Raw genomic sequence first — 110,727 nt, 5'->3', positions numbered from 1 at the left:
GGCGCAGGAGCGGCGGGGTTTTCTCCGCCTGTCGGATCAGGGGAGCGAGTTCTTCACTCCAGGCGCGGGTGAGGTACTGCACGCGGGTGAGTTCGCCCTGTGCGACGCGGTCGAGGTCATGCTCCATGCCTGCCGTGAAGTCCTTGGACATCAATTTCTTCAACTGCTTGTTCAGGTAGGACCCGACCAGCAGACCCAGGGCGCTCACGCCGAGGTGTTTGCCCAACTGGACGGTATAGCCGCGGTCGTTGAGGGTTTTGACGGTCGCCTGGTACGTGGCGGGACGGCCGATTCCGGCACTTTTCATGGCCTTGATCAGGCTGGCGGGCGTGTAGCGGCCCGGCGCGCTGGTCTTCTTCAGTTCGGCCTCTTTGGCGCTGAGGCGCATGCTGCTGCCGACGTCCAGGTCGGGCAGCGCCTGACTGTCGTCGCCTTCTTCCGCGTCGTTGAGGAGCCGGGTGTGGCCGGCGAAGGTGAGGATTCGTCCGCTGGCGGCGAGGGTGGCGGGCCCGCAGGTCAGGACGACGTTCGTCTGGGCGTAGACGGTGTCGTGCATCTGAGACGCCACGGTGCGCTGGTAGATGGCGGTGTAGAGCAGCAGCTGCGGGGCACTGAGTTCGGCCTTCAGGTCGTCGGGACGCCGGAAGGTGCTGCCGGACGGGCGGATGGCTTCGTGCGCTTCCTGGGCGTTTTTGTCCCTCGTGGCGTACTGGCGGGGCTGAGGCGGCAGTGCCGGAGCGCCGAACAGGTGACTGACTTCAGCGCGTGCGGCCAGGAGCGCCTCTTCGCTGAGCGAGACGCTGTCGGTCCGCATGTAGGTGATGTACCCGCCCTCGTAGAGTTCCTGGGCCACGCTCATCACTTGATCGATGCTCAGTCCCAGCCGCTCACCGGCCTGCTGGAGGGTGTCGGTCACGAACGGCGGTCTGGGTTTCGAGCGGACCTCACTGCGCTCAACCTGGGTGACGGTGGCGGTCTTCCCGTCAATGACGCCCAGGATGGCGCTGGCCTGCGCTTCGGTGAGCTGCAGCACGTCCCGGTCCGGTTTGAGGGTGCCGTCCGGTGCGAAGTCCGAGGCTTTGGCGAGGTCGCGTCCGTGGGGAAACTCACGCGTTTTGGAGGCGGTGACCGTGGCCGTGAAGCTGGGGCTGGTGTGGGCGTCGGCGCGCAGCACCCAGTACTCGGCGCTCCTGAACGCCATACGGGCCAGGTCCCGCTGCACGAGCAGGAGCAGGGTCGCGCTCTGCACCCGGCCGGCGGAGAGCCTGGGGCCGATGGCGTCCCACAGCAGCGGGGAGACTTCGTAGCCGACGAGGCGGTCGAGAATGCGGCGCGCTTCCTGCGCCCCGACCAGGCTCATGTTCAGGGGTCGGGGGTTGTTCACGGCCCTGGCCAGGGCGTCTTTGGTGATTTCGGTGAAGGTGATGCGCTGGGGATGCTGATCCCCGATGACCCGCGAGACGTGCCAGGCAATGGCTTCCCCCTCACGGTCCTGGTCCATGGCGAGCAGGGTCCGGTCGGCCCTCGCGTGGGCGGCTTTCAGGCGCTGCACCACGTCGGTTTTACCGGGCGAAACGACGTAGTAGGGCTGGAACGTCGACGGGTTCACGCCCAGCTTGGCCCAGGGTTCCCCGGCGATCACTTTCGGGACCTGCTCGCGGGTGCCGGGCAGGTCCCGGACGTGTCCGACACTGGCCAGCACTTCATAGCCGGGTCCCAGGTACTCCTTGATCTTCTTGATCTTGCCTGGGCTTTCGACGATCACGAGCGTGGTCATAACCGCACCTTAGGCCCGTGCCGGGTGGGTGCGGTCAGTGGGGGTCGCTGCGCGCCGATTCACCTGGCGCGGGCCGCGCCTCCCGCAGGGCCGGCAACCGGTGGGCGGCGCGGCGGGCGGTGAGGTTGTGCCGGCGCAGCTGCGCGGTGATGATCCCAGTGCACAGCACGCCGCCGAGGGGGAGCATCAGCACCGGGTTGAGGCCCGTCTGCGTCACGGCCACGCCGGTGAGCAGGCCCAGCCCGACGATGCGGGCCTTGATGTACCGGGCGTGCACCCCGTTCCACACGACCAGGTGCAGGTGGGTGAGCACGAACGCGAGGGTGGCCAGGAACAGCACGTGCGAGACGCTCAGGGCGGCGCGGCGCCATGAGCCGCTGGGGGCGTACACCGCGTAGACGCGGGAGATCAGCAGCATCAGCAGGCTGACGGCCGCGGCGTGCAGGAACCGTTCGAAACCCCAGTGTGGGCGGTGTCGTTTCACCTTGCCTCCTGGGGTCAGTGTGGGAGACGCGCGGGTGGTTGCGCGCCGCGCGCCCGGCAGGTCAGGCGGCCGCGAGGCCGTACAGCCGCAGCGCCCCGACGGGATTGAGGCGCACGTTGCCCTGCAGCACACCGCTGGAAAGGCTCTGCACGGTGGTTTCGAGGTCAGTGCCGGTCTGGTGGGCGACTTCCTTGGCGGTGAACATCTTGTTCGGGTGACGGGCCAGCAGTTTGAGGATGCGCGCGAGCATGTCACTGGTCTGCGCGGCCTGGCCGGGAGCGACCGTGACCACGGTGTGGAAGTGGGTTTCCCGTCGCGAACGCGTGTCGAACATCCGTCCCGACTCCACCAGGTGCCGCAGCAGTTCCCGCATGACGGGAATGGGCAGCCCGGTCAGTTTGGCGAGTTCGTCGTTCTTGCGGGGCCGGATGAAAGCGAGGTTCAGGACGGTGTGGACGGTGCGTTCGGAGTACTGGGTCATGGTCGTTGGCCTTCTGGAGTTGAGGGGATGTTCCTGCCTGTCACCAGGGTTGCCGCCGGTGCTTCCTCCCGTCAACCATGCGGCAGCCCTGGCCCGAAACGTGAGGGCTTAGTGAGGAGCGGCGTGGGCGGCGCGGGGCTGCGTCCGGTTGCGCAGATAGTCGGCCCGCTCGGCCTCCAGCTGGTTGAAGTAGGCCTCGAACGCCACGCCGTCTGTTCCCGGTAAGGTGTTGCACCGCTCAAGGATGTTGCCGCGGGCGTCCACGCTGTCAGGTACGCAGTACGCTGGGGTAAGGAAGCCCGAGCCGGAGAACGAGATCAAGCGGACGTACTCGATGGCGTCCGTGCCCTGCTTGGCCTGCTCATCGTCGGTCTGCTTCGCGCCCCTGGAGAACCAGACCTTCGCAGGGAGCTTGAGTTTGGCGCTCGACACGGCCGGGCCCCAGCGGTGGGAGTACACGAACCCGCCGTGCCGGACCATCAACTTGGCATCGGCGCCCTCCCCGACGATGAACGGCTTGTCCGCGCCGATGACGGACCAGTCGAACACCGGGAACATGCGCATGGGCAGCTCGATGCCGCCGGGCGGGACCGTTCCGCAGCGGTAGCCCAGGCGGCTGACCTCGCGAATGACGTCCATGGCGGCCTGCACGTTGGGCAGCGTCATGGAACCCTGATGGCCCAGGTTGTTGGTCACGTGAATGGTGAACGGAATGGTGGACAGGTCGGGACGGGTGGATGCTCGGGTCATGGTGTGCTCCTCACTGGGTGGCGGGCCCGGCGCGGCGGCCGGCGGTCCCCACGCCGGGGACCTGAAACAGCGGCTCACCTCCCGCAGATGCCGGGAGGTGAGGGGGGTTCTTCGTGGTGGTGAGGCGCCGGCGCTCAGGCGGCGGCCTTCAGAAGAGCGTGATCAGCAGGCGGACGTACGCGGTGTCCCCGGCCAGCAGTTCCGGCAGCGTGACCTGCAGCGCGATGTACTCGCGGGGCAGCGCCGCCGCGACGCGCCCGTCACTCTTGCGGACTTTCGGCACCGCACTGAACTTGACGCCGTCGGTGCTGTAACGCACCCGGGCGCCGTCCGGGAGGGTTTCGATGCCCGCGAACCGGGTTTTGGGCGGAACGGGCACCGTGACCGTGAAGTTGCGCAGGGTGCCCCGCTCAGCGCGGATGGCGGTCTCCTGAATCACCGTCTGGCCGCGCTTGGCCGTGCGTTGCGGTTCGTAGCTGTACTGCGGCGCCGTGCCGAGGCGCTGCACGATCCGGGTCGGTGCGATGTTGGCCTGGTCCTCGCCGCTTTGCGCGGAGATGGGCGTGCTGGTCAGGGTCCCCACGGTGGCCGCCAGGACCAGCAGTCTGGCCAGGCGGCCGCGGAGCGCGGCGGTGGAGGACGGCAAAGGGGCATCGTGTGGCATCTTCCCTTCCGTTGTACCCGGCAGGTGGGTGAACGGCTTCAGGGGCGCGCGGCGCCCGGCACCGGACGCTGGGCCGGCGCCGCACGCCGGGCAGCGGCGCGGGCCGGTCCGGCCTTGGCGGCGCGCTCCTGCGGAGCCTTGACGTTCACGCACTCCGGGGGAATCGGGACACCCTGGAACGACCCGCGCGAGTAGTTGAAGTAGTACCCGTGGTGCGCCATCTTCCCGGTCTTCAGGGCCTCCCACAGCAGCTGCACGCCGAGGGTCGCCACGGTCTTGTTGATCAGCAGTCCCTGGCGTTCGATGGCCTCGATCGTCGAGCAGCTGGGCGTGTCATCGTCCGGCAGGCTGAGGTCAATCAGATCCGGGTGCAGCTGCGTGGCCCACGGCAGCGCGTATTTCGACCGCCCCGGTTCACCGAACAGCACCTGACCGCGGTCCGAGTCGTTGCCGAAATCGCCCCACAAGGCCCACTTCGTGAATCGCTTCTGGGAGGCGTAGCCGTGGAGCTTCCGGCGCTCCTTACGGCTGTCGACGCAGCTGAGCACGATGTCCCAGGGATAACGCGCGCACTCCGAATCGAACCGGAAGGGCTGCCCGACCCATTTCACGCCCATGGCCCCGCCCATCGAGAGGTTGATGCGGTGAATCAGCACCTTCGCCTTGGGCAGGCCGATGTCCTGAGGGTAGTAGCGCTGGCGGACCAGGTTCGCTTCGCTGACGGTGTCCGGGTCGAAGGCATGGACTTCCAAGCCGGGTTTGCCCAGCGCGCGCAGGCCCAGGTGCACGTTGATCAGGGCGCTGAGCACTTCCGAGCCGGTCCCGCCGACGCCGACGACCGCCACTTTCAGCGGCGCAGTGTTGTTGCGGAGCTTGGCGCTTAACCGGTGCACAGGACTTCTCCCAGGGTCTTGTTGGCGGGCACCAGCCACTCCGGATCGAACGCGCCTTTCGCGGCGGCAGCCTGCCACAGTTCCAGGTGGGTGAACTGCGGCGTCCACCGCGCCGCGGTGCCGGACCGGTGCGTGAAATGACTGCTGTAAAACGCCGCCTCCCAGCCGGTGGTGTTGGCGACGCTGCCGTTGGCGGGCACTTTCGTGCTGCCCAGACACACCCCGCCGTCGTCGAAGATGTTGAAGTAAGGCGCCTGCATCAGCGGCGTGTCCAGCGTTGGCCGCTCGTTGTCGCGCAGCGCGTAGATGCTCATCCCGCGGCTCCAGGTCACCATGACCAGGGGCGGCTGCGGGAACTCCTGACCGCTGATCGCGGCGAGGCTGGCGTCAGTGGCGCCCTTGAACAGCATCACGCGTTTCTGGGCCGGGACGAACCATCCGCAGCTGTCACTCGTGATGCCCACCACTCCGGGCGGGACGTAACTCAACGGCCGGCGCTTGTCCTCGGCGAGCAGCATCTTGCGGAGGTTCTCCGTGACGGGTTCCATCTCGGCAATCACCACCTGTCCGTCACGTTCCTCGAACAGACCGCGCATGAGGACCTGAGACGAGGTGTTGCGGTAGACCAGCAGCGCGGCCTGAAGGACCAGTGCGTCGGGTTGGGGAGCGAGCGAGAAATTCATGGGTCTCCTTGCTGGAACAGGGGCGCGGCGCTGCCAGGCATCCCAGGCAGCGCCGCGACGGGGAGGGGGCCTAGCGTCTGCGGCGGTAGGCACCGTTGCCGATGCCCTGGAGTTTCATCGTGTTCCTGAGGAATGAACTGACCGCCACCCCCCGCATGCCGAATGGTGCGGTGAGATCATTGGTGTGGACGGCGCCGTGCGTGTCGAGCAGGGACTCGACGTAGTGGGTGCGCTCGGCGGTGGTCGTCAGCGGGAGCGTCAGGGGGGCGGTGGCGGCCGGGTCGGCAGGGTGGGCGTCGGGCCCTTCCTGCACCTGCACCAGGACGTCGTTGAGACGGCGAACCTGGTCGAGATCGGTCGGCTTGAACTGATCGATCGCCTCGCCGGTCCACCCCCGTCGCCTCAGCGACGGGGTGAGGGTGGTGGGGGTCCAGCCGAGGTGCTGGAGGCGCTGCAGTTCGGCAATGAAGGTCCTGACCGCCTGGACTTCCTGCAGCACCGTGGTGAGCAGGCGGATGCTGTCGCGCTCGTCCAGAGCGGCCTCCCCCTCGGGGCTGAGCAGGCGGCCCAGCCGCTGCTCCCCGAGGGTGCCGAGCGTGTCGACGGCCGCCTGGGTCGCGGTGGTGGGCTCTGCGCCGTGGGCGTCGCGGATCGTGTGAATCAGGCCCTGCGCGTCCAGCCCGAGGTCCTGCGCGGCGCTGAGCAGGGTGGCGCGCAGGTCACTCAGGTCCTCGCCGGGCGGCTGCAGGGCCAGCAGGAGCTGTTCCGCCTCGGCAGGCAGGGGTTCAGCGTCCCGCTGCGCGCGTTTCAGCTGGCCGCGCGTGACGGACCCGCCCCGGTCGTTGATCAGCCGGGCGATCCCGGGGTAGGTCATGCCGGCGGCGAGAAGACGCTGCAGATGCTCAGCGGCTGCGCTGAGCGACTCGGGCGGGGCGTCCGGGACGTCTGGCGCCCCCTGGTCCTGCTGGGGGGCTCGGAGCGAGGACCGGTACCTCGGCGTGGGCGCCTCCGGGCTGCGCAGGACGACAGGCGCTGGCCGGTCGGGGGAAACCGGAGCGGGCGCCGGGTCCGCCCCGGCACCGGTCAGGGCGGCCAGCACGGCGCGGCTGATCTGCGGACACCCCCACCGCTCGCTGAGGGTCCGTTCCAGCTGCCCATACTCGGCCTGGGCCGTGGCCTGCAGCAGTGCAGGGCGGGCACTCAGGTAATTGACGGCCTGGCTGACTTCCGGCAGGTCGCCCTGGACCCGGCCGAACAGGGCGTGGTCGGCGGGACTGAGCTGAAGGTACCCTTCGAGTACATCAATCAGTCGCATGTTTCTCCGGGTAGTCCCTGGTGCCTGGGTTGTGCTCCAGGACGGTACTGAGGTACTGCGCACCAGTGCCGTGGACGTCGTAGATGGCGTAGAAGCGCTTTCCGCGGTAGTGCACCTGCCGGATCATGGTGTGCGGGTCCAGGCGCTCGCCTGGGCACTGCTGCCATTCCCGGGCCAGGCGCTTGAGGGTGGGCCGGTCGACGTTCAGTCCGATTCCCGGGCGGGTCCGCATGCGCATCTGGGTGTGGGCGATCTTGTGATCGGCCATCTCGTGCGTGCGGGTCTGCGCCGTGCGGCTCTGCCCCGCGAGCAGTTTGGTGACGGCCACGTCGCTGCTCAGCTGGATCAGGCGCTCCACGTACGCGCGCTGCGTGTCGGTCAGGGTGCCTTCGAGCGTGCTGAACGTTTCATTCAGGAGGGTCTGGAAGGTGTCGCAGGCCTCGAGGTGCGCCGGGTACCCGGCCGAGTGCGGCGGCCGGGGAGGGCGTTCCGTGGACGGCGGTGGCAGCACGTCGCTGCTGGCGGCCTTGCTCATGGCCTGCATGAGGCTGGGGATGAGGGACATGTCCTATCTTGCCCGGCACTTTGGTGGTTTCAGGCGGCCGTGGGCCTGGCGCATTTCCGGGGTGACGCCCGTTTCCGGCCAGCCCGTGAGCAGTCTGCACTGCGCGGTGAACAGGTCGAACAGCTGCTGGAGCTTGTTCATCATGGCGGGAAGTTCGGGGCCCAGGGTGGTCTGCGCGGCGTAGAAGTACCGCGGCTCGCTCCCACTGTTCATCTGGTACTCCATGTACTCGCGGAGCATCTCGTACACGGTCCCGTCCAGGTCGTAGTCGCGGCGCGGCTCCGTTTCCAGGCTGAACTGGTACGGGAAGTAATCGTCTTCCGGTTGAATCTGCGCGTAGGCCTCTTCGTCACTGAGGGCCATCAGCTCATCGTGGAGCTGCCGGATCTCGTCGCACCGCGAGAGGAACTCCTGGAGCGCCTCGGCCTGAACGGCGCTGGTCACGGGATCCGCGACCAGCGCGTCGAGCTGCTCCCGGGTCAGGGGATACTTGGCCGAGTTGTACGTCGCCTGACCCACGGCGCGTTTGAGGCGGCCAGGCGTGCGGAAGTCCTGCTCACGCAAGAAGGCCTTGAACTGCTCGCGGGTGACGGTCGTGACCGGGGTGGGCTCAGCGGGCGCGGGAAGGCCGGCCGCCTGCGCCTCGGCCGCCGCGGCCGCATGCGCCTCCTTCTGGAGGGACGTGTAGTGTTCCAGCGCCTCGTACCGCATGTTGTCCCAGTAGTCGCCCTCGTCCATGAACGCCATCGGGTTCTCGACGGCTTCCACCGGCCCCCAGATCTGCAGGAGGTGGCTGGCGCGCTGGAGGGTGGTGATCAGACTGCCGGCGAGGCGAGGGCACCAGTACTCCAGGGTGCCCACCGACTCGGAAATGTCGAAGTACGTGCCGCCGTCGTCCATGACGCCGACCACCTGCACCGGTTCAGGCGTGGGCTTGATCCGGTACCCGCAGCGGGGCTCGTCCGCTTCCAGCGTCCGCCGGTCGAAGACGGTCACGGTGGCGTTCCAGGTCCACTGCTTGCCGTAGTGGAGCAGGTGCCGCTCGATGTAGGCCTGGGGCGTCTCCTTCGGCTCGCGCGGGGCGAGGGTTTCGAATGAGCGGTCGAGGAAGGTGATGTAGGGGTCGAGGTCCGTGGTGACGGGCTGGGCCCCGAGGGTGATCTGCAGTGGCAGGGCATTCCCCAGCACCGGGGGAACGCCCTGCAGGTGGGCGCTGAGCGTCAGGGCAGCAGAAGGCTTTCCTGACTGCTCAGCAGCACCACGTGCTGGTCGAACGGAACCGTCAGCACCGCGCGGGCGACGCTGCGGTGATCGACGTGATTTTTGGGCAACGTCACGGCGGTGGCCTGCGGCGTTTGTCTGAGCCATGTCAGCACCTCCTGCTTGCTGGGCTTAGCCCTTGTACGTGGCTTTGGGATTGACCGTGTAGACATTCCTGCCGTCCTCCAGGGTGGGGCCTTCGACCTGCGCGTTGAGCAGTTCGGGGCGGGTGGCGGCGTGCATTTTCAGGACGTCGCTGACGCTGGCGCTGGGGTTCAGGTCGGTGAGGGTGGAGCCTTTGTACTTCAGGACGCGTTCGGTGGGGGTGACGATCATGGTGGTCTCCTGGTGAGGGGAATGCAGGGCGTGAGAGGGCGCGGGCCGACCTGCCGGGGCAGGGTCAGCGCCGTTCAGAACAGGGGATTCGCGGCGCGGGGCTTGAGGGTCACCTTCACCACTTCGGTCTTCCCGACCTTGACCGTGGCGGCGGCCGTGGCGATGTCGTGGTCATCGGCGCTGATCTCGACGGTGTATGTCCCGGGCGCGAGTTTCTTCTCGGAGAGTTCGACGAGCTTGCCAGCGTGCGACACGCCCTTGCCGGTGATGGCGGCCCGGACGGCCGTGCGGTCGAGACCGGGGTTGGTCACGTCGATCTTCAAGGTGCCTTCGGGCGAGGGTGCAGGTTTGGCAGCGGCTTTGACGGGCTTCGCGGCGTTGGCCTTGGCTTCCTGGGCCTTGCGCTGGGTCTGTTCGAGCAGGTCAGCGGCGAGCTCGCGGACGGTCTTGCGCACTTCCTGGTAGGTCGGCACCGCTTCGAGCAGGCCCAGGTCGAGTTCCGCGGGGGTGCCCCTGACGGTCAGGTCCGTGTTGACGCTGTCCGGTTCGCCGTCGAGCTTGCGGGGGATCAGGTTCACGGTCAGTTCGCCTTCACCGGTGCGCACGACCACCAGCTGCAGCGCGTCGCCCGGGCGCAGGGTGCGGGCCAGGCCGCTCAGCAGGCCACTCCCGAGCGCCTGGGCATCCCACAGCACGGTGCGCGGGATGGGCGTGACGTTGGCGGCGGGCGTCGCGGCCGCCTGGGCATCAGGCGCGGACGGGGTGGCGCTGCTGTCGTCCGGATCCCCGGACGCGTCGTCCGCAGGGTCTTCGTCGCTGTCGTCCCCGCTGTTGTCGTCCCCTCCGTCTCCCCCATCGTCTCCACTGCCGGTGTCTTGCGCGTCGGCCGGCGGGACCGGGGTGTCCTGGTCCAGTTCGACCGGGTCGGCCGCCGGGGGTTCGGCCGGGACGGCGGAGGCAAAGAGGCTGTGGAAGCTCTCCTCCGCGGCCTCGGGCGTGGTGTCGCCGAGCGGCTGGCCGAGCAGCGTCCGCAGGGCCGCCTGGAGCTTCCGGGCTTCGTCGACCTGCCCCGGGTTTACGGCGGCATTGTGCGTGGCGAACAGCTCCCGCGCTGCGGTGTAGAGGTCCTTGCCGTTGGCGGCGCCGGAGTTGTTCAGGGCGACCACCATGTTCCAGAGCAGCTTGACGTCATCAAGCACAGCCTCCTGGCGGGTGTCGGCGGGGAACGGCAGGACGGTTTCGGGCGCGTGTTCGGTCAGCATGATGAACTCCTTTTTTGATGCATATGCAAAACGGGACCCCCCGGAACTTCCGGGGGGTGAAGGTGTTTCGTGGTGTGGTGGTTTGGCGGTCAGGCCTGCTGCGGGGGGTGGGCCTGAACCCGCGTGCCGTCACTCAGCCGCAGTCCGGTGCCCAGCCGCATGGATTCGTCGGTGAGAACGACCGCCTGGGCCTGCTGGGCCGGCAGGTGCGTGGCGACCATCAGGTCCGTGGTGAGAATCAGGTGGCGCACCTGACGCTCCACCTGCGCCTGCCAGCGTGCGTACGGCAGGGTGGGCTGGGGCGCTTCCAGGTACCGGAGGAACTCCTCACTGAATGCCGGCTGCGGCCACTGCTGCTCGTAGATCAGGGTGCGGGTCAGCGCGCCGACCGTCAGGCTCTGGACGACAGACCCTTTGATGAGCTCGCAGTGCACGTCCTGGGGCGCGCAGCCGATGCGGACGCTGCCGGTGCCGGCCGTGCCCTGCTGGACGGCCTGCAGGGTGGCCGTGAACACCGCGTGACTGAGCAGGGCCAGCGATTCAGTGAGACGGGGGTGCAGCAGCCGGGTTTGAACCTCGCCTTCCAGTTGCTCGTTGAGTTTGCTGAAGGAAAAGGCGAGATCGGTCATGCTTTATTGTGCGTCTCCCTGCGGGTGGTGTCCATTTTCAGGCGGCTGGCACGGTGACGGACCGCGCTGGAGTGGCGGTCCCGGACGGGTGTCGTGCGTTCAGCGGAAGTCGATGTTGATGGTCCGCGTGTCGGGTTCCCCGTCGGTGGGGGTGATCAGCGCAGCGAACTGGTGCATGCAGGCCTTCGCCGAGGCGCTCATCTCGCCCAGCATGTACTGCAGGCCAGGACGGTTGACCGTGACGGTCATGCCGGACGGGCGCAGGCCTTCGCCCTTGGCGGTGATGTCCACCAGAGCGTTGGTGTCCATGGCGCGTAGCCCGCGGGTCATGCAGCCCGCTTCACGGGCGTTGAAGTTGTAGTTCTCCAGTTCCGCTTCCGTCGGGGCCGGGCCGGTGAGCAGGGTGGTGCCGAGAATGCCGAGGCTGAGTAGGGTTCGCATGGGAGGTGCCTCCTGCCGGGGCGGCGCCCAGCTCTGCCCTGAGTCTACGGGGCATGTTGATGCGGCGAAAAGGCAAGTGGTGCCTATGATGCGTTATGACTCGTGACCCCCACCGTCACGGCCTCCTGACCTCGTCGCATTTCAAAAGGGGGCCCCTATGGCTGGCGTCGGATTGACTGAAACCCTTCACATGCCCCTCACGGCGGGCGAGCTGCAGTTCTTCGCCTGGGTGTGGCTGGCGACGGCCCTGCTGGCGCTCACGTTCTGGTTCTTCGTGCTCCGCAAGGCGCGCGGCAGGTCAGGCGAGTGAGCGCCGGTCGCGCTGGGACAGGGTCTGAAGCGGGCCCTTCAGGGGCGGTTGCCGGAGCCAGCGACCTGCTGCTGTTCTCCTGGCTGGAGACCGTCGCATACCTGCTGGCGGTGAGCCTGATGTACGCGCAGCTGACGAACGTTGTTCCAGCAGGGGTGCCGCTTCTCGAGGCGACGCTCAGCGTCAACGCTCTGCTGGTCCTGAGGTTCATGCGGAACGCCTGGTCCGCCCGGAGCCGCCCATAACGCCCGTTCTCGTCCTGGTGGCTGCACTGGTGCTGACGGTCGCCCTTCAGCTGTGGCTGCGGCGTCTGCCAGTGAGGGAGGCGCCGGCCGGGATGCGGGTTCGAACGTCCGGGGCCGGCGGGTACGCGCAGCGCGCCGTGCTCAACGTCGGGGAGCAGAGCGCCCGGCAGGCCCTGGTCGCCGCCCTGCCAAACGGGTATCACGTGCTGCCGTGCGTGCGGGTTCTGGACTTCGTGGACGTGCCAGCGGCCATGAAACCGCGCCTGATGGGCCACGTGGACCTGCTGGTGGTGGACCGCCGGTTCACTCCAGTGGTGGTCGTGGAAGTCGACGGGCCGTTTCATCACACGCCCCAGCAGCGGCGGCGTGACGCGGCGAAGGACCACGCCCTGCGAATGGCCGGTATTCCCGTGGTGCGTGTCGCCGCCCGGGGCCGGCAGACCGGGCAGGACCTCTACCGGCAGGTTCAGCCGCACCTCTGACCTCCGCCCCGGAACACAGCACGTCCCCAGGCCGTGAGACCTGGGGACGTGCCTGCGGGGGGTCAGGTGAGGGCGCCCGATTCCTCCTCCGCCTGCTCCACCATGATGACGGTGGTTTCGCGCAGCAGGTCGAGGTCCTCTTCGAGCGTGGTCAGCTCGTCATTGCCGCTCGGGACGATCGGCACCTTGAGCTCTTCGACGGTGTGGGCCTGCGAGATGCGCCGGGCCTGCAGGGAGATGTTCCGGATGCGCCGGGACAGGCGGTTGGCGGCGAGCACGCCGAGGACGCTGGTGAGCGCGAGGATCAGCGCGGTCAGGGCGATGTTGTTGCGCACGCCCGCGCGGGTGTAGTTGTTGATGGTGCGCTCGTCGATCACGAACACGGTGGTGCCGACGTGGGTGGTGAACGGCACGGCGCTGATCAGCAGCGGGATGCCGTCGCGGACGAAGTGGGCGGTGGCCTGATTGTCCGTCGTCTGCGCCTTCTGCGCAGTGTGCGTCACCAGCTTGGCAAGCTCGGGGTTTTCCTTCACCCAGCGCGCACCGACGTTCGCTTCGGTCGCCGCGAGACCAAGTTCGTAATCCTTGTTGTGGGCGACTTTGATGTTGCCCAGAGTGTCCGTGATGACCGCGTCGGTGAGCGCGAGCGTGCGGGTGTCGTTGTTCGTGACCAGCTCTTCCGTGCGCACCTGCAGGGTGGACAGCACCTCGGCGTTCTCGAGGCTCTGCCCGATGTTCTCCATCAGGTCGTCAACGCGACCGCTGAAGCTCTTCCCGGAGTAGGCGGCGCCGTCGAGAATCAGCCGGCGCTGCGCCTCGGGCTGCGTCGTGGAGTTGTACGTGGTCAGCAGGATCCCGGTCACCAGCGCCGGGAGGAGGGCCAGCGCGAGCAGGGTGGGGCGGACACTGCCGTGCTTGCGGGGGGCGATGGCGGCGGGAACGCCGTCGTGCAACGTGGTGGTCGGGTGGATGGTCTGCGTCATGGGGCTCCTTACCTGTATTGGCTCAGCAACTGGGTGAACTGCGTTTCAAGCGCGCCGCGTTTAGTGGCGCTGACCGTGTCCGCCAGCTCCCGGTGAAGGGTGCGCGCCTGCCCCATGGTCAGGTTCTCACCGACGGCCAGGCCGTGCTTTTTCGCGGACCGGCGGACCAGGCTCATCGCGGCCGGTCCGACCGCGCGGTTGAGCACCTGCTGGGTGGTGGTCCAGAACGCGGCCGGGATGATCACCGTGCTTTCCGGGCCTTCCCCGCGGGCCATCAGCTCGGCCATGGCCGGGTCGAACTGCAGTTCCAGGTCCAGGTCGTCCGGCATGTCCGGGACCTTGCGCGCGCCGGGCTCAAGCTGCTGCAGGGTGAGGGGGTAGCGGCTGTTGTCGTCCAGGAGGTACTGCAGCGCGGCGCCGCCGGTCAACGGCCCCGCGCTGGTCAGTGCCGTGACCTGCCCGAGGGTGCCGTGCTCGAAGCGCAGCTCACCGTGGAGCGTGTCGCCGCTCAGGGTGTAATGGGCGTTCGTCCGCTGCCCAGAGAGGTTCTGGATCAGGTGCTGCAGCGCCGCTGGGTTGGGGAGGGGAGTCATGTCCATGGGGGGTTCAACCTCGTCGGGTTCAGGACTGAAGGTCAGTCGCGAAGGTGTTCGGGAATGGGGCAGTGCTCGGCGTCTACAAAGAACAGTTTTGACCGCGCGCGGGTGAACGCAACGAACTGCACGGCGCGCTCAGCGGTCTGCGCGGTGGGGGACTTCGCGGCCGGATGGGGGAGCAGGTCAGGTTCCAGGATGTAGACCGTGTCGGCCTCCAGGCCTTTGGCGCGGTGGATCGAGCTGAGCGTGACGGCGCTCTTGTCCTCACGGAACAGTTCGCGGATGACCTTGATCAGGTCGTCGAGGGTCTCCGGCTGCTTTTCCCTGTAGATCAGGTGCAGGGAGTTGTACCGGTCCCGGAGCGCGTCGACCTCCAGCTCCTCCACGCGTTCCTGCTTGCGCTGCCGCGCCTCCAGGGCCTTGAGTTCATGCTCGAACAGGCTCTTCTGCGCAGCGAAGAACGCTCCGGCTTCCAGGGTGATGGGCTCCTTGAGCTTCTCCGGGTGCAGGGCCTGCCCGTCCCACACGGCGATGTTGCGCGCCAGCTTGACGAGGGCGCCGGAGACGTCCTTGCCGCGCACGTGCGCGCGCCGACCCGAGCGGATCAGGCGGTAGGCCCATTTCACCAGCGGCGCGTTGACGCGGCACAGCACCAGGTCGCTGGGCTGCACCCGGTTGACGAACGTGGTCCCGTCGACCTCGCCGAGCACCCCATCAGGGGCGCCTGGGGCGGCCTCGATGGCGTCGGTGAAGGCGCTGGCCAGGGCCACATGCTTTTTCGGGCAGCGGTACGTGACCGACAGCGGCAACTCCACCGCTTCGAGGGACTCGCGCAACTCCGTCAAGGACTGCGGATTGGCTCCTCCGAAGAAGTAGAGGGCCTGCGCAGCGTCACCGACAGCCACGATGCGCGTGTGCAGCCCGGACGCTCCCAGGACGATGCCGGCCTGCGCGCGGGAGAGGTCCTGCGCCTCGTCGATCAGGATGAAGTCGTACGGCGTCTGGAGCGTCCACTCGTAGAAGAACGCCGCGTAGGTCTGGTCCAGGAACGACACCTGCCCGGCCAGGACCACGTCCATGCCCCGGGTGATCACCTCCTGGGTCAGCGCGTACAGGTCGTCCGGTGCGATGCGGACGTCCACGTCGAACTCGTCCATGATCTCCTGCCACATGTCCTGCGGGCAGCCCAGCAGGATCAGGTGCTGCATGCTGATCTCGACGCTGGCGGCCAGCGCCTGGCGCATCAGCCGCGCTTCCTTCCTGGCGTACCCTCGGTTCTCGACCGCTTCAGCCACAAGCTTCTCGTATTTCTTCGGGTCGAACTCCGCAGTGGGGACGTTTTCCTTGAGAATCTCGTACCCGAGCGAGTTGAGAGTCTGCACGCTCACCTGGGCGGGGAGGCGCTCCTCGAGCGTCTTGGCCGTGTGCTTGTTGAACGCGAGGAACAGAGCGCGCGCGCCGCCGGGCCGGACCACCTCAGTGTCGATCAGCTGCTTGGCGATCATCTCCAGCAGGGACGTCTTGCCGCTGCCGGCGGTGGCGCGCACGATCAGGTTCGGTCCAGGCACACGCAGGTGGTCGAGGATCGCCTGCTGGTACGGACTCGGCTCGTTCTTCCGGCTGAGGACGACCTTGCCGGACGCGGTGACGGTGGTGCTGAGGTCGTCGAAGATGCTGGACTGGACGTGGGTCATGGTGTGGCCTACCTCTGGCGCTCCTTTCAACCTACGGACGCGCGGCTGAATTTGGGGATCCACCCAGGCGGAGCTGATCCTGGGAGACATGAAGAGATTTCTGTTGGCCTTGCCTGTCATGCTCGCGGCGTGCGGCGGGAAGGAACTGCCGGAGTTGACGCCCGCTCAGGCCCGGGCGCAGCTTGATCCGCTCGTGACCGGCTCTGTGCTGCCCCAGGAGTGCCTGACCGGCGCGCTGGTGAGCCTGGAAGACGAGTTCGTCCGGCCGGAGCGCGAGGTCAGCCCCGAGGCCCGGCAGCGACTCGAAGCGCTCGCCGGGGCGGGTCTGCTTCGGCTGGAGCCGGTCACGGACGGGGGCGCTTCGTACCTGCGCTCCACCCTGACCCTGGACGCGTTCAACCTGTTCTACCAGCCGCTGGACAGCCGGCAGGACTTCACGCGCGCCTGCTTCTCCCGCGTGAGCCTGCTCGGCCCGGTGAAGGTGGAACCCTACAAGGACCGGGCGGACGTCCGCCAGCTCACCTACCAGGTGTGGCCGGTCACGTGGCCCGACGCGCTCAGGGCCGGGGCCATGAGTGACTACCTGCCGGCGTCGTATGGAATGCCGCGGCAGGTGGTAACGGCAGCGGTGTGGGATGACGGGGCGGGACAGTGGAAGGTGAGCAAGACGGGCCTGGCTGAGCAGCCTCCGGTGACGCCGGCAACTCCGAACTGACGAGGTCGGGCCGCAGCACCTTCAAGATCGCTTCGGCACTTTCCTGGGCGCGCTTCATCGCGTTGCCCAGCTTTTTCGGCTTCCCGCCCCAGTGCGCGACCAGGCGGTCGCTTGTCACTTCCAGGGCGTCGATGTTCAGGACGGCGCAGACCATCATCGCGCCGAGCAGCGCCTCGGTCCGGCGGACGTCCGGGTCAGTCTGCGCGTTCGGGTGGCCTTCGGCCAGGGCATGCTGCGCCCAGCCGTAGAGCATCTGCTGCACGTCGCCGCCCGCGGTAGCCGTGCCGCTGGGAATCCGCAGGACGCCGGCACTGAGCGTGGCACTGGCGACGTCGGGGCTCCACTGAACGTCGAACGGGGCCGCATGCTGCACCTCCTCGATCAGCGCCTCGTCCCCGCCCCGCGTCATGCCGGGCGTCGGCAGCGCGTCGCCTTCGGTCTCGGCAATGTCGTACACCTTGACCGGCACGAAGAAGAGCGGGGTGCGGTCCTCAGCCGGTGTGCCCTCCTCCTCCGCACGCTTCCTGCCGGTGCGGGGGGCGTAGATCTCGATCCCTGCGGCGCCCGGCCTGATGGTCCGGCCCAGCTCCTCCCACTGGGTTCTGGGCAGGATCAGCGTGGCCTGCGGCGCGGCCATCACGATCAGCAGGCGGTTGTTCAGCGAGTACTTCCGCCAGCGCATGGTGCCTCGCAGCACGGCGATCAGGCGCTCGGAACGGCCGCTGGCGAGGTCCTGGGCGAGCGCCTCGGTGATGGCGGCGATCTGGGTTCTGAATTTCGACATGCTGCCCTCCCCCACCCGGACAGGGTGAAAGCCGTTGTGCCGCTGCTCACGCCCGTCGGAGGGCCGCGTGCGGGCACATGCGACGAGGCCTGCACGGGACAGTGCAGGCCAGTCAGGACGGGGGAGGTTCGCAGGGGCTCAGTCGTAGATCAAGGTGTAGTCCTGGCGCGTGACGGTGTTCCCGACCGCGTCGGTGGCCGACACCCGCACCTGGTAGCTGCCTTTGGGAATGCCGCGCTCGGCCAGGTTGGCGGGCGTGATGGTGACCGTGCCGTCCCTGCCGTTGAGGTTCAGCGTGCCCAGGTCAGTTCCGGAGGGGCTGTCCAGCAGGTCGACCTGCACGTCGGTCACGCCGCTGCCCACGCTGCCGTCTTCGAGGGTGGGGTCCGCGACCGTGATGACGGCGTTCCGGGGCACAGCCTGGACGGGATCCTGACTGTTCAGCACCGCGGTATGCACGATCAGGGGTGAGCTGGGCGAGTTCGTCACGGCCGGGGCGCCAAAGTCAGTGTTGATCGTGGCGATGACGAGGTTCTCCGGACTGGTCTGGTTGCCGAGCTTGTCCTGAATGCCGGCGGTCTTGATCTGGTAGCCGCTGGCCTCGAACTCCAGGAGCTCGTTGGTGTTCCTGAAGTTTTCCCGCTGCAGGAGGTTGTTGCGGTACACCGACAGGATCACCTGGTTGAAGGCCGGGTGCTCGGGATCACTGCTCAGGACGTTGTCCATGCCCACGCCACTGCCGCGCGTGAGGCTGTTGGCGCTGGAGTTGTCGGTGTAATCGGTGCGGAACGCGACCCCGGCCGGGAGGTACTGGGTGGCGTTGAGCACGGACCGGTTGACGGTCCTCCCGTCGGCATCCTGGTACACCACGTACACGCCGCGGGTGCCTTCCGGGGCGTGATCGTCGATGTTGAGGGTCCGCTGCGCCAGGAGGACGTCCTTGTCGTAGACGGAGAACGTCACGGGCGTGTTGTTGAACAGCGCCCTGTTGAGGGTGTCGTACGGCACGGTGGCGGTGGTCCCGGCGCCGGTGACGTTCCCGAGACTGCTGACCCAGCGCAGGTCCGCGGCCGCGCCCACGTGGTTGTTCAGGGTGAGCTTCAGGGGGCCGCCGCCAAACACCTGGAACTCGAACTTGCTGCCGCACTTGGCCGGGTCGGGCGTGCACACCCACCGGCCCTCGACTCCGATGCTGGTCTCCGGGGCGAGCGGCGCGTTGCCGTTGGGGAGAGGCAGCACCGTGCCGCAGCTGGCCAGCAGCAGGGGAAGCAGGACGAGCGAAGCGGAAGGTCGTAGGGTCATGTTCGATTCTTGACTGCAGGTGGGTGGTCGCAATGGTCCTGGACACCGCCGGGACCGGGCGGGTCTGCGGGTAGCCTGGGCGACATGCAGCCTTTCGTGCACTACCTCAACCTCGACACGTCCCGGATGAGCCCGTTCACCACGCAGGACCAACAGGACCTGCTCAGCGACATCAACCACCCGAAGGTGCTCGCGCAGTTGAGCCGATTCCCGCTGCACCAACTGGAGCTGCGCAGCAACCTGGGCGGTGACGCCGGCCGGCATGACGTCAGTACGGTGAACGGACAGCGGCGGTCAACCGTGTGGATCAACACGGCCCCCCGCGTCGTGACGACACTCGACATCACCCACAAGCACGCGGTGACCTCTCGGGAGTACTACGCGATCGTGCTGCTGCATGAGATCGGTCACGTACTGGCTCACACGATGAAGGACGCGCCGCAGAGGGACGTGTTCCTCCGACAACTTCAAGACAAGAAAGGCGTCACGGACTACGCGGTCGGCCGGACGGTCGCCCAGGGCGAAACGAAGTACGCCCCCACCCTGGCCGAGTACGTGGCGGAGACCTTCACGGCGGCGGTGCATCCCCGCCTCACCGGTCTGCACAAGTACGACCCAGACGGCGTCCAAGCCATGCAGGCCATCATCGCCAGCTGGTGACCTCCCCAGGCGGACGCCGCTACCCCATCCGGGCGTGGGCAGTGATCAGGGTGGCGCTGAGCATCCGCGCGACACTGCCGACGTCGGGGCAGGCCTGCGTGTGCCCGAACGCCTTGCCCCAGGTGTGCAGCGCCCGCTGGTTGGTGGCGACCGGGCCGAGAAGAATCGGGATGAACCGCACGCCGCGCTGCTTGGCGGCCGTGACCAGCGTCTGCGCCGCGGCGCTGTCACCGGCGTCGAGTTCCCCGTCGCACACCACGGCCGTGACGTGCACCTCGTCCGCGGCCGGCTGCGCGGTGGACAGGACGTGCGCCAGGGCCGGGCTCAGGTGCGTGCCGCCCGACGTGGTGATGCCGCGCACCAGTCTCAGCGCGTCCATGTAGTCCATAGGGCGGTTGATGACTTCGCGGTAGGCGTCGTTGAAGACCGTGATGCGGATGCGGGCGCCGCACAGACTCGCGGCCCGGACGATCATCATCGCGGTGTCGCGTCCGGCCTGAATGCCCGGTCCATGCATGCTGCCGGAGACGTCCAGCAGCAGGTCGAGGAAGATCTTCTTCGGCTTGTCGTGAACGGTGCGCTTCTCGAACACCTTCTCCCGGCCGCGCAGGTCACGGCGGTAGCTGTACTTGCCCCGGCTGCGGTGCGGCGTGGTCCGGCCAGGCGCTTCTTTGGGACGCAGCAGCGGCGCGAGCTTCCGGGCGTACCCTTCCACGCCGTCCACCGTGAGGTCCACTGGTCCCGGCACGGGCAGCGGCATCGCCGGCAGCGTGCCGTCCCCCTGCCCCGCGCCCTGACCCCCATTCGTGCTGGCCGACTCGGTCGGCTCAGGGTCTTCGGGGCTGTCCTCGCCTGCGCCACTGGCCGACACGGCCCGGTCCCAGGACTGGGGGGTGTGGGTCTGCCCGTCATCGGGAACGCTGGGGGGCCGTGGCGTGCCGGTCTGGTCCACCGCGTCCCCCTCCCCTGCCCCGGCGTCGTCCTCGCCAGGGGCCTCCGTCTCGCTCTGGCCGGACCCTTCCGCGCGCTGGGAGCCTTCGTCCTCACCGGCCGGTCCGGCGCCTGGCGTGCCGTCACCTTCCGCGTCCGCCTCGCCCTGCCCTGGCGTCCCGGAGGCTGGGGCAGCCTCGCCATCCCCATCCTGGTCCGGTTCGCCGGTGTCGCCCGGCTCACCTGCATCGTCACCAGCAGGGCCAGCCTGCTCCTGCGGGGCGGCCTGGTTGTCCGCAGGCGGCGCGGGGCGCTCCCCGACCGGCAGCTCCAGCAGGCGCGCGACGTCCCACGCGAGGTCCGACACCACGCCGCTGCTGGGGGCGGTCCAGGCCGCTTCCACCAGGGGCCTCACCTGGTCCCACAAGGCGGCCTGCTCCGCGCTCGGCTGCCACAGCGGTGTGCTGCGGTCATGCTCGAAGCGCCAGATGAGCACGCCCTCGTGGGCACTGAAGTTCCAGCGGTCACGGCCCATGGCAGAAACGACGTCCCCGAGGTAGGTGAACAGGGACGTGAGTTCCGGGTACTGCTCGGCCATGAGGCGCTCCATGCGCTCGTCTTCCATCGAGTTCCAGATGGCGTGAACGGTCGCCTGCTGCGGTCCCAGGTCCGAGTGCCGGACGTGCCCGGCCTCGTGACAGATGACGGCCTTGAGCCAGGCCATCTGCCGCGCGAAGGGCGTCCCCGGGTCGAAGCGCAGCGGCCCGCTCACTTCGGGAATGTCCGTGTTGATGTACAGGACCTTGCGCACCTGGTTGACCCAGGCGAGGTCGTCGCTGCGTTCCAGCAGCACGTCGTACGTGCGGCGGCGGCTGGTGAAGCGGAACAGGTCAGTGACCCAGCGGCGCACGGCCGGCTGTTCATGCCAGGCCTGCGAAGCCCGGACGCGGGGCAGGGTGATCATCACAGGCCTCCGAGGGTCTGGTTGAAGCGAATGACTTCTTTCAGGAAGTCGATGGTGGTGCTCACCCCCACCTCCTCCAGCGACCCGTCCGGGTTGCGCGCCGCGCAGTGCGGAACGGCCGTGACCAGCGCCGCTTCGACCAGCGCGTCCGCGGGAGGCATGCCGTCCTCGAGGCACGCCCGGGTCTCCTGCAGCATCGCGATGACCTTGCGCGGATCGAGGGGCCGGGCGAGGTTGCCGTCCCCACTCTGGTAGTGGCTGTAGACGTTGTTCTCGAACTCCTGCGCGACCTTGGCGATGCGCTCCGCGCCGGGCACGCCGGCCAGGATGCGCTCGTACAGGCTGAGGGTGACTTTCGGCTCGGCGCGGGGCATGTCGATGACCAGGTGAATGCGGGAGAGCAGGGCCGCGTCGATGTTGGCGGCGACCTGCAGGTGGTCCTCGCCCATGTTCGTGGTCATCAGCCAGCTGAGGTGAGGTTTGGGCGCGAACAGCAGGGTGCCCTGTGGCAGCTGGAGCATGTAGTACCGCGCGTCCGGGTTCGGCAGGTGGGCCTTGATGATCCCCGCCTGCTTCTCCGGGTCCTGCTTGGCGATGAGCGGCTGGATCACGGCCACGGCGTCGTCGTAACTGAGTTCGTCCATGGCCGTGACCAGGACGTTGAGGGTCTCGGGCAGGAAGCGCAGGATCTCGTCGATGTGCAGGATGGTCGGGCCGCGGCTGGCCAGCCGGAACGCCCGGGCGAGCGGTCCGTCCACCCACGTCGCCTTGCTGTCCGCGCCAGGCGTGTACATCCCCAGAAAGTCCTGGTCTTCGATGCCGGGCGAGCCGCGCATCTTCACGACGGCGTGCCCGGTCTGCAGGACCAGCTGCTTGATCGTCTCCGTCTTGAACACGCCGGGCGGGCCGATCAGGAGGGCCGCGCCGCCGCGGCGGGTGAGCCGGGCAAGCCGGTTCAGGACGCTACTCTTGCTGGTCGGAGCGGGGCTCAGGCCAGGCTGGATGCCGAGGATCTGCGCGATGCGTTCAGGCGTCACGAGCGTCAGGCCGGCCACGCCGCTGATCACGGGCGTCGTTGACATGGTCAGGGCGCGGCCTTTGTTCTCGAAGTACGCGGCGTCAACCACGCGGTGCATCTCGGTGATGAAGTCGTCGTTCTGCTCGGGGAGGGCCTTGAGGGCGCTGCTGCTCACGGGGTAGCCGCTGAGGTTCGCCACGGCCGACAGCGCCGAGCGGGTTTCGGGAGCGATGCCCAGCAGCAGCGCCTCGGCGAAGACCAGCGCGGCCCGCAGGGTGGGATTGCTGGAGTCGCTGGCGGACCACAGGCGCCCGCCGGAACCGGGGACGCTGCCGGCACTTTCCTGCCCGCCGGTACTGCTCTGGTACGTGACGTAGACGCGGTCGCCGTCGTGGTAGATGGAGACCTCGCCGATCAGGATCTTCACGGCGCCCAGGGCGATGGTGGGCGAGTACTTGCGGGCGGCGACATTCCCGGCGGCGCTGAACGCCTGCGGCCGGATCGTCTGGTTGCGGGAGAAGTGACGGGTTTCGAAGAACTTCTCCTCGCGCTGGAAGGCACCATCGAAGATTTTCATGCGGGGCCGCACCACCCCGGTGCCAGACCGGGGTGAGGGTCTTTGCGGGGATCAGGACGGTGGCAGAGCGCCGCCGTGGACGCCACCAAAGTGCGATCTCGGGCGTCAGCCTATGTGCACCCAGCACCGGCCGTGACCGTCGAGGGCGCGTGGCCTGTGGGGTGGCGAGTGTTCGTGAGGCAGGTTGGCCAGCCTCCTGACCGTGCGTCGAATCTTCAGGGGCAGCAGGTGCAATTTGAGCCTGTAGACAGACCGCGACGACATCTGGGCCGGTCTTTTCCACGCGCGGCTGCACATACGGTCTTTTCCAGTCGAAATCCATAGTACGATGGGGCATCTCCACCCTGCACACTGGTCGCTTCGCTTTGGCATGCCTTCATCCCTTGGGACACAGGTGGAACCATGGTCAATCGATTTCGGCTCAGTCCGCTCCTCCTGCTGTGCTCCGCCGCCCTGAGCCTGCAAGCACTTCCCAGCCCGCAGGTCCTTGCTCAACAGGCGATGGGTCACCAAAACCTGACGTTCCTGAACGTCCACGTCAAGCCGGCCAAGGGACATGAGAAGGACCAGGCCACTGCACTCGACAACATCACTCAAGCGGCCAGGGGTCAAGCGGTTCGTCGAAGTGCGTATGAAAACGCGCCAGGCGGGACGACCACCTTAAAGGCTCAGATGCTGTATGGGCTGCTGCGCATCGCGGACAAGTACCGCCTGCGCGTCACCGACCTGGCCGGAGGAAGCCACGAGCCCAACTCGCGGCACTACCTAGGCGTGGCGTTCGACGCCGATACGATCAACGGAGTGCGCGTTTCCAAAAACAACCCGAGTTATGCGGAGGTGATGCGCCTGTGCCGCCTCTATGGCGCCACGGAGATCTTGGGACCAGGTAAAGCCGGCCATAGCTACCACATTCACTGCGCGTGGCCTAAGCCGTGACGTCCACGCGACTCGCTGGAAGAAGTGTGGGGCACCGCTCGGGCCTGGAGGACGTCTGCAGAGGCTGAGGAAGAACGGCTCACGGATCGGCGAACGCGCTCGCGTTGGGCCATGGGGCTCCTCGGATTTAGTCTTCACCATTGGGTTTCGGCTTCAGGGAGGCTGACATGAAGAGATGGGGAGTCTGGTTTGCCGCATGTACGCTGACGCTGACTACGCAATCGGCCGCACAGGATGGTTCTGCCACCATCTCCCATCCAGCCTTGCCTGCCTTTGATTTTCTGGACAATTTCAATCCAAAAGACCCGTTTGCAAAGGTTGGTCGTCGTTGCGCTATCAAATCCCCGGACGCGGACACCACGAGTTCCAATCCGGCCCTTTCAGCGTCTCTGAAAGATCAACCATCAGCCACTGTGGAACAGCGTTATAGCTTGGTTTCTACAGTGGCTGAGTTGTACGAAGCCTTAAAGATCGACGCGTCATTATCTGCAAAGTACGGCATATTCAAAGGAAAGGCAACCTTCTCTCTTGAGCAGCGTCTCGCCTTAACGGGTATGGATTTAGTCTTCGTGTCAAATGCGACGAGTATTTCCGAGCCGCAGTCCATAGCAGGGGAAACCAATCCAAGAATATTGGTAGAATATTTTGGTACCTCAGACCCGGGCAAGTTAGCGGCCATGGCAAAAAAACCAAACGACCCGTCGTACGCCAATAGGTACGACGCGTTCGTGCAGGATTGCGGCACCGCCTTTGTGAGTGGGAAGGTCCGTGCCAGCGGTGCGCACATTGTGGTTGTCTTCCGTTTCGCTTCGAAGGACACGTACTCCCGTGTACGCGCGAACGCCTCCGCGAGCGCTGGAACGTCTGGGAAAGTCTCATTTTCTATGGATCAATTGCTGGACGCTGTTGAAGGGATGTCGCAGGTTCAAGCAGAGGCAGTGTCGTATGGGGGAGCGCAACTTTCCGCAGCACCACTGCTGCCACGACCACTGATGCTTTTGGCGGAGAACGCATCATCTCAAGCGGACATCGAAGCTATTCGAAGCGCAAACAAAAGTGAAGTCAACAAATTCATGGACAGCGTCTATACCTTTTACAGGGAGACATTAAAGGGGTTGTCGGGCCAGACGGTTATCGGCTACCAGATCACCCGGTACAACAAGCTGTACCCACCCAACAGCGATCTGCAGAAGATGTTGGGGCTCAACAATGAACGACTTCAGCTTTATGCCGCTCAATACGCGTCCCTCATGGACATCATCAAGCAGTTCAAAACGGTTCGGCTGCTCGGAGCGGACCGCCCTTCGGGAACCTCCTCAGGCTTCAAACCGAACGAGGAAGAGACCATCATCAATCTCCATAAAGCGGAGCTGGAGCGACTCCTGGGAGAGTTGAACAGGGCAGTGGACGAAACGTACCGAAAAGCCCGTGAATGCCTGGATGTCACCGAAAAGATCTGCCCTCCACCAAGCACGGCGCACTGGTTCCGGAGGTTGCCCTCATTTGCCATTCCTGTGTACGACGCACCCCGACAGTTGGCTTCTGTTTCCTCCATTGAAACTGACGAGATCCTCCCCTTTGATCCGTCACACGAATTCTTGCCTCAGTACAAGGTGGTACCGCAACTGGTCGAGACATTCCTCAGTCAACAGGTCAACCAACGCTTGCAAAAACAGCTGAAACCCGTCATCCCCCAGATAAAGCGGCCCCGAGTGCAGTTGAGGTAGAGACCGCTCTCCCGGACCGGCTTTTGCTGGGAACGTGCTGCGCGGTACACGCCCGCAAGTGTTTTTGGTTGCCTGCGCGGCGGACTTTCTGCCACAGACGGCTTGTAGACGCTGGCCAAGGGTTGCCTGCCTATCGCCCGGAAAGGATCCGACGGCGGCAGTCCGTTTCCTTACGGGCGCATCAGGCCAGAACGGGGTGCAGGGGTGGAGGCGGTTTCAGGAGGTCGTGCAGGGCGCCGGGGGCGTGCAGGCTCAGGGCGTGGAGGCCGCGGGAGACGGTGACGTACAGGAGGCGCCGTTCATATTCGACGGCCGGATCGTAGTGGTCGTTGTCGGCGTTGACGGCCACGCACGCGTCGAATTCAAGGCCCTTGGCGTAGTGCACGGGCAGGACGACCACTCCGCCCCGGTACCGGCACTGCTCGGTGGTGATGGGCTGGGCGTCCACGTCGTGGAGCCGCAGGGCCGGACTGAGGCGGTCCGCTTCGAGCACGTTGCGGGTGACCAGCGCGATGTTGCGGTGACCCGCGGCGAGGAGGCTCCTGACTTCCCCGGCGAGTCCCTGGAGGCCCAGGCCTTCGCTGCGGCGCACCGCTTCTCCGCTGCGGTCCACGCCCACGACCGGGCTTCCGGAGCGGTTGTACGTCTGCGCGATCTGCGCTGCAACGGCCGTGATCTCCCGGGTCGAGCGGTACGTGCGCGTGAGCGTGGCGACCTGTGCGCCGCCGAGCACCTGCTCGACCTCCCGCCAGTCGTTCGGCCCCTTGTACCCATGCAGGCCCTGGTTGAGGTCCCCCAGGACGCTGATGTGCCCGGGGCGGGTGGCGCGGGCCATCATGCGGTACATCAGCGGGCTGTAGTCCTGCCCTTCGTCGAGCACCACGTGCGCGTACTCGTGCAGCGCCCGGCCTTCCCGCCGCCCGATACCGCTCAGGAGGGCGTAGCAGGTCAGGATGGCGGGGAGTTCCACCACGTCGATGCTGGCCGTGCGGGCGCGCGGCACGCCCGCGAGGGGGTCGAGCGTGAGCGCGTGAAGTTGGTGCCGGGTCAGCAGGTCCGCGCCGATCGCCTGGAGCCGCTGGGGGTCGGCGAGCAGGCGTCGGGTTTCGGTGACGGGCTGCAGGCCGAGGAAGACCTGGCGCAACACGCGGCCGAGCAGGTCCTGCCACGTGGCCTGGGCCGCCGCGTCTCCGGCGTCCGCGCCGCTCTGCGCAGCGAAGTGCGCGTGCAGCTGGCGGGTCAGCTCGTGACGGTACCCGAGCCGCGAGTCCACCTGCACCGTCTGCGCAATCAGCAGGGCGAGGGCGGGCGGGTCGATGCGGTACGTCACCGTCCGGCCCAGGTACTCGCTGCGCTGCTCCAGGTGGGTGGCCCGGGCGTTGCCCTGGAGGCGGTCGCGCAGGTGCCGGCGAAGCACTTCTTCGATCCGGGCGCTGCCGAGCGCTTTGGCCCGCAGCCACGCCTGCTTGCGCCGGGTGGTGTCGCGGTCGGTGAGCAGCAGGTGCAGTGTCCGGTCCTCCAGCGTCATCTTCTCCACGCCCAGGAAGCCCAGGGCCCAGCGTTCCGGGGTCGTGACGGTCACGGCGTCCAGGCCCAGGCCGGGCAGGACCTTGCGGGAGTAGTCCGCGAGGATCTCATTGGGCATCAGGACCATGCAGTGCGCCGCGTCCGCCTGATGCTGCCGGCGTTCAGGGTGGGCCATCCAGGCGAGGCGGTGAAACCCGATGGTTGTCTTGCCGCTGCCAGCCGCGCCCTGAATGACGCAGTTGCGTCCCGCGTCCAGGCGCACGGCGTCGTTCTGTTCGGGCTGGAGGGTCTGGACCACGTCGCGCATGCCGGTTGTGGACGCTTCGCCCAGCCGCTCGATCAGGACCTGCTCGCGAGCGCCGGTCTCTCCCCCGGCCCGGGCGTCGTACAGGTCGGAGACGCGCAGCAGCGTCTTGTCCCGAACGTCCAGCTGGCGCTTGTGGAGCACGGTGCCGCGGAGGCGGGTGGGCGTGGTCCATTCCGTGCGGGTCTGGTAGAACAGGCCGCCCACGTCAGACTCCCAGGACACGACGTGGTGGGGGCCCTTGAGGTCCTGGAAGGCATGCTTGCCGATGTACAGCGCCTGCGTGCGGCCGCCGATGTTGACCTGCATGCGCCCGAAGTACGGCGCGTGAACGTGTGGGGAGAGCACCGCGGCGAGTTCCTCGGCGGTGTCGGCCAGGGTCAGGCTGGTTTCGAGGTCTGCACCGGCGTTGCGGTCACGGTCCTCCCAGGCTTCGATCTGGCGCAGCATCGCCTTGACGGTCCCCTCCAGGTGCGTTGCTTCGGCGGCATGGTCAGGATGCGTCACGCCTTTCACGTTATGGACAAGTGGGTCATTCCGGGTGGAGGCGGCGCACGGGCGCCCGGATGACGAGCGTGGTGAGGGTCAGAGCATGCTGAAGCTGATCGGGCGTCACCTGACGCAGGCCCTGCTGGGTGCGGTGGTCGAATCCGGTCAGCTGAGCGTAGACAGCCTCGACGCTGCCTGCCTGCCGCACGACCTGGCAGGCCCGGCTGTGCCCGATGTCCGGCACCCCGGGAATGTTGTCGCTCGCGCAGCCGCACAGCGCCTTGTACAGGGAGTGGCGGTCCCGGGGGAAGCCGTACCGCTGGGCGTACTCGTCGGGTCCGAACGTCTTGCGGTTGGCGGGGCTGTAGATGCTGACGCGCTCGCGCACGCATGCGTGCAGGTCGGCGTCTGTCGAGACGATCACCACGCGCTCCGGGGCGCGCTCGGCCAGGGTGGCGATGACGTCGTCCGCCTCATGGTCGTCGGCCTGGGCGCAGATGCAGCCGAGCTCGTGCATCAGGTCGGCGCTGTGGTTGAGCAGGTCCTCCAGGGCCTGCGGTTTGCTGCCCCGCGTCCCCTTGTACGTGGGGTCGAGCTGCTTGCGGAAGTTGGTGGGGGCGTCGATCGCGGCGATCACGTGCCGTGGCTGCAGGGCGTGCCGGTACTCGCGCAGCCGGTCCCGGACCGCGTTGCGCGTCCCGAAGCCGCGGGCACTGAAGTACGACCGGGCGATCAGGTTGCTGGCGTCGAGCAGAAGGTCGGTGTGCGTCATAGGGGCAGGCGCTCCTTTGAACGATTTCAGTCATTTTGCGTGGCCTACAGTGCAGGCATGACTAACGTGGTGGGCCACCTGGAGGCGGCGGGCGAAGCCCTGGATCTCAACTTCGTCTACTCCAACGGCGTCGCCAAGGGCCGGGCGGGCGGGCTGTTCGACGGCCGCAACGTCAACCTGACCTGCGAAGGCCGCCGCGTGCGGGGCATGATCGGCGAACTGGTCGAAGGCGTGAGGATCGACGGGCGGTTCGACCCGCATGAACTGGAGTTCCGGATCGGGGACACGATGCGCGGACTGACCGTGCTGGTCGCGCTGGACGGCCCGGAAGCGCAGGGCATGATCCGGGGCGCGACGCAGAACCTGGATTTCGAAGTGGTCCGGCAGGGTCAGCGCAACGAGGGCCGCTTCAAGTTTCAGGATGAACCCCAGTCGTCGGGGTTCATCCTGCAGTGCGAGCCCGACGTGCCGCTGTCCGCCGTGGTCGTGATGGGCGTCTGCGCCTGGGCTGCCCTCGATGAGCGCAGTGACGGCCTGGCGGACTGAGCCGGCCTACACCCCCAGGTACGCTTTGATGATGTCCGGGTCGTCCATCAGGTCGCGGCTCGGCCCTTCCTTGACCAGCTGGCCGAGTTCGAGCACGTACGTGCGGTCGGTGACTTTCAGCACCTGACGCACGTTCTGCTCGACCAGAAGCACGGTCAGGCCCAGCTCGCGCAGGTTGCCGATCACGCGCATGACTTCGGTCACCACCAGGGGAGCGAGGCCCAGGCTGGGCTCGTCCATCAACAGCACCTCCGGTTCGCTCATCAGCGCCCGGCCGATCGCGACCATCTGCTGCTCCCCGCCGGACAGGGCCGCGGCCTGGGTCAGGCGCTTTTCCGTCAGGCGGGGGAAGAACGCGTACACCTTCTCCAGGTTCGCGGCCCGGTTGGCTTTGGTGCGGGGCAGGTACGCGCCCATGAGCAGGTTCTCCTCCACGGTCATCTGCCCGAACAGCTGGCGGCCCATCGGCACGTGGGCCACGCCCATGTCCGTGATCCGGTGGGGCGGCACGCCGTTGAGGTTCTGCCCCCGGTACGTCGCGGCGCCGCCGCGCGCCCGGAGCATGCCCGAGAGCACCCGGAGAATGGTGCTTTTGCCGCTGCCGTTGCCGCCGACCAGGCCGACGAGTTCGCCCTTGTTGACGTGCAGCGACACGCCGAAGACCACCTGCACTTCGCCGTAGGCGACGTCAATGCCGTGCGCGTCGAGCACCCGGTCAGGCGTAGGCAGGGCCGCAGGGTGGGGGTCAGTCATGGTCATCTCCCAGGTAGGCGCGGATGACGTCCGGATGGGCGGCCACCGCGTGCGGGTCGCCCTCTGCGAGCAGTTCGCCGAAGGCCATGCAGATCACGTGATCCGACAGGCTCATGATCACGTGCATGATGTGCTCGACCATCACGATGCCCAGGCCGGACCGGGCGAGTTCGCGGATCAGCGCGACCATCTCCTGCTGCGCGGGCGGGTTGAGTCCGGCGATGCTCTCGTCGAGAAAGAGCAGCCGGGGTTCCATCGCCAGTGCCTTGGCCAGTTCCAGGCGGCGGCGGCGGGCGAGGTTGAGCTGCGCGGCCGGCTGCGCGGCGCGGTCGGCCAGGCCCACCCGCTCGAGCACCGCGTAGGCGTGGTCTTCTGCCGCGCGGCCGCGGTACTTCAGGAAGGCGGCGACCAGCACGTTCTCCAGCACGCTGAGGTCCTCGAAGGGACGCTCGACCTGGAAGGTGCGGGCCATCCCAAGCCGGGCGCGGGTCTGCGGCGGCAGGTGGGTGATGTCCCGGCCCGCGTAGGTCACGCGGCCCTGACTGGCCCGCACGAACCCGGTCAGGGCGTTGAACAGGGTGGTCTTCCCCGCCCCGTTCGGACCGATCAGGCCCAGGATCTCCCCTGGGCGGACAGCGAGGCTGATGTCCTTGACGGCCGTGACCCCGCCGAACCGGACGGTCACGCCATGCGCTTCAAGAAGCGGCGGGCCTTTGGGCGCGTGAATCACGTCACCGGGGAAGGTGGTGAGTTCAGGCAGGACAGGACCCCCGGTCATCGCGCGGTCCCCAGCTTGCGCCCGTCACCCGAGAACAGCCCCATGATCCCGTTCGGGGCGAACAGGGTCACCAGCAGGATCAGCACGCCGTAGATCAGGAGGTTGGCGCTGCTGAACACGTTGCGGAACACCTCACCGAACGTCGCGAGCAGCACCGCGCCGATCAGCGGACCCTGAATGCTGGTGCGGCCGCCGATGATGGCCATCAGGGCAATCTGGACGCTGATGGGCAATTCGAGCAGCGTGTGGGGTTCGAAGGCCTGCAGGTAGATGCCGTAGAGGGCGCCGCCCAGGGCAGTCAGTGCCGCGGAGATCATGAACGCCACGACCTTCATGCGGGTGGGGTCGATCCCGAGCGCGCGCGCGCCGTCCTCGTCCTCACGCACGGCCTGCAGCGCGTAGCCGAGGCGGGAGCGCCGGATCAGGTGGGTGACTGCGAGGGTGAGCCCCACGAACCCGAAGGCCAGCCAGTACTCCACGCGGCGGTCGAACAGGTCCAGGCCGAACAGGCGGGGCAGTTCCGGCATGAACAGCCCCTCGCTGCTGCCGGTCCATTCGCTGTTGATCGCCACCAGGCGGATGACCAGCGCCACGGCGATGGTGGAGAGCGTGAAGTAGCTGCCCCGCAGCCGGAAGGTCAGCCCGCCCCACACGGCCGCGAGCAGCACGGCCAGGGCCATTCCGATCAGGGCGCCCCACCACGGCGCCACCGGACCGCCGAAGAAGGCGGGGACGCGCTCGGGCATCGCCAGGAGCGTCATGGTGTACGCGCCGATGCCCAGCAGGGCGGCGTGCCCGAGGCTGGTCTGCCCGGCCCAACCGCCGAGGATGTTCCAGCTCATGGCCAGGCCCGCGAACAGCAGCGTCGAAATGCCGAAGTTCATGGTCTTGCCGAACACGAAGGGGTAGATGAGCAGCACGGCCAGCAGCGCGGCGCTGAGCCACAGGTTGCCGAACGTCAGGGCGCGGGGGCGCGGGAGAGGCAGGGCCGTCATACGCGCTTCACCGTCTTCCCGAACAGGCCTTCCGGGCGCAGCAGCAGCACCAGCAGGAACGCGACGAGACCGTACGCGTCGCGGTAGTTGTTGTTCACGTAGAACGCGCCGAGCGACTCGATCACGCCCAGCACCAGCCCGCCCACGAGCGCGCCGGGGAGGTTCCCGAGGCCGCCGAGCACCGTGACGATAAAGGCCTTGGTGGTGTAGTTCTCCCCCACCGTGGGAAAGGCGTACAGCAGCGGCATCAGCAGCACCCCGGCGATGGCGGCGAAGGCCACGCCCATCCCGAACACGATCGCCTGGATGTTGCTGGTCTTCACGCCCTGCAGCTCCGCCCCGAGCGGGTTCTGCGCCGTGGCACGAATGGCGCGGCCGAGTTCGGTGCGGTAGAGCAGGACGTTGAGGGCAGCGATTACGGCGAGGGTGCCCAGGCCGGCGATGAGCAGCGGCACACTGACCTGCACCCCGGCGAACGCGAACGTGTTCGTGGCGTAAGGGACGTTGATGCTCTGCGGCTGCGCGCCGAAGCCCAGCAGCAGCGTGTTGCTGATGATCAACCCCAGGCCCAGGGTCGCGAGCATGCTGCCCTCGCCGAGACGGTCACCCAGGCGCGTGAGCACCAGGCGCTGCAGGACGTACCCCAGCGCGAATCCTGCCGGTGCCGCGACCAGCAGACTCAAGTAGGGGTCGATGTTGAACATCTTGAACAGGGCGAGGCTGACGAACATGCCGATGGCGAGAAAGTCGCCGTGGGCGAAGTTGATGACTTTCATCACGCCGAAGATCAGGCTCAGGCCGGTGCCGATCAGGGCGTAGAGCCCCCCGGTCAGCAGGCCCTGAACCAGGGTCTGAAAGAACGCTGTGACGGCCACTTGATCCATGTGGACTCCTTGAGGCAAGACGACCGGGGAACGCAGTCCTGCGCGGCATTCCCCGGTGGTGGCGGTGGTGTGCGGAGCGGCGCTGCGCGCGGCGTTACCGTTCGAACTTGATGGCTTTGGGCACGACGCTCTTCGGGTAGATGGGAACGAACCGGCCGCCCTGGACCTGCTGCGCGACCATCGCGAGGGGGTTCTGGTTACGGAAGCCGTCGAAGTCCTTGAACTGCACCGGGCCGAAGGCGGTCTGCATGTTCAGGCCGTTGAGGGCCACCTTGACCTTCTCGCGGTCGGTGCTGCCGGCCCGGCGGATTGCCTCGGCCGCGACGATTACGCCCGCGTACGCCTGCGCGGCGTGGTAGCTGGGGTCGGCGCCGTTCAGGGCTTTTTTCAGGTCGATGTTGAGCTTCTGCACGCCCGGGTAGCGCAGCTGCGGAATCCAGGCGGTGGCGGTGATGACGCTCTCCGCGGCGCTGCCGCTGTCCTTGATGAACTCCGGCAGGGCAAAGCCGGCCGCCCCGCCAGCGAACAGGCGGGGCTTGACCCCGACCTCGCGCGCCTGACGCATCAGGGCCACGCTGTCCTCGGCGTAGGAGACCATCAGCAGACCGTCGGGGTTCTTGGCCTTGATGCGGTTGAGCACGGGCCGGAAGTCCGTCAGACCCTTGTCGTACCGCTGGTCTTCCACGATGGTGATGCCGTACTGCCGGGCGATCACCTGAGCGGCGTCGGCAACGCTCTTCTCGAACGCGCCGGTCCCGGCAATCACTGCCATGGTCTTGAACTTCTTCTCGCGGAAGATGTTCAGGATCACGCGGGCGTACTCGGTGGCCGGCTGGTTGAGGCGGAAGGTGTACTCGCTGCCCGGCTGGGTGATGTCGTCGCCGCTGGACGTGATCACCAGGTTCGGCACCTTCTGCCGGGCCAGGTACTGCGCCTGCGCCTTGACGAGAGAGCTGCTGTACTCGTTGATTACCAGCGGCACGCCGGCATTGACCAGGCGCTCCGCGGCGGCCAGGCCCTTATTGACGTCCGAGGCGTTGTCCTCGATGACCAGTTCGATCTTGCGGCCGCCGATGCCGCCTTTGCGGTTGACTTCGGCCGCGCCGACCTTGAACCCGGCCAGCTGCATCTTTCCGAACTCGGCGAAACGGCCGGTAACGGACGTGATGACGCCGATCTTGATGGTGGACTGCGCAGAGGCCGTGGTGGCGAGGGCGATGGACAGGGTCAGCAGAATGTTTTTGCGCATGAGGAACTCCCGAGTCGTGGCTGTAGAAGGGGCGGAGGGTGGACGGGCGTGAGTGTGGTCAGTCCGCAGGCACGGGCGGTTCCCGGGCCGTGCGGCGCAGGCGGCCCGGAAAGAACCGGCGGTGATGCGGTGAGACGTTCAGGGCCTGCAGCACGCGCGGCAGTGGCCACTGCCGGCGTTCGTCGTCGCTGGGCGGCTCGCCGTAGCGGCCGATGTCCAGCCGCGCGGTCGTGACAGGCGGCATCGGCAGCCAGTCCATGACCTGCCAGTACGGCTGGTGCAGGCAGGCGTGCGTCTCACCTGGAACGGCGAAACTGACCAGCCATGACCCCCGGGGATGCAGCTGAGACCGCTGCGACGCCGAGAGGTCAGGCCAGGAGGTGCGCGGCGTGACGTTCGGGATGCCCAGGTGGAATGGCGTGACCTGGTGTGCCTCCAGGACCTGGACGTCGAGCGGTTCGGCCGCGAACTCCGACGCCTGGAGGCTCGACGCCAGCCACTCGGGCAGGGACTGAGCACCCAACCGGTCCGCCAGGGCCCACCGGCCTTCGTGCAGCTCGGTCGCGCGCAGCCGGCCGTCCCGGCACAGCTGCCGGATGCCGCTGGCCTTGACGCTGTACAGCGCTGCGCGGTCGCCATGCCCGTACGCGGGGTCTTTGGCGTACCGCGACACCAGGTTGATCAGGAAGACGGCGTCAGGCCGGGTGACATCAGGCTGCATCTCAGACCATGGTCACGACAGGTGGGTGATTTCGGTCAGTGCCAGGAACTCAGGAGAGGCGGGCGTGAACTCGTCGGTGACCACGCACCCGAACCGCTGGGCCTGCTGCAGCGCCGCGTACCGCTCCGCGCTGATCAGGAAGTACCGCCGCTCCTCGGTGGGCGTGCCCACGCCTCCGCGGGAGGCGATGACGCCGCACGTCCCAGGCGCGATGTTCGGGTGCGCGTGCGCGCCAAGCGCACTCCAGACGATGAAGTCCTGCTGGTGCGCGGCGAGGAAGGTCTCCCGGTCGCGGGTGAGGCTCTCGCCGGGTTGCAGCGTTACGCCGTAGTGGGCTTCGTACAGGTCCGGCAGGTGGTGCTTCAGGGCGTCCCGGGCCGGGTCGGTGCCGGGCGCCCAGTACGGACGCGGAGGCAGGCCGAGCAGCACCCAGGGCACGCACCACTGCTCGTCCTCCTCGTACCAGCCCTGCGCGTCGCGCACGTGCTCGGGAATTTGAGCGTTGAGCTCCGGCGCGATGAACAGGCCGCCGTGCCCGGCAGTGCTGACGCTCCACACGCCCGGGACGACTTCACTGGCGCGCTGCACGGTGCCCCACGGGCTGTGGGTGGGTTTCGGGACGTTCTGGACTGCGGGGACGGTCATGGCAGGCTCCTGGGGGAATGCAAGGCAAGAGGAGAGCGGCGCGGCTCTCCTCTGCGGGATTACAGATCGACGATGACGGGCATGAAGCCTGAGCGCTCCACTGCGTTCTGGGCCTGGGCGCTGATGCTGCCGTCGTGATTGCGGATGATCGTCAGGGCGCTGATGGGAATCACCATGAAGATGGCCGGGACATACTCCGGGTCCGGGGCGTGGGGCGGCAGGGGCGTGACCTCATACGTCCCGCAGGTCAGCTGCCGCCGGGTGGTGCCGCCCTGCCCGGGGATCACCCAGTGCAGCCCTGCGCAGTCCTCCCCGCGTTTGTGCTGCCCACTCGGGCACAGCATGGACGACGCGGCGCTGACCGCCCGGGCATTCCGGACGCTGCCGCGCTTGTGCAGCAGCATGATGGTGCTCTGCGGCGTGATGCCCGACAGGTTGGTGCCGACAGGAATCTTGCGCGAGACCCCCATCCGCCGCGCCTCCTCGATGAAGTCCGCAGGGTACTCGTAATGCTCGCTGCCCACCCAGTCGAGGATGTGCGTCACCCCGTCTTTTTCGAGGAGGGTCACGCCCATCGGCGTGATGTGGATCTGGTCGGGATCGACCGACCAGGGCGCGTCGGTGAGGAACTGCTCGACGGGAATCCCGCCGCATGGCTGCCCGGCCTCCACGTAGATGCTGCCGGCCGTGCGTCCACTTCCGCACTGCCGGGCGCCGCCCTTGGCGAGCATGCCGGCATGCCAGATCGCAGAGGGCGGAACGGAACTGGTCGGGGTGCGTTTGCTGAGGGTCATGCGGACTCCTTGGAACGGGAAGGACGGCGAGGCGCGCGGGAAGCCCGGCGCGCCCCGGCGCTCAGATGTTGTTGACGTTCAAGCCGAATTCAGCGGGCAGGTCCGCCGCGGCCGCCGGGGTCGTCAGGGGCACCCCGAAGTCCCAGGGTTCCTCCGTGAAGGCCGGCGCAGGCTGCTCGGCCGGGGCGGCCACCTGGCCCGGGGTGACCGGCGCGGCGGCCTGCGGGCTGTCCGGGAGGCGGATGCCGAGTTCGCGGGCGAGGTCGTCAAGGGTGACGCCGCGGTCCCGGGCCATGCTGCGCACCTGCTCGGCGAGCACGGTGGCGGGCGAGAGCGCGATCAGCGGCTGGATGATGCTGATCTGGTCGAGCACGCCGAGGACCGCCCCTTTGGTTTCGTCACTCTTGCGCCGGCGGATGTCCTGCAGGTGGTCGTCGGTAAAGCGCGTGCCGTCCTGCGTGACGGTCCGGTAGGCCTCCAGGGCCAGCGCGCGGTAGTTGGTGTCCAGGCGGCTGATGCGCTCGGCCGTGCCTTCCGCGAGCTTGTTGTTTTGCAGGTCGTCGAGCATCGGCGCTGGCAGGGTGGCGAGCTTCAGGCGCTTCTTGACGAGCTTGACCGGCACGCCCAGGTCCCGCGCGAGGGACTGCACGTCGGCGTAGATCCCCTCGGCCATCACTTCACGCCAGGCGATGGCCTCCTGGACAGGGTTGGGGCTGCGGGCGGTGTTGGCGATGGCGCGTGCAGCGGCGATCTGCGCGCTGCTGCCGTCGGTGACCAGGGCGTTGACGGTGGGCAGCTTGTACGTCATGGCGGTGTGGTGCCGCCGTGAGCCGTCCACGATCTCGTACTCGAACTCCGGGTCCAGGCTGGGCTTGAGCAGGATGGCCTGCAGGATGCCCACCTTGTTGATGGACGGGATGAGGTTCTTCTTGTCCCCGGGTTTGATGCGGTCGGTCGGGACGTTCTGGATCGTGAGCGCCAGAGGCGAGTCGAACAGGGTGCGTTGATCGGACATGGCAGGGCTCCTTAGGACGCCTGTGTGGGGGCAGGAAGCGGCGGCGGCATGGGAATGGGGGCCGGGGGCTGCGGCTGGTTGCGGGCGACGTTCTCGTGCACCGCTGAGAGGTACGCGGCCAGGCCGGCGCGGAAGGCGGCCTTCTCCCCGTCGTCGGCGTAGGGGTTGGGCAGCGCGTCCGGGTGGAGCAGCCGGGCAGGCGTGAAGATGCCCCCTCGCGGCAGCGTGTACCGCCGCGCCGTGAGGTACCCGTTGACCCACGCGAACGTGTGCGCCTCGGGCGGCGCGGTCTCCCACACCGGCGGAACGAGCAGATGCGCCGGCAGTTCCCGGGCGAGGTCATCCGCCTCACTGCTGTGCCGGAGCGTGACGCGGACGCCCTTGTACGGCGTGCCCTGCCGCCCGGTGACGGTCAGCTGGGCCGGGTGAAGCGGGTCAGGGGCGATGAAGACCGGAAGGTGCGCGAGGGGAACGGAGGCGGAACGCAACGTCGCGGCGCGTTCTGGAGGTGAATTGGACACGGCGGAACTCCTGGGCAGGGGGTGAACGGAGCAGGGGAACTGCCCGTCTGGGGAGGAAGGGAACACCGACAACACACGCCCACCCCGCCGAGGCGGGGTGAAACGCGGTTGACTTGGCGGCCCGGACGGGTCAGGCCGCGAGTGCGGTTTCCACGATGTCTTTCAGGCGCTGGTGGAACCGGCTGTCCTGGAGCAGGCCAGTCGTGCTCTGGTGCAGCTTGTCGTTGGGGCAGATCACCACGACGTGACTGATGACCAGCCCCTCCTTGGACTCCTGCGTGAGGTAGTGCACCAGCGTCGCGCCGCGGCTGAGGTGCATGCGCAGCGTGGCGGTGTTCGTGCCGGTCACCGACTCGACGACGTTGCCGTTGACCACCACGCTCACCACGCCCTCGTTGCGCTTCGGGGTCGGGTCGACGCGGCCGGCGAGCAGCGCCTGCACCGGCACGTTGCCGGGCATGGTGACGCGCGCCAGCTGCATGCCTTCCGTGGCGGGCTTCTCGTCATACGCGAAGCGGGCGTCTGAGGGTGCGAAGTCACTCCCGCGGCGGGCGATGTCACGCAGGGCGAGGGTGACGGTGGTCCCCACTCCTTCCGCGGTGCACAGGGCCTCGTTGGGGTCCAGGCGGTTGATGCGGTACCGCGCGTCGTCCAGCGTGAACGTCATCTCGGCGTGGAAGGGCAGGCCGCAGTCCCAGGCGATGTGCTGCCGGTAGTTCACCAGGTGGTTGAGCGCGAAGACCTCCGGCGCTTCCAGCTCGCGCACGGCGCTGCTGTGCTGCCGGCGCGCGTGCGCCACCCTCAGGTAGTCCAGGGCCGTCCAGCCGTCCTTGCGGCGCTGCGCGCGCTCGATGGTCGTCTTGAGGTGCCCGCGGGCGTTCCAGGCCTTGTACAGGACCTGCAGGCGGCGTTTGAACGCGGCCCGGCCGGTCAGTTCGGCCAGTTCCTCTTTCTTCTTCTCGATCATCAGGCGCGTGGCTTCGGGATCGTCGCTCATCAGCATGGCGAGTTCATCCGCGCCGAACTCGGCCGCCGTGTTCATGGCCTCGTCGTGCTGCCCGTCCAGTTGCGCCTGCCAGCCGGCCTTGCCGGACATGACGGTGTAGGTGATGGTGTCGAAGCTGCCCTTCTGGAGCAGGAACAGGCACTCGACTTCCGCTTCCTTGTTGCCCTGCCGTCCGCCGCGGCCGTTGCGCTGCCGGATCCCCTCCCGGTTCCAGGGAATGTCCCCGTGAATGATCGCTTTGGTGCCGTGCTGGAGGTTGAACCCTTCGGCGAGCACCTCACTGCCGAGAATCAGCGTGAGATCCCCGAAGTTGTACGCGTCCTCGAGGTTCTGGCGGTCGACACTCGACCGGTGCGTGGCACTCGTGACAATGGCGATCTCGTGCTCGGGGTACCCGGCGTCGATCAGCGTCTGCTTCAGCCGCTCGAACGACCCGTCCTTCTCGCCGATCGACAGGAACGCCAGGCTCTTGCCCCCCTCGGCACGGACGCGCAGCGCCTCGCGGGCCAGCACCTCGAAGCGGGGGTTCGGGATGCTCAGCCCGAGCAGGGCCGGGTCGGCCGTGAGTTTGCGCATGCGCCACATGACCGAGAAGGTGTGGTCCTCTCCCCTGTCCTTGCCCTTGGCGCAGCTCGCCTGAAGACGCAGCTGACGGTACAGGTCACGCTGCTCCGGGTGCATGTCGAAGGTGACTTCGCGCTCCACCATCCTGGGCACGTGAAGTTTGCCGCTGCGGGTGACCACTTCAGGGTCGGCCGCCGTGCGGACCACGACCTTGGAGTCGATGATGCTCTTCAGTTCCTTGAGGCGCTGGAATCCCACAACCGCCGGCCGGACATCAACGTCCCCTTCCAGAGTTGTAATGATGCGCGGTTCTATTTTAAGATACTGGTCCATCAGAACTTCATTGGTGGTCAGGCCGTATTGAGGCAGGTCATCCGAAATCTGTGATATCATACTGCTGATTTCGATAGGCGAATTTTTGACCCAACTGGCCGAGAATCCGTAAGTTTTGCCGCCTTTTGATCTTACATATCGCCCCTTATGCATTGCGTCGAGCGCGCGATTGCTCTCAGAACCACCACCAAGGAACTTGGGCGTTTCTCCAAATGCCGTGGGTGCGGAATACAAGTTTTTGAGGCTGTGGCACTCATCGTGGAACAATCCATCTAAACCAAGGTGCTCAAAAAGGATATCATTCGCGCCGTTTTGCTTCAAACGGGCCCGACAAGCAGATTGAAATGCCAGGATTCGTTTCATCACGTCGTGTTTCGGTTTGCGTCCCCGGGCGTCGTAGCTTTCCTGCGACTCGATCCGTTTGAGGTACTGCTCGTCCGTGCGGATGTAGTGGTCGCGGTTCTCCTCGGTCATGGGGACGCTGGTGAAGGCCTCACGGGACATGATCACCAGGTCCGCCTGCCCGGCCGCGACCTGCGCGAGTTTGAGCCTGCGGGTGGCCGTGCTGTCCTCACTCCACACCGGGATGGGCTGGCCGTGCTCGTTGAGCATCAATGACCCGTCGCGGCGGGTCTTGTGCTTCTGCGTGCCGTCCGGGTTCAGCACCGGGCTCATGCCGACCGTCAACACCCGCCAGCTCGGAAGGGCCAGCGCCGCGTTCACCGACCAGTTGCTGATCAGGCCCGCCGGCACGATCACGGCCGGCCGGGTCACCAGGCCCAGGCGGCGCAGGTAGGCGACCAGTGCCAGGCACGCGAAGGTCTTGCCCAGACCGACGTCGTATCCGCAGATCATGCCGTTGGTGGCGGCCATCGCCCGCACGTCCATTGCCTGGTAGGGATGCAGCGCCGGGCCCTTCCAGTCGTCGAGGGGCAGGGGGTCGGTGATGCCAGCCGGGGAGATGTGCGCTGCGCGGGTCTGGTTGTAGCACTGCACCACCTCGTCGGCGTAGCCGCTGCCGGGCAGCCAGGACTGGAAGTTCATGGTCACGCGCTCCTCGTAGTCCCGTGCTTCTTCCATGGCCGCGGCACGCTCGGCGCGGTACTCTTCGCGGCTCATGTCACTCGCGCCTTCGATGCGCGCCAGTCGCGTGTTGTGGTTCAGGAAGAACATCAGGTCCCGCGCCGCGGTTTCGTCCACCTGCTTGCGCATCTGAAGGTTGTCGCTCTTTTCCTGACGGGCGCGCAGGATGAACTTCACCGCTCCGCTGACCCGCGTGACGATCATGGCCCGCTTACCGTCGCGATCCACACACCCGAGGTAGTGGTTGACCCACGCCTCGAGAGCGTTCTCAGGGATGATCGGGTCGCGGGGACTGACCTTGATGTCCTGCAAGGTCACGGTCTTGATACGGCGCAGGAACTCGTCGGCCTGGCGCAGCAGGGCCTGCTGACGAGCGCCGCGGTGCAGGGCCGCGTCGGTACGCGCCTGGCGGGATTTGAAGATCGCGTTTCCGGAGTAGTACACCCCCTCCTTGATCCAGATTTCTCCCGTGAAGCAGTACGGCGTGAGCAACGCCTCGGCCTCCGCCCTGCTGACACCGGTGTGTTCCATCAGGCTGTCCTCGGTGAGGAGCATCAGGTCGGCGAGCTGCTGCGCGACCTCGGCAGGTGTCCCTGTGAAGTTCAGCTGGTCGCTCTCCTGCCTGGGCAGCGTGAGGTCGCCCTCCTCGTTCAGGTGCGTCAGCAGCAGGCCGAGAGAGGAGAAGCGCCCCGTCAACCGAGCCAGCCGCTGGCGAGGGTACGGCCCGTGCTTGCCGCGGTACTCGCGGTGCAGCTTCTCCAGGACGCGCCGCACGTGACGGGTGTCCTTTTCCGCAGCCAGGTCCCTGAGCAGGGTGGCAAGCATGTTCGCCACCTGCAGGGCGTCCGCCACCTCCGGCCGGGAGAAGTTGTCGGTGGGCTTCCAGCCGGCGGCGGTCATGATCCAGTTGCCGTCCGGGCTGCGCTGCCCATAGGGAATGGCCGAGGGGGAGGCCTGCGCTGCCTCCCCGCGGGCTTCTTTCAGCCTGGCATCCCCGTACTTCTTGCCGATGATGCCCAGCACGGTGTTGAGCGTCACCTTGGTCTTGAGTTCAGCAGTGACCTGCGCGCGGATCAGCGCCAGGCGGGCTGCGTCGGCCATCACCTCGCCGGGGTAGGTGGGCTGGTCGAAGTTGCCCTGCACCATCTTCACGTCGTCACTCAGGCGGAACTCGGGGTGGTACCGGTTCCGGATGCTGTACCGCCCCTTCTCGTCCTGGGTGTAGGCGCTCTCGCCGGCGTAGAAGCGCACGCCGCTGTCGTACTCGTCGAGCACCGCGCGAACCTCGTGATCGTCCAGGACACTCAGCGCCTCAGCGACGCCCAGGTCGTGCCGCTGGATGGTCAGGATGACCGTGCTGACGCTCGCGCCGGACGCCTTGAACGCCCCTTCAGGCACCATGACCGTATGCACCACCCGGCCCATCCGCGCCACTTCCGTGCGCCAGCGGGCGTGACTTTTGCCGCCCGCAAGGTTGAGGTTGACCAGCGCAGTGACCACACCATCCCCGTGGCGGACCCGTCTGAGGCTGGTCAGCACGAAGTAGTGCTCGTTCAGACTGGTGTGCTTGTCGTCCAGGTGGCGCATAGCGCGGGGACCATAGGGCGGGTTGACCAGGACGTAGTCGTAGAGGCCGTCGGCGCAGCCCAGGTGGAAGGCCTCGAACGGCTGATTCACGATGTGCGCGTGGGGCAGCAGGTGCTGCGCGATGGCTGCACTGGTCTTCTCCAGCTCCACGCCGATCAGAAGGGCGTTCTGAGGCGCATGGGTGAGGAGGGTGCCGGGTCCGCAGGCGGGGTCGCAGATGGTCACGGGCTTCTTGGCGTCGGTGCGGATCTCCCCGCAGGCGGCCAGCATCGCGCGGGCGACCACGCCTGGCGTGTAGTACTCGTTGATCGATTCGCCCAGACCGCCGCCGCCTGAATACCGCCGCAGCACCTTCAGGTCCGGGGTGACCTTCAGGAGTTCCTGTCGGGCAGCGTCATTGGCCTTCCTGCGGGCCTGTTCACCGGTCTTGTCCAGCGCTTCGGCGCCGATGGGCTCCGCACCGGGCTTGGGAGACAGCTTCGGCTGGGTGAGGACGCCGTAGGTGTGCTGCCCGGTGAGCAGGTCGCCGTTGAGGACGATTTCAACGCGTTTGTCCGGCTGGGTTTTGATCAGCCGGGGCGCGGAGGCGTAGTGGGTGTTGCTCAGGAACAGCGGGCAGAGGTCCTTAACGGCGTGCTCGACGGCGGATTTCAACATGACCAGCCCACACCCCGTGCGGGGTGAAAGGGTGTTATTCCGTGTTCCGAAGCCGCATTGCAGAGGACAACGGCCCAGCTCTGTGGAAGTGGGCCTTTTCAGACGTCAGATCGAGTTGCTTCCGCTGTTGGTCCCCTCACGCGCGCAGGAAGGGCGGACCTTCCGACCAGTTTGTTGATAACGGCACACGTCTGCCTTGGTTCACATGCCGACGGCTACGCCCAGGACACAGATCGTGGTTACATCCCCATCAAGTGAAGGCCTCACGTGTGGAAAGGTAGGACTATGTCTCAAGGCCTCGAAGAGTTCATTGGCCAGCCCCTTAGGCGCGTCCTTTACTACCGCCCGCAGGGCGACGCGAACATGGATTTGAATTGGCCAGGGATCCACGACGTCGGGCAAGGCGTGGAATTGAGCTTCGATACGGGCTATTTCTTCGTGACGTGGGATAACGCTGCAGAGGAGGAGTTGAGCGTTCGCCACGGCCGCATGGTTGACTTCCTCCGGGAGGGCATCTTTGAGGATGTTTCCCAACATGCAGACTGGCAGGCCCACATTGGGCAGCCGCTCGAAGCTATGCAGTTGCTCCCGAACGAAGCTGTCGTGAAGCTCGGTGGAAAGCAGGTGTTTGTTGTCACCGCCGAAGTCGATCCCGATTCACTTCAGGTCGATGGTATGGCAGACAACCTAGTTGTGTTCTTCAACCCAGAAGCCAGAACTGCTTTTTTTGCTCAGTATTCCGACACCCAGACTGCATGATCGCAGCATAGATTCGCTAACGACCTCTCACCAATAACTGGCCCCTTGGCTGACCATCTCGGCACCCGATGCGAACCTGTGCCGTTATCAATAGTCCACGTCAGTTCATGGGTGGGAGGTTGCTGCCCCGAGGGACTACCTGGCTGAGCCATTCCAGTCAGTGTGAACGACCGGTGGCGCTGGTTGGCTGGCGCGAATACAGCTGTCAAAGCAGTGGGGCCATGTCTTCAAGCAAAGTCTCAACGCGGACGCGGCGCTCAGCGGTTGGCAGCATAGGAAGTTCACGCCTGAGTGCGGTGGCGTCGACGTGCCCCGCGACGCAAAGCGCTTCTAAAGCTGTGAACTGCTCCGGTTTGATGGCCTTATGGAGGAGAAAACGCAAGTCCTTCTGACATGCGCTCCACTGCTGTTCCGGCGGGAGACTCAGAAGCACCTGCTGCTCCTGGTCCTGTTTCTGAACGATTTCGCGCTCGGCGCGAACTGGGTCAAGGCGAGGTGGAGCAGGAGGACGAAGGGGATCTGGCTGCCCGTCCAGGTTGTACTTTTCTGGCCGCAGAAGAATGTCGGTCGTCATGCCCCCAGGATTCTTATTGATGACGGCGTAAGTATGAGCTGCTAGGCTTGCGGCGTGGCCGAATGGCATCCTTCCAAATACTCCCGGGCCCAGCTGGAAGAACGCCGGCTGGCCGCGACGCCGTGGCTTCAAGAGAGCAAGCATTCACAGCAGGAGATTGCCCAGCACTTCGGGGTTTCAGTACACACCGTCAGCAACTGGAAAAAACGCCTGAAACGTACCGGCAGTCTCCAGGCGACGGTGACGACCGGACGCCCCTCCCGACTCACCGCCGCACAGCTCGAACAGGTCCGCACCCTCCTGAGGGAGGGTGCACTGCACCATGGCTTTCCCGACCAGACGTGGAGCACCAAGCGGGTCACGGATCTGATCGGGCGGCACTTCGACGTGTGGTACCACCATGATCACGTCCGGAGAATTCTTCGTCAGTTGGGGTTCACGCCCCAGATGCCGGATGGACGCGCGGCTGAGCGCAATGAACTCCGGATCGCGTCCTGGAAAGAACAGGTCGCGCCGGAGTTGGGAAAAAAAGGTCGCTGAGGGCGCGACACTCGTCTATCTGGATGAAGTCGGGTTCTCGTTGAAGGGCGTGCGGCGACGGACCTGGTCGACCAAGGGCGTGACGCCCTTGGTCACGCTTCCCGCGAACTGGGAGAAGCTTTCAACGATTGGGGCGATCACCTCGGACGGGAGATTCTTCCAGCACACGAAGTCCGGGGCGATTCGGAGTGGGGACGTCATCCGGTTCTTCCAGCATCTGCTGCGTCACATTCAGGGAGAGATCGTGGTCGTGCTGGATAACGCCGGGATCCACCGGGCGAAGGCAACACAGGCGTTCGTGCTGCAGCACGAACGCCTGTTCTTGGTGTTTCTGCCGCCCTACGCCCCTGAATTGAATCCGATCGAGATGGTGTGGGCGTATGTAAAGCGCAATGTGCTGGGGAACGTCTGTGCCCGCTCGGTGGGAGTGCTGAAAGCGAAGCTGGTGACGGCTTGGCAACGGGTTCGGTACATCAAACTGCCTCAACAGCTGATGGATTCCAACTTATGCCGTTATCAATAGCCTTGCCCTCAGCGCGGCGGCCAGCCACGTACCGAACGGCAGTTTCGACCCGGTCCGGATAATCGCGGGCCAGGACCTCCGCCCGGTGCCGCGTAATGCCCTGCTCCATCAGCAGGTGCACAAGTGCTGGATCTGCGCTTCCTTCCTGCCGGAAGTGGTACTCGACCATCTGCTTCGTTCCACGGCCGACAAACTCCACCCCGTCCAAGTAGTGCGTTTGAAGCAGTTCGTCGTGCGCGGCATGAAGCGTCCGGCGAATCTTGTCCGGCTCTGAGGTGGTGATGCCGCACGCGATTCCCCAGTCCAGCAGTCCCACCTGCAGTGGTCCTGCATCTGCGCGGTGGGCCTGGAGAATGCGGTATGTGGCACGGCCGGCTGGTTGTTCGATCTGCGCCAGGAGCTTCCGGTTTAGCGATTGCGTGTATCCGGCCCGAATGCTCTCTGCGAGAGGCTCAGACAGCTGGATCATCAGTTTGCCGTCGGCGACCAAGGATTGCAGATCGGGGCTGTCGTCCCGCTTGCCTTTGCTCCAGAACCTCACTCGCTGGAACAGGCCAAGCGTTTCATTCATGTAGGTGCCCCATGGGCTTCCTGGCAGGTAGTGCGCTTTTGAAACCAGGAAGCCCACTCGCCAGAGACGCATCAGAGATTCCCGCAGGCGGACGTAATTGGTGCCCTTCTGGGACATGTGGGACATTTGAATCAGTTCGTAGGCGCTGGTGTGGACGGTGTTGTCCTGCGGACAGCCCTGCAGGAGGAACAGGGTTTCGACAGCAAGCTGCACGTCAGTATCGACACCGCGAGGACGCCCAAAATCGGCGGCATATCCTTCGATGTGATACGGGATGCCGTGCACACTGAATTGGCTGGTCCAGCGCCGGTTGGAGGGACTGTTCGGATCGATTCGGTTCTGAATGCTGATGATGCCGACCTGGGCGATGAAACGCTCGTCAGCGTAGGTGGTGATTGAGTTCTGGCGTTTCATCCCTGGGCCCCCTCTCGCGCTGTTCAGTTGTCTTTCTCTATAAAGACTAAAAGAAGACAACAACAGAGGAAGACTCGAATTGCGACTGGAACGGCAGAAAATACCACTTTCCCCCCAAAGGGGTCGTGGAATGGGGATCAAACCCCCCAAAGGGGTCGTGCTTTGGGGGGGTGTCCCCCCCAAAGGGGTCGTGCAAGCTCGAAACCGAGCCACAATGGCCCGCTTTATCGTCCTGGCGCACGTCGAGGCATGATTCCCCCCAAAGGGGTCGTGCTTTTGAGCTTCCCCGAAATCCACGACCCCTTTGTCGGATGCCCCAAAGGGGTCGTGGTTCACGACTATTGCCGCAATTCGCCGCTGTACACAGCGAAAAGATGGGGATTTCTCAGCCAGGCCCTCCTGTTCCCCCAAAGGGGTCGTGCCCTGTTGCGCTCAATTCACGGCGAGAGTTGTGAGCGTTTCCCCCAAAGGGGTCGTGCTTTTCAGTGGTTGGTTTGGCCCTGGACAACAGACGGTTTCCCCCAAAGGGGTCGCGCATGTGCTCTGCCGCACGGGCGGTGTGGTGATGCCCGTCGGGGCAGTCGTCGAGACTCGAAATGGTCCGGCAGTACGGGGTCCACGCTAGGCACTGAGCAAGTCTGCGTTGCGGATCACCTGCGGATCCGCTTGTGCGAGGAGGACCGCAAGGACGTGTTTGCAGCGCCGGGTCCGGGTGTGGTCCAGGCAGTCGCAGTGGAGAACCGGGGTGACGTGGTGGGGCGCGGCCCCGCCGGTCACGATGAACCCCTGCGAGGTGGGCGTCACAGTCAGGGTGAGCGCGCGCTGAAGGCGGACCGGGTCGGTGTGGCCGTGCCAATCAAGCGGCAATGCGCGGTCCTTCGCCGCCGGCTCCCTCGTGACGTCCTCGGTGAAGGTCGCCACGAGCCGCTCGGCCCGGTCGACCAGTTGCGCAGTGCGCTCGGCCCGGATGCCTGGAACCTGCACTGCGGCGGGGTCGGCCTGGGCGAGCGCCTCGACGTCTTCAAAGCCGGCGTGCGCGAGTGTGCGGGCCAGGACGTGCCCGACCCCGGGCAGCAGGGCCAGGGTGGCTGCGCCCAGGGGAAGCTGAGCGGCGAGCATCGTCCGGACGAGGGCAAGTTTCGGTTGTGGCGTGAAGGCCTGCCAGGCGCTGACCACCCGGACCAGGCCGTCCCGCAGGGCCGTGACCTGCGGCCGGTACAGCCCGAAGGCCGCGGCCGCTTCCTCGTCCCCGTCCTGGCAGGCCGCGAGGGCGAGGGCGGCGCTGGCGAGTGCCGGGTCACTGAACCGCTCTCCCCTATCCAGCAGCCTGGACGGGGTGAGTTGCAGGACCGGTTCGACCAGCAGCGCCGCCAGGTCCGGAAGGCGTGGCAGGAGGCCAGGGTCGGCCTGGCAGGCGGTGAGCAGCACGTCGAGCACGGTCGGGTCCTGGGGCAGGTGGGCGCAGGCCTTCACGGTGGCCACCGGCAGCATCGCCTGACTCGCCACGCGGCCCAGGAGGGTCACACCCAGGCGCCCCTGCTGTTCATCGACCGCGCCCTGCCGGATCAGGTGGGAGAGGGCGTTCTGAGCGTCCAGCTGCCCCTGAGCCGCCGCCAGTGTGGAGGCCAACAGCCGCTGGAGCTGCGGGGGGGTGCGTGCCCAGCCTCCGTCGAGGCTGCCCAGCATGAAGTCAAGCAGGGCGTCTTCGCGGGCCAGGGCGCTCTGCAGCGGCTCGAAGGCCGGGGTGAGGTACCGGTGGGGGTCCTCGCTTGGTGTGCCGATGACCGTCACCCGGGCGCTGGCCATGCGTCGGTCCCGGCCGGCCCGTCCGGCGCGTTGCCACGCGGCATTGATGCCCAGGGGCGTGAAGTGGCCACGGTCGGCGAGCGTGAGGTCGTACAGCACGACGTGGTGGACGGGGAGGTTCACGCCCAGCTCGAGGGCGCTGGTGGCGATGAGGACGGTGGTCTCCCCTCTTCGGAAGCGCGCTTCGATCTCCGCCCGCTGATCGGCGGTCAGTCCGGCATGGTGCGCCTCGGCGTGAACGCCCTGCGCCCGGAGGTGCGCGGCGAGCTCGGCGCTGCGCGCGCGGGCGTGGACGAACACCAGGGTCGATTCCCCGGCCTGCAGGGCGCCCGTGAGTCGCGCTGGCTTGTCCTGAACCCGGCGCACGGTCTGGACGTCCCACTTCAGGGGCACGGGCCGGGTTCCGCCGCCGACGTGCACGCCGCGGAGCCATGCGGCGACCGCATCGGGGTTGCCGCATGTGGCGGTCAGACCGAGCACGTGGGCGAGCGGCAGGAGCGCCTGGAGGCGGGTGAGGGCCGCATCGAGCCGCGCGCCCCGGCCGGGGTCGGCGATGGTGTGCAGTTCGTCCGCCACGACCAGGCGGATGCGGGCCAGCCACAGGTGGTGTCGCCTCCAGGCGCGGAGCAGGAGTTCGCAGCGGTCGGCGGTCATGATCACCACGTCAACGTCCCGGTACGGGCGGGCCGCCCGGCGGTCACCGCGGTACGCCTGGACGTTGAAGCCGGGCAGGGCCGCCTGCCATTGCTGCTCTACCTCGGCGGCCAGGGCGCGCAGGGGCACGAGGACCAGGACCCGGTCGCCGCGTTCGAGGGTGGCGCGGGCGGCCTGCAGGGCGAGGGTGGTCTTCCCTGCCCCGGTCGGGAGCGTCAGGAGCGCGCTGGTCTGTCCGTCGGTGAGGGAGGCGCTCACGGGCGCGCTCCGGCCTCGGTGGCCGCCAGGAGGTTATGCAGGGCGAACCGCAGGCGCTCGTGAGGGGCCGGGTCGCTGAGGGCCTCGCCCTGCCAGCTGCGGCCGTCTGCCGCGAGGCGCTGGCAGGCACTGGAATCGGCGCTGGTGGCGCCCGCTGCGAAGACCGCCCGGAGGGAGTCGGGATGACCGATCCCGAACACATGGAGGGGCATCCCTGCGGGCATCTGCTGGCGCACCTCCCGGACCGCATCATGAATGCGTCCCCGGTCTCTGCTGTGTGGGGCGAGCCCACCGAGCGCGAGGCCATCCGGTTCCAGTGCCAGGAACGGTGCGGCGGCCTGTCCGGGCTGCACGCAAGCGTACAGCTGGAAGCGGCGCGGCTGGCGCAGCGCCCAGCGGGCATTGGCCAGTCCGAGGTCCAGGCGCCGCGCCCTCTCCTCTGCCCCGAGCTGGTCCGGGCAGGGGAAGTCGAGCGTGAACCCGGTGTGCGCGTGCCTCTCCTGCTCGGCATGCACGTCACGGGGTGTGATCTGCCGGCCGTCGGCGAGGGTCAGGATCCCCAGCCCGCCCCGGCGGGACACCTGCGCCCCCGGCTGGAGGGCGGCGTATCCACCGGAGTCGATCATGAGCGGGAGATCCGGGAGCGTCCCGTCCCGGCGGTGCTGGAGTTCCGGGACGCTGATCAGGGCAGCGGGGCTGAGCCGCTCCACGTACGGGCGCAGCAGGGCGTCAAGGGGAAAGCGGAGGGTCAGGACGGGGACGAATCCCTGGATTGGGCTCGTTTGGGTCATAGCGGAACTCCAGACGTGGAAGGCGGCGACAGCCCCGTGGAGGATGCTGTCGCCGCTCACGCGGAAAGGGCGCGGGGTTACTGCGGCTGCTGTCGGCGCACGCGGGCTTTTTCGTGGTTGATCAGGACTTCCAGGTCGTTCTCGCCCTGGAACACCACGTCCTGCACCCCGATGTTTTCGCCACTGGCGATCTTCGTGATCAGGGTGACGACGGAGTGCACGCGGTAGCGCAGCAGTTCCGTGGCGCTCATCGCGGCGTTGACGTACGTGCCGGCCGGATATTTCGTGAGCGCCTCGAAGGCCTCCTGCGCCTTGGGGTCGTTTTCGTGCAGGCCAAGCGGAAGCCGGGCCAGCATGCGGATGCGCTGGGCGAGCAGCGCCTGGATGGTCGGGCGGTGCAGGTGGGGCACCGTCTCGAGCAGCTCCATCAGGCTGACGTCGATCTGCTCGAACGCGGTCTGCTGACCGAGGATGATCTCCTTGAGGGCGACCTGGTTCTGCTCAAGTTCTGCGATGCGGGCCTGCAGCGCCTTGACGTCTGGGGGGAGTTCCTGCTGCTGAGGTGCTGGGGGGCGTCTGAACATGAGACCATTGTCCTCGCTGTTGGGTGGGCGCCGTCCCGAATTTCAGCGGGCCGGCTCGTCGGTCCCGCCCACCCTGCGCCCTGTGCAGGGTGAAGGGGGTTAGCGGTCCGGGTGCAGGTACGGCTGCGCTGGATCGAACGGCTGGCCGGAGAGTTCACAGGTGGTCTTGTCGAAGGTGTACCGCGCCCCGCGGTAGGTCAGGGTGACGAGCTGGTCGGTTTCGCCTTCGATCTCACCGTACTTCCAGCGGGCGAGGGAATGTTCAGTGATCAGCAGCTGCCGGTGCGGACGCGGGGGGCGCGGCGGCATCGCGGGAATGCTGATCGTGCTGGCCGTGACGGCTTGCTCAGCCTGGTGAAGGCGGTCGTGGTCGATCAGTACGGCCGCGTTGCCCGGAAGGCGCTGGACGCGCTCCAGGGTGGCGGCGGCCCAGACGCTCAGCTGCGGTCGTTTGGCCCGGGCGACGCGCTGGAGCGCCTGTCGCAGGGCCATGGCGGGGACCGGGTCCTGCCCGGTGAAGATGTTCCACTCGCGCACGCACGAGGGCGCGTCGTCGGGAAGTGCGACGGTGATCACGCGGGGCGGCCCTTCACTGCCGTCCGGTGCGCGCGGGGGCGGGTTCGCAGGCGCGGGGCGTTTGGGTGGTGGAGTGGGGCGTTTGGGTGGACGCGCGGCCGCTGGGAGGGGCGCACTGGACAGCTCAGTTTCGTAGGCATCCCAGGCTTCGGGACCAAGGGCGTAGGTGAGCCGCCTGCGCGCCCGGGTGATGGCCACGAACTCGACGCAGCGCTCCTCCTCGGCTGTGCCGTACGGCAGCGGCATGAGCTCAGGCTGCAGAACGGTCACGTCGTCCCACTCCATCCCCTTGGCGCGGTGGATGGTGCTGAGGTAAACGGTCCCGGGACTGCTCTGACACAGCTGGTCAACCAGCCGGCTCAGCGCCTGGCGGGTGGCCTGGGACCGGCCGCGGAGCGTTTCCCGGGCAAGCTGCGCCGCAGCGACCCGCAAGTCCGCATGCAGGGCCTGCAGGGCGGTCTTCGGGGGCGGGGTCAGCTGCTCCAGGCGCTCGACATCGGCTTCGGTGTAGGGATCAGGCAGTTCGCGGGCCGCCTTGACCAGCTGGGCGGAAAGGTCTTCCCCGCCCAGGGAGACGCGCAGGCCGTCCCTGTGGAGCTGCAGGGCCAGGACGATCAATGGCGCGTTCGTGCGGCACAGCACCGCCTGGGTGGTGCGGTAATCGTGGTGGGTGCTGAGGACGCGGCGCACCGCTCCCTGCCTGGCCGTGGGCGCGGCGCGGATGAACGTGCTGCACCGCTGGGCTTCACGCACCACCAGCGCTGGACACCGCCAGGAGATACTGAGCGGGTAGACCCGGGCTCCGAGCGCGTCTGCCTGCCGCTGCATCCCACCTGGCTCCGCGCCCGAGTACTGGTAGATCGACTGCTCAGGATCGCCGCAGGCGATGATCCGGCCCGGCTGCTTGCCGCGTTGCCCCGTGACGTGCATCAGGTAGGCCCACCGGAGGGGCGTGAGGTCCTGCGCCTCGTCGACAATGGCGTGGGCGACACTGGACCGCCCCTGGCCCGTCTGGAGGGGGAGCCACAGCATGTCGGTGTAATCGATGGTCCGGGTGGTCTCGTACTGTTCCACGCCCGCCCGCGCGATTTGGGAGAGGGCGGTGCTGAATCGGCGCTGCCAGGAGACGTCTGGGACGCCAGGTGGACGGTGCTCGGCCCATTCCAGGGCGAGGTCGGGGGTGCCGGGCGGCAGCTGCAATTCCCGCATGGCGTTGAAGGCCTTCAGCAGCACGCGCGTGAGGACCTGCACGACTCCGGGGTCACTGGCCAGCTCCTGTGCCTGACCCGCGCACAGGGTGGACGCCTTCTGCCCGTCGATCACGCAGGTGCCGAGCGTCTTGAGGCCGTGGGCGTGCAGCGTGCGGGCCTGCACGTCCCCGGGCAGACGGCCGCGCAGGTCCTGCACTGCGTGACGGTTGTACGCGAAGTACACCGTCCGCTGCCGGACCGGCAGGCTCCACGCCGCCTCGACGAGGGTGGTGGTCTTGCCGGATCCCGCGGTCGCCCGGAGGAACAGGTGATCGCCCGTGTGGGCGACCGCGTCCAGGAAGTCCCGTTGTTCGGGCGTCGGTTGATTCAGTCGGTGTGAGGTCATACTGGCCCTATGGGTCTGATCGAGGGGGCGGTGTTGGAGTGGATGCGCCTGTTGCCGTGGCTGGCGCTGCTGGCATGCGCCTTCTGGCGGTATGGACGCTCGCTGCTCCGCAAGGACCGCGAGGAACTGCTCGTTGCCGTCAGTGGCCTGTTGCTCGGGGCCGTGATGACCGGGTACGCGCTCGATCGACTGCTCTACCTATGATAGGACCCCCCAGCGTGGCGGCTGGAGGGTCAGTCGGCGAAATTCTGGGGGCCTAGCTACAGCGGGAGTACCCGCAGGCTTCGCAGGTGTAGCACCCCTCGGACGGCTTGAGCGCCATGGAGTCGCAACTCGGGCATTGCAGGGTCTCTGCTGGTGCCCCATGCACCACTTCCGGCACGGCGCTGCTCAGCGGCGCCTGCAGCGCACGGTCCAGCCCGCGCAGGCGCTCGTCACGGTCGCGCAGCGACTCTTCCAGCGCATAGGCTACGAGATCGGCCTTGCTGGTCACGCGCCGGTTCTTGCCGTCCGGCAGGGTCACGTACCCCATCAGCCCGCCCTCGATGCCCTTGAACGTCTTGATGAGCTTGCGGGCCGGCGTGCCGAACTGCAGCGCGTTGCTCGCGGCCCGGCCGATGGCTTCGGAATCGGCATGCGCTTCCTGGCCGCTGCTGCCTCCCACGAGCAGCACCTCGATGGGCAGGCCGGTGACATGGTCGGTGTTCACCGTGACCAGGTAGGTGGTCTGCACCCCGGTGTCCATGTGCCTCAACCGCATCATGATCGTGCTGCCCTGCAGCTTCGTCTGGCGGGTGAAGGACGGGGCGATGCCGGGCGGCGGCGGCACGTCCGTCGGGGGAGCGTTCAGGTCACCTGGCCCGTCCAGGCCGGCGGCCGTGACGTCATCCCCGGGCACGGCCGCGCCCTCCAGCGCCGCGGCCGGTTCGGGGGTGGACCCCTCGGCGGCCTGCTTGCTGGTGTTCAGCGGCTGGAAGCTGCGGCAGCCGTCGCGGTAGACCGTGACGCCTTTGCAGCCGCTGCGGTACGCCTCGTCGTACGCCCGCTCGACATCCTGGACCGTGGCGTTGTTGGGCAGGTTGATCGTCTTGGAGATGCTGTTTGCGGCATGCTCGCCCCCTGCGTCGTACGCGCGCTGCACGACCGCCTGCATCCGGACGTGATCGCTGGGGTGAATGTCGTGTGCGCAGCGGATGACGTGACGGATCCGCTCGGGAATGAACGACAGTCCCTGGACGCTGCCGTGGTTGCTGCTGATGGCCTCCTGGACCTTCTCCCAGTCCCACAGGAAGTCCCGGGGTGAGGAGTCGTGCTCGTTGCGCACCACGTAGTGCCCCTGCTGCGCCTCGCGGAGCTCGTCGCGGGTGAGGGGGGTCTCCTCCATCAGTTCGCGGAACAGGGGGTGCAGGATCGGCCGGTAGTCTCCGCCGATGCGGCGCCAGATGAACGGGGAGAACAGCGGCTCCAGACCGGAGGAGGCGCCCATAAGCATGGAGGTGGTGCCGGTCGGGGCGACCGTGAGGACCGCGACGTTTCGCCGCGGCCTGTGCGGCATCAGCGCCTGGTGCCGGGCGTAGACCGGATAGACCCCCTTCTCCTCGCCGAGCGCCTCGCTCTCCGCCACCGCCGCCTCCCGCAGCGCCGTCATCATCTCGTGCACTGCGGCGCGTCCCTCGTCACTGTCGTACGCCAGGCCCATCTTGATCAGGGCGTCGGCGAGGCCCATGACGCCCAGGCCCAGGCGGCGCAGGTCCTGACTGGCGACGCGGTTGTCCTCCAGCGCGAAGACGTTCACGTCCAACAGATCGTCCAGGAAGCGCACGCAGGTCCGCACGTCCGCACGGAAGGACGTCATGTCGAACGTCCCGTCCGTGACGTACTCACTGAGGTTGATGGCGCCAAGATCGCAGGGCTCACCCACGGTCAGCGGAATCTCACCGCAGTTGCCGCTCTGCAGGCCCGAGGCCAGGGTGAATCGGTGATGCGGCTCGACGGTGCAGCAGTACACCTCGGCCACCATGCGGCTTTCCGTCCCCACTGCCAGGACCGTGAAGAGATTGCCGTTGCCGGCCAGCAGCTTCTGACCCTCCTCCAGTTCGCGGAGCTGAACGGGCGTGCCGTCCTCGAGGAAGAAGGTGTGGTACGGCGTGAAGTGGTCAGTGCCGCCGTGATCGGTCTCCAGGTTCCAGACGACTTCATTCCGCCCGGTCACCCGGAACCGGGTGACGTACCAGCAGTTGTCCACGCCGTCGATCACTTCCACATCCCGGTCCAGGAGCTGCTCAACCGGCGCGCTTCTCGGGCCGTCGTCACTCCCGACCTCGCGGTAGTACACCAGCGTCCCCGGGGCGAGGCAGGGGTTGGTGCTGCGGATCTCGTAGCGGTCCCCCAGGTTCTTGAGGGCGCTGTGCTCGTTGACCCGGTCATTGAAGATCAGGCCGGGCTCGCCGGTCTGCCAGGCGTGCTGGGCGATCTCTCCCCACAGCCAGCGGGCGCGGACGCCGAGGCCCTGCGGGGTCGTCTGAACCGGAATGGCCCGCAGGTCCCCGACGTGCTCGACCTTGCTGTTCAGGACCGGGACGTACTTCCCAGGCACCTCCTGCGGGGCCAGGGGCCAGAGCGCGTCCTGCTGAACGGCATCCCAGAACGCGGCGCTGACCAGGATGCTGATGTTGAAGGTGCCGATGTCGCCTTCGGCGGCTTCGCGGTCGAGGTCCTTGGCCGTCAGGAAGTCCAGCACGTCCGGGTGCCCGATGCTGATGGTCGCCATGCCCGCACCGCGCCTGGACCCGCCCTGCCGCACCACGCGCAGCACCGGCGCGTACACGTAGCGCAGCGTGTGGACCGGGCCACTTCGCTCCGCTCCGAGGTTGCCCCACTCGACGAAGTTGTCGAAGATCTCCGCCAGGAAGCTCACCGGGCCGCTGCTGGTCCCGCCGGACCCTTTGATGGGCGTGCCCTCGGCCCGCATCAGGCTCAGGTCCAGATGAGGGGTGTCGCCCTCCCGGACGGCCACCGTCACCTGCGCCGCGGCGTCCATGATGCCGCCCATGTCGTCGGGCACTTCCGTGACATGCTCGGGGCGGCTGTAGCGCAGCTCCACCTGGTGCTGCAGGGCGCGGCGGGTCTGCTCCTCACTGAGACCCTCGCCATAGACGACGCGCTTCCAGTTGCGCAGCTTGACCGGCTGCTTGTCGCCGTCCGGTTGCGTGGGCGGCCGCATCAGCCCCTGCAGGAAGTCGTCCACGTCCGGGTGGTCGGCCCTGAGGTAGGCGACACCCTGAACGGTGTCCTTCCGCGTGACGCGGGCCGGGTACACGTCCAGGTTCACGCCATTCCCGCCGCCGACCTTGGTGACCAGCGCGAGTTTCTTCGCGACTTCCATCACGCCTTCGAAGCTGCTGGGGGCGTGCTCGGTGGCGCCCTGCACGAAGCAGTTCAGGACGTTGCCGTGCTGCGTGCCCGCGCCGGCCAGGACGCGCCCGCCGGGGCAGAACTTCTTCTCGGCCATCAGGTCGAAGTACTTCTGCGCCCAGTGCTCCTGGACTTCAGGCACCTCCGCACCGGCGATCCACCGCGCAATGCGCCAGAACATCCCGGTGACGTCTCCGTCGCCGGGATGGAGGTACTGCCGCTTGGCGATATGCTGGCCGTTCTCGTCGATTTTGATCACTTGTGTCATCGAATCTCCTCGATGTTCATCGTCCCTGCGACCGGGTGGTTCCAGGTCAGGCGTCAGGAGTGGGTGTGCCGCTACAGGCGTGGAATCGCCGGCCCCCTTGTGATGCAGGGCAGAGAGGTCACGCGGTCTTGCGGGCCAGCTGTGCGTTGATCTCGTCCAGCCACGCCGCCCCGACGGCGCGCTCCAACGCCGTCCGGTCTGGCGCTTGGTAGGTGGGCAGCTCGCGGATCGCTGGGCAGATCTCCCCTGTCCTGAGCTTTCGGCTGCGGGCAGCACTGACCAGGTGCACCTCGATCGGACCACCCCGGTCCAGTTCCACAAGCAGGCTCTCGTCTTCGCGGTGCAGCAGCGGAATACACGCCTTGTCTGTGATGACCACGACCGCCTGTTCAGGTCCGTTCAAGCTGAGAATCTGGGCGCAGATCCCGATGTCATGCCCGTACGGAGTCGCGCTGCGCCCCTGGAAGATGCGGCGCACCGTGACTCCGATCGGTGTGTCTGCGAACGCCATGCGGGGCTCGGGGAACTGCATCCGCCCCGCAGCCCGCTGAAGGCCCTGGAGGGCAGAGCGCACACGCAGCTGCCCGGTCAGGCGGGAGCGCTGATCCCAGTCTTCACGGCCCTCTGGACGGGCGTATGCCCGGGATATCTGTGCGGCGAGCTGATGGGGGAGAGCGTGCCGGGCGCCATCTTCCACGTACACCTGGCGGGTCTCGTCGTCGAAACAGATCCACTGTGGCAGAGTGTTGACGAACGCCAGCGCCTCCGCCCGGGTCACCACGTGCACCACTGCGCCGACACTCGCCAGGAAGAACGGGAAGGCGCTTCCGGCGCCGCGCGTAACGTCGTACTCCACCACCTGCCGGTCAATGTCGTGTGTCGCCAGGTGTGTCCAGTTCTCCCCAATTGTCAGCAGGGCGCGTTCCGGTTCGCCCTGCAGGAGGAAGCGGTCGAAGTGAGTGAAGTCCCTGGCGAGCCGGACCTGGTCGACTGGCAGGACGTTCAGGGCGGCGGCAAACGCGCGGTGTGTCGGGGACTGGGGTGGCAGGCTTCGCTGGGTCATGGAGTGCTCCTTGATGCGGGGGCTGGTGACGGTCACTGGGCGTGCCACGGCAGATCCTCCACTCGGGCAGCTGGCGACATGAGAGGGGCGGTGGGAGTGGGGTCATCGGGGCTCTCCGGGTCGCCGGCCAGCAGGGTGCAGCCACTACCCAGCAGGGCGAAGGCGTCCTCAGCGAGCTGGTCGCATTCCGCATCCGCAGCCGGGCTGAGCACCTCGCCTCGGGCGTCCAGCACGCCGAAGCCTTGGCGGCTGGAGGTGCGTGTGGCCTGGGAAGTGATGACAACCTGAGCAGCGGCTCGGCCGTAGATCGTGCGGATCCGTTGTGTGAGGTCCTCGTACCGTCCGACGGTTGCTGGGTCTGATTTCGCCATGCGGCTGCGGCGACCCGGTACGGGTGAAGGTCTTTGCGCGAGGAGCGGCCCAGCAGCCTCCTTACGTCGACGGACATCCGCTAGATACCCGGTATCTAGCGCACGGCTGGTCCGGGGGAGCCTGCTTACAGGCTTAGATACGCGGTATCTAGACTCAAGAGGTACCGCAACGTTTGGATCCAACCCTGACAACGGCTGCTCAACCTTGAGAGTTTGTTCTCTGGTGACGAATCCGGACCGAGAAAGATACGCGGTATCTAGGGACTGATACCGAATAGCACTGCCTACCTCGCTGATCTAGATACCCGGTATCTAGAGACTGATACCGAATAGCGCTGCCTACCTCGCCGATCTAGATACGCGGTATCTAGGGACTGATACCGAATAGCACTGCCTACCTCGCCGATCTAGATACCCGGTATCTAGAGACTGATACCGAATAGCGCTGCCTACCTCGCCGATCTAGATACGCGGTATCTAGGGACTGATACCGAATAGCACTGCCTACCTCGCCGATCTAGATACCCGGTATCTAGAGACTGATACCGAATAGCGCTCCCTACCTCGCCGATCTACGGCGTGTAGGCCAAGGTGCATTGGTGTCGAGGAGGATGATCGTGTTGAATAGCAGGTGTGACGCCGACTCCAGTTCTCTCGCCTGCGCTTCAGGACAGCATCAAGCACCTCTATGAGGTGTTTGAGCGGTATCCATTGCGACGGCATATCGAGGGCTGTCCCTGTGGTTGTCTTCCCTCAGGCGCGGCAGAGGAGCTGCATGCAGTTCCTCTGCATGATCTGACGGCACCGCACCTGGATCTGTTCAGCGTGAAAACCATGACCACGTGGGGAGACGAAGTTGATTTCAAGCACTTCCTGCCTCGTCTTCTGGAACTGATTGCCCATGATCAGTTAAGTGAGATTGAAATCCTGTTGGGCAAACTGACGTACAGCCAGTGGTGGTCATGGCCAGATCAGGAGTACGCGGCTGTGGACGCCTTCCTGCACACCTGGTGGGAAGACGTCCTGGCACGGGAAGACGTCGAGGACCCTTGGGGACCGTGCGTGGTGGCCACCGTGCTTGAGGGCATTGCTCAGGCCGCACACGATCTGACGTCTTACCTCACCCACTGGGCCAAGATTGATACCCCGTTCGCCGTGCAGCATCTGGCGGCCTTCGTGTTGTCTGAAGCAGAGAGCCTGGTGCAGGGCCAGTTACGGGGGGCCTATTGGACCAGCCGGACAGCGCAGGCACAACAGGTGGTGCAGTGGTTGCTCGACAGGCAGCAGCCAGCTTGGCTTGAGTCTGCTGCGCACACAGAGACGGATGCCTCACGGCGAGAACGGCTCGAAATGGCCGCGTATACCTTGTCCGTCGCCAGGAGCTGACACGAAGTCGCGTCTTACAGCCAAAGCAGGACGGCGGCGACCGTCAACCACCCTTGGAAATTCACCGCGCGCTTGTCATATCGGGTGGCGATCCGGCGGAAGTGTTTGAGGCGGCCAACCAGACGTTCAATCTTGTTTCGCTCCTTGTAAAGGGTTGCATCAAAACAGAGGTCCAGCCCTTGGTCCTTTCGCCTGGGAATCGTGACTCGAATGCGACGGCTGTGAAGGTACCTCCGCACAGTGGGGTAGCTGTAGCCTTTGTCCCCCACCACGCGTTCAGGACGGATTCGTGGTTGTCCCCGTCCAGGACGAACAACGGCGCCTGTTTCCAGTAGTGGTTGCAGGAACTTCGATTCGTGGCGTTCTCCGCCACTGAGCACGAAGGCCATGGGTTTGCCATTCCCTTCGGCACGCACATGAATCTTGGTGCCGAACCCCCCTCGTGACCGTCCCAGCGCTTCACCGTCTTGACCTCCACGTGCGCCGGCGGCACATTGATGTGCTCGAACCACGGTGCCATCGACAAAATGCATGGACCAGTCCAGCTGACCTTGCAGGTCTGCTGCGCGCAGTAGCTGCGCCCAGATGGCTTGCCAGATACCTTTCTTCGTCCAGCGCCGGAAGCGACTGGCCACAGTCGTCCATTTCCCGAATCATTCCGGAACGTCACGCCAGGGTGCACCCGTGCGCAGGACCCAGACGATGCCACTGATCACCGGACGATGGGCCAGGTACGGTCGCCCTAGACCAACCAGGGGTGGCAGCAACGGTTCAAGACGGGTCCACTGCTCATCGCTGATTTCTTCGCGCCACAACGGCAGAAGATACGCTGGCCAATCGCGGCTCTATCCTTGGCCTACAGACCCTAAAGTGCGTTTGTTAACGCGATCACGATCGGAAACGCGGTTAGACGGAGGCTCGAGTGCTTTCAAGTCACGAGTCGGATCGAGAACTGGCGACCAAGGACAAAGTTGTCGACAGCCCAGGTGAGGTCACCCGAGAGATTCAGCAATTGAAGCTGCTCAGGACGAGTGGCTCTGCCATTATGCCGGCGCCAGAGTGGATTCACAGTGGGTAGCGTCGTGGGACGCATGCCGTGACCGTCAAGGATCTTCGCGTAGGCTTCCATCAACGAGGCAGGTCCTTCCGCCAGCACTCCACTGCCAAAGCCAGGATCGCCATACGGGCCATACATCTGAAAAGGACCGAATTCCTTGTCGTCGTGGCTGGAAAACAGCTCGCTCACAAGCCATTGTGGTCGCTGCGGTGATGCCGCAAAGTAAAGGCGCGTCCACTCCGATTGAAACGTGCGAATTCGGGGATGGTCATCTACCACGCGCGGAACGTCGTCAAGAGGCAAGAGCTGAAGGTGGTGTTCGTACACGGTATCAACGTGAACGAGCCATTTCTTACAGATACTCTGATCGTCTTGATCATGGCCCTCAAGGATGAGCTCAACGTCCATCGCGCTCCCCGTGACCTTGGCAGAGATGACGGATAGCTGGGCCAGGTTCAGTTCTAAGGCCCAACTGTGCGCCGCGATAAGCGTTTCAAATTCGTGCCATGTCACATCACGATGGTATGACTCGCAGACGTCTCTGGAGGAGCGCGACCCAACCGACGCAGCATTAGCCGAATCATGGCCAAATACACCAGCGTTTCAGTGGATTCTGGGAGTGCTTCGTAATCCTTTGATAACCGGCGACACTTGCCCAGCCATGCGAAAGTACGCTCTACGATCCATCGACGCGGCAAGACGTGGAACGTCTTGCGTGGATCCACGTTCTCGACCAAATCCGGCGTATACCGCTTAGCCTGCCGCCACCAGGGGTAGACGACCTCGACCAGCAGATCCGAGCTGTCTTTGGCCCACCTCAGAAAGCCACCCGTGTAGCCCTGGTCCGCCCAGACCTTCTCCAATGTTGGGTACTGCTTTTTCAATCCGTTCAGGACGAGTTTCCCACCTTCACGGTCCTGCAAATCGGCAGGATGGACTACGACCTTGAGGATCAGGCCGAGCGTGTCCACCAGGATGTGCCGCTTGCGCCCATTGACCTTCTTAGCGCCATCAAATCCCCGGATGCCGCCGGCCTCGGTGGTCTTCGCACTTTGACTGTCGATGATGCCAGCGGTGGGTTGGGCGTCACGGCCTGCCGCCTGGCGGACCCGTTCTCGAAGGACGTCATGGACGTCCTTCAACACGCCCCGGATGCGCCACTTGCGGTATTGGGCATACACCGTGCCCCAGCTGGGGAAGTTCACAGGGAGAAGGCGCCATGCACAGCCGGTTTGCAGCACGTAGAGCATGGCATTCACAAGTACACGTTGAGAATGGATGCGCTTGCGTCCTGTAGGACGTGGACCAGGCAGCAGCGGCTCAAGGAGAGCCCATTCCTGGTCCGTCAAATCAGAGCTGTACCCAGTCCTTTTCATGCCCCACAGTAAGATGAAAATCGCGTCCAGCAGGGGTTTAACAGGTTAATACACGCACTTTAGATACCCGGTATCTAGAGACTGATACCGAATAGCGCTGCCTACCTCGCCGATCTAGATACCCCGTATCTAGAGATCGCTGGAGCGTACGGTCGCCCGACTTTTGACTCCAGATATCTGGCATGTGCGAGCAGGGGAGACGTTCAGGTGTTATGCACAACCCATCTCAAGCGCGACGGCGCCATGGCCTTCCCATCAGGAAGGCCACGGCGCTGTGGTCTGGGAGCTTTAGCGGGAAAGCAGCTGATCGATCCGGGAATCGATTTCCGCGATGAGTTCTTCGGCGCGTTGGGCCTCATCACCAGTCAGCGAGGAAAGCTTGAGCAGGCGCTTCCTGAGGTCTCCGACTCGGGCTTTGAGCTCCGGTGAAGACCCGCCCGACTGCTGGGATGCATGCACAAGTACGCGGAGCTGCGCGGCGCTGAGAGACTCTGTAATGGCCTGCTGCAAAAGGGCTTCACGCCGTGCTCCAGCAGGGAGTCTGATCAGTTCAACACAGACGGTGGCGTCGATTTGGCCCTGCCTCACGGCGGTTTGCTCTTCAGGTGTCAGCTGAAGAATTTTGGCGCGGCGGCTTGCCCAGGTCGTGATGCCGGTGCCGTACAGGGACCGGAGCAGCGGCTCAACATTGAGGTCGTCAGGCGCGGTGTTGTTTCGAACCTTGTGCAGGTACGTGACGACTTCAGGCACGGACATGTTGAGTCGTTTTGACAGCAGGTCAAAGCCGACCAGTGTTTCAGTGACGAGATCCAGGTCCTTGCGCTGTGCGTTTTCGATCACCGCGATGGCGTAGGCCTGATCATCATCCACGTCGAGCACTCGGATGGGCACTTCGGTGAGTCCTGCTTCCTGGGCAGCGACGTAACGCCGCTCTCCTGCGATCAGGTGATATCCGTCTCCCTGGGACCGCACGAGCAGAGGCTGGAGGACGCCGAATTCACGGATGCTCTGCACCAGGCCGCTGAGCGCGTCGGCGGCGAATGCATCCGAGGTGATCAATCGGCGGGGATTGAAGCCGTCAGCAACGATGATCTTCGCCAGTGGCGCTTCAGTGACCGGGGTGTCCTCAAGGCCGGCCATCAGATCCAGAGGGTTGACGCGTGACGCGACTTTGGGACGGGTCACTGGGCGACCTCTTCAAGCGGGTTGCTGGTCACGCCGAGCGTGCGCAGCAGGTCCTGAGTCACGGTTCGGATGTCCTGCGCCACGTCACTGCTGGGCCGGTATTGCACCACAGGTTTACGGTGGTTCGGTGCCTCCATCATGATCACGCTGTCGCGGATCGTGCCGGAAGTCGGCGCGAAATCCTTGTACTCGTCGATGGTATTGAGAAGGTCTTTGGAAACGTTCGTGTGGCTGCGCACGCGGTTGGGCACGAACATGAGCGGCGCGATGCTCGGGGAATAGCCGCGGGCGCTCTTGATCAGGCGAACAATCTTGTCCAGGTTCTCGGTTCCCTTGTCGCCTGAAACCGGCACGAGCAGGTGATCGGCGGCGGCCACAGCAGCATTGAGGAGGGGAGTCACGCCGGGCTTGGTGTCGATCAGGATGAAGTCGTACTGATCGGCCACCTTGTCGAGGGCTTCGCGGAGGTTGCCCAACCGGGACAGATCGCCCGCGATGAGGTTGTCAGCCTGGTACAGGTGATCGTTGGACACCCAGATATCGACCCCCATGGCCTGCAGCGGCGTACCGAGTTGGGCTTCGCCGTTCTCCGCGGTGAAGACACCCAGGACCGTGTGTTCCTGATTGAAGCCGGGCAGGGAGGCACGGTCGGCGAGGCGCTCGGCATCGTGGAACCCCAGGTTTTTGGTGAGCGAGGCCTGCGGATCGGTGTCCATCAGCGCGACGCGGTAGCCCAGCTCGACCAGCGCGAAGGCGAGTTCGCGGGTAACGGTCGTTTTGCCTTCCCCTCCAGAAATGTTGGTCACGACGATGCGGTGTGCCATGTGGGTCTCCTTTGTCTTGCGGTATTTCAGCTGAGCGTCGAGCCGTGAGAGGGCCAGGTAGTCCTTCATCGGTATGATTGCGGCGACGGGCGCATCGTATTTCTCGATCACGACCCGTTCGCCGGCCTGGACCTGCTGAAGGACCTCGGCCAGCGTCGAGCGTAGTGAGCGGATCTTGACGCTGCTGCGGCTCCTCCTTTCGGTGGTCATACCGTCAGCATAAAAGGTGTGTACACCATTTTCAACTCAAGGTGTACACACACCATCTCCGGGCAGGAATCCTCGTCAATTGGTTGATCCAACACGCCCTGGAACGCGGCCGTGGTCTGCGCGGTGCACTGGACACCCCTCAAGCAGGAGACCGGCCCGGCGGAGCCCAGCTGGACGGGCGACCTTTGCGGTCATGTCCGTCAGGCGCGGTCGCTAGTCGGACTGAGCGTTCGAGTTCAAGGCCCGCCGCAGAAGCAGATGCAAATAGCTGCAGGTCAGAAAGAACCACTGCGTGAGCAGGGCAAGATGACAAACCCGGTCGCCCACCAGCTCAAACCAGCCGGCGCCAGCAGCCACGACCACCACCACAGCCCAGAATGGGTGGCCCTCCAGTCTGGCCATACCGACACTCAGCAGAGGAATGCCAAGAAGGTCCAGTCTGCCGGGCAGGAGCGGTGCCGCGGCGCTCACCACAGCCAGCACACCGAGATTGACGGCCGCGTTCTGAACGGGACTGACCGGGTGCCGGATGGCGAGGGCACGGGTCCGTGAAAACTGTTCCATGTCACTCCGAATGACCTGCCTTTGCAGGTGAACGATGCCCTGGGATGCCGTCGCCGGATGGCGACCGGGTGTGAGGGAAGCGAGGTGCTGACCGAGCGCCTCAGACCCCGAGAGGGGTGAATGATGGGTGGCGCCGCACCCTGAAGTGCGGTGAATGTAACTCTCGCCTCACAGTATGGCCGTTCCGCCGCCAATGAAAAAGCCCTGCTCCATTACGGAACAGGGCAAGTGCGCCAGCCGCCTCAGAGCACGTGGCCACCGTGCGCGGAGGCAGCCCGCTGAAGGTCGTCTCCAGACAAGGTGTCGCTGCGCAGCGCGACCACGCCTCCCCCAGTCTCGATCGCCTGGCGGGCTACAGCGCAGACGGGTTCGTCGAGCTGAACGTCATTGGCGCCGGACCGCCCGGCCTTCTGCCCGATACGGTCGACCACGGCACTCCCGGCGCCGCCGACCATACCGGCCACCAGGCCGCTGACTGCATCTGTTCCCGCACCGATCGCGGCCATGCCGAGGAGAGGCGCGAGCGCGAACGGACCGGCCGTCACGAGCAGCGCGCCCAGCCCCAGGCCGGTGAGGGCCCCGATCCCGGCGCCCGTCATCAACCCGTGTTCACCGCCGGCCCGGACCCGGAAGACCGCGGCGTCCGCTGCCGCTCCTTCGGCCGAGCCGTCGCCCGAGCGGGCGGAGTGAAGGACCGACACGTCATCTACATTCACGCCGCGACACTCCAGGTCCTGAAGGAAACGCTGCAGCTGACCGACCGAGGGAAAGACGGCGAGTTTCATCCTTTTCAATATGTGGGACGACAAATGCGCACCGAAAGAGAATTTGTCGCGAAGGTGCCAGGGCGTTACAGTGGCCGCATGTACAGCAGTGAAGTGCGCGCCGCCCACCAGGTCTTCGCTGCCCTGTTCGGGATGGGGGCGGGGGGACTCGGCGTGGCGGCCCTCAGCGCCCAGACGAAGGTGGATCATCGGCTCTGCCAGGTTATGTGCGCTGACCTGGTGCGAAAGGGCTTCCTGAGTGTCGACGACCGCCAGCTCCTGCACCTGACCCTGCCCGGACGGCAGTTCTTCAAGGACACGCTGTCCAAGCTCGACCAGGTCGCCCCGACCGCCGTCCAGCTCAGACGCTGACAGGACCGGCGGCGCCTCCCAGGACTTCCGCGCCACGGCCTACTCCTCCCAGGGGTAGGGCTTGTCCTGCTCGGCCGACGCACTGCGTTCCGCAGCGCCGAGCGCCGAGTCGCGCAGGACCGTCTCACAGTCGCGGCTGAGGGGCAGCTCGCCCCAGACGTTGATCTGCTGCGGGGTCACGCTGGTCAGGGCGATCTGGCGGTCGGTGCCGGCGCTGCTGGTCAGGATCAGCACGTGCCCTTTGGTGGTGTAGTACCCGAGTTCCGAGTGCCGGCGCACCAGGTTGTTGTACGCAAACCGCGTGGCGTAGAAGTAGCGGTTCTTGGAGAGCAGGTTGAGCTCGATCCGTCCGGTGACGCTCTGGCTGCCCACCTGCTTGACGAAGGTCTGGCAGTACTTGCCGGGTGTCACCACGACCGTGCGGGGCGCGTAGATCGCGGAGCTGCGCGCCTCCTCGATCTTGACGCTGGCGATGTTCGGGTCGAAGCGCGTCAGGATCACGTAGTCGTCATTGGTGTTGCGGTCCTGGCAGCCGCTGAGCAGCGCGGTCAGCAGGGTCAGGCCAAGGGCTTTGTGAAAGGTCATCGGAGGGCTCCTTTGAGTTCGGCGGCCGGGCGGACCCGGCCAGGGCGCAGGGCGTCGGGGAGAGAGCCGTTCAGCGGCTCATCATCCAGGGCAGGGTGTTACGGGGGGCGTTGCTCAGCCTGCTGCGCTGCGTGCCGCCGTCGGTGTAGATGCGGATCACGTTCCAGCCGCGCACCAGGTTGAGGTTGTACGTGGCCGTCGCGTTGCCCTCAGTGCAGGTGCCGATGATCTGGCCGGTCTTGTTGGCGAACAGCCACCCGTCGACCACCGTGGTGTTGCCGCTCTTGCCCTGGCGGCGCAGCACGTACAGCCGGTCGCTGCTCTGCGCGACGAGTCCCGTGAAGAGCAGCGTCTTGAGCCCGAACGTGGTGGTGCCGCCCGGACAGCGCGGCGCGGCCAGCGCCATGGTCTCCGTGGCGGCGTCCTTGAACTCCACCGCGAACTGCCCGTTGGGCTGCAGAACGCCGGTCACCAGACCGACCGTGGGGGAGTTCGGCTGGGTCAGGGGCATCAGCCGGGAAGTCTGTTTGAAGAACTGACGGTAGTCCTGCCAGTTGCGCACGCTGCCCGTGTCGCGGCCTGCCGACGCGGGGGAGAGCGTCAGACCGGTGAGCACGGCGAGAACGGTGAGGCTTCGTGTCATGCCCCAGTGTCACTGCGGGTGGGTGGACGGGAACCAAAAAAATGCTCCTCCGGACGGAGAAGCACGGGAGGGGAGCGGCGTTACTTGCCGAGGTTCTGGGTGTACTCCCACTGGGCGCGTTCCTGCTCCTGCCGGCGCGCCTCGCGCACCCCGAACGGATCGATCACGTCGTACGCGACGACATTCTCGAGGGTCAGCAGTCCGCGGTCCTCCTCACGGGCGGACCGGGCCGGCGCGGCGGGCGGCGTGCGCTCGAGGATGTGCAGCGCCGTACTGACGAACCCCTGCGTTTCCGGAGAGGCCCGGCGGAAGAGGGTGACCCCGAGGCTGCCGAGGGCCACGCCGAGGGCCAGCCACAGCAGCGTCAGCGGAAGGGTGTGGGGGTGATCGAGGGTGGCCGCGGACCAGCCGTACGTCGAAAACAGCCAGCACGCTCCCACCGTCAGCCAGATCACAGGGAGACCGTAGAGAAGCGTGAACATGCCCGTATTGTGTTGTAGTCCTGCGGGCCCTGCAACTCCTGGCCGCATGGCGTACGCCGCCGGTCGGGCTTCTTCGGCGCCGCCCGCGGTGGCAGGGCGCACCGTCCCGACGTCCTGCGCGCGAAATCGCCAGACCTGACCCGCCGCATGCAGCGCCGCGGCCGTGCCGGTGAATTCAGGCCTGAAGGGCCGGTTGTTGACGCAGCGCCGCTTCGAGAACCCCGATCAGGCAGGTGCGCTCGCTGGCCCCCACACTGAACGACGCCTCACCCAGGTAGAGCGTGCCTGACGCGTACCGCACCGACTGCCTGGACGGCATCATCTCGAAGCGGTCGCCCTCTTCGACCGCCTGCAGGAGGAACGGTGTCTCCAGCTGATGAATGACGCCGTACCCGATCGGGAAGCCGGTCTGGTCGTAGGCGGTCAGCATCAGCTGCGCGGCCTGGCATCTGGCCTTGAGAAAGTAGTCCATGCGCCCTCACAGTCGCTTGAAGCTCAGCGGTATGCGGTCGGCGATCAGGTGCAGCACCTGCGCCGCGTGGTACCCGCAGTACGACCATAGCAACACCTTCACAGGCGGCGCGGTGGAGAGGTGAACGGGGAGACTGGGCAGCGGGCTGTTCCAGGGCGTGCCGGTGCACAGGCGGACCAGGAGCAGGAGGAGCGCGGCGATGGCTGCGAGGTACGCGACGCGCAGCAGCGGTCCACGGAGGTAGGTGTGTGACACGCCGCGGTGCTTGGAGAGCATCCGCAGGGGTGACCACACGGCCCCGAGCGGGCCCCACGCCCGCTGGGCGTCAACCTTGACGCCGCGCATGTCGAGGTCGGGGGTGATCCAGACCGTTCCGATGATCATGCCGGCGGCCACGCTCAGGCCGGGCGTGTCGTCAGCAGGACGGCCGAGCACCTGCCAGAGCATCATTCCGGCGCCCAGTACAGAAAAGTTGATCAGCGAGTGCGTCCGGCCACTGGGCATGACGCTGTTATAGGGGGCACTTGGGTGAGTGCCCGGATTCTCCGCGGAGCACCTGGATCAGGTGAGGCAGCGCCTGGTCCGGCACGTCCCTCAGCGCCCTGAGGCTTCCTGGCGACGCGCTCAGCACGTGGGCGAGCGTACCGAGCAGGGGGTCGAGGCCCGGCTCGCCGTGCAGGGCGTGGAGGTTGACCGGCACGCCGTCCAGAAACAGGCAGCGCGTCCCCTGGTCAGTCCAGACGCCCAGTTCGAGCTGGGCCGTGTCCGTGATCCACAGGGGCAGGTACGGCACGAACGGTTCGGCCTGGTCACTCAGGGCGTACTTCCGGAGCAGGCTCAAGGTGCGCACGGGTTCGCAGGGCACGAGCAGTTGGGTGTAGACCGCGTCAACGGTGCTGGGGTTGAGGGTGACGTGTTCGCACACCGCCTGGAGGGACGCGGCGTCGGCGTCGGCACACCACTGCCGGACCGCCTGCAGCAGGTGATGGGCCGCTGACGAGGGAAGCATGGTCTGCAGCGACCGGGTGAGGTTCAGCGCCGCCGGGCCGCGCTCGCCGCTGCGGTCGTCGTAGGCGAGGACGCGCCCGGGCGGCCCCCCGCATGTGCCGAGCAGCAGGCCCTGGTGCTCGTGGGTATCGAGGTGGAGCACCGGGGTGACCGGACCGGGCAGCGGAGGGGATTCGAGGAACGCGGTTCGCAGGACCCTCATGCGCGGATGGTCCTGGAGATCTGGGGAGTGGCGCGTGCGGGCTTGAGCGCAGTGTTCATGGGACCTCCGGGAATGGACGCGCCCCTGGAGGGCAGTCCAGGGGCGCAGGCGGTCAGGGAATCAGGGGAGTTCGGGCGCCTGCCAGAGGGTCTTCACTCCAGGTTGACGAACTGGCAGGCGGTGGCGGCTGGGCGCGTTCCACTCGCCACCGCCTGCCGGGCCGAGCCTGCGCCAGCCGCTGGCAGTCAGGGAGTACCCGTGTTCCTGAGCGAGCGTGTACGTGAACATCCTGCGGTACCCGAGGGCCTTGGCTGCACGCCAGGCCGCGCCGTACAGCATCGAGGCGGCGTTGGCGGCGCCTGTGGTGCACAGGCGCGTGACTTCCAGGGTCGTGCCGTCGTCGTACCCGCGGGCGACCGGCCGGCCGACCATCACCACGCCGACCACGGCGGCTCCGTCATTCACGGCAATGCTGAACTTATGGCCTTGAGGCGGGCCGAGATGCCGGTGATGTTGGCGGACGAAGGCGCACGCTTCCTGGAAGCTGATGGGCTGCAGCGTCAGGGGCATGGTCAGTTGCGGGTGTGGGCCGCCTCACCGAGGAACAGCAGGCCTGGATCGTGCGGGAAGCGCACCTCGGCGTTCAACACCGTTCCACGGGGGCTTTTCGGGTCGATGGTGAGGATGTGGGTCGCCAGCAGCGGGGGGCGCGGGGTGGGGTCGATCGCGTTGACGATCACCCGGCCGTGGTTGGGCAGCATCGCGCACCAGCCGGCTGCGTCGCCAGAAAACGCGCGCATGGGGAGGATGGCCTGCTTGGTCAGGACGTCGTTGCTGTCCCAGTACTGCAGCAGCACGCAGGCGTGCTCGCGCGTCCAGGACTGCATGTCGACGTCGATCTGCAGCTCGATCCAGTCGGGGCTGTCGGGCAGCATGTTGGTCCATCCGGGCACGATGTTGCGCTGGCTGTTGGTGCTCCTGAAGATCGTGTCACTCATACCTTCAAAGTACGGACGACTGGGTGTTTCCAGGCGTGCGTTCTCCTGGGAGGTGGCCTGAGCAGCATTCGGTCGGAGGACCGCCCTGGGACGCTCGTCGTGGCTCCGGGGGTGGACTGGAAACGCCGCACCCCGGTGGGGGCGCGGCGTTCCTTGACAGGCGGGGTTTAGCGGAAGTCGATGTAGTGCGTGTTGAAGTAGTCGCCGGCGGGGCAGGTCGCGTGCGAGCGGTACGTGCCGCTCTGGTTGCGCCACTCCCCGTAGTCCCAGCTGTAACGGTTGGCGATCCCGTCGTCGTTGCAGCGCACCACATAGCGGTACTGCGTGCCAGGCGCCGAGTTGTAGCAGTACGCGGACGCGTTCGTGATGATGTTGCAGTCGGCAGAGGCTGCTGCCAGGTCGCCGATGTGGCGCCGCTGGATGCTTTCACCGTTCTCGGTGATGACGCCGCTTTCCGCGCTGGGGGCGGGCGGGGTGGTGGCGGGCTGTCCGCAGGCGGCGAGGATCAGGCTGAGCGCCATGGTGACGGGAAGAAGACGTAATCCTTTCATAGAACCTCCTGAGGTCCCTCCTGAAGCGCCCAATGCAAGGTTTTCAGGGGGTCAGGGGTCACCCTACTGTTCCCTGGCCCATCATTCGAGCGCATGTGGAGAGATGAGAGAAGTCGGAAAACTTCAACATTGGAGCGTTTAGCGCTTGCTGTCTGCGATCTAGAACGGTTCGGACTCGTCGGAGAGGTCCCGCTCCATGTACTCCAGGACGCATGTGCCGGCACGGTTCGGGTCCTCGAGTTCCAGCAGCGCATGCAGCACGCCCGCACTGACCCAGGCTGTGAGCGTGCCGTACCGCTGGGCCGTCGTGCGACCGTGCACCAGGCGCACACCCCGGACGGTGCCCTGACCGCACGGCCAGCTTCCGGTGACGTACACCGTCACGTCCGCGGTCGACTTCTCCTGCAGAAGCTGCACGTCCTCATCGGCGTGCCGGGCGGCCGGCTGCCAGGCGAACAGCGCACTGATGCGGGCCACGCTCGGCACCGCGAGGCTGTGCGTGAGGTTGTGTTCGTCCGTGACGTACTCGCCGGTCTCGTCGACGTGCAGCGCGGTGCTGCCGTGGGGGGTGCTGACGGTCACCCGGGGCAGTTCGGCACGGACGGCCGCGCCGATCATGCCGCTGAGCTGCGCGGTCAGGGCGGTCAGGGCGTCTTGGAGCATGACGTCATTCTCCCTGGGCCACCGGGGCCCGCGGCCGACCCTGCGCGTCGAGGATCACGCTGCTGTGCACCTGCGCGACGTCCTGGTCCACGCAGAGGAACGTGGCGTGCACCCCGTCAGGCAGCCGGGTCAGGTCCGTGATGAGCACGGGAATGGTGAACGTGTGCAGGGGCGTGACCTTCAGCCCCGCGACGATGCGGCGCTGGTCCCGGCCCAGGCCGCGTCTGGCGGCCTCGTGCTCCAGCTGGCGCAGCTGCCGCTGGTACTCGGGTCTGGTTTCGGGAGGGGTGTAGGTGTCGCGGACAAGTTGGAGGTCCTCGGTGTCTCCGAACACGAGGCGGGTGGCGTACTGGTGATGGGCGGTCGGGAAGTAGACGTGTTGCATGTTGGACGCTGACGCCCAGGCGGACCGGGGCAGTGCGACTCCTTTTCCTGGATTGGGACCTGGCCGCGGGAGCGGGGCCGGCAGGGTGACGGCCTGACCGTCCCAGCGGGAGGCTTGCGGGTGCCGGTCACCCGCCTGCGGGTGAAGGGGGGTCAGGATCGGGCGGACGCCGTGGTGGTGTGGCGGGCGCGGTTCAGCGCAGCAGGTCTTCCAGCACCTGGCGCTGGACGTCGTCCGGCAGGGCGGTCATCCGTTCGAGGCTGCCCAGGTCGATCTGCCGCTGGCAGTCCAGGAGGTACGCCTCGACGGAATAGCGCTGGGCGCCGCTGAGGTCCTCAACCGTCAGGCGCTGGCCGAACAGGTGTTCGCTGACCTCCAGGACGTTTTTTCGGTGGTGGGCGAGATGCTCCCGCAAGTGCTTCTGCTGAGCGTGGATCCGCCGCTGTTCGCGGGTCAGTCGTTTCGACCCGGAGTGGTGCCGCGTGCGTGCCATGGTTCAGTGTGGTGTTCTGTTGAGTGGTAAATCAAGACACGCCATTCTTCTTGATACGGAATCAAAACCACTCCTGATTGCCGGGCAGGGGAGAGGAGACCCGGCGCAGGCGCCCATGGGGGCCCCTGCACCCTCCGTGCGGGTGACCCACCGAACGGCAGCGCGGCCCCGGGGAGGAGCCGCGGCGGTCACTCGTGATGCTGGCTGGTCGGCGGCCCAGGGCGCCGTCAGGCGGCGCGGTCTTTCCACTGGATGCCGCGGAGTCCGACCTGCGCATGCACCACCTGACCCTGCTCGACGTACACCGCCACCTCCGACTGGTACGTCGCCAGGACCCGCCCGAGACCCACGAGAAGGGCCAGGCTCGCGCGGACTTCCACCGGCAGGGTGGGGGTGAGATAGATCGAGGCGAGGTAGAGGGCGACGGCCAGCAGCAGGCCGAACGCGGCGCCCTGAATGACCTTCCCCTGCATGCGGTCGGCGTCGAAGCTCAGCAGCAGGGTGTACGCGTCCCGGTCCCGGTTGGGCAGCAGCTTCATGGTCCGGTACCAGGCCATGCTCCAGTCGTGCTTGTACTCCTCGTACTTCACGAGGTTCATCTGACGCTGCGCAGGCGTGGGTTTGATCTTCAGCAGCGCCTGCGCCTGCTTATGTGGATTTCGGCTCTGGTCCTTTTCCTGCGGGATGCTGGGCCACATACGCCAGTGTCCCGGCGGGTGGGTGGCGGGACCCTGCCTGCGCTCCGGAGGCTCACGCGAATGGCGCCTCTTCACCCGCCCGCCCCTTGCGGGGGTCGCGCAGGGCCACGATCCGCTCCAGCGTCTCACCGAACGCCAGCAGCTCCGCGCTGCTCGCCAGGCGGTCCACGGCACCCGCATTCAGGGCCTTGAGCTCCTCCCGGGTCACGGCATACTCGGCCGCTTCATGGCCTTTGAGTTCGTGCAGCACCTGGTACGCCGCAGCGGCCGTCACTTCGCCCCGGCTGGTGGTGACGGTCTCGTGCGTGGTCATCTCCTGCCCGACCAGGGTGACGCTGCCAGCGCTGACCAGCGTCACCCGGTCCCCACGTTCTTCCATGTGCCCCGCCAGCCACAGCAGGGTCCGCATGTGAAGCATGCGCTCGAACAGCGCCATGTGGGGGAGCATCATTCCGGCCTGCTTCAGCAGCTCTTTGTCCATGGCCTGAGTATGTGGAGCGCGCGGGTGAATGCCCCTCAGTCCCGGGCGTACGGAATGAGGTAGCGGCCGTCCCGGGTGGTGACGATCAGTCCGTCGACTTCCGCCTGCTCATCGGCCTCGATCAGGCGCCCGAGGGCCAGGTCGGCGAACGGAACCTTCCGGAAGTCGCGCTCCTTGTCGAGCGAGGCCATGCGCTGAGAGTCCAGCACGTCAATCTCGACGCCGCTCTGGTCCTCATCGGGAATCACGTAGATCACCTGCGGCTGCTGCGAGAGGACGAAGCTCACGAACGTGCTCAGGCTCTCCTTGCTCACGCCCGCCCCCCCGTCAGCCTCTCCGCCGTCCCAGCGGGAGAAAGGGGCGTGGAACGAATGAACGGCCGGACGGTGCACGGCACCGCTCTGGGGATCGGGTGGTCACAGTGGGTCATGGGGCACTCCTTTGGGGGAGGGAAGGGGCGGATCGCCCGCGGACTCCGGCGCGGCGGACGTCATCACGGGTTCACCCTGGCGAGGGGCCAGGGTGAAGGGTCGTGCGCAGGCCGGTTCACAACGCGAGCAGGGCGAGCACTTCCGCGTACGGTCGGAGCCCGAGGAGCGTCGGGGCCTGCGCGAGGAAGTGGTGATCGCCGAGGCGGGCATGCAGGGTGAACATCCGGTCCAGGACCACCGGCGGGCCGACCGTCCCCGCGCGGCCCATCGGGACGCGGTCCCACGCCGGGTCGGGGCTGGCCAGAAGCAGCTGTTGCAGGCGGGTGGGCAGCTCCTGCAGGTCGTGTTCGTTCAGCAGGCGGCTGTCCTCGCCCGCGGTGTGCCACTCCAGGGTGTGTCCGGTGAACGCTGGAACATTGCCTGCGTCCGTGGCTGGCGGGGCTGCCTTGAAGGCGCGGAGCGCCTGGATCAGGCCCTGCGCGGACGCGTACCGGCGGGCGTGGCCGCCAAGGGCGACTGTCACGCCACCCCCCTCCGCCTGATCGATGCTCACCGGCCCGTGCGGGGTCTTCCAGACGCTCACCCACCCCACCTGGCCCCAGTCACGGCGCTCCTCGGTGAACTCGGGAAAGCGGTCTGCCACCAGACTCAGGAGGTCATCGCGGATGTCCGGCAGCGGCGTCAGCACCGGCTGATCACGCCTCGCCGCGTACTGCCGATCGCCATGCCAGAAGGTCACGATGTCCTCGCCTTCCGTCCAGTCGCGAAGCGGCAGGTCAGGGTCAACAAACTCCACGGTGGGTGTGTGTGCCGGGCACTCAGGATTCAGGAGCCACGCGCGAAGCAGCTGCGAGCGGTCGGGATCAGACGGAAGAGGAAGGACCATACGCCTGACCGTAGGCCACAGGTGGGTGACTGGCGCGGGCGCCGGGTGCAGTGCAGGCCGCCTGGAGCCCTGGTGGGCCCGGACCAGACCTGCATCTGCCGGTTCGACTGGGGGTCTGGCCGGGTGCCTGACGGCTTTAGCAGCGCCCGCAGCTGGCGACGTCGCGCAACGCCGCGTCAGGCGCCGCCAGACGAAGGCGGCGCCGACGGTTTTCAACCCAAGAGCTCAGCTTCACCGGCGCCATTGAAGCGCACGGGCGGGGCAGCGCGTTCGTCGTTCAGGGCTTCTTGGCCGCGGGCCGCATACTCCTTACGCAGGCAGTCCAGATCGGACAGGCGGTCAGGTCCTGGCCGGACATACAGGTACAGGCCGTTGTTCGCCTCCGTATGATTGAGGATGTGCTGTAGAAAGACCGGGCGGTAGCTCTGGATGTATTTGCGTTGCGGGTCGCAGACCATACACATGTCGCACAGGTACACCCCCAGAAGGGCCACCCGTACCGCGGGATGCCCGGTACGCTGGTAGGGCAATGCCAGGAACTGACTGATCCGCTCAGCCTGGGCATCCAGGAACTTGGCCCGCTGGTCGCCCCCGCGCAACGCCGAGCAGAACGCCAGCCAGCTGAGCAGGTCCGGCCGCGCCCTGTCCGAGCTGGCGTCGATCATCAGCAGGCCAAGCTGGGCGATGGTCTCCCGCCAGATCACCGTGCCTTCGTTGATGCAGTCCGGGTAACTTCCGCTGGCAAAGACGGGCTCGATCTTCCCTTCGAAAAAGAACATCAGCAGGTCATTGGCGATGGGATGCTCCCAGTCTGTGATGCGCCGGTAGCGCCGGTACGCGCCAAAGAAGCGAAACAGGCGGAACACGGTCGTGTCGCGCTTGTTCGCCTCTGGGGAGTCCTCCTGAATGGCTGTGGACGCCCAGGGCTTCTCGTAGCCGTACTTGCCATGCCCCTTCACCACTTCCTTGAGCCTGGGCAGTACGGCTTGACCGGCGTCCAGAACCGACCGCCGCAACATTGCATATTTCGCTTCGTTTTCAGTCACCGCCCGGAGCTGCGCGAATTCGTGCTGCAACGCGGACTGGAACTTCGCCAGGTCCAGACTGATCGTTTGCTGGACGGCCTGGTGCTCACTGCTGTACTGAGCCTTGATTCGCTCGAGTTCCGTCTGGTTTTCGCGCAGGTACGTGGCTTTGACGCCCTCCAGGTCTTTTTGAATCGCCAGCGTGTAATCAGCGTGGGCCTTCGTGTAATCGGCCTTGATTTTCTCCAGGTCCGCTTGATTGCGCTTGGCGTATTCCGACCGCAGGAGTTCGAGGGCCCCGCTGTTCTGATGCCTGATGGCTTCAAGATTCTGGCTGTGCAGGGCCGATATGAGGGAGCCCAGAGTTGCTGCGATCAAAGCGGCGTACACAGCAGGGGTTGTCAGGTTCTGTGCCCACTGTGGCGCTCTGGCGCCGGACTCTGCAATCACGATCCCGGTGATCACGGCGGCGATGAAAAGAAGCAGCATGATGACCGTGAGGCCCCACAGGGCTCTGCTGGTGCCACTTGGGACTGATTCGCCGCTGCGTGTTGTCATACGACCTCTCCTGATTCGTCCCTCCAGCACTGGATCGGGCGTCAGCAGGCAAGAGGGAGGACTGGGGTGCACATTGTGACAAACGTACGAATCCATTGTACCGAAGGGCCTCCCCGCCTTGATGGCCAGGCCGCCTGAGCAACCGGCACTCCTCGCGGGCGCCTCTGACCACGGCGGGACGGCGGACTCGACCTGCTCTCCCATCCCGTGCCCCCCCATCAAAGTCAGACCGGACTGCGATTTTGTCAGGCAGGACGGTCTATCGTCGGGTGTGCTTGACATCCCCGGGCCAACACGAGCGCCCTCGTCCCCCTGGCAGGCGAGACTGGATGCCGCGGATCGACTTATTCTCACCGATCCCCTGCAGGCGACCGTTCTGCTCCAGGGCATCTTTCAGCTCGTCCAGGAGCAGGAAGATCAATGCGGCATGGCGCGCACGCTGACGCTGCTCGGGGGGGCCTATCTGGCCCGCGGAGATGTTCCCGGGGCGCTCGACGCCTTCACGCAAGGCCGTGACACGGCCGTGGATGTCGGTGATGGCGTCACGGAAGCCCGCGCTCTGAACGGGCTTGGTCTCGTCGCCCGCGAACAAGGTCAGTACGGGGAAGCGATGGAGCATTACCTCAACAGCCTGCACGTCGCCCAGGCACACGGAGACGACGCTGGGGAGGCCCGCGCGCTCGGGAACATCGGTCAGGTCCAGGCGGACCTCGGCGATTATCAACTGGCCCTCCAGACGTTCCGGGAGATGCGGCTGCTGGCCGAGCGGGCCGGGCACGTGCCCCTGCAGGCCTCCTGCGCCGTGGATATCGTGTTCGCCCTGCACGAACTCGGCCGCTATGAGGAGGTTCTGGAGACCGCCGCGGCCTTCCTGCCGTTCATCCAGACCCAGGGCCTGACCCGGCACGAGCTGGTGCTGCAACTGAATGTCATGGCCAGCCTGACCGCCACGGGCCGGGCCGCCCGGGCCGCTCTCCTGGGCGACCATGTGCGGGGGCTCGCCGAGCAGGCCGCCACCCGCGAGCAGTTGACGCATTTCCACCTCACCCAGGGACACGCGCTGCTCGAAAGTGGTCAGCTGGACGGGGCGGAGGCCCTGCTCGAACAGGCCCTCGTGGCCGCGCGAAGTGACCACAGTGCCACGCAGGAGCGCCTCATCCTGGGTCACCTCAGTGAGCTGTACGCCCGCAGGAACGAATGGGAGCGCGCCTTCAGGCTCAGCCGGGAGGCGCGGGTTCTGGACAGCCGGCGCCGCGTGCAGGACCTCGACCGCAAGGCGCGGGTGCTCAGCGTGCAGCTGCACACCGAGATGCAAGCCCGGGAAGCACAGGCGGAGCAGGCGCGGACGGCGGAACTGTCCCGCATGTCAGAAGAACTCACTGCAGCGCAGCGGCACCTCGCCGCTCAGGCCGAGCAGGCACACCAGGACCCCCTGACAGGCCTGCCGGGCCGCGCGCAGTTCCAGGCGGAACTTGACCGGCGCCTCGCCGAAGCGGGGGACGCGCCCCTCGGAGTGCTGTTCATCGACCTGGACCACTTCAAGGCCGTGAACGACGCCCTTGGCCACACTGTTGGTGACCGTCTGCTGCAGCAGGTCGCCCGACGGTTGCGGGCCGCGGTACCCGGCAGTGGAATGGTGGCCCGCACGGGCGGCGACGAATTTTTCGTGACCCTCCGCGGACTCGCGGCAGAGGAGGCCGAGCGCCTCTCAAAGGCCATCCTGACCAGTCTGGCGGCGCCGTTCGACGTGGACGGGCACACCCTGCACGTCACCGCGTCGATCGGCGTGGCTGTCGCCCCACAGGACGGCCGGGACGTGACGGCCCTGCAGAAACACACGGACATCGCCATGTACCGCGCCAAACAGTCCGGGCGGAACCGCGTCCGGACGTACGAGGCGGGGATGGACAGCGAGTCCGCACAGCGTCTCATCCTGGACCGCGACCTGCGCGCCGCGCTGACGACTGGAGAGCTCCTTGTGCACTACCAGCCCGTGGTCGAGGCCGTGAGTGGGCAGCCACAGGGGTTCGAGGCCCTCGTCCGCTGGGCGCACCCACAGCAGGGCCTGGTCTCTCCGGGAAAATTCATTCCCGTGGCGGAGGACACCGGCCTGATCGTGCCGATAGGCACTTGGGTGCTGGGCGAGGCGTGCCGTCAGGCGGCCGCATGGCAGGGGCGCGGCCAGGCATTGACCATGAGCGTGAACGTAAGCGCGCGGCAGTTCGAACAGCCGGACTTCGTGGCCATCGTCCGGGACGCCCTGGCGGAAAGCGGCCTGGACCCGCGCCTGTTGATTCTGGAGCTCACCGAACGGGTCGTGCTGCGCAACCCGGAGGCTGCGGCCGTGCTCCTGCATGACCTGCGGGCCCTGGGTATCCGGATTGCCCTGGACGACTTCGGCACCGGGTACAGCAGCCTCGGACTCCTGAAGACGCTGCCCATCGACGTGTTGAAGATCGACCGCTCGTTCGTTCAGGGAGACAGCGCGGAGGTGATGGTCGGCGCGATTGTTTCGCTCGCGCACGCCTTCGGCCTGAAGGTGATCGCCGAGGGGGTGGAAACCTCAGAGCAGCTCGCCATGGTGCAGGCCCTGCACTGCGACGGGGTGCAGGGGTACCTGTTCGCTCGGCCGGCACCAGCGCATGAACTTATGCCCGTGCGCCCCGGGTGGCCCGTGTCGCCTGAGCAGTGAGGGCCGCAGTCCGGCTGCAGTACCAGGCGCGGGATCACTTGACGGGAAGCCCAGGCGGGACCTGAATCAGCAAGGCATGGCGACGCCGGGCGTCGCAGGGTTCGTGTCGGGCGTGGGGACAGACCGGCGTCACGAGTCGTCGGGGTCGCGGTGCTCCTGAACCTGCAGGCCGATGAAGGCCAGGGCAGTGAGGAGGCACAGCGCGGCGGCGCACAGCAGCAGGCTGAGGGCGCCGCTGCGGTGGTAGAGCACCTGCGCGGTGATCAGGGCAGCGAGGGCGAGAATGGCCAGCAGCGTGTTCTGCGGGCCCTGAAGTTTGAGCGTCTGCACGAACTTGCGGGCGCCTACTTTGGGTTTCCCGGTCAGGAAATCCAGATTGCGCCAGAGCACGGCCGCGCTGACGGTCGCCAGGAGGGCGGCGGCGATCAGCGCGGCCAGGTCTGCCATGGATCGCAGTTTAGTAGCTGAAGAAGTCGCTGAAGACCAGACGCTCTTTGGCGTTGAAGAAGATGTACCCGCACCCTTCCACGCCGTAGTTCACTTCGAACGGCGTGTCGTACGGCTGCCCGGCGTGGGTGCCCCGCTCGGGCAGCTGCAGCAGCAGGAACCAGTCCTTTTCGGACAGGGCCGTGCTGTAGTCCGTCGCGTCGCTGATCGGGGTTCCACCGATCTTCGGAACGGCGTACAGCTGCTGCACCATCTCGTAGCTGAGCTGCCCCGGTCCGTCGCACAGGTTGTACTGGTCCTCGACGGCCCGCCAGTGCGGTTCGACCTGGGGGGCCGTTTCGAGGAGGTAGCTCACCTCGGAGTAACAGGGGCCGGTCGGGCCGGGCGTGCTGGTCGGCTGGCGCTTCTGAAGGATGACTGCGCAGTTGTCCTCGAGGTAGGTCTGGGTCTGGGCGTCGAAGGGTTCGAAGAAGATGTAGGCGACGTCGTGTTGGTTCAGGGCGGTGGGGTGCAGGTCGATCTGACCCAGGAAGCGCAGGGGGCGGCCGGTGTGGGGGCTGATCGGCCACTCGGCCTCCTGCATCCATACTGGCTGGCCTCCGAGTTTGGTGACTGGCCCCTCCAGCGGTTCGCGCTGTGCCGTGAATGAGGTAACCCGCTGGACATGGTGCATGGGATCAATTTACGTGCGCGTGGGTGACCGAGCCGGACTGCACCGTCTCCAGGCGGTTGTTCCCGGCCGCGTGCCTCACGGCACCGGACCGGGACGGATGCCCATGAAAAAGGGGAGAACCACTGAGATGTGGTTCTCCCCTTCGATGCTGCGTGGGGGTTACAGGGTGCTCTTGAGGTCGGCCGCCACTTTGAAGGCGACCTTCTTGCCTGCGGGAATGAGGATCTTCTCGCTGGTGCCAGGACGGACGCCCGTGCGTTCGGCGGTGGCCCGGACGCTCAGGGTGCCCAGGCGCGGCAGGCCGACACTCTTACCGTCGCGCAGGCTGCCGACGATGGAGTCGATGACCGTGTCGAACGCGTCTCCGGCCTGCTTCTTCGTCAGGCCAGACGCTCCAGCCATCTGCTCGACGATCTGCGCCTTGGCGACTTTTGTGTCCTGCTCCTTGCGGCTCGCTCCCTGGGCAGCGGCTCCCTTCGTGCTCTTTCCAGTCATCTACTCTCCTTTTGTGCCTGGGACTGATCATCTGTGCGGTGGGCCCGGGCACGGGTGTGGGACACCCAATTCGACGCCGACCCTGACAGGGTCAGGGTGAACGCTGTTCAAGCATCGGTGCAGTTGGGTGGCGTTACGCACACAAGATGCCTTATGGGCGCGGAGCGTGGCAGGGGTCAGTTGGCGTTCCAGCGCGTGCCGAGTGCGGCCGGTTCGCCACATTCGAGGTCGAGGACCGCCTGCTGCGCCGCGTGACTGAGGTGCGTCTGCCCGAGACTCTGCGCGGCGCGCTGCACCCGCTCGTACGCCTCGCGGTCCTGAGTCAGGTCCGCAGCACGCACCAGGTAGGTCAGGGCCGTGGTGGGCTCAGCGCTTTTCACGGCGTCTCTGAGCACCTCGACGGCGTGCATGCGCAGCACGTCGCGGTAGTGCACGACCCATTCGCTTTCGCTTCCGGCCAGGAACGAGTCGGGGTGCGTGCGGAGGACGTCGTCGGCTGAGCGGCTGTTCAGGAACGCCTGCACGTCACTGGCGAGCTGCACGCCTGGGTTCAGGACCCATTGCGGGTTCCGGCGGCCGTGTCCGGCGGAGCCCAGCAGGTCCCCGATGACTGGGGCGTCCTGCGCCGCGGCTTTGCGGAAGGCGGCATTTATGGTGCTGCGGGCGACCTGTGCGGATTGCCGGGCGCGTTTGAGGTCGCCGTGGCCCCAGACGTGATCGGCCAGTTCATCCTGTCGGGCGTTGGGGTGCAGCAGCCAGTAGGTCAGGGCTTCGAGGGCCGGAGTGTGACCGAGTTTGACGGGGTGTCCGTTCAGGGTGACTTTGAACGTGCCAAAGGTTGTGAGGTGAAGTGCCAGCGGGGCGGGCGGGGCGGGCTCGATTCCGTTGAGCTCCGTGATCATTCGCTGGAAGTACTCGGCGTCCCAGCCCCGTGCCACGTACTGCTGCAGCAGGGGCATGACCAGCCCTGGGAGGGTGCGGAGGTCGCAGAGGTCCTCGGGTTGCGTGTCCAGCGCGGTGCGCAGTGCTCGGGCGTCGGCGGCCGTGAGCACGGATTGCCGGCGGTGAATCTCTCCGCGCAGCACTTCAGTCAGCACGAACGTCCGCTGCGCGTAGGCCAGCGTGGTCGCCGCGGCATTGTTCAGGTGCGCCAAGGCCCGGTCGAGGTCTCCGGCCGTGTACGCGGCGTAGGCGTGCATCTCCTGAAGGGTGGCCCAGGGGCCTTCGCCGATCGTTGCCCGGTCCTCACCGGTCAGGCTCAGGACCTGGCTGAAGGCTTCGAGCGCCCGGGCGCGGTCCTGCCCGAGGACGGCGGAGAAGTACACGTGATACAGGGAGTCGATCATCTGGTTGACGTGGCCTCGCCGGAGAAACTCGCCGTAGGCCTCCCAGATCAGGGCCCGCCCGTCGCCGATGCGCCCCAGGCGGTAGTAGGTGCGCCCCAGGGTCTTCTGGAGGGTCGGCGCGGCCAGAGGGAAGCTGCGCCGGCAGGTCACGAGGGAGCTTTCCAGCAGGCGGGCGGCCTCGGCCGTGCGGCCGGTGTACGAGTACAGGCCCCCGAGCTGATCGACGACGGGCATCAGCCGGTGCGGCAGGCCCAGCTGCACGCCGGCCTGGTAGCTGCGTTCGAACTCGCGCATCGCGAGCTCGTGGTGCCCTTGGCGCTGAAGCACGCGGGCTTTGACGGACAGGGTCGCCACGCGCAGGCTGGCGTCGCCGAGGCGCTCGGCGCGCTCCACGGCTTCCTCTGCCGCTTCGAGCGCCTGCGCCAGTTCACCCTTCATCTCGTGGTGCACCGCCTTGATCCTCAGCAGCTGGATGCGGTCGCGGGCGTGACGGGCGACGGCCAGGCCGGCGTCGATGTGGTGGGTCATGAGCGGGCGGTTCATCGTGCGCAGCCCGACCAGCGCCAGTCCGAAATGCACGCTTGCCGTGGGATGCAGCGCGAGCTGCGCTTCGAGCAGCGCCTGGCCGCGGGTGATGTCGCCGGTTTCCAGAACGGCCAGGGCGTAGATGGAGCGGAGTTCGGCACTGAGATGCGTGGGGGGAATGAGGCTGAGGGTCCGTTCAGCGAGTTGCCAGTCGGCCGCCTGGTACCACCGGGGGACGAGCTGCTCGGCAAGGCGCACGGCGCGCTTGGCCTGTCCGGCGTCCACGTGGTGCCGGATGGCGCTGTACAGCTGGTCCTGGACCTCGGCAAGCTGCGCAGCGCGGGCGTGCAGCTTGCGCCACCGCGCCGGGTGCTGGCGCAGCTGGGCGGTGAGCCGGTCCCGCACGACGTCGTGCGGCACGTACCGGCCCTTGCCCACGGACGTCATGGGCAGGCCGGCCTGCTGCAGCTGGCGGATCCAGCCGTCAGGCAATTTCACGTCCAGGCAGGCGGCCGCGGCGTCACTCCAGTATTCGAGGACGGACAGCGCCTGGAGTTGACGGGCCAGCCGGTCGGGCAGCGCGTTCAGGACGCTGCTGACCAGTTCGTTGGCGGGGGCCTCCGGGCCCGGGGGTTGGGTGCGCAGGGCGAGCATGATGCCCCACGGCCACCCGTGGTAGGTCGTCTGCAGCTCACCGGAACGTGCGGCGGTGCCCAGCTGCCGCGCGGCGGCTGCCGTGTCGTCGGCGGTGAACTGCAGCTGGTCGGCGGTGATGGTCACCCCTTCCTGCCGCTCCTGGAAGGGGGTGAGATCGAAGGCCGACCCTTCACGCTGGGCGAGGATCAGACAGTGGCCGTCGCCCAGACGCTCCGCGAAGAACGACAGCAGGAGCGCGGATTCACTGCTGAGCATCTCGCCGCCGTCAAGGCAGTACGACAGGTCCTGCTCGTGGGCGTTGACGTCCTCGATCAGGGCGCGCAGCAGCTGCGCCCGGCTGGTGCCGGTGTGCACGGCGCGCTGCCACTGAGGCAGGGCCACGCCGGCCAGCCGACTGCCGTGCGCCAGGTCGTTCAGGAGCGCCGCGGCGTCTTTGGCCTCTTCGTTCAGGCGGATCCAGACGGCCCCCGAGTCCTGCCGCGCAAACTGCGCCAGCACGGTCGACTTGCCGTACCCGGACGGTGCGGAGAGGAGTGTGACCTTGACGCCGTGTTTCTGGGCTTTCAGCAGCTCAGCGCGCCCGATCTCGACCGGGAGCACACCTGGGATGACGAACCTCATGGTCCGCCGCGCAGACCGTGAGGACGTGCTGGAAGGCATCGCCGGCAGTATGTCTGTCGCGGACGTTCACTGTTGTCACACGCCGGGGCGGGGTCAGTCGTTCTGTGCGTTCAGGCTGTCGATGATCCCGGGCAGCACCTGCTGGCCGAGGGCGCTGGGCGTCGTGTACGTGTAGATGTGGTACGGCGGTTCCGGCGTCATCACCAGCGTGGATTTGGCGCTGAACCCCTCATCGCCGCGGGTGAAGACGACGTCGCAGGTGACGACGGTGATGTCGCCGTTGGTGGCCTGGTGGGTGGTGACGTTCGACGCCCACCAGCCGAGGCCGTCACGGGGGTCTTCGTGAAACAGCGGCGTCAGGAACGGCGCGGCGGGCAGGTCGCCGGGAAGTTCAGGGGCCCGCAGGCGCAGGGCGTGCAGGCTCTGAATGGCGATCTGCACCCGGCCTTCGGAGATCGTCACCCACTGGCCCTGAATCTCGATTTCCAGGTCGTTGAGTTTGCGCCGAACGTTGAACACGGTGTGGTACCGGTCACTCCAGGTGGCGCCCATGGTGATCAGGCGGCCGATGTTGCCTTTCATGGCCAGGGCGGCGTTCAGTCCGGGAAGGCGGTAGACCCGTCCGTCAACAGGTTGGTCGGTGATCAGGGGGAGCGGCGTCAGCAGTTCCGGGTTGACGCGCCGTGTCGGGCTCATAAGGCAGAGTGGTCACCGCGGTCCGCTGCAGTGGCCAGGAGGTGAACGGCGGGGGTGCACACAGTGACTGAGTGTGACCCAATCCTGTATTCAAAGTCCAGAGCAAACGTGCCCCCCCTCAGGGGGGCCATGTGATACGGGAGTGGCGGCCGTGACGGCTACTGGTCCCAGCACTCCTCGTGCCCGCCCCGGTTGTGGAGCAGGTCGTCTTGAAGGGCGTTCAGCAGGCCTGGGGGGGCGACGATGCGGTGCTCGTCGAGGCGCTCCTGGATCTGTTCGAGACTGAGGCCGCCGCGGGTCGCTTCCGGGTCGAGGCGGTGGTCGTAGACCGCCTGGTCACCCCGGCGGATGATGAGGAAGAAGTTCCGCTGTCTGCGGCTCCAGCCCGTCGAGACATGGTGTCCCGGGCGCGAAAACGTGTGCTGACTCATGAAGGTCCTTGGGGAACTTGCGTCTGGGACAGCCGCCAGGCAGGGTTCCGGCACGGAGTTGGCCCGGTGGGTAGTCGGGCGCAGCGTGCCTGGCAGTGTGGTCCGGGCGCAAAAGGAAGGGGGAGAGGGTGGGGGGAGGTCGGAGCGTGGCGTGAGGAGATTCCGGACCTGCCTGTGGGGAGTGCAGGCAGCTGCGTCCTGGCAATCGTCTCCAGGCCTCCGCTCGGCGCACAGGCTATAGCAGCAGGTCTGAAAAGTTCTAAAGACTTGCCTGCACGGCCTGTCCCCGGGGCGCGGGGGAGCCGGCAGGCGGCCACGCGCACACGGGGGCCACTTGACCCGGGGACAGGATGGGCCCGCTGACCGCAGGGAGAAGACCAAGGCGCTCCGGCCACGGGAAGATCACGCTCAGGCTGTAGCGGTGCGGTCCCAGGGGCGGCCGGTGGTGATGAAGCAGCACGTCGTGCCCACCCCGTTCAAGGTCCTGGTGCAGTTCCTGTGCCACGCGCCGCCGCGCCCCGTCATCCAGGGCGGCGAGCAGGGCGTCGGGGCGGCCCTCGACCTCCCGGCAGCGGGACGGGACATGCGCCAGCCAGTGGCTGAGCTGGTCTCGCACGTCCGGAATGCGCTGGGCCAGCGCGGCGAGGTGTTCGCTGAGGTCGCGGTCGACGCCCACGTACAGCGGCCGGCGGGGCGCGTAGCGGATCTGCGTGATGTTGGCGCCGCTGACGCCGCGGCGGTAGCGCAGGCCGCCAGGCAGGGCGTAGCGCAGCGCCACGTCCGGGACCGCGCTGGCACTCAGGCCCAGCAGCGCGAAGATGTGCCGGCTGACCGGGACGTGGTCGGCCGCTGACCGCCAGGCGGGAACGGCGGAGCGGCTGCCGTGGTACCACTCCGCGGGTACATTAAAACGGGAGCTCCACACGCTCGCACCTCCCATCGGGCGTGAAGACGTACTCGGCCAGGGCGTGCCCTTCGTCGGCGCACAGGGTCAGGCCACCCCCGGCGTTCAGGTCCACGCTGGTGATGTTCCCGCGCCGCTGAATCTCCTGTTGGGCTGTGCGGATCAGCGGGTGGTCGGCACGCAGGGACAGCACGTCGCCCGGCGTGACCATGCGCGGCAGCGGGCCGCTCCAGGGGTCCTGGCTGCGCCGGTCCGTGACCGTGCCGTCCGCATGAATGGCGATGCGCAGGTGACTGAGCGGCAGGGCCTCCACGGCCTGGAGCGCGTCGAGGCCGGTGACCCTCGCGCGGGCGCGCGGCCAGGACGGGTGCGTGTAGAACGGCTCGCCTGTGCAGTCCCGGCGCGGTGTCCAGCCCATGTCCAGGAGAGAGGCGTGTCCGGCCTGGCCGGTGATCGTGAGGTCATGGACCGGGCTGCGGCGGTGGCCCAGCAGGTTCAGCGCGCTGAGCCCGGTGATCAGGACGTCGAGTCCGCTGGTGCGGTGAAGGAGCTTCTGCAGGCGTTTCATGCCGCACCCGCCACCCCGCCAGGGGTGAAAGGGGGTGGCTGCGCCCGGACCGGCCGGGCGGATGAGCGCGGCGCGGTCCGCCTCACTGCCGGCCGTCACGCGCCCGGTCCGGTCAGCCAGCGGTACGCGGCGTTCAGGCGCGTGGCCTGCACCTGTGCGTCCGGACTGCTGTTGTGGTCGGGATGCAACTGCCTGATCTGCGCGCGGTAGGCGGCGCGGATCTCCTCTGGCGGGCTGGACGGGGTCACGCCGAGCAGGCGGAACGGGTCACCCTCCTCCAGCGCCTCGCGCAGCAGCCGCGCGTGGCCTCTCAGTTCACGCACGTGCCGGTCGCCGGGCGGCAGGGCAGGGTCGGGGCGGAGCAGGGGAGACCAGATCCACGCGGTGCACGGCTCTCGGCGCAGGTCAACCAGGAAGCCGTTCCATAACGCGGCGTCCGGGTGGTGGGGCTCGGCCGGGTCGGGATGGGGCCACAGGCGCACCTGGACCGGGCCGTCAGGGTGCGCGATTTCGACGTGATGGCTGCCAGTGACGGTCACAGGCCAGGGCATCTCGTCGCGCAGCTGGCGCCAGGCGTCGTGGATCAGGCGGCGGATCATCTGCTCGGCCGGTGAGGCCAGCACCCGGGTGGGGTCAGCTGGGCGATCGACCTCCTGGGGCAGCGTGTACGCCGCGCTGCGCGCCGCCGGCTCAGACGCAGCGGGGCGGGGGGCCAGGCTGGCCAGAGCCTCCACCGGAGTCAGGGGGCCAGTGTGGGGAGTGGGCGGACTCTTCCTGCCCCGGGCGCGTGTTCCCGGCCGTGCGTTCGCGCCGCCCGCCCGGGGCTGGGGGGGTCCCTCGGTGGGGTGAGGGCGCGGCGCTGCGGCGGGTGTGCGGGACGGGAGGGTGCCGGTCAGGCGGTGAAGGTGCTCGGCGGCCACGGCGGGCGGACCGATGAGGGTCTGTCCCTGCCCGAGGTGCCAGTCTTTCGGGCGGTAGTGCCCCTGACTGTTTTCCGGCAGGGCGACCCACAGCAGGCGCGTGCCCCGGGCCTTGAGGAACTGCAGCTGTTTCTCGGTGGGCCACAGCCACTTCACGCCGAGGCCGTCGGCATTGGCCTTCTCGATGCCCCAGGCGGTGTGCAGCGTCACGGTCTGACCGTTCGGGGCCACCAGGATCCGGCTGTGCTCAGGCAAACCCGCGCGCCCCCGGCTCTTCCACCCGTTCAGGTGCGCGGCAAGGTCCCGCAGGCGGGCGTCGGTTTCCCTCAGGTGCCGGGTGCGGGGGCGGGTCAGGACGACCGTGAGCACGGCCACGAGGGCCGTGCTCAGCAGCAGGCCCGCCCAGGGCGTGGTCCACGGCAGCGGACCGAACAGGTCCCGCAGGAAGATCACCAGGTGCTTGCCTGGCCAGGTCAGTGTCAGCAGCGCGAACGTCAACCCGGTCCGGACCGCGCGGCGCAGGAGGCTTCCAGGCCACGCGGCGGCCACCGTCAGGCTGAGCAGCAGCAGCGGCGTGCCCAGGTGGGCGCTGGTCATCGGCAGCAGCGCCGTGGGCAGCGGTTCAGGGCGCGAGAACAGGCGCAGGGCGCTGGCGGCGAGATGCAGCGCCGACGCCTGGAGCAGTGTGGTGATCAGGCTCAGCCGGAAATGCTGAAGTCGGAGAGGCGTCATCTTCCTTCCACCGTACGAACTCAAGGGTGGTGGCGACCCTGCCGCCCGGTCACCGGACCGGGACGAAGGGCACCCACAGCGCCTGACCGGGCACGTAGCCCAGGGTGACGCCGCGTGCCACGGGCTCCCGAGTGTAGTCCGTCCACTGGAAGCGGTGGTCTTTCAGGTCGTCTTCTGCCGCGAGCAGGACCTCCTCCAGAACCGCGGCGCGGGCCTGCGCGATCACCGGCTGCCATACCAGGCCGGCCGACCGGCTCCACGCACACAGGACGCCTCCCGGCCCCCAGAGTTCAGCGGCGTGCAGGTCAGGCCCGGCGTGTTCGGCGGCATTGAGCAGCTCCGACAGGCAGGCCTTGACCGGGCCGTCAAAGGCGTACGTGCGGGCCTGGTCCTGTTGAAAGAGCAGCACGCCTGTAGACGCACTCACCTGCTCGGCGTCTGCCTCCCGCACCGCGTCCTGATACGCCGCGATGCTGGACGCGAGGGCATGCATCGACGCGCACCGGGCGACGACGTAGTCGGAGTGCGCCCGGTTGAGGTCAGGTCCGGGTTTCACGATGCGGTGGTCGTCCGGCGGCGCATGCACGGTCAGAATCACCCGGCCGTCCTGAACGGCGGCGAGCGGCCCGGATGAACCTGCGGCGTCCACCAGGCAGGACAGCTCCAGCATGATCGTGTCGAACGGGCCTTCACGCAGCGTGACGTCGCCGTGCATCAGGACGGTGGGGTGCAGGGCGAAGTGCTCGGCCGGGTCGCGGTGGCCCAGCCTGGCGGTAGGCGAGTGGGATTTCGCGTACCCTGGCGGTTTCTTGCGGCTCATGGCGGGCCGGCCTGCATGAACGGACTGAGGCGAACGAGGTTCGGCGGCATGAAAGCCCTCCTTGAGCGGCCGGCCCTGGGCGAGGGCCTGGATGACGTGCGGTCCTGCGCACAGTCGCGCGTCCGTACGATGGCGGTATGCCAGGTGGAAGCATTGAACAGGTGGTGGAAGCCTGCGCTGCACTGGAGCGCCTGCTGAAAGCCAGAGGCGCGGTCGGTCGTGGGATGGGAGAACTGGTGGCCAGTCTGGAAGACGAGCTGCCTGCCGAGATCCGGCACAAGCTCCTGGGGCTGGCGGCCGAACGCAACCGCGTGGTGCACAAGGCGCAGGCGCTGGGCGAGGCCCGGCTGGAAGTGTTCCTGGCCGACGCCGAGGAGGTCACGGCCTACCTGGAACCGCTGGTGGCTGAACAGCTTGCCACCGGGCACGTGTCTGGGGCGCTGCCGCTCCGGGCGCCGCCACCCATCGCCCTGGCGCCCGGCGAGCGCGCCGCAGGCAACCTGTTCGATACAGCCCGCTTCGCGCCGGTGCATCCCGGACAACGGACGTTCTCGCCGCCGGCGGGGCACCCGGCGCGCAAGGAAGCCGATCAGCGCGTCGCCGCCCAGCGGGCTGCCCGGCAGCCGTGGTTCTCGGCGTGGTGGTGGCCCCTGATGCTCCTGACCGTGGTGCTGGCCTGGGCGGGGCACGCCCGTGAACGGCCGTCCCTGCTGCTGATCTTCCCGCTGCTGGTGCCGGCGGTGTATCAAGGCCTGCGCCGTCCCGCGCCGGCGTGGTCGGTCCGGGCGCGGACCACCGCATTCGTGGTGTTCTGGCTGCTGATGTTCGCGGCGACGTACGTCCTGGTCTTCGCGCGCGTGTAGACCAGCCGCTCGACGGCGCCCTGCAACGCCGCGCCCGCGACGAACACCAGCGGCAGGCTCAGCCACCCGGCGAGCGGGTAGCCGACGAACGGCGCCAGCAGCGCGCACCCCGCGACGATCGCCGGGTAGTGACTGACGTAGAGGGCGTAGGAGTTGCGTCCCAGCCACTGGGGCACGCGGCTGTGCAGCGGTCCGCCCAGGTCGGCTCTCAGGCCGAGCAGCACCAGCCCCGCGCCGATCGCGCTGACGTACCGGAAGAACGGCAGGTCCGTGCCGAGCACGATCCGCAGGGCCAGGAGCACGGCCCCGATGAGGATGGCCGGGGCGTTCCAGCGGTCAGACCAGCGCGGCGGGCACACGGCGATCAGCACCCCCAGCATCACGATCGGCATGAACAGCATCGGGTAGAAGGCGAACGCCAGCACCACCATCACAACCGTGAACGGAGCGAGACTCGCCCAGCCGACGCGCCGGGCGAGCAGCACCATGGCGGGAATGAGGACGCTGGCGTACAACTCGACCGCCAGGGACCACAGGGGCGGGTTGAGGTTGTGGGCCTTGATGTCCCCGAGGATGCCCAGGCCCAGCCAGTTGACGACCGAGTGGAGTGTCAGGGGCGTCTGGAACTCAGGCAGGTGCCCGGTGAGCGGCACGTGGGTCAGAGCGCTGCCCAGCGGGTGCGCGATCAGCAGGCCGAGCAGCGTCCCGGCCAGACCGAGAGGGTACAGCCGTTTAAACCGCGCCGCGCCGTACCGCAGGGCCGTGCCGTGCCGCATGAAGCTCTGCGCGACGACCAGGCCCGACAGCACCAGGAACACGTCGACGGCCGGCGCGCCGATGTACCAGGCGACATGCTCGGTGAGGGACGGCCGCTTGTGGACTTCCGCGAACGGAACGTACGTGAGCGACCCGAGGTGGGAGAAGATCACCGCCAGCACCAGCAGGCCGCGCAGGCCGTCGAAGTTCCTGTTCCGGATGGACGTGGGCACAGAAGGTTGATTCATGGGTTCACCCGTGAGGAAAGGCAGATCGGGAATCGGTTGGCGGCCGCTGCCGGCCCGGGTGGCGCTGCGACCACCCACTTGCACCAAACACTGGGGGCATGCTGAAACACTTCATGACCGCCCTGCTGTCCGCCGCCGTCCTGAGCTCCGCCACCGCCGCCACCCTCCAGAACGGCTCCGTGCTCGACCAGGTGATCTGGAAGGTGGACCGGAACATGACCCCGGTCGGGCAGTACCAGGGCCTGGCCCTGTACGCCGCCGCGTCCGCGCAGCGCCCGAACGTGGTGATGCTCGTGGCGACCAACTCCCTGAACGCCGGTGCATGGAAGTGGTGCGAGTCCACCTTCGCGGCCGGCGAAGTGATCAAGGCCCTCAAACCGGGCCGAACCGAAGGCGACATTGACGTGACCCTGGCGCGCGGGGAGACCCTGCGCGTCGTGACCATCAACGCCGCTCACGCCCACCAGTCCGCAGGGCTCGGCACCGGCCGCTGCGGCGTCTGAGGCTCCCCTGATGCGCAGCGCCCCCACACCGTGCACGGGGGCGCTGCGTTTGCGCTGCCGCGCCGGAGCGCCGGAGCGCCGCGGGACGAACCGGGCCATCAGTGGAGGCGCTCCGGGTCACGAGGCACTGCCGGCACCACGCAGTCATTGGCGCGGGCGAGCATCTCCTGCACCTCCTCCCACGTCAGGGCCAGCGGCACCGGAGCGGGACGCGGCTCGCGTTCAGGGGCGGTCACGTCCAGGTCGTCTACGTCCCGCACCGGATCAACCCCCTGTCCAGCGCGTACAGCGCGGCCTGAGCCGGCACCTTGTACAGGCCGTCGCCACGGTCCTGCCCCTGGTACATCACGGGCACGCCAGGAGCGAACCAGCTCAACGTGTTCGAGGGCGCCGGACCGGCTTTGACCAGGAGAACCCAGGCGTTGGGCCCGTAGCGGCCCACGGCAGCTTCGAGCAACCCGCGCAGCTGCCGCGCGTCGCCTTCGTACCGGCCTTCGCGCCGTTTGTCTCCGCGGGGACGGGGCCAGTCGCGCGGCACCTTGCGCCAGGCCTCCTCGGCCACCCGGTGCAGGTCACCGCCGGTCATGAACATCCCGGGCCTGTAAGCGGTGCCCAGCGCCGAGGGCTGTGCGCGGCGCGGCGCGCACGGACACCCGGGCAATCCGGCGGCGTGGTGTAACGGCCGCGCCGCACACGATCAGCGTCAGGAGGACAGCAATGAAATTCAACATGGTCTGCATCGCCCCTTCAGTCTCACGACGCGCGAGTGTGTTTCGGCGGAGCGTTCTCGCGGTGGCTCTCGGTGCGCTGCTGAGCGTTCCGGGCACGGCCACTCCCGCTCCGTCCACCCCCACGGGGTACGTGCTGTCCGGGCTGCCGCTGGTGCCTCAGACGTACAACGCCTGCGGACCGGCAAGCATCGCCCAGGTGCTGGGGTACTTCGGGGTGAAGGTCACCCAGCAGCAGGTCAGCGCGCTGACCCGCAAGACCCCGCGCTCGTACATGACGGCTGAGGCGCTCGTGCGCTACGCCCCCATCGTCGGCATGAACTCGCGGTTGTACGCCAACGGCACCCTGGACATCGTCCGCTCGGCCGTGCAGAACCGGCTGCCCCTGATCGCCCTGCAGGACGTGACGTGGGAGGGCAAGGTCGTGCCGCACTGGCGGGTGATCGCCGGGTACGACGACGCGGCCCGGCGCGTCTACCTGATGGACCCGCTGCTGGGGTACGTGACGATCTCCTACGCGGAATTCACCCGCGTGTGGAACGTGCACCGCGGGCAGTTCGCGGTGATCTACCCGCCGGCCTGGCACGCGCTGGTGCTTCAAGTCGTCGGCTGAGCACGGCAGCGCGAACCCCAGGCACCTGTTTCCGGGCCTGGGGTTCGCGCTGAGCGGGGCTTACTGGCTCAGGAGGAACGAATCCTGGGTCTTGGCGTCCCAGACGTGCAGGGCCATGTCGAAGGCGATGATGAACTTGCTGGTCCCGGGAACCGCCGCGACCACCGTGAAGCTGCTGTCCCGGCCGGTTTTCAGGGTGCCCGTCTTGGCGATCCCGTACGAACGCGCTCCGGTTTTCGGGTCGATCAGGCCGATCTCGAATGAGTCCGCCCCCACTTCGTAGCGGCTGGTGGCGATTCCGGCGTCACCCACGGCCATCTGGCCGAGGTACCCGACGCGCATGTCGCCCTTGCCGACGCTGCGGGCCGGGGCGTTGGTGTTCAGCTGGCTGACCGTCCGGCGCTCACCGGTCTGGACGTTGATGGCAAAGACCTGCCCGCCGCCGCCGTTGGGACCGTTGGTGCCCAGCACTTCGCTGCCGATCTTTCCGGACCCGAGAATCAGCGGCAGGAGGGTGTTGATGGTGTTGCCGGATCCGACAGGGGAACTGCCGTCCGGGAAGTACTGGCTGATCCACGTGCAGCTCCCGCCGGTGAGGGGGACCTTGCTCAGGCCGCTGCCGGTGCCCTGCGGGTTGTTGTACATGAAGAGGTACAGGTTGGTCCCGTCGACTTCGAAGGTGTTCGCGGGTTTCAGGCTGGTGACCCCCCCGCCCCGGCACAGCGCCGGGCTGTCGAGTTTGGCGACGTTCTTCTCGATGGTCCGGATGCTGCCCGGCGCGTCATCCCGGGCGGAGTCGCTGAAGATCTTGCTGGCCCACACCAGCGTGCGGTCGCCGGTCTTGGGGTCGATGCGCAGAATTTCCGTGCGGTGCTGCAGGCCCTTGTCCACCAGCGCGAGGATGCTGCCGTCCGGTCCGGGGCGCAGCACGCGCACGCCGCCCAGGTCCCACGCCTCGCCCGGCTGCCCGCGGTCGTCGGTGTACGCCTGGCCTTTGCCCCGGCGGTTCTGCCCGTCATACCCGCTGATCATGGTGCGGTCGCCAGTGCTGAGATCGACGCGGATGACCGCGCCCTGGTTGTCCTCCTGCAGCGCGATATCCAGGGGGACGAACAGGGCGTTCGAGGCGGCATCCACGAATCCGCTGCCGAGCTTCTCGAAGCCGCCGAGAGCGAACGGCAGGCCTTCGCCGGTGGTGCCGTAGTCGTTGAGGTCGGTCTTGAAGGTGCAGCGGGCGTCCTTGCCGGCCGCGCAGTTGACGTTGGGCAGGCGGACCTGGGCGCTGGCCGTGGCAGTGAGCAGCATCGCGGCGATCATCAGAGCGGGTTTCAGTTTCATGCAGGACCTCGGGGAGGGGAGTGGAGGAGGGGCGAATGACGTGCGGTGCGCCTGAACCGGCCGGCGCGGCCGTTCAGGCATGCCGTTTCACCGTAGACGGCAGGTGGGTGGTTTTCGGAGTCAGAGGCGGAACTGCCGCTCCAGAGGGGCGCGCAGGACGAACACCTCCAGCTGACTGAGGCCGCGCTGCCGGGCACGCGCGAGGCGGTGGTTGCCGTCAAGGAGCAGGGTGCCGACCTTCACGCCGTGCGCGTCGCAGATCTCCGCGAGAATCACAGGCCGGTCCGGGTTGGGCAGCGAGTCGAGGGTGGTGTCGTCGACCCAGGCGATGCTGGCCCGCGCGACGTCCTCCGGGTGAATGCGGCGGAGTTCGGCGTGACCGTCGGTGATCGCCGCGTCCATGTGCGCGTTGAGTCGGTCGACGTCCCAACTGGCAGCCAGGGCGCAGAACACCTCACCGCGCGGCGGGCCGGAGTCAGGCTCGGCGGCGTTCACGACCCGTACCGCTCGGCCGTGTGGCGGTGTGCGGCCACCCAGCGGCGCAGCACGCGGACCATGCTGCGGTGCCAGACGCGCAGTTCATCGCCGTGGTGAGCGCCGTCGAGCAGGGAGAGCGCCGCGTACTTGCCGCTGCGGGCTTCATGGAGGTACTCGTTCACCTCGCCGGTGAACCGGACGCAGGGAAGGTACAGCCAGGACGGGGTGATCACCGCCGCGTACTTGTCGGCCACGCACAGCCTGGAGATGGCCCGGCCGTTCCGGGCGGCGTAGTACCGGGAGTGGTAGAGCGTGAACTCCCCCCAGTCCCGCCCGAACAGCCGGGCCATGATGCGCGCGCCGAGCTCCACGTGCGTTTCGCCTTCCGGGCCGTCGAGGTTGGGTTTGCCCCAGTAGCCCCAGTCGTGGACGGTGAACGCCACCCACAGGCGCGGGTCGAGCGGGAAGCCGTACAGCCGGGTCCATGCCGCGGCGACCCACAGGGGGTGCAGCAGGAACTGATGGGCGCCGAACAGGAGCGTGAGGGTGCCGGGTGGGGGTCTGCTCTTCATGCCCTGGCCTCACCCCAGGGGGGTGAAGGTGCTGAGGGCGAGCTTGATCCGGTCCGGTGGGCCCGGCAGGGAGGGTCAGGGTTCGCAGGGGCGCCAGTCCAGGCGGTGCTCGGCCGTCAGCGCCGCGATCTTCGCGTCATGCGTGCTGATCTGCGCCCGCAGCTCCTTGAGGCACGCGGCGTAGGTGGCGTCGGGGTAGCGGGCGACGACGGGCGTCATCGCCTGGGCGGCCGCGTACAGCCGGGCGCGTTCCTCCTGGAGCGCGATGACGTGCTTCTGGGCCTCGGCCCGGTCCGGGAAGAAGTGCCCGATGAAGGCGTCGAGGAGCATCGCGCCCACGTCCGCCGCGCTGAGGTCCCCTTCACCCACGCCGATGTCGTCGGGGTTGGGGTTGTGGTGACTGAGTTCCATCACCATCAGCCCACCGAGGGTCGTGAGGTGCTGGCGGAGGTACCGCTCCGCCTCTTCAGGCGTGCCGCGCAGCACCAGGGCGGTGCCGGCGAAGCCTTCCACCACGGTGCCGGTCATCAGGAACGGCACGGGCTGGCCCTGCAGGGTGAGGTTCTCGCACACCGCGGCGGCGGCGATCATCCCGCACCAGTGGTCGTTCAGGGTGAAGAACACCTGGGCGGCCGAGGCGGTCACTTCAGGGACTGGAGCCCGCTCGTCCGCGCAGCCCAGGGCCGGCTGAACGCCGAGCGTCCGCAGGTGGTGCAGGGCCGCCTGCTCGGGGTCACGGGCCGCGTACAGGGCCGGCTGGCTGACCTGAATCCACGTGTCACGCCAGCCCCAGGCGGTGTTGTCGTCGGTGTCGCAGTACAGGCTGACGGAGGCGTCTGCCGGGGCGCTCAGGACGCTGCGTGTGAACCCGCGGCTGTGCAGGAACGCCTCCAGCACGCCCGGCGTGAACGTCTCTTTCACGCGGTCGACCGCTTTGTCGTCGAGTTGCAGGGCGCCGAGGTCCAGTTCGGCACTGTACGTCCCGGTGACCAGCGCGAGGATGCTGTCACTCAGCACCTGCGCGGCGCGGTCGAGCGCCTGGTCTTCGATCAGCTGCGTGCGGTCCGGGAGGATGGGGCGCACACCGCAGGCCGGGTCGATCTGCCAGCACAGGTGGTGTTTGCCCACGAACGCCCGGACGACCGGGTCCAGTGCCGCGGCCCTCGCGTACACCTGACTGGCGCCGGTGGGAAAGGACTCCCAGATCCCGGTGGGGTGGTCGTGGAAGCTGGCGTCGCGGGCGAACCAGAGCGGCCCGACCGGCGTGTCGATGACGCGGCCGTGCGGCACCCTGGCCGGTATCTCCTCGCCCTGGAAGCGGACGGTGATGGGCGCGTACCCTCGGCGCTGCGCGATCATGGCTTTCAGGTCATGGACCTGCTTGAGGGTCACGGCCACCTCAAAGCCGGGCGTGAACGCGGCCGTCTGTACCGGCAACGGGCGTCCGGACGCGAAGTCCTCCGGGGTCAGCTCCACGGCCCAGCTGCCCGAGGTGTAGCGGACGTGGCTGGCGAAGTCCGGGTTGAGGACCGACAGGGCGCCGAGCCCGGCGGGATTGATGACGTTCTCGTCCCAGCCGCTTTCGCCGGCGGTCATCAGCAGTTGCGGGTCGTGCAGGCCGCGGCCGTCATCCCGCACGCGCAGGACGTGGCGCTCAAGCGTGAACTCGACGGTGGTCGCTCCAGCGCGCAGGGCGTTTTGCAGCAGTTCCTGGATGGTCGCGGGCAGCCCCCCGAAGAACCTGGTGGGGAGCTGGCGCAGCAGGCCGCTGCTGAGGCGGGGCGTGACGGACATCGGATGAAGTGCAGTCATGGGTCTCCTTTGTGAGTGGGTGATGCGGGACGCGCGGCACCCCGCAGGGGTGAACGGACGTTGCGCCGCCTGGCTCACGCCGTCAGGGCGCAGGCGAGGTAGGGCAGGTCGGCGTGGACGTACACCGGAAGGCTGCGCCGCCGAGCTTCGTCTTCCAGGTGCCGGGTGTCCGGTGTGCCTGACTGGCGCAGCAGCAGCTCCTGCGGGTCACGCCGCAGCAGGGCCCGTGACGCCTCGCCGACGCCGGCGCGCAGCCGCGCGGGATCACTGACCCCGTACAGTCCGGCGATGAGCAGGGCGTAGTCCGCAGCGGCGCTGGGGCGGCGGCCGCGTTCGGGCGGAAGGGGGTCGGCGAGGCTGACGGCGCGGAGGTACGCCCCGGTTCGGTCGTCCCCGCTGAGCTGCGGTTTGAACGCGGCCGCGTGCCGGCCTCGGCGCTGCGCGACCGGGTGGGAGAGCAGCCCGCACCCGGCCGCGCCGAGCAGGGCGTGGGGAATCAGGACGTCCTGGTAGGTGCCGGCGTACGTGCTGCACCCGGCCGGGTCGCTCAGGACCGCAAGCCGCGCGCCTTTGACACTGGCTTCGAGCGCGCGCGTGACGCCGCCCAGCCCCGTCCAGCCGTCGACAAAGACGACGTCCCGCCCAGGATGCTCGTCGAGCACCTCACGGTAGGCCTGCAGGTCCAGGCCGTCACGGCGGGTGATGCTGAGGCTGTGGTGGGGCCAGGTCAGGCCGTGGCGGGCCGCTTCGCGCCGCAGGAGGATGCCGGCCGGCGTGCCTCCGCGCGCCAGGGACACCAGGACGGCGGCGGGGTGGGCTTCCATGACCTGCCGGGCGACCGCGGCCACCAGGCCAGCGGTGCGGGCGGCCAGCGCGTGCAGCGTTCGGTCGAAGTGCGCGGCCCAGATGGGCTGGTCTTCAGGGGCGCGGGTGGGTGCGGGTGGCAGGCTGTCGAGGTGGAGCCTGACGTCATGGGTGGGGAACGTGTGGTTCACAGCGGGCCTTCCTTGCGCCTGTGCAGCGCTGGACGGGGGGCGGACCCCGGTCGCCTGGACGGATCTCGGGCAGCAGGCGGCACCCTGGGCGCGCCCAGGGTGAACCGTTGTTCATTCGTGCCCCCACCACGCGGGGGGCGTGGTGGGGGCAATGGCGTGTACGAGAATCGGTTTTTAGGGCACAATGAGGCCGGTGTACGAGCCGGGTAAGCTCAGGTGCACCCAAGCAGAAGAACCTGGGGAGGTTCGCTGCTGATCGAAAGCAGGGCGCCGTGCCTCTTGGGGAGGACTCCACGGCGCCCTGCTTTCGTACCTGACGCCCGGGCGTGGGCGGAGCAGGGTGGGCGGCGCGAGGCGCCCTTGCCATGCGGCCTTGGGGAGAGGCTGCGGGACAACGGTCTTCCGGGCCGGTGGAGTCTGGTGACCGTTGGGGGGTGGTCAGTCAGACCCTCGGGCGGGCCGCGCTGTTGATTTCGGGGGGGAGGGTAATTCAGGTGCAGACGGAAAGCGGGAGCATGGAGGTGGGGGAGGTCTCACGTCTTCCGACATGAAGGTATCAAGGGGCGCTTAATCTGAACATAATGTCCGTCCCAGCGCGGACTTTGACCTCCCCCCGCAGGCCTAGACGGCCAGCGTCTTCTCCTCACCGAACAGCCGGGTCAGGGCGTAATGGGCTTCCCTCAGCAGGTAGTCCCACATCGCGTCGTCATCGACTGCCAGCGCGAGGTAGGCGTCGACGGCGCCCCGGTCCCGCTCGGAGAGGGACGGCGCGACCTGGGCAAGCTGGTCGACGGCGGCCGGGTCGAAATCGGTTCGCAGGGCGAGCAGCAGGGCGTGAGCGGCACGGCGCGCCTGGCCCTGCGCGGCGTAATACGTGGCGAGGTGCCCGGCCACGGCGTGCAGCTTCGTCACCAGCTGGCTGTTGATCTCCTCCGCGAACTCGCTGCCCGAGGTTCTGGGCAGGAACAGGCTGAACTGCTCGAGCATCGCCCACAGCCCGGCCGTGTCGGGGTTCTCCGGCGAGAACGCAGGGCTGAGGTAGGCCTCGGCGTCCACCTGAACGGTCCACGCGCCGCGCCTGGCCAGGGTGTAGGTGCGGCCCTGCGTCACGCTGCTGGCGTCGGCAATCACGTCCTTGAGTTCCTGATCCACGTCCCGGAGCACCTTGCGGGCCATGGAAATCGCCGTCGTGGCGGTGTTTCGCGCATTGGCCTTGCCCGTCCAGACCGCCTCCCCGAGCTCCTCAGCGGTGACGGGCTTGTCCTGCAGGGCGAGGTAGGCCAGGACGTACACCGGGTAGTTGTTTTTCAGCGTCACCGGCTGCCCGTTGATGGCCAGGCCCAGCTGCCCGAGGGTGGTCACCTGAATGGTGTGCCGGGCGTCGGAGGGCACGGCCTGCCGCGCGGTGCTGAGCATGCGCTGGAAGCGTCCCGAGTCGGCCGTGCCCATCTTGACGATGGCGGCGTACACGTCCTTGAACTCGTCAGCGAACATGACGGCAGTGATGTCGTTGGGTGACCCGCGCGCGTCGAGCAGCTCCGCCAGGGTGACGGCGTGACTGGTATCGAGCTTGCCCTCTTCAAGGGCGAGTTTGCAGGTGTAGAGGTAGGCGAGAAGCGTGCTGTCGTAGGTCAGCGCGCCTTCCCACCGGATGCGCGCGAAGTGCTCTTTCGCGGCGGCGCGGTTGCCGGCGCTCAGGGCATGCAGGCCTTCGGCGAGAGGCAGGTACGACCGGTGCTCTCCATGGTCACCGCGCACCGAGTCGGACTGGCCGATGATCATCCGCAGGTAGTCCAGGTAGTAGGAGATGCGCTCGGTCTGGCCCAGGCGGTAGAGCGGGTAGCAGATGTAGCCCAGCGGCAGCAGGATGGCGGCCTTGTTGCCCACGCGTTCCAGCTCGTCGATGGAGGCCTTGAACGCCTCGATGGCGTCTTCGAACCGTCCCAGCTCGGTGTACACCAGGCCGCGCTGGTTGTAGAGGTAGCCCACGGGGGAGTCGACCGGCTGCTGCATCACGGAGAGCTTGATCAGCTCGCTTTCCGGCGCGGCTCCGTTCTGGAAGATGGCCAGACCCTCGCGGATGAACACCAGGGCCTCCTCGTGGCGCCCGGAGTCTTTGAGCATGTCGCCCATGATGTTGTAGATGGGCGTCAGCGAGCGCCGGAACTTCCCGGCGGCCACGTCGCTGCTCATCAGCTTGATCGCCTCGCCCGACCAGGTGAGGGCCTCGTCGAGGTGCCCGGCCATCTGGTGGTAGTAGGCCACGCGCGCCACGGCGATCACATGCACTTCCAGGTCGCCGCAGAGCACGGCGTACTCGTAGGCGCGTTCCGCGGCGCGCAGGCCTTCTTCGTAACTGTCCAGCCGCAGGTGCAGCAGGGCTTCGCAGTTGTACGCCAGCGCGGTCTCGTAATCGGACGTGGCGGCCTTGTGGATCAGAGGCACCATCGTCCGGAAGGTCACGAAGTCGTTCCGGAAGTTCGCCAGCCGCGCGAGCATGGTGTACGTGAGGCTGCTGGCGCTGCCCTGGTCGCGCTGGTACATCAGGACTTCGCGCGCGTCGTCGGTCTGGCCGGTGACCACCAGCAGGTGGGCGAGCTTGTCCCGCAGGGCGGGGGTCAGCCGGCGCAGGCCGATGTGCTGCAGGGCAGTCACCAGGGCGTGGACGCACTCGCGGGAGACTTCCGCCTCGTCGCCGTGCTGGTCGAAAAAGGCCGCCACCGCCGCGACTGCCTGGCCGGCGTCCACGCCCTTGACGTACTCCTGCAGGGCCTGCGCGCCCGCTTCGGGGGTGCTGGCCTGCGGGACGGTGCGGTTCAGCAGGAAGGCCCAGAAGTAGGGGTGAAGGGCGAGTGACTCACCGGCAGGAACGATGGGCAGGCCGCTGTTCATCACCGCGGTGAAGGCCTGGTCTCCCTGCTGCTGGAGGTGGGCGAAGTACGCGTCCCACATCTCGAGCATCGGGACGCTCTCCAGCCGGGCGCGAATCGCCGGGTCGAGATCTTCCATCAGGTCGGTGAGGTAGGCCTCAGGCCGGAACATCGGCTGGTGGAACTGCGCACTGAGATGCGGCCAGCCCTGGGTTTCGGTGTACAGGTCGCCGACATCGTCGCGCTGGTGCAGGTCGTACAGCTCCTTGACGGTAAAGGCGAGGTCGGCAGCGTCGAGCACCAGCAGGCGCCCGCGGCTTTGCAGGAGGTGCACGCGGGGGTAGTGCAGGTGCCGCACGGCGAGCACGACGCGGGTGTCGTGCGGGTCGAGGCCGAGCAGGCTGGAAACCACGGGGGCGGGGAGCAGCCAGGCGTCGTCGATCAGGACGGTCGCGCTGTGCCCGGTGTGCGCCCGCCGGGCCAGCAGGGTGTCGAGGGCGTCACCGCTGCGGGCGACCACGACGTCGGCGCCGTGCTCCTGCGCGTACTGCCGCATGAGGGTGCTTTTGCCCCAGCCGCTGGGCGCGCACAGGAGGATGTGCCCGGGAAACTGGTGCAGTTCCGGCAGCAGCCGGGTGCGGGTGAGGGCCTTATGACGCACGGCTCACCGTCCCAGCGGCCCGAGGACGCTGCCCAGCCACACCATCAGCGGACGGATCTGCGCTTCCATCAGCTCAGCGTCGAGGGTCTTGCTTTCGTGGTTGAGGTACGCGTAGGTCATCAGGCGCCCGTTGGGCAGCTGCACCGCGCCCGTCAGAGTCAGCAGCCGCCAGCCGCTGCCGGCCTTCGCGCCCCAGTAGCTGTACGGGAACGGCGCGGTCTTGGGGCGGCAGCAGCCCTGGCTGAGCATCGCGCGCATGACCTTGTCACTCTGCGGGGTGAGGCCGCCCTTGAGGTGGAGGTACGCCAGGAAGTCCGCGTAACTCCGGGCGGTGCTGATGTTCTGGAGGGCCGTGTCGAGCGCGAGGTCGTAGTTGGGGCCCTTGAAGTACACGTCGAGGTCGCGCTCCACTGCGGGGCCGGTGACCTGGAGACTGCGGGCGTTGAGGCGGCTGGCAAAGGCAATCCGCTCTTTGAGGCCGAGCGCCTGGTACTGCTGCGCCGCGCGGAGCATCACGTCATGGTTCGTGGGCGGAATCAGTTCCGGGAACAGCCCGGCCTGCGCGCCCCACTGCGCTTTGTTGGTGAGCATGACCTGCGTGCAGGGGCTGCGCTCGGCCACCAGGGCCGCGACGCGCTCCGTGCCGACCTTGCGGTGAAGGATGTCAGAGGCGGTGTTCTCGCTCTTGCCGATCGCGGCCTGAAGGAGGTGCGAGACGGTGTTGCTGCCGCGGCTGTAGAACTCGATGGACCGGTTCGCCTCGGTGGTCTCCAGGCGCGTGTTGAGGGTCAGTCGGCCGGCGTCCACGTCCCGCAGGGTCGCCCAAAGCACGGCGGTCTTGTAGGCGCTCGCCAGCGGCATGACCTGGTTGGCCGGTCCAATGGCGTAGGCGCGCACGGGCGCCGCCGTTTTCGGGTCGTAGACGGCGGCGTAGAAGCTGACCTTCCCGGTGACGAAGGCAGGCAGCGGGACCGGGGGGCGGGGGGCGCTGACCGCTGGCCCGCAGGTGGTGGCCGGGGCCGGCGCGGCCGCAAGCGGGACCGGTGTGGCCACGCCGAGCTGCAGGAGTTGTCCCGGGCGGAGGTCGGGTCCGGTGAGGCCGTTGAGGCGCTGGAGTACCTGGACGGGCACGCCGGTGCGCCTGGAGATGCTGCTCAGGGTGTCACCGGGCTGCACCGCGTACGTGGCGGGCGTGTCCGCTGCTGGCGGACCCATGACTGGCGCTGCGGCCAGGGTGCTGCTCGACAGGGTGGCTGCCAGCAGGAGGCCGCAGATCATCGTCCAGTTCGGAGTTTTCGCCATGATGCTTTCAGCATAGAGACGTTTTCCTGACGGTGTCGTGACAGTACGGCTTGAGTCAGACGTGAAAAACGGGTATGGAGGGCGGAGTTCTGCGGCGCAGACGGCAGTGCGGCGCGCCTTCCGGCCGGGATTGTGGGTGGGTGGCATGGATGGGCCGGCACCCGTCAGGGTGAGATGGGGTGTGGTCGCCGGGCCGGATGCACGCTCAATCCGTCGCTGGTGGATGCGGGTCCGCGCGTGTGGGACGCGGCCGGGTGCGGTGCCCTGCGGTGCAGCGGCCCGGTCGGCTGAGGCGCGTCCCAGAGAACACGCAGAAAGCGGGGCGTCACGATAGCTAAATGTCAAAGCATCTGGCACAATAGAGGCAGGTGTACCGGGTCCAAGACCGGTGCACGCGATGCAGACGGGCCTGGGGAGGTTCGCACCTGCACAGAGCGAGCATGCGCCCGGGGGGGAAATGCAGCTTCTCTGCAATCAGACCGGAGGAGGCGGTGGGGGGCTATATGCGTTCCACCGCCTTCTTGTCTCGCGCCGAACGGCGCCGGCCCGAGCGGGCCGCCGGTGCCACACCGGGTGTGCCCAAAGCCGGCCCCACCCAGGTCCGGGTATTTCGGACGAAGTGGAACCACGGGGCAGGGGAGGCAAGGCCGCCGACTGCCCATCCTGGACGCCGTTTGTTGAAATGTCCCACTTGCAGCCATGCTGGAGATCGGAGGAATTCATGCACAAAGCCCTACTGACTTCACTGAGCCTGGCCCTGCTGGTGTCCACCGCGCACGCGACTGCCCCCAAAGACACCCTCGTCATGCAGTGGGCGTCCGACATCACCACCCTCGACCCGGCCCAGGCCTACGACGGAGCCAGTTTCGCCGTGACCGAGAACCTCTACGACACCCTCGTGACCTACGCCGGCAGCAACCTCAAGACGCCGGTGCCGAGCCTGGCCACGCGCTGGACCATCCGCCCGGACGGCCGGCAGTACACCTTCGACCTGCGCAAGAACGTCAAGTTCCACTCCGGGAACGCCTTCGCCTGCGCCGACGCGGAATACTCCCTGCGCCGCATGCTTGTCACGAACCACGCCGAAAGCGGCATCTGGTACGTCGCCGAATCCCTCCTCGGCACCGGCAGCAACGCCAACGACGACAAGAGTGTCACTTGGGCCAAGATCAGCGCCGCCGTGAAGTGCAACGCCGCCGGCCAGCTCGTCCTGACCCTGCCCAAAGCCGACCCGGCCCTCCTGTCGAAACTGGCCAGCCAGAACACCGCCATCGTCGACCGGGTCCACGCCGTGCGCCTGGGCGACTGGAACGGAACGGAAAGCACCTGGAAGGCCTGGATCGGCAAGGACCTGACCAACAGCGTCCTTCACCGCCAGCCCAGCGGGACCGGCGCGTACCGGCTCGTGCGCCGCGACGCTCAGTCGCTGCTCGCCGTCCGGTTCGATGGGTACTGGGGCAAAGCCGCGCCTCTCAAGAACGTCGTGCTCCAACTCGTTCCTGAAGAGGCCGCGCGACTGGCGGCGTTCAACCGGTGCGACGCGGACATCATCGAACTCGACGGGCGCGCGAGCCTGGTGCAGGTCAAAAGCATGCCCCAGGCGACCATCGTGGACGGCCTGCCGGACCTGGCCACCCCCGTGATCGCGATGAACCAGGACATCAAGGACCCGGCCCTGCTCGGCAGCGGCAAGCTCGATGGACGCGGCATTCCCGCGAACTTCTTCGCGGACCTGAACGTCCGCCGCGCGTTCAATTTCGCGTTCGACCGCACCCGGTACGTCCGCGAGATCACCGACGGCACCGGCCTGACGCGTACCATGGCCCTGCCGCCGTCGTTCCTGGGGTACGACGAGAAGATCGCGCAGTTCCCGTACAGCCCGGCCCGCGCCGCAGAGGAGTTCAAGAAGGCCTTCGGCGGCCGCCTGTGGCAGAACGGGTTCGTTCTGAACGTGACGTACCGCTCGGACCTGAGCAGCAGCCAGACGACCATGGAACTGCTGAAGCAGTCCGTGGAGGCCATCAACCCGAAATTCCGCGTGAACCTCCTGCCGCTGGCGTACTCGGAGCTGCTCGCGGCCAGCAAGGAAGGCAAGACCACCATGGTGGGCCTGCTCTGGTCTCCGGACTACCTGGACCCGGACAACATCATGTACACCCTGTACTCCAGCGAGGGCTACTACGCGCCCCGCACGAGCTTCAAGGACGCGCAGATCGACGCGATGCTCGAACGCGCCCGGACCATCACCGACGCGAAGGCGCGTGAGGCGCTGTACCAAAGCGTGGGCGCCCGCGCGCAGACCCTCGCGCCGTACATCCTGCTGCCGTCCGAACCCAATTTCGTCGCGTACTGCCGCTCGCTCAAGGGCATCAGCAAAGCCACGTTCAACCCCATGCTCGGCTCGCTCAGCGGCGTGTACTGGCGGAACCTGAGCAAGTAACCCTGACCCGCTGAGCCGCGCTGCTTCAGAGGCAGCGCGGCTCACTCATGTCATGGTGTCCACCTCCGGGCGTGACGCGGCCGGGTCCGAAGTGTCCACGTGCAGGCCGTGCAGGCTGCGCCCCCGGGCGGGATTGTCCGTGGCCACCACAGCCCAGATCAGGTGGTCACCGCCGCGCACACCGAGGCCCGAAACGGCCGCGTCGATGGCCAGGAGCCGCGCCGAGCTGCCCTGCGAGGGCGTGATGGCGGTCTCGCTGCGCAGGCGACGGGCCCGCAGCAGCCACAACCGGATCGCTGAGGGATCCAGGGCGGGCAGGCTGAGCAGCAGCTCGGCGCTCAGACCGGACACAGGCGTGCGCTCCAGGGCCCGGTCCCGGTGCTGGCTCTTCCACAGGGCGCGCAGCGCCGCGGTGGTGGCCGGGACCGGGACAGCGAACGGACGGTACCGCCTGGCGCAGTCGAGCGCGAGACGGTACGTGTCGATGCACCGGCCCAGGCCTTCATGCAGAAAAAACCCGTAGATGATCCAGCTCAGGTGCGGGGTGTGCGGCGGCAGCAGGAACAGCCGTGGGTCGTCCGCGAGCCGCCGGGCCAGCGGCACATTGAGTGGCGCGTGCCCGGCAGGCGCCGGCGTGGGCTGCGCGGGCCCGCACTCCGGGTCGTACTCCGCAGCCAGCTGTGCAAGCAGGGCCGCGTCCGGCACCCGCCCCAGACTGAGGGCCTGACCGGCGCGCAGGGCCACAGTGTGGGGTCTGGACTGACGGCGGAGGGCGCACTCCTCGTCAAATCCGTGGGAGAGACTGGACATGGTGACAGACGAAGACCCCCGCCAGGCGGGGGTGAAAGGGTGGGGTTACGGCGCGCCTGCTGTCCACCGGTGGCGCCCAGCTTCTCGCTGTCCCGCGACCCTCCGGCCTGGTGGAGGGTCGCGCTGTTGCCGGGTCACCAGGAGACTCGCGGGCGGACGTCCGCAGGGGGAGGTGGTGTGGCGCCGGCCCCCTCGTCAGGCACGTCCGGGGCGCCGTTCCGGAATGCTCAGGGCCCGTTCAGTGCCATCATGCGCCGCACCAGTTCGTCCTTGACCGCGTGCGATTCCCCACTGAGAAACTGGATGAGCTGCGGCTGTCCGGCCGTGAGGTAGAGGTTGCAGCCCTTCTGCTGGAGTTCGCTGAGGGCCGGGCCGGGCCGCCCGTGCGAGAGCACCTGGTACACGCTCGTGCGCAGTTCATTGCGCTGGCCTTCCGTGGCGAGCCAGGTCTGATCGCCGCGCGTGATCTCGAAGCGGTTGTTCAGGGTCGTGTGCAGCGTGCCGTCACAGACGACCTGCAGGCGGTTCTCGCCAAGTTCGGTGATGACGACGGGGCGCGCCACGAGCGTGCGTGCCAGGCCGCGCCAGGCCACGTAGCCTGCGATGAGCAGACCGAGGACGGCCGCCACGGCGATGGTTCGAATGTGGTTCATGCCGCTCCTCCCGGGTCAGTACAGGTGGACGTGCAGGTTGCCGCCCGACTGAAGCTGGAGCTGCGTCTGCACGTCCGCCAGGCCCGCGTCGTGCTGGTCGATCAGCACCACCGGGTTCTTCCGCTGGCGCGACTCCTCGATCACCTGGTGGTACAGCATCAGCCGGGTCGCGTCCCTGAGCGGCGCCGGTGTGCGCAGCAGGTCGTAGTTGATCACCGCCCGGGGCGCGGGCAGCATGCCTTCCCCGTCCAGCATGGGCGAGAAATGCCGGCCCAGCTGCTCCAGGGCGGCCGCGTCAGCCCGGCCCGCGTCGGAGGTGCCTGCCAGGGCTGCGATCAGAGTCTGCAGGGTCGGGACCGGCTGGCCGGGCCCTGCGGCGCTGAGCAGCCGCCAGATGTGCCCGGCGCGTTCCGGCGTGCCCGGCTGGCCGAGAAGACGCTCGACGATCCTGATCTTGAGCAGCAGGGTCAGGGCGTCCCCTGGAACGCTGCCGGGATGCATGGGGTTAAACCGCACCCGCCCGCGATCCTCGATCGGGGCATTCGGCGTCACGTGGATGTTCAGCCCCTTGATCATCTGAGCAAAATCCTGGAAGTGGGCGTGGGCATCGATGTTGCGGATGATCATGCCGCTGCGCTGCATGCGGTTGATCTGCTGCGTGATGTCCTGGATCTGGTCAGGGGTGGCAGGGGGACTCGTCATCTCCTGTCCAGCGTAAACACGCGAGGGTGGTCGTCCGAACGGAGCCTGCCCACGCGCCATGACAGCACAGGCGCTCCCTGCGGCGAGGGGCGCCTGTGCGGCTGATTACTGGGGCTGCGCGGCGATCCAGCGGTGAAGGTCCTGGACGTCCAGCGTGTGACTGCGGTCCTGATCGAGCGGCGCCAGGAAGTGCTCCTTGAACGGCTGATGCAGAACCCACACGCGCTTGCTGACGTAACTGCCGTCATACAGCCGGACCGGCAGCTGCTCGGCGAGGTCGAAATACTGGTTGTCCAGGCGCTCGCGGCTCTCGTGGTCCAGGTCGAGTTCGTCGAGGTCAGCGCCGACGGGCATGCCGAGCTGCTGAGCGATGTCCTCGTGGGTTCTCGGCGCGGCGGCAGGGAGGGGGAGCAGGTGGTGCAGGATGGACAGCGCGGTGTCTGCCGGTCCTGCCCCCGCGTAGCCCCACTGGACTTCTCCGCTGGTGGAGTGGTGGCGGAGCATGGGGAAGTTCGGGCATTGGCGGTCGAGGTGGATCATGGCAAGCTCCTGTGGACGTGGTCGGGGCCGGTCAGAGGGACGCTTCGATCAGTTCGTTCAGCCGCGCCTGGGCCTGCGGGTGGCCGGCCTGGAACAGGCTGCGGGTGCGTTCCAGCCGCTCGGGGTCGCTGATGACGAGCACGGCTTCGCGGATGGTCGCCGCGTCGGGGTGGCGCTCGCCGACCATCAGGAAGAGGTCCTGCCCGCGTTCGAGCGTGCGCTGCAGTTCGGCGTGGCTGACACTCGCCTGCTTCAGGGGCCGGGGCGCATGCATCGGCGCGAAAGACGTGGCCGTCTGCAGGTCCGCGGTGAAGCTGAGGTCCTGGTCGCCGAGGTACCCGGCGGCGGTGGCGGGGTCGAGGATTTCGATGGGTCCGAGCATCTGGAAGGGTTTCATGCCAGTCGTCCACCCGCCACTGCGGGTGAATGCTGTTCAGGCGGGCGCTTCACCTGCCTGGGTGTGAAGCGCCCGCCTGAATGGAAGGAGTGGTGCCGGTCAGTTCTGCGCGTCGCTCGCAAACCAGCGGTCGCCGTCGCGTTTGAACCGCACCTCACGGGCAGAATCAGGCACCCGGACTCCCAGCGCCGTGGTGACCGGGTCGGTGGCCCATTCTTCGCGGTCCACGGGCCGGACGACCTTCGCTGTGGCGCCCTTCCCCTCGTCGGTGACTTCGAAGGTGTCGATCACGGACTTGGCGAAGGCGCCGTAGCACAGCTGGTCGGCATTGACTTTGCCGATGATGTCCTTGAACAGAGGCGTGTGCTTGACGACCTTGACGGGATAGGTGGTGCCCGTGGCACTCGTTTCGGTGCCGTCGCTGACGCTGAGCAGTCCAGCATCCGCCGCGCGGGCGTGCAGGTTCTCGCTGTACATCTCCAGGTCGTACGAGCCCTCGTCGAGGACCTCAATGAAGGTCGTGTCCACGGGGACGCAGGCGGGGCCGGCATCCTGGGGCAGGGCCGCCTGCAGGATGTCTTTGGACGCGGCGTTCTTGTCACCGCAACTGCTCAGCAGTGAGCCGAGCAGCAGCAGGGTCAGGAGAGAGGGCTTCATACGTCACTCTGTGTGCAGGTGGGTGAAACTGTCAAATGCTCACAATTCGCCGGGGCGACCTCAGCCGGACGCGCCTCGCTGGGCAGTGGTCACCGGTTCGGCCCTTTCTGCGCTTCAGGCCAGACCTCCCGGAACTTCAGCCCTGTCAAGTTGGCGGTGGAATACGCCTCAGTAAACTGATCGCTGACAAAGAACGTGGTGTACCGCCGCAGCTGGAAGAAGTGATGCCCGCCGATCCGGTCACGCCGGAAGTGAAAGCCAGCGTCGCCTTCACGAGCTGGATCCATGACTCGCGGGTGGCGGACGGCGTGGTAGATGAAGTACGCCTCCTCTTCACCGTCCAGGGTCAACGGCAGAAGTTCGCCGTGCTGGAGGAGATAGTTGCGGAGATGCTCGGCTGCGGCGCGGGAGAAGGCCAGCGCGGGGAGGGCCGCCCGGACGATGTCAGGCACCACCGTCCCGCATGCAGAAGGCAGTTCATACATGCGGATCCTTCCCAGGCGGAATCCCATTGGCGCTGGCCAGCCTCGAACGCCCGCTGCGGAAGTGCCAAATGAACCGGCCGCCCCTCCGAAGAGTTGCGGCCGGTCAGAGCACAGGGCCCGGGGAGGGTCAGGGGGCGAGGTGGTACTGGAACGTGGCGTACAGGTCCACAGGCCCACTGGCGTTCGTCGCCGTGTAGGTGTCCGTGTTCGTGCCGTCCCCGTTGGCGACTCGGGTGGTGACCTGCTTGACGATGTTCCAGCCTTTCTTGAAGGTCACGTCGAGGTCGAGGGTCATGGTGGTCTTCGAGTCCGGGCTCTTGCAGGTGCCGGCGATGGTGACGCGGCTGTCCTGGTTGACGTACGACACGCCCATGGTCGTGCCCGTCGCGTTCGCGCCGGACCGGACCAGCAGGGCCGGCATCAGGTAGTGCGGGGTGTCCGGGTGCGCTTCGAGGGTGAAGTTCGCGCCGGAACCGCGGGTCCCTTCTGTGACGAACTTCTTGGTGAAGGTGCAGGTGTCGAACATGGAGAAGTCAAGCGGCGTGAGCTCCGTGTCCTTGGGCGTGGGCAGCGTCACGGTGTACTTCAGGTCACTGCCGACCGTGGTGGTCGTGCTCGTGCCGTCTCCGGCGCTGCTGTTCACGAACACCTTCAACGTCTTCCCGGCGGCGTCTGCGTCCGTGTGCGCGTTGGTGGTCGTGCCGTCCATCTGCGTGCCGAGGTGCACGGTGCCGCTCACCGTGGTCACGGCCGGGAAGGAGGGGAGAGGCTCGACGATCACGTCGTCTTTCCCGCAGGAGGCGAGAATCAGGGTGCTGAGCAGGGAACCGACAATCAGGCGTTTCACTCTTTCATCCTGCCCGCACGTGGGTGGTCGCGGGCGCAAGGTTGACCGCGCCCTGGGGGGCAGCGGGGGAGAGTGCGCCCAACCCCATCACGCTCACAGGGCGAATCCCTCGGCCCGCAGCAGGCCTCCACATACCACGTGGTGAACGTCCTGAGCGTCAATGCCGATCAGCGCGCCGGCGGCCTGGACGTCCAGCAGCAGGTGCTGCCGCGCCGCCTCACGCCCAAGGCCCTGTGCTTTGAGGCCAAGGGCTTTGGTTCGCAGGTGGGTGTCCAGCGCACAGTGGACGGTCAGGACCGCGATCTCGCGGGCTCGGGAGGCACGGCCCTCCGGAAGGGTCACCTGGCCGGCCGTCATGCGCACCGGGCCAGTCGCGCGTCGTATGCCACTTCTCCCGCGGCGAACCGCAGGGCGCGGCGTGGGACCAGGTAACGCGTGGTGTCGTACCCGGCGAGGCGCAGGTCGTCCCAGAACGCGCTGAAGTACCGCTGTAGGTCCGGTTTGCTCAGGCACCCGCTGTGCCAGTGAGCCGAGCGGTCGCCGGCGATGTCATGCACGGTGGGGAGGCCAGTGTGGGCGAGATGGTCGCGCACGGCCTGGCAAACCCCCGGTGCGTCCGGGCGGGACGCGCCAGACACCGGTCCGGTACCTCCCCGCTCCAGTCGCCAGACGGTGACGGTGTCGCTGAGCCACCCGGCGTAATCGAACGCGGTTTTCGTGAGCACGTCCGGGGTGAAGAAGCTGCCTCCCGGCATGTCGAGGCGCGTGCGGTCCGCGTTGAGCACCCCTCCTTCGCTCAGCAGGCCTTCGGTGAGGGCGTGGCGGGGCAGCACCTGACCGTGCCGGCGCATCGGCGTTTCCAGCGTCCGCCGGACGTTCGCGCAGCGCAGCGTCGGGAAGCCCGCTGCGAAGACCCGGTAAGGCAGCCAGGTCTCGGCCTCAGCAGCTGCCGCCTCGGTGTCCCGCTGCTGCTGCCGCGCCTGAGCGCTGCGCGCCCATCCCTCCTCGACTTCGATGTGCCGGTCGAGCTGCGACGCCGGGATCACCGTGGTGAGGGTGCTGCCAGGAATGCTGAGGAGGTAGCGGTCACCATGGCGGCTGAGAACAGACTGTTCACCGTGCCGTCCCTGGAAGCGGCGGCCGACGTGGGGATCGCTGGTGTGCAGCGGAGCATCTTGAGTCAT

111 protein-coding genes and 1 pseudogene (1 of these 112 only partly in view) are annotated in these 110,727 nt (G+C 67.2%); 15 read left to right on the top strand and 97 right to left on the bottom strand.

Annotated features, from left to right (window positions below; genetic code table 11):
• The 14 genes from topA to DFI_RS18695 all read right to left on the bottom strand — a co-directional run.
• A protein-coding gene (gene topA / locus DFI_RS18760; RefSeq protein ID WP_051307696.1) for a type I DNA topoisomerase crosses the window boundary here: on the bottom strand, positions 1 to 1,777 show its 5' portion. Its footprint begins 278 nt before the window's first position; only the first 1,777 of its 2,055 coding nucleotides appear in the window; its start codon is at positions 1,775 to 1,777; its stop codon lies beyond the left edge, outside the window.
• Between the two features lie 34 nt (positions 1,778 to 1,811).
• Positions 1,812 to 2,261: a hypothetical protein gene (locus DFI_RS18755; RefSeq protein WP_027462685.1), complete on the bottom strand. Its 450-nt coding sequence runs from the start codon at positions 2,259 to 2,261 to the stop codon at positions 1,812 to 1,814.
• 61 nt (positions 2,262 to 2,322) lie between these two features.
• Positions 2,323 to 2,742, bottom strand: coding sequence for a hypothetical protein (locus DFI_RS18750; RefSeq protein WP_027462684.1), 420 nt, complete (start codon positions 2,740 to 2,742; stop codon positions 2,323 to 2,325).
• Between the two features lie 108 nt (positions 2,743 to 2,850).
• Positions 2,851 to 3,492 carry a single-stranded DNA-binding protein gene (locus DFI_RS18745; protein ID WP_051307694.1) on the bottom strand — a complete coding sequence of 214 codons (642 nt, stop codon included), beginning with the start codon at positions 3,490 to 3,492 and terminating at the stop codon, positions 2,851 to 2,853.
• Positions 3,493 to 3,640: 148 nt separating this feature from the next.
• Positions 3,641 to 4,138 (bottom strand): hypothetical protein, encoded by a 498-nt coding sequence (locus DFI_RS18740; RefSeq protein ID WP_043777850.1) that lies wholly within the window; start codon positions 4,136 to 4,138, stop codon positions 3,641 to 3,643.
• A gap of 56 nt (positions 4,139 to 4,194) precedes the next feature.
• Complete coding sequence (locus DFI_RS18735; protein WP_051307692.1) at positions 4,195 to 5,049, bottom strand: PRTRC system ThiF family protein; 855 nt, start codon at positions 5,047 to 5,049, stop codon at positions 4,195 to 4,197.
• The gene (locus DFI_RS18730; protein WP_051307690.1) at positions 5,037 to 5,732 is read right to left on the bottom strand and encodes a PRTRC system protein B; all 696 of its coding nucleotides are present in this window, start codon (positions 5,730 to 5,732) and stop codon (positions 5,037 to 5,039) included. Before DFI_RS18730 ends, DFI_RS18735 begins: the two co-directional genes overlap by 13 nt.
• Positions 5,733 to 5,802: 70 nt before the next feature.
• Positions 5,803 to 7,047: a hypothetical protein gene (locus DFI_RS20415; protein WP_155864524.1), complete on the bottom strand. Its 1,245-nt coding sequence runs from the start codon at positions 7,045 to 7,047 to the stop codon at positions 5,803 to 5,805.
• A complete protein-coding gene (locus DFI_RS18720; RefSeq protein ID WP_027462682.1) occupies positions 7,034 to 7,612 on the bottom strand; it encodes a hypothetical protein in 579 nt (192 codons plus the stop codon). The genes DFI_RS20415 and DFI_RS18720 overlap by 14 nt, the downstream gene beginning before the upstream one ends.
• Positions 7,613 to 7,615: 3 nt before the next feature.
• Positions 7,616 to 8,800: a hypothetical protein gene (locus DFI_RS18715; protein WP_027462681.1), complete on the bottom strand. Its 1,185-nt coding sequence runs from the start codon at positions 8,798 to 8,800 to the stop codon at positions 7,616 to 7,618.
• A 204-nt stretch (positions 8,801 to 9,004) separates the two neighbouring features.
• A complete protein-coding gene (locus tag DFI_RS18710; protein ID WP_027462680.1) occupies positions 9,005 to 9,208 on the bottom strand; it encodes a PRTRC system protein C in 204 nt (67 codons plus the stop codon).
• A gap of 74 nt (positions 9,209 to 9,282) precedes the next feature.
• Positions 9,283 to 10,470, bottom strand: a complete 1,188-nt coding sequence (locus DFI_RS18705) for a PRTRC system protein E (protein ID WP_051307687.1) — start codon at positions 10,468 to 10,470, stop codon at positions 9,283 to 9,285.
• 89 nt (positions 10,471 to 10,559) lie between these two features.
• The gene (locus tag DFI_RS18700) at positions 10,560 to 11,099 is read right to left on the bottom strand and encodes a hypothetical protein (RefSeq protein WP_027462679.1); all 540 of its coding nucleotides are present in this window, start codon (positions 11,097 to 11,099) and stop codon (positions 10,560 to 10,562) included.
• 99 nt (positions 11,100 to 11,198) lie between these two features.
• Complete coding sequence (locus tag DFI_RS18695; RefSeq protein ID WP_027462678.1) at positions 11,199 to 11,540, bottom strand: hypothetical protein; 342 nt, start codon at positions 11,538 to 11,540, stop codon at positions 11,199 to 11,201.
• A gap of 647 nt (positions 11,541 to 12,187) precedes the next feature.
• Between DFI_RS18695 and DFI_RS18685 the strand changes: the two genes are divergently transcribed.
• Positions 12,188 to 12,577 carry a DUF2726 domain-containing protein gene (locus DFI_RS18685; RefSeq protein ID WP_155864523.1) on the top strand — a complete coding sequence of 130 codons (390 nt, stop codon included), beginning with the start codon at positions 12,188 to 12,190 and terminating at the stop codon, positions 12,575 to 12,577.
• Positions 12,578 to 12,639: 62 nt separating this feature from the next.
• On the opposite strand, the gene DFI_RS18680 is transcribed toward DFI_RS18685, so the two are convergent.
• The 5 genes from DFI_RS18680 to DFI_RS18660 all read right to left on the bottom strand — a co-directional run bounded on the left by DFI_RS18680 (position 12,640) and on the right by DFI_RS18660 (position 18,651).
• A complete protein-coding gene (locus tag DFI_RS18680) occupies positions 12,640 to 13,560 on the bottom strand; it encodes a HAMP domain-containing protein (protein ID WP_027462675.1) in 921 nt (306 codons plus the stop codon).
• Between the two features lie 8 nt (positions 13,561 to 13,568).
• Entirely contained in the window at positions 13,569 to 14,153 is a 585-nt protein-coding gene (locus DFI_RS18675; RefSeq protein WP_162145414.1) for a hypothetical protein, read from the bottom strand.
• A 41-nt stretch (positions 14,154 to 14,194) separates the two neighbouring features.
• Positions 14,195 to 15,850 (bottom strand): UvrD-helicase domain-containing protein, encoded by a 1,656-nt coding sequence (locus DFI_RS18670; protein ID WP_027462673.1) that lies wholly within the window; start codon positions 15,848 to 15,850, stop codon positions 14,195 to 14,197.
• Positions 15,851 to 16,407: 557 nt separating this feature from the next.
• The gene (locus tag DFI_RS18665) at positions 16,408 to 17,349 is read right to left on the bottom strand and encodes an ArdC family protein (protein WP_155864522.1); all 942 of its coding nucleotides are present in this window, start codon (positions 17,347 to 17,349) and stop codon (positions 16,408 to 16,410) included.
• Positions 17,350 to 17,487: 138 nt separating this feature from the next.
• On the bottom strand, positions 17,488 to 18,651 hold the full coding sequence (locus DFI_RS18660; RefSeq protein ID WP_027462671.1) for a hypothetical protein: 1,164 nt from the start codon (positions 18,649 to 18,651) through the stop codon (positions 17,488 to 17,490).
• An 84-nt stretch (positions 18,652 to 18,735) separates the two neighbouring features.
• Between DFI_RS18660 and DFI_RS18655 the strand changes: the two genes are divergently transcribed.
• Positions 18,736 to 19,311 carry a hypothetical protein gene (locus DFI_RS18655; protein WP_027462670.1) on the top strand — a complete coding sequence of 192 codons (576 nt, stop codon included), beginning with the start codon at positions 18,736 to 18,738 and terminating at the stop codon, positions 19,309 to 19,311.
• A gap of 19 nt (positions 19,312 to 19,330) precedes the next feature.
• Here DFI_RS18655 and DFI_RS18650 read toward each other — a convergent pair whose 3' ends face one another.
• Together DFI_RS18650 and DFI_RS18645 are read right to left on the bottom strand one after the other, a co-directional pair.
• Entirely contained in the window at positions 19,331 to 21,205 is a 1,875-nt protein-coding gene (locus tag DFI_RS18650) for a vWA domain-containing protein (RefSeq protein WP_027462669.1), read from the bottom strand.
• Positions 21,205 to 22,800 (bottom strand): AAA family ATPase, encoded by a 1,596-nt coding sequence (locus tag DFI_RS18645; protein ID WP_155864521.1) that lies wholly within the window; start codon positions 22,798 to 22,800, stop codon positions 21,205 to 21,207. Before DFI_RS18645 ends, DFI_RS18650 begins: the two co-directional genes overlap by 1 nt.
• Before the next feature lie 402 nt (positions 22,801 to 23,202).
• Between DFI_RS18645 and DFI_RS20410 the strand changes: the two genes are divergently transcribed.
• Positions 23,203 to 23,736 (top strand): carboxypeptidase, encoded by a 534-nt coding sequence (locus tag DFI_RS20410; RefSeq protein ID WP_155864520.1) that lies wholly within the window; start codon positions 23,203 to 23,205, stop codon positions 23,734 to 23,736.
• Positions 23,737 to 23,903: 167 nt separating this feature from the next.
• Complete coding sequence (locus DFI_RS20405; protein ID WP_155864519.1) at positions 23,904 to 25,463, top strand: hypothetical protein; 1,560 nt, start codon at positions 23,904 to 23,906, stop codon at positions 25,461 to 25,463.
• Positions 25,464 to 25,644: 181 nt separating this feature from the next.
• Here the strand turns inward: DFI_RS20405 and DFI_RS18630 are convergent, their stop codons facing one another.
• A complete protein-coding gene (locus tag DFI_RS18630) occupies positions 25,645 to 27,801 on the bottom strand; it encodes a HelD family protein (protein WP_244940421.1) in 2,157 nt (718 codons plus the stop codon).
• Positions 27,802 to 27,826: 25 nt separating this feature from the next.
• Positions 27,827 to 28,555 (bottom strand): 5'-3' exonuclease, encoded by a 729-nt coding sequence (locus tag DFI_RS18625; protein ID WP_027462666.1) that lies wholly within the window; start codon positions 28,553 to 28,555, stop codon positions 27,827 to 27,829.
• 57 nt (positions 28,556 to 28,612) lie between these two features.
• Here DFI_RS18625 and DFI_RS18620 point away from each other — a divergent pair, with 57 nt between their 5' ends.
• Positions 28,613 to 29,101 (top strand): hypothetical protein, encoded by a 489-nt coding sequence (locus tag DFI_RS18620; RefSeq protein ID WP_027462665.1) that lies wholly within the window; start codon positions 28,613 to 28,615, stop codon positions 29,099 to 29,101.
• Between the two features lie 6 nt (positions 29,102 to 29,107).
• Here the strand turns inward: DFI_RS18620 and DFI_RS18615 are convergent, their stop codons facing one another.
• The 11 genes from DFI_RS18615 to DFI_RS18565 form a co-directional block, all read right to left on the bottom strand.
• Complete coding sequence (locus tag DFI_RS18615) at positions 29,108 to 29,860, bottom strand: ABC transporter ATP-binding protein (RefSeq protein ID WP_420810889.1); 753 nt, start codon at positions 29,858 to 29,860, stop codon at positions 29,108 to 29,110.
• A complete protein-coding gene (locus DFI_RS18610; protein WP_027462663.1) occupies positions 29,847 to 30,632 on the bottom strand; it encodes an ABC transporter ATP-binding protein in 786 nt (261 codons plus the stop codon). The genes DFI_RS18615 and DFI_RS18610 overlap by 14 nt, the downstream gene beginning before the upstream one ends.
• Positions 30,629 to 31,627, bottom strand: coding sequence for a branched-chain amino acid ABC transporter permease (locus DFI_RS18605; protein WP_027462662.1), 999 nt, complete (start codon positions 31,625 to 31,627; stop codon positions 30,629 to 30,631). The genes DFI_RS18610 and DFI_RS18605 overlap by 4 nt, the downstream gene beginning before the upstream one ends.
• On the bottom strand, positions 31,624 to 32,511 hold the full coding sequence (locus DFI_RS18600) for a branched-chain amino acid ABC transporter permease (RefSeq protein WP_027462661.1): 888 nt from the start codon (positions 32,509 to 32,511) through the stop codon (positions 31,624 to 31,626). The genes DFI_RS18605 and DFI_RS18600 overlap by 4 nt, the downstream gene beginning before the upstream one ends.
• 94 nt (positions 32,512 to 32,605) lie before the next feature.
• Positions 32,606 to 33,760, bottom strand: a complete 1,155-nt coding sequence (locus DFI_RS18595) for an ABC transporter substrate-binding protein (RefSeq protein ID WP_027462660.1) — start codon at positions 33,758 to 33,760, stop codon at positions 32,606 to 32,608.
• Positions 33,761 to 33,818: 58 nt separating this feature from the next.
• Positions 33,819 to 34,481: a hypothetical protein gene (locus tag DFI_RS18590; RefSeq protein ID WP_027462659.1), complete on the bottom strand. Its 663-nt coding sequence runs from the start codon at positions 34,479 to 34,481 to the stop codon at positions 33,819 to 33,821.
• 12 nt (positions 34,482 to 34,493) lie between these two features.
• Complete coding sequence (locus tag DFI_RS18585) at positions 34,494 to 35,126, bottom strand: DUF7007 domain-containing protein (RefSeq protein ID WP_027462658.1); 633 nt, start codon at positions 35,124 to 35,126, stop codon at positions 34,494 to 34,496.
• A gap of 59 nt (positions 35,127 to 35,185) precedes the next feature.
• Positions 35,186 to 35,920 carry a hypothetical protein gene (locus tag DFI_RS18580; RefSeq protein WP_051307685.1) on the bottom strand — a complete coding sequence of 245 codons (735 nt, stop codon included), beginning with the start codon at positions 35,918 to 35,920 and terminating at the stop codon, positions 35,186 to 35,188.
• A 61-nt stretch (positions 35,921 to 35,981) separates the two neighbouring features.
• The gene (locus DFI_RS18575; RefSeq protein WP_027462656.1) at positions 35,982 to 36,935 is read right to left on the bottom strand and encodes a ParB/RepB/Spo0J family partition protein; all 954 of its coding nucleotides are present in this window, start codon (positions 36,933 to 36,935) and stop codon (positions 35,982 to 35,984) included.
• An 11-nt stretch (positions 36,936 to 36,946) separates the two neighbouring features.
• Complete coding sequence (locus DFI_RS18570; RefSeq protein WP_118376044.1) at positions 36,947 to 37,456, bottom strand: hypothetical protein; 510 nt, start codon at positions 37,454 to 37,456, stop codon at positions 36,947 to 36,949.
• Between the two features lie 130 nt (positions 37,457 to 37,586).
• Positions 37,587 to 42,686 carry a DEAD/DEAH box helicase gene (locus tag DFI_RS18565; protein WP_027462654.1) on the bottom strand — a complete coding sequence of 1,700 codons (5,100 nt, stop codon included), beginning with the start codon at positions 42,684 to 42,686 and terminating at the stop codon, positions 37,587 to 37,589.
• Between the two features lie 285 nt (positions 42,687 to 42,971).
• Here DFI_RS18565 and DFI_RS18560 point away from each other — a divergent pair, with 285 nt between their 5' ends.
• Positions 42,972 to 43,445, top strand: a complete 474-nt coding sequence (locus DFI_RS18560; RefSeq protein WP_027462653.1) for a hypothetical protein — start codon at positions 42,972 to 42,974, stop codon at positions 43,443 to 43,445.
• Positions 43,446 to 43,650: 205 nt separating this feature from the next.
• Here the strand turns inward: DFI_RS18560 and DFI_RS20400 are convergent, their stop codons facing one another.
• Positions 43,651 to 44,019 (bottom strand): hypothetical protein, encoded by a 369-nt coding sequence (locus DFI_RS20400; RefSeq protein WP_155864518.1) that lies wholly within the window; start codon positions 44,017 to 44,019, stop codon positions 43,651 to 43,653.
• A 54-nt stretch (positions 44,020 to 44,073) separates the two neighbouring features.
• Here DFI_RS20400 and DFI_RS20605 point away from each other — a divergent pair.
• Positions 44,074 to 45,082, top strand: a protein-coding gene (locus DFI_RS20605; RefSeq protein WP_216826950.1) for an IS630 family transposase whose coding sequence is annotated in 2 segments (ribosomal slippage) — positions 44,074 to 44,541 and positions 44,543 to 45,082 — 1,008 coding nt in all. Because the reading frame shifts where the segments join, the coding sequence is not laid out codon by codon here.
• Here the strand turns inward: DFI_RS20605 and DFI_RS18545 are convergent.
• From DFI_RS18545 to DFI_RS18525, 5 genes are all read right to left on the bottom strand, one after another.
• Positions 45,033 to 46,067, bottom strand: coding sequence for a replication initiator protein A (locus DFI_RS18545; protein ID WP_081426047.1), 1,035 nt, complete (start codon positions 46,065 to 46,067; stop codon positions 45,033 to 45,035). The two genes, DFI_RS20605 and DFI_RS18545, sit on opposite strands and share 50 nt — an antisense overlap.
• Before the next feature lie 621 nt (positions 46,068 to 46,688).
• The gene (locus DFI_RS18540) at positions 46,689 to 48,785 is read right to left on the bottom strand and encodes a DEAD/DEAH box helicase (RefSeq protein WP_027464337.1); all 2,097 of its coding nucleotides are present in this window, start codon (positions 48,783 to 48,785) and stop codon (positions 46,689 to 46,691) included.
• Positions 48,782 to 49,576 (bottom strand): tRNA guanosine transglycosylase family protein, encoded by a 795-nt coding sequence (locus DFI_RS18535; RefSeq protein WP_118376043.1) that lies wholly within the window; start codon positions 49,574 to 49,576, stop codon positions 48,782 to 48,784. Before DFI_RS18535 ends, DFI_RS18540 begins: the two co-directional genes overlap by 4 nt.
• A 77-nt stretch (positions 49,577 to 49,653) precedes the next feature.
• Positions 49,654 to 50,160 carry a hypothetical protein gene (locus tag DFI_RS18530; RefSeq protein ID WP_027464339.1) on the bottom strand — a complete coding sequence of 169 codons (507 nt, stop codon included), beginning with the start codon at positions 50,158 to 50,160 and terminating at the stop codon, positions 49,654 to 49,656.
• A gap of 99 nt (positions 50,161 to 50,259) precedes the next feature.
• The gene (locus tag DFI_RS18525; protein WP_027464340.1) at positions 50,260 to 52,332 is read right to left on the bottom strand and encodes a UvrD-helicase domain-containing protein; all 2,073 of its coding nucleotides are present in this window, start codon (positions 52,330 to 52,332) and stop codon (positions 50,260 to 50,262) included.
• Positions 52,333 to 52,341: 9 nt separating this feature from the next.
• Between DFI_RS18525 and DFI_RS18520 the strand changes: the two genes are divergently transcribed.
• Entirely contained in the window at positions 52,342 to 52,536 is a 195-nt protein-coding gene (locus DFI_RS18520) for a hypothetical protein (RefSeq protein WP_027464341.1), read from the top strand.
• Positions 52,537 to 52,588: 52 nt separating this feature from the next.
• On the opposite strand, the gene DFI_RS18515 is transcribed toward DFI_RS18520, so the two are convergent.
• The 3 genes from DFI_RS18515 to DFI_RS18505 all read right to left on the bottom strand — a co-directional run bounded on the left by DFI_RS18515 (position 52,589) and on the right by DFI_RS18505 (position 57,310).
• Positions 52,589 to 56,014 carry a TSCPD domain-containing protein gene (locus DFI_RS18515; RefSeq protein WP_043779912.1) on the bottom strand — a complete coding sequence of 1,142 codons (3,426 nt, stop codon included), beginning with the start codon at positions 56,012 to 56,014 and terminating at the stop codon, positions 52,589 to 52,591.
• Between the two features lie 118 nt (positions 56,015 to 56,132).
• Complete coding sequence (locus DFI_RS18510) at positions 56,133 to 57,077, bottom strand: hypothetical protein (protein ID WP_118376042.1); 945 nt, start codon at positions 57,075 to 57,077, stop codon at positions 56,133 to 56,135.
• 32 nt (positions 57,078 to 57,109) lie between these two features.
• A complete protein-coding gene (locus tag DFI_RS18505; RefSeq protein ID WP_118376041.1) occupies positions 57,110 to 57,310 on the bottom strand; it encodes a hypothetical protein in 201 nt (66 codons plus the stop codon).
• A 771-nt stretch (positions 57,311 to 58,081) separates the two neighbouring features.
• Between DFI_RS18505 and DFI_RS18500 the strand changes: the two genes are divergently transcribed.
• Complete coding sequence (locus DFI_RS18500; protein ID WP_155864627.1) at positions 58,082 to 58,834, top strand: hypothetical protein; 753 nt, start codon at positions 58,082 to 58,084, stop codon at positions 58,832 to 58,834.
• A 14-nt stretch (positions 58,835 to 58,848) separates the two neighbouring features.
• On the opposite strand, the pseudogene DFI_RS18495 reads toward DFI_RS18500, so the two are convergent.
• The 7 genes and pseudogenes from DFI_RS18495 to DFI_RS18465 form a co-directional block, all read right to left on the bottom strand.
• Positions 58,849 to 59,649 (bottom strand): annotated as a pseudogene (locus DFI_RS18495) (IS5 family transposase).
• A gap of 113 nt (positions 59,650 to 59,762) precedes the next feature.
• Positions 59,763 to 60,404, bottom strand: a complete 642-nt coding sequence (locus tag DFI_RS20395; RefSeq protein WP_155864628.1) for a hypothetical protein — start codon at positions 60,402 to 60,404, stop codon at positions 59,763 to 59,765.
• Complete coding sequence (locus DFI_RS18485; protein WP_027464346.1) at positions 60,401 to 61,267, bottom strand: IS5 family transposase; 867 nt, start codon at positions 61,265 to 61,267, stop codon at positions 60,401 to 60,403. Before DFI_RS18485 ends, DFI_RS20395 begins: the two co-directional genes overlap by 4 nt.
• A gap of 288 nt (positions 61,268 to 61,555) precedes the next feature.
• The gene (locus DFI_RS18480; protein ID WP_155864629.1) at positions 61,556 to 62,452 is read right to left on the bottom strand and encodes a ParB/RepB/Spo0J family partition protein; all 897 of its coding nucleotides are present in this window, start codon (positions 62,450 to 62,452) and stop codon (positions 61,556 to 61,558) included.
• Positions 62,449 to 63,486: an AAA family ATPase gene (locus DFI_RS18475; protein WP_051308380.1), complete on the bottom strand. Its 1,038-nt coding sequence runs from the start codon at positions 63,484 to 63,486 to the stop codon at positions 62,449 to 62,451. Before DFI_RS18475 ends, DFI_RS18480 begins: the two co-directional genes overlap by 4 nt.
• Positions 63,487 to 63,699: 213 nt before the next feature.
• Positions 63,700 to 64,050, bottom strand: a complete 351-nt coding sequence (locus DFI_RS18470; RefSeq protein WP_118376040.1) for a hypothetical protein — start codon at positions 64,048 to 64,050, stop codon at positions 63,700 to 63,702.
• 242 nt (positions 64,051 to 64,292) lie between these two features.
• A complete protein-coding gene (locus tag DFI_RS18465; protein WP_027464348.1) occupies positions 64,293 to 64,835 on the bottom strand; it encodes a hypothetical protein in 543 nt (180 codons plus the stop codon).
• Between the two features lie 78 nt (positions 64,836 to 64,913).
• Here DFI_RS18465 and DFI_RS18460 point away from each other — a divergent pair, with 78 nt between their 5' ends.
• Complete coding sequence (locus DFI_RS18460) at positions 64,914 to 65,186, top strand: hypothetical protein (protein WP_027464349.1); 273 nt, start codon at positions 64,914 to 64,916, stop codon at positions 65,184 to 65,186.
• Between the two features lie 39 nt (positions 65,187 to 65,225).
• Here DFI_RS18460 and DFI_RS18455 read toward each other — a convergent pair whose 3' ends face one another.
• The 17 genes from DFI_RS18455 to DFI_RS18375 form a co-directional block, all read right to left on the bottom strand.
• Positions 65,226 to 65,771 carry a hypothetical protein gene (locus DFI_RS18455; RefSeq protein ID WP_027464350.1) on the bottom strand — a complete coding sequence of 182 codons (546 nt, stop codon included), beginning with the start codon at positions 65,769 to 65,771 and terminating at the stop codon, positions 65,226 to 65,228.
• 70 nt (positions 65,772 to 65,841) lie between these two features.
• Complete coding sequence (locus DFI_RS18450) at positions 65,842 to 66,414, bottom strand: hypothetical protein (protein WP_027464351.1); 573 nt, start codon at positions 66,412 to 66,414, stop codon at positions 65,842 to 65,844.
• Positions 66,415 to 66,494: 80 nt separating this feature from the next.
• On the bottom strand, positions 66,495 to 66,896 hold the full coding sequence (locus tag DFI_RS18445) for a hypothetical protein (protein ID WP_027464352.1): 402 nt from the start codon (positions 66,894 to 66,896) through the stop codon (positions 66,495 to 66,497).
• Between the two features lie 175 nt (positions 66,897 to 67,071).
• Positions 67,072 to 67,368 (bottom strand): hypothetical protein, encoded by a 297-nt coding sequence (locus DFI_RS18440; protein WP_027464353.1) that lies wholly within the window; start codon positions 67,366 to 67,368, stop codon positions 67,072 to 67,074.
• A gap of 6 nt (positions 67,369 to 67,374) precedes the next feature.
• Positions 67,375 to 67,872 (bottom strand): DUF2227 family putative metal-binding protein, encoded by a 498-nt coding sequence (locus DFI_RS18435; protein WP_027464354.1) that lies wholly within the window; start codon positions 67,870 to 67,872, stop codon positions 67,375 to 67,377.
• A gap of 7 nt (positions 67,873 to 67,879) precedes the next feature.
• Positions 67,880 to 68,578: a hypothetical protein gene (locus DFI_RS18430; protein WP_027464355.1), complete on the bottom strand. Its 699-nt coding sequence runs from the start codon at positions 68,576 to 68,578 to the stop codon at positions 67,880 to 67,882.
• Positions 68,579 to 68,698: 120 nt separating this feature from the next.
• Entirely contained in the window at positions 68,699 to 69,148 is a 450-nt protein-coding gene (locus DFI_RS18425; protein WP_043779915.1) for an XF1762 family protein, read from the bottom strand.
• Positions 69,149 to 69,150: 2 nt separating this feature from the next.
• Positions 69,151 to 69,576, bottom strand: coding sequence for a hypothetical protein (locus tag DFI_RS18420; protein ID WP_051308382.1), 426 nt, complete (start codon positions 69,574 to 69,576; stop codon positions 69,151 to 69,153).
• 167 nt (positions 69,577 to 69,743) lie between these two features.
• Positions 69,744 to 70,127 (bottom strand): hypothetical protein, encoded by a 384-nt coding sequence (locus DFI_RS18415; protein ID WP_155864630.1) that lies wholly within the window; start codon positions 70,125 to 70,127, stop codon positions 69,744 to 69,746.
• A gap of 159 nt (positions 70,128 to 70,286) precedes the next feature.
• Positions 70,287 to 70,790 (bottom strand): hypothetical protein, encoded by a 504-nt coding sequence (locus DFI_RS18410; protein ID WP_027464358.1) that lies wholly within the window; start codon positions 70,788 to 70,790, stop codon positions 70,287 to 70,289.
• Positions 70,791 to 70,794: 4 nt separating this feature from the next.
• Complete coding sequence (locus tag DFI_RS18405) at positions 70,795 to 71,175, bottom strand: hypothetical protein (RefSeq protein ID WP_027464359.1); 381 nt, start codon at positions 71,173 to 71,175, stop codon at positions 70,795 to 70,797.
• 193 nt (positions 71,176 to 71,368) lie between these two features.
• Entirely contained in the window at positions 71,369 to 71,668 is a 300-nt protein-coding gene (locus DFI_RS18400) for a hypothetical protein (RefSeq protein ID WP_027464360.1), read from the bottom strand.
• A gap of 227 nt (positions 71,669 to 71,895) precedes the next feature.
• Positions 71,896 to 72,366, bottom strand: a complete 471-nt coding sequence (locus DFI_RS18395) for a hypothetical protein (RefSeq protein ID WP_027464361.1) — start codon at positions 72,364 to 72,366, stop codon at positions 71,896 to 71,898.
• Between the two features lie 52 nt (positions 72,367 to 72,418).
• A complete protein-coding gene (locus DFI_RS18390) occupies positions 72,419 to 72,847 on the bottom strand; it encodes a hypothetical protein (protein ID WP_051308383.1) in 429 nt (142 codons plus the stop codon).
• Between the two features lie 35 nt (positions 72,848 to 72,882).
• A complete protein-coding gene (locus DFI_RS18385; protein ID WP_027464362.1) occupies positions 72,883 to 73,161 on the bottom strand; it encodes a hypothetical protein in 279 nt (92 codons plus the stop codon).
• 232 nt (positions 73,162 to 73,393) lie between these two features.
• Entirely contained in the window at positions 73,394 to 74,074 is a 681-nt protein-coding gene (locus tag DFI_RS18380) for a hypothetical protein (RefSeq protein ID WP_027464363.1), read from the bottom strand.
• A gap of 302 nt (positions 74,075 to 74,376) precedes the next feature.
• Positions 74,377 to 75,747, bottom strand: a complete 1,371-nt coding sequence (locus tag DFI_RS18375) for a hypothetical protein (protein ID WP_118376038.1) — start codon at positions 75,745 to 75,747, stop codon at positions 74,377 to 74,379.
• Positions 75,748 to 76,174: 427 nt separating this feature from the next.
• Between DFI_RS18375 and DFI_RS18370 the strand changes: the two genes are divergently transcribed.
• Complete coding sequence (locus DFI_RS18370; protein ID WP_051308385.1) at positions 76,175 to 78,439, top strand: EAL domain-containing protein; 2,265 nt, start codon at positions 76,175 to 76,177, stop codon at positions 78,437 to 78,439.
• Between the two features lie 129 nt (positions 78,440 to 78,568).
• On the opposite strand, the gene DFI_RS18365 is transcribed toward DFI_RS18370, so the two are convergent.
• The 10 genes from DFI_RS18365 to DFI_RS18320 all read right to left on the bottom strand — a co-directional run bounded on the left by DFI_RS18365 (position 78,569) and on the right by DFI_RS18320 (position 88,274).
• Positions 78,569 to 78,886, bottom strand: coding sequence for a hypothetical protein (locus DFI_RS18365; RefSeq protein WP_027464365.1), 318 nt, complete (start codon positions 78,884 to 78,886; stop codon positions 78,569 to 78,571).
• A gap of 10 nt (positions 78,887 to 78,896) precedes the next feature.
• Positions 78,897 to 79,559, bottom strand: a complete 663-nt coding sequence (locus DFI_RS18360; RefSeq protein ID WP_081426049.1) for a DUF1963 domain-containing protein — start codon at positions 79,557 to 79,559, stop codon at positions 78,897 to 78,899.
• 159 nt (positions 79,560 to 79,718) lie between these two features.
• Positions 79,719 to 80,054 carry an HU family DNA-binding protein gene (locus tag DFI_RS18355; protein ID WP_043779921.1) on the bottom strand — a complete coding sequence of 112 codons (336 nt, stop codon included), beginning with the start codon at positions 80,052 to 80,054 and terminating at the stop codon, positions 79,719 to 79,721.
• A 176-nt stretch (positions 80,055 to 80,230) separates the two neighbouring features.
• Positions 80,231 to 83,203, bottom strand: a complete 2,973-nt coding sequence (locus DFI_RS18350; RefSeq protein WP_155864631.1) for an ATP-binding protein — start codon at positions 83,201 to 83,203, stop codon at positions 80,231 to 80,233.
• Between the two features lie 93 nt (positions 83,204 to 83,296).
• A complete protein-coding gene (locus DFI_RS18345; RefSeq protein ID WP_027464368.1) occupies positions 83,297 to 83,899 on the bottom strand; it encodes a hypothetical protein in 603 nt (200 codons plus the stop codon).
• Positions 83,900 to 84,057: 158 nt separating this feature from the next.
• Positions 84,058 to 84,330 (bottom strand): hypothetical protein, encoded by a 273-nt coding sequence (locus tag DFI_RS18340; RefSeq protein ID WP_027464369.1) that lies wholly within the window; start codon positions 84,328 to 84,330, stop codon positions 84,058 to 84,060.
• Positions 84,331 to 84,589: 259 nt separating this feature from the next.
• Positions 84,590 to 85,255 (bottom strand): hypothetical protein, encoded by a 666-nt coding sequence (locus DFI_RS18335; RefSeq protein ID WP_027464370.1) that lies wholly within the window; start codon positions 85,253 to 85,255, stop codon positions 84,590 to 84,592.
• Positions 85,236 to 85,802, bottom strand: coding sequence for a hypothetical protein (locus DFI_RS18330; RefSeq protein ID WP_155864632.1), 567 nt, complete (start codon positions 85,800 to 85,802; stop codon positions 85,236 to 85,238). Before DFI_RS18330 ends, DFI_RS18335 begins: the two co-directional genes overlap by 20 nt.
• 95 nt (positions 85,803 to 85,897) lie before the next feature.
• Positions 85,898 to 87,454 (bottom strand): J domain-containing protein, encoded by a 1,557-nt coding sequence (locus DFI_RS18325; RefSeq protein WP_027464372.1) that lies wholly within the window; start codon positions 87,452 to 87,454, stop codon positions 85,898 to 85,900.
• A gap of 49 nt (positions 87,455 to 87,503) precedes the next feature.
• Positions 87,504 to 88,274 (bottom strand): hypothetical protein, encoded by a 771-nt coding sequence (locus DFI_RS18320; RefSeq protein ID WP_027464373.1) that lies wholly within the window; start codon positions 88,272 to 88,274, stop codon positions 87,504 to 87,506.
• A 137-nt stretch (positions 88,275 to 88,411) separates the two neighbouring features.
• On the opposite strand from DFI_RS18320, the gene DFI_RS18315 reads away from it, so the two are divergent.
• Entirely contained in the window at positions 88,412 to 89,137 is a 726-nt protein-coding gene (locus tag DFI_RS18315) for a hypothetical protein (RefSeq protein ID WP_027464374.1), read from the top strand.
• Here DFI_RS18315 and DFI_RS18310 read toward each other — a convergent pair.
• Positions 89,020 to 90,141: an acyltransferase family protein gene (locus DFI_RS18310; RefSeq protein ID WP_081426050.1), complete on the bottom strand. Its 1,122-nt coding sequence runs from the start codon at positions 90,139 to 90,141 to the stop codon at positions 89,020 to 89,022. The two genes, DFI_RS18315 and DFI_RS18310, sit on opposite strands and share 118 nt — an antisense overlap.
• A 98-nt stretch (positions 90,142 to 90,239) precedes the next feature.
• Between DFI_RS18310 and DFI_RS18305 the strand changes: the two genes are divergently transcribed.
• Positions 90,240 to 90,644: a hypothetical protein gene (locus DFI_RS18305; protein WP_027464376.1), complete on the top strand. Its 405-nt coding sequence runs from the start codon at positions 90,240 to 90,242 to the stop codon at positions 90,642 to 90,644.
• A 98-nt stretch (positions 90,645 to 90,742) separates the two neighbouring features.
• On the opposite strand, the gene DFI_RS20390 is transcribed toward DFI_RS18305, so the two are convergent.
• Positions 90,743 to 90,904, bottom strand: coding sequence for a hypothetical protein (locus tag DFI_RS20390; protein ID WP_155864633.1), 162 nt, complete (start codon positions 90,902 to 90,904; stop codon positions 90,743 to 90,745).
• Positions 90,892 to 91,230, bottom strand: coding sequence for a hypothetical protein (locus DFI_RS18300; protein ID WP_155864634.1), 339 nt, complete (start codon positions 91,228 to 91,230; stop codon positions 90,892 to 90,894). Before DFI_RS18300 ends, DFI_RS20390 begins: the two co-directional genes overlap by 13 nt.
• 206 nt (positions 91,231 to 91,436) lie before the next feature.
• Between DFI_RS18300 and DFI_RS18295 the strand changes: the two genes are divergently transcribed.
• Positions 91,437 to 91,985: a C39 family peptidase gene (locus tag DFI_RS18295; RefSeq protein ID WP_244940420.1), complete on the top strand. Its 549-nt coding sequence runs from the start codon at positions 91,437 to 91,439 to the stop codon at positions 91,983 to 91,985.
• 60 nt (positions 91,986 to 92,045) lie between these two features.
• Here DFI_RS18295 and DFI_RS18290 read toward each other — a convergent pair whose 3' ends face one another.
• From DFI_RS18290 to DFI_RS18260, 7 genes are all read right to left on the bottom strand, one after another.
• The gene (locus DFI_RS18290) at positions 92,046 to 93,323 is read right to left on the bottom strand and encodes a hypothetical protein (RefSeq protein WP_027464379.1); all 1,278 of its coding nucleotides are present in this window, start codon (positions 93,321 to 93,323) and stop codon (positions 92,046 to 92,048) included.
• Positions 93,324 to 93,443: 120 nt separating this feature from the next.
• A complete protein-coding gene (locus DFI_RS18285; RefSeq protein WP_027464380.1) occupies positions 93,444 to 93,818 on the bottom strand; it encodes a hypothetical protein in 375 nt (124 codons plus the stop codon).
• Positions 93,815 to 94,372, bottom strand: a complete 558-nt coding sequence (locus tag DFI_RS18280) for a hypothetical protein (RefSeq protein ID WP_027464381.1) — start codon at positions 94,370 to 94,372, stop codon at positions 93,815 to 93,817. The genes DFI_RS18285 and DFI_RS18280 overlap by 4 nt, the downstream gene beginning before the upstream one ends.
• A 75-nt stretch (positions 94,373 to 94,447) precedes the next feature.
• Positions 94,448 to 96,184 carry an ATP-binding protein gene (locus DFI_RS18275; RefSeq protein WP_155864635.1) on the bottom strand — a complete coding sequence of 579 codons (1,737 nt, stop codon included), beginning with the start codon at positions 96,182 to 96,184 and terminating at the stop codon, positions 94,448 to 94,450.
• Between the two features lie 74 nt (positions 96,185 to 96,258).
• Complete coding sequence (locus tag DFI_RS18270; protein ID WP_051308387.1) at positions 96,259 to 97,179, bottom strand: cysteine protease StiP domain-containing protein; 921 nt, start codon at positions 97,177 to 97,179, stop codon at positions 96,259 to 96,261.
• A 621-nt stretch (positions 97,180 to 97,800) separates the two neighbouring features.
• Complete coding sequence (locus DFI_RS18265) at positions 97,801 to 100,710, bottom strand: hypothetical protein (RefSeq protein WP_027464383.1); 2,910 nt, start codon at positions 100,708 to 100,710, stop codon at positions 97,801 to 97,803.
• Positions 100,711 to 100,713: 3 nt separating this feature from the next.
• Positions 100,714 to 102,012, bottom strand: a complete 1,299-nt coding sequence (locus DFI_RS18260) for a serine hydrolase (protein WP_162145448.1) — start codon at positions 102,010 to 102,012, stop codon at positions 100,714 to 100,716.
• A gap of 721 nt (positions 102,013 to 102,733) precedes the next feature.
• On the opposite strand from DFI_RS18260, the gene DFI_RS18255 reads away from it, so the two are divergent.
• Positions 102,734 to 104,452, top strand: a complete 1,719-nt coding sequence (locus DFI_RS18255; RefSeq protein ID WP_027464384.1) for an ABC transporter substrate-binding protein — start codon at positions 102,734 to 102,736, stop codon at positions 104,450 to 104,452.
• A 45-nt stretch (positions 104,453 to 104,497) separates the two neighbouring features.
• On the opposite strand, the gene DFI_RS18250 is transcribed toward DFI_RS18255, so the two are convergent.
• The 10 genes from DFI_RS18250 to DFI_RS18205 form a co-directional block, all read right to left on the bottom strand.
• On the bottom strand, positions 104,498 to 105,262 hold the full coding sequence (locus tag DFI_RS18250) for a hypothetical protein (protein WP_155864636.1): 765 nt from the start codon (positions 105,260 to 105,262) through the stop codon (positions 104,498 to 104,500).
• A gap of 227 nt (positions 105,263 to 105,489) precedes the next feature.
• Positions 105,490 to 105,915 carry a hypothetical protein gene (locus DFI_RS18245; RefSeq protein WP_027464386.1) on the bottom strand — a complete coding sequence of 142 codons (426 nt, stop codon included), beginning with the start codon at positions 105,913 to 105,915 and terminating at the stop codon, positions 105,490 to 105,492.
• Positions 105,916 to 105,930: 15 nt separating this feature from the next.
• Positions 105,931 to 106,617: a hypothetical protein gene (locus DFI_RS18240; RefSeq protein ID WP_027464387.1), complete on the bottom strand. Its 687-nt coding sequence runs from the start codon at positions 106,615 to 106,617 to the stop codon at positions 105,931 to 105,933.
• A gap of 105 nt (positions 106,618 to 106,722) precedes the next feature.
• Positions 106,723 to 107,157, bottom strand: a complete 435-nt coding sequence (locus DFI_RS18235) for a DUF6166 domain-containing protein (protein ID WP_118376033.1) — start codon at positions 107,155 to 107,157, stop codon at positions 106,723 to 106,725.
• A 31-nt stretch (positions 107,158 to 107,188) separates the two neighbouring features.
• Positions 107,189 to 107,554 carry a hypothetical protein gene (locus tag DFI_RS18230; protein WP_027464389.1) on the bottom strand — a complete coding sequence of 122 codons (366 nt, stop codon included), beginning with the start codon at positions 107,552 to 107,554 and terminating at the stop codon, positions 107,189 to 107,191.
• Between the two features lie 99 nt (positions 107,555 to 107,653).
• On the bottom strand, positions 107,654 to 108,211 hold the full coding sequence (locus tag DFI_RS18225; protein WP_027464390.1) for a hypothetical protein: 558 nt from the start codon (positions 108,209 to 108,211) through the stop codon (positions 107,654 to 107,656).
• Between the two features lie 89 nt (positions 108,212 to 108,300).
• The gene (locus tag DFI_RS18220; RefSeq protein ID WP_155864637.1) at positions 108,301 to 108,696 is read right to left on the bottom strand and encodes an imm11 family protein; all 396 of its coding nucleotides are present in this window, start codon (positions 108,694 to 108,696) and stop codon (positions 108,301 to 108,303) included.
• 127 nt (positions 108,697 to 108,823) lie between these two features.
• Positions 108,824 to 109,543: a hypothetical protein gene (locus DFI_RS18215; protein WP_027464392.1), complete on the bottom strand. Its 720-nt coding sequence runs from the start codon at positions 109,541 to 109,543 to the stop codon at positions 108,824 to 108,826.
• A 93-nt stretch (positions 109,544 to 109,636) separates the two neighbouring features.
• Positions 109,637 to 109,900: a hypothetical protein gene (locus DFI_RS18210; protein WP_027464393.1), complete on the bottom strand. Its 264-nt coding sequence runs from the start codon at positions 109,898 to 109,900 to the stop codon at positions 109,637 to 109,639.
• Complete coding sequence (locus DFI_RS18205) at positions 109,897 to 110,727, bottom strand: hypothetical protein (protein ID WP_118376031.1); 831 nt, start codon at positions 110,725 to 110,727, stop codon at positions 109,897 to 109,899. Before DFI_RS18205 ends, DFI_RS18210 begins: the two co-directional genes overlap by 4 nt.

Origin of the sequence: Deinococcus ficus (assembly GCF_003444775.1) — a bacterium.
GTDB lineage: Bacteria > Deinococcota > Deinococci > Deinococcales > Deinococcaceae > Deinococcus > Deinococcus ficus.
The sequence above is the reverse complement of the archived record's forward strand: the minus strand, read 5'-3'. Positions and strand labels throughout refer to the sequence as shown.

Bases quoted from the DNA above. Each gene is read 5' to 3' on its own strand.
- DFI_RS18610 (WP_027462663.1), bottom strand. From the start codon at position 30,632: ATGACCGGGGGTCCTGTCCTGCCTGAACTCACCACCTTCCCCGGTGAC.
- DFI_RS18565 (WP_027462654.1), bottom strand. From the start codon at position 42,686: ATGTTGAAATCCGCCGTCGAGCACGCCGTTAAGGACCTCTGCCCGCTG.
- DFI_RS18220 (WP_155864637.1), bottom strand. From the start codon at position 108,696: ATGTATGAACTGCCTTCTGCATGCGGGACGGTGGTGCCTGACATCGTC.
- DFI_RS18320 (WP_027464373.1), bottom strand. From the start codon at position 88,274: ATGAGCCGCAAGAAACCGCCAGGGTACGCGAAATCCCACTCGCCTACC.
- DFI_RS18430 (WP_027464355.1), bottom strand. From the start codon at position 68,578: ATGAGGGTCCTGCGAACCGCGTTCCTCGAATCCCCTCCGCTGCCCGGT.
- DFI_RS18585 (WP_027462658.1), bottom strand. From the start codon at position 35,126: ATGACCGTCCCCGCAGTCCAGAACGTCCCGAAACCCACCCACAGCCCG.
- DFI_RS20400 (WP_155864518.1), bottom strand. From the start codon at position 44,019: ATGACGACCGACATTCTTCTGCGGCCAGAAAAGTACAACCTGGACGGG.
- DFI_RS18330 (WP_155864632.1), bottom strand. From the start codon at position 85,802: ATGAAACGCCTGCAGAAGCTCCTTCACCGCACCAGCGGACTCGACGTC.
- DFI_RS18405 (WP_027464359.1), bottom strand. From the start codon at position 71,175: ATGCAACACGTCTACTTCCCGACCGCCCATCACCAGTACGCCACCCGC.
- DFI_RS18645 (WP_155864521.1), bottom strand. From the start codon at position 22,800: ATGAAAATCTTCGATGGTGCCTTCCAGCGCGAGGAGAAGTTCTTCGAA.
- DFI_RS18375 (WP_118376038.1), bottom strand. From the start codon at position 75,747: ATGACAACACGCAGCGGCGAATCAGTCCCAAGTGGCACCAGCAGAGCC.
- DFI_RS18535 (WP_118376043.1), bottom strand. From the start codon at position 49,576: ATGACCCAAACGAGCCCAATCCAGGGATTCGTCCCCGTCCTGACCCTC.
- DFI_RS18545 (WP_081426047.1), bottom strand. From the start codon at position 46,067: ATGAAACGCCAGAACTCAATCACCACCTACGCTGACGAGCGTTTCATC.
- DFI_RS18620 (WP_027462665.1), top strand. From the start codon at position 28,613: ATGACTAACGTGGTGGGCCACCTGGAGGCGGCGGGCGAAGCCCTGGAT.
- DFI_RS18425 (WP_043779915.1), bottom strand. From the start codon at position 69,148: ATGCCCCTGACGCTGCAGCCCATCAGCTTCCAGGAAGCGTGCGCCTTC.
- DFI_RS18590 (WP_027462659.1), bottom strand. From the start codon at position 34,481: ATGCAGCCTGATGTCACCCGGCCTGACGCCGTCTTCCTGATCAACCTG.
- DFI_RS18255 (WP_027464384.1), top strand. From the start codon at position 102,734: ATGCACAAAGCCCTACTGACTTCACTGAGCCTGGCCCTGCTGGTGTCC.
- DFI_RS18650 (WP_027462669.1), bottom strand. From the start codon at position 21,205: ATGATCACCCTGCCCCGCGTCCGGGCTTCGCAGGCCTGGCATGAACAG.
- DFI_RS18440 (WP_027464353.1), bottom strand. From the start codon at position 67,368: ATGGACTACTTTCTCAAGGCCAGATGCCAGGCCGCGCAGCTGATGCTG.
- DFI_RS18695 (WP_027462678.1), bottom strand. From the start codon at position 11,540: ATGCGAACCCTACTCAGCCTCGGCATTCTCGGCACCACCCTGCTCACC.
- DFI_RS18625 (WP_027462666.1), bottom strand. From the start codon at position 28,555: ATGACGCACACCGACCTTCTGCTCGACGCCAGCAACCTGATCGCCCGG.
- DFI_RS18750 (WP_027462684.1), bottom strand. From the start codon at position 2,742: ATGACCCAGTACTCCGAACGCACCGTCCACACCGTCCTGAACCTCGCT.
- DFI_RS18225 (WP_027464390.1), bottom strand. From the start codon at position 108,211: ATGAAGCCCTCTCTCCTGACCCTGCTGCTGCTCGGCTCACTGCTGAGC.
- DFI_RS18365 (WP_027464365.1), bottom strand. From the start codon at position 78,886: ATGGCAGACCTGGCCGCGCTGATCGCCGCCGCCCTCCTGGCGACCGTC.
- DFI_RS18745 (WP_051307694.1), bottom strand. From the start codon at position 3,492: ATGACCCGAGCATCCACCCGTCCCGACCTGTCCACCATTCCGTTCACC.
- DFI_RS18230 (WP_027464389.1), bottom strand. From the start codon at position 107,554: ATGAAACCCTTCCAGATGCTCGGACCCATCGAAATCCTCGACCCCGCC.
- DFI_RS18520 (WP_027464341.1), top strand. From the start codon at position 52,342: ATGGGTCTGATCGAGGGGGCGGTGTTGGAGTGGATGCGCCTGTTGCCG.
- DFI_RS18415 (WP_155864630.1), bottom strand. From the start codon at position 70,127: ATGAAAGGATTACGTCTTCTTCCCGTCACCATGGCGCTCAGCCTGATC.
- DFI_RS18370 (WP_051308385.1), top strand. From the start codon at position 76,175: ATGGCGCGCACGCTGACGCTGCTCGGGGGGGCCTATCTGGCCCGCGGA.
- DFI_RS18260 (WP_162145448.1), bottom strand. From the start codon at position 102,012: ATGGCGAAAACTCCGAACTGGACGATGATCTGCGGCCTCCTGCTGGCA.
- DFI_RS18325 (WP_027464372.1), bottom strand. From the start codon at position 87,454: ATGACGCCTCTCCGACTTCAGCATTTCCGGCTGAGCCTGATCACCACA.
- DFI_RS18485 (WP_027464346.1), bottom strand. From the start codon at position 61,267: ATGAAAAGGACTGGGTACAGCTCTGATTTGACGGACCAGGAATGGGCT.
- DFI_RS18340 (WP_027464369.1), bottom strand. From the start codon at position 84,330: ATGAGTCAGCACACGTTTTCGCGCCCGGGACACCATGTCTCGACGGGC.
- DFI_RS18390 (WP_051308383.1), bottom strand. From the start codon at position 72,847: ATGGACAAAGAGCTGCTGAAGCAGGCCGGAATGATGCTCCCCCACATG.
- DFI_RS18450 (WP_027464351.1), bottom strand. From the start codon at position 66,414: ATGACACGAAGCCTCACCGTTCTCGCCGTGCTCACCGGTCTGACGCTC.
- DFI_RS18605 (WP_027462662.1), bottom strand. From the start codon at position 31,627: ATGACGGCCCTGCCTCTCCCGCGCCCCCGCGCCCTGACGTTCGGCAAC.
- DFI_RS18210 (WP_027464393.1), bottom strand. From the start codon at position 109,900: ATGACGGCCGGCCAGGTGACCCTTCCGGAGGGCCGTGCCTCCCGAGCC.
- DFI_RS18275 (WP_155864635.1), bottom strand. From the start codon at position 96,184: ATGACTGCACTTCATCCGATGTCCGTCACGCCCCGCCTCAGCAGCGGC.
- DFI_RS18465 (WP_027464348.1), bottom strand. From the start codon at position 64,835: ATGAAACTCGCCGTCTTTCCCTCGGTCGGTCAGCTGCAGCGTTTCCTT.
- DFI_RS18315 (WP_027464374.1), top strand. From the start codon at position 88,412: ATGCCAGGTGGAAGCATTGAACAGGTGGTGGAAGCCTGCGCTGCACTG.
- DFI_RS18355 (WP_043779921.1), bottom strand. From the start codon at position 80,054: ATGACTGGAAAGAGCACGAAGGGAGCCGCTGCCCAGGGAGCGAGCCGC.
- DFI_RS18245 (WP_027464386.1), bottom strand. From the start codon at position 105,915: ATGAACCACATTCGAACCATCGCCGTGGCGGCCGTCCTCGGTCTGCTC.
- DFI_RS20415 (WP_155864524.1), bottom strand. From the start codon at position 7,047: ATGCGACTGATTGATGTACTCGAAGGGTACCTTCAGCTCAGTCCCGCC.
- DFI_RS18310 (WP_081426050.1), bottom strand. From the start codon at position 90,141: ATGAATCAACCTTCTGTGCCCACGTCCATCCGGAACAGGAACTTCGAC.
- DFI_RS18360 (WP_081426049.1), bottom strand. From the start codon at position 79,559: ATGCACCATGTCCAGCGGGTTACCTCATTCACGGCACAGCGCGAACCG.
- DFI_RS18475 (WP_051308380.1), bottom strand. From the start codon at position 63,486: ATGACCACCGAAAGGAGGAGCCGCAGCAGCGTCAAGATCCGCTCACTA.
- DFI_RS18560 (WP_027462653.1), top strand. From the start codon at position 42,972: ATGTCTCAAGGCCTCGAAGAGTTCATTGGCCAGCCCCTTAGGCGCGTC.
- DFI_RS18720 (WP_027462682.1), bottom strand. From the start codon at position 7,612: ATGTCCCTCATCCCCAGCCTCATGCAGGCCATGAGCAAGGCCGCCAGC.
- DFI_RS18290 (WP_027464379.1), bottom strand. From the start codon at position 93,323: ATGAAACTGAAACCCGCTCTGATGATCGCCGCGATGCTGCTCACTGCC.
- DFI_RS18350 (WP_155864631.1), bottom strand. From the start codon at position 83,203: ATGAGGTTCGTCATCCCAGGTGTGCTCCCGGTCGAGATCGGGCGCGCT.
- DFI_RS18660 (WP_027462671.1), bottom strand. From the start codon at position 18,651: ATGACCCTACGACCTTCCGCTTCGCTCGTCCTGCTTCCCCTGCTGCTG.
- DFI_RS18600 (WP_027462661.1), bottom strand. From the start codon at position 32,511: ATGGATCAAGTGGCCGTCACAGCGTTCTTTCAGACCCTGGTTCAGGGC.
- DFI_RS18595 (WP_027462660.1), bottom strand. From the start codon at position 33,760: ATGCGCAAAAACATTCTGCTGACCCTGTCCATCGCCCTCGCCACCACG.
- DFI_RS18280 (WP_027464381.1), bottom strand. From the start codon at position 94,372: ATGAAGAGCAGACCCCCACCCGGCACCCTCACGCTCCTGTTCGGCGCC.
- DFI_RS18510 (WP_118376042.1), bottom strand. From the start codon at position 57,077: ATGACCCAGCGAAGCCTGCCACCCCAGTCCCCGACACACCGCGCGTTT.
- DFI_RS18445 (WP_027464352.1), bottom strand. From the start codon at position 66,896: ATGTTCACGCTTCTCTACGGTCTCCCTGTGATCTGGCTGACGGTGGGA.
- DFI_RS20410 (WP_155864520.1), top strand. From the start codon at position 23,203: ATGGTCAATCGATTTCGGCTCAGTCCGCTCCTCCTGCTGTGCTCCGCC.
- DFI_RS18680 (WP_027462675.1), bottom strand. From the start codon at position 13,560: ATGACGCAGACCATCCACCCGACCACCACGTTGCACGACGGCGTTCCC.
- DFI_RS18205 (WP_118376031.1), bottom strand. From the start codon at position 110,727: ATGACTCAAGATGCTCCGCTGCACACCAGCGATCCCCACGTCGGCCGC.
- DFI_RS18420 (WP_051308382.1), bottom strand. From the start codon at position 69,576: ATGAGTGACACGATCTTCAGGAGCACCAACAGCCAGCGCAACATCGTG.
- DFI_RS18530 (WP_027464339.1), bottom strand. From the start codon at position 50,160: ATGTTCAGACGCCCCCCAGCACCTCAGCAGCAGGAACTCCCCCCAGAC.
- DFI_RS18400 (WP_027464360.1), bottom strand. From the start codon at position 71,668: ATGGCACGCACGCGGCACCACTCCGGGTCGAAACGACTGACCCGCGAA.
- DFI_RS18665 (WP_155864522.1), bottom strand. From the start codon at position 17,349: ATGTCGAAATTCAGAACCCAGATCGCCGCCATCACCGAGGCGCTCGCC.
- DFI_RS18710 (WP_027462680.1), bottom strand. From the start codon at position 9,208: ATGATCGTCACCCCCACCGAACGCGTCCTGAAGTACAAAGGCTCCACC.
- DFI_RS18240 (WP_027464387.1), bottom strand. From the start codon at position 106,617: ATGACGAGTCCCCCTGCCACCCCTGACCAGATCCAGGACATCACGCAG.
- DFI_RS20405 (WP_155864519.1), top strand. From the start codon at position 23,904: ATGAAGAGATGGGGAGTCTGGTTTGCCGCATGTACGCTGACGCTGACT.
- DFI_RS18615 (WP_420810889.1), bottom strand. From the start codon at position 29,860: ATGACCATGACTGACCCCCACCCTGCGGCCCTGCCTACGCCTGACCGG.
- DFI_RS18460 (WP_027464349.1), top strand. From the start codon at position 64,914: ATGTACAGCAGTGAAGTGCGCGCCGCCCACCAGGTCTTCGCTGCCCTG.
- DFI_RS18685 (WP_155864523.1), top strand. From the start codon at position 12,188: ATGCGGGTTCGAACGTCCGGGGCCGGCGGGTACGCGCAGCGCGCCGTG.
- DFI_RS18305 (WP_027464376.1), top strand. From the start codon at position 90,240: ATGCTGAAACACTTCATGACCGCCCTGCTGTCCGCCGCCGTCCTGAGC.
- DFI_RS18705 (WP_051307687.1), bottom strand. From the start codon at position 10,470: ATGCTGACCGAACACGCGCCCGAAACCGTCCTGCCGTTCCCCGCCGAC.
- DFI_RS18525 (WP_027464340.1), bottom strand. From the start codon at position 52,332: ATGACCTCACACCGACTGAATCAACCGACGCCCGAACAACGGGACTTC.
- DFI_RS18515 (WP_043779912.1), bottom strand. From the start codon at position 56,014: ATGACACAAGTGATCAAAATCGACGAGAACGGCCAGCATATCGCCAAG.
- DFI_RS18395 (WP_027464361.1), bottom strand. From the start codon at position 72,366: ATGTGGCCCAGCATCCCGCAGGAAAAGGACCAGAGCCGAAATCCACAT.
- DFI_RS18580 (WP_051307685.1), bottom strand. From the start codon at position 35,920: ATGACCCTCAGCAAACGCACCCCGACCAGTTCCGTTCCGCCCTCTGCG.
- DFI_RS18300 (WP_155864634.1), bottom strand. From the start codon at position 91,230: ATGACCGGCGGTGACCTGCACCGGGTGGCCGAGGAGGCCTGGCGCAAG.
- DFI_RS18250 (WP_155864636.1), bottom strand. From the start codon at position 105,262: ATGTCCAGTCTCTCCCACGGATTTGACGAGGAGTGCGCCCTCCGCCGT.
- DFI_RS18700 (WP_027462679.1), bottom strand. From the start codon at position 11,099: ATGACCGATCTCGCCTTTTCCTTCAGCAAACTCAACGAGCAACTGGAA.
- DFI_RS18410 (WP_027464358.1), bottom strand. From the start codon at position 70,790: ATGCTCCAAGACGCCCTGACCGCCCTGACCGCGCAGCTCAGCGGCATG.
- DFI_RS18470 (WP_118376040.1), bottom strand. From the start codon at position 64,050: ATGGAACAGTTTTCACGGACCCGTGCCCTCGCCATCCGGCACCCGGTC.
- DFI_RS18670 (WP_027462673.1), bottom strand. From the start codon at position 15,850: ATGACCCACGTCCAGTCCAGCATCTTCGACGACCTCAGCACCACCGTC.
- DFI_RS18675 (WP_162145414.1), bottom strand. From the start codon at position 14,153: ATGACTCCCCTCCCCAACCCAGCGGCGCTGCAGCACCTGATCCAGAAC.
- DFI_RS18655 (WP_027462670.1), top strand. From the start codon at position 18,736: ATGCAGCCTTTCGTGCACTACCTCAACCTCGACACGTCCCGGATGAGC.
- DFI_RS18455 (WP_027464350.1), bottom strand. From the start codon at position 65,771: ATGACCTTTCACAAAGCCCTTGGCCTGACCCTGCTGACCGCGCTGCTC.
- DFI_RS18730 (WP_051307690.1), bottom strand. From the start codon at position 5,732: ATGAATTTCTCGCTCGCTCCCCAACCCGACGCACTGGTCCTTCAGGCC.
- DFI_RS18435 (WP_027464354.1), bottom strand. From the start codon at position 67,872: ATGCCCAGTGGCCGGACGCACTCGCTGATCAACTTTTCTGTACTGGGC.
- DFI_RS18345 (WP_027464368.1), bottom strand. From the start codon at position 83,899: ATGAGCCCGACACGGCGCGTCAACCCGGAACTGCTGACGCCGCTCCCC.
- DFI_RS18575 (WP_027462656.1), bottom strand. From the start codon at position 36,935: ATGTCCGATCAACGCACCCTGTTCGACTCGCCTCTGGCGCTCACGATC.
- DFI_RS18235 (WP_118376033.1), bottom strand. From the start codon at position 107,157: ATGATCCACCTCGACCGCCAATGCCCGAACTTCCCCATGCTCCGCCAC.